The sequence below is a fragment of the Flavobacterium zubiriense genome (genome assembly GCF_041729725.1).
GTDB lineage: Bacteria > Bacteroidota > Bacteroidia > Flavobacteriales > Flavobacteriaceae > Flavobacterium > Flavobacterium zubiriense.
The window spans coordinates 1-115,343 of record NZ_JBCFQL010000006.1 but is presented as its reverse complement, the minus strand read 5'-3'; the positions used below and the strand labels follow the sequence as shown (position 1 = coordinate 115,343).

Genomic DNA, 115,343 nt, shown 5'->3' with positions numbered 1-115,343 from the left:
GAGATTGACAGCAATTTTTAATTTCTGTCCTATTTTCATGTTATCCAGTAAGGTGACATTGCCTTGTGTAAATTGGATATCCAAAATTTGTGCGTGCTGCTCTATTGTTTTTACGTGTACGCTTCTTGATTTGTAATTGTTTGCGCCAGTTTCTTTGGTTTCTAATACTCTTACTACTTCTCCTGTGATTTCCATTTTTATTGATTTAATTGATTATGATTATTTATTTTCTAAAGCCATCCGTAAGCGATAGCTGCTTTTTCTCCGATTGTTCCTAAATCGATATCTTCGGATTCTTCCTCTGAAAGATCATCTCCATTTTCGTCAAAATAGCATCTGGCAATTTTTTCGCCTAAAGCATCCCATTTATCCGCTTTGTTTTTATACTGTTCTGCAAATTCAATTGCTATTTTTTTTAAATCAGCAATTGTGGTTTCTGTGCTTTTTTCTGAAAAGAGTAAAAAACCTATTTGGAAACCTATCTTGTTTTCTAATTCATCTGTTGTCATGACTTTATTTATTTAAGTGATTATTTAATTGATTTTATATAAAATGCTAAAAGTGTTTTATCTCCAAATCTTCTAATGATTCTATTATTATGGGTACATAATTCTCTAGGATTTAAAGAGTAATTATTCAATTCGCAGTAGATTCTCAATTGCTTATTGAATTTTGAAAATGGCCATTTAGTTTGTTTGCTAAATTTTATAAATTCATCATGACCTAATTGCGCAGTGAAGTAATTATTGATATATTTTAGTTCTCCTTCTTTATTTGTAATTTTAAAAAATTGTTCTGCCCACTCATTAAAAACTTCATATATATGTTCATTATCTTGATCTAATTCTTTATCTGAAATGTATAATTCAGCAAGCATTTTATACATTTCGTGTGTTGCTAATACATTTTTCTTTACTTCTCTGTCTAAATCACTAATTGTTTGATCAGCAAGTATTTTTATATTAATTCTAATTCCCATTTCTGCTCTTTCTTTAATTCTTTGTAATCCTATCATGACTTTATTTATTTAAGTGATTATTTATAATTCGATATATTCAATTTCGTTTCCGTTTTTTGCCCATTGACCAACTGATAATGGTTCTAATTTTAATAGGATGAATTCATTAACCGTTACCCAATCTTTTTCAGCATTAAAAGGTGCTTTTTCAGTTATTATTCCCCAAATAGTAAAAAGAGAATCTTTATATGCGTGCTTGATATCACATATCTTTCCTACCCAAAAATCAGATCCAATTAAAAAGAGTAAATCATTGTTTCTTTTATAATGTGGACGGAAACCATTTATATTCTTATTATTTTTTTTAAACCCTAAATCTTCTAATTTTTTCATATTTTACTTTTCAAAAATTTCGTTTTCGTTAGTGTATTCTTTAACATCGCTATCTACTATAACTTCCTGCTGTTCTATGGTTCTAATGAAAATGACTTCCTGTGTTTTTCCTTCTATTTTTTGCAGGATTCTACCTTGCTGGGTGTGTAAATCTTTCGGGTTGAAAATGTACCCGTGCAATTGGCAATAGGCTTTTATGGCTTTTTTGAATTTATTGACTGACCATTTCATTTGCTTGGATGTTTTGATAAAATCATCAAAGGCAAAATCTTTGGAGAAATACTGATCTAAGTATTTAAAATCGCCTTCTTCCAATGTTCCCGGATTCGTTTCTTTATTCGCAAAGAACCCATCAGCCCAACCTTCAAATGCTTCTCCCATTTCGGCACGCAAACTTCTTTTGGTCACATTGTCCATTGGTGGACTAATTTTATTAGGATGTGATAGAAAGAACTGAATACACTGTGCGCAAAAATTATAGTAGTCGTTCCATTCCGCCTCTGTAAAACCTGAAAATAGATTTCGACCTCCAAAATCGCTCGCAATATTCCTGGACTCTTTATACTCATCATTGTTATTTTCATGGTAATAATCAGAGAAGGAACAAAATAGCAATCTACGAGCAGTAGATGGCCCATCATCACGGATGGTGAAATTGGAGGTAATCAGGAATTTTGGGGAATCATTAAAAGGGATTTCATAAGGCTGTCCGTTTTTAGGATTTACTTTTAATGATCCTGTTATCTCAGAATAGAAAAAGGCAAAATCCAAATATTGATTAGCATCATCAATCAAAATAAAATCGGTATCCTCAGTTACTCCATGATAGATAAAGTCGTTTTTAGTCACATTAGCATCACGCCCTTTAATGTAAAATCTTCTTTTAAGGATGTTGTCTAAGCTTCCTAAACCTACTGATTTTCCAGAACCACCATGCGACTCTCCTGTTTCGGATATTTTGTTATCCATAGCAAAAACACACCATGGTTTACTTTCATCCTTAAAGCGATGGAGCAGGTACCCAATGCAGTAGATTTTATTTATTAGGTGTAATTTTTGCTCATAGATTTCATCTTCAGATAAATTAGGTCCTTCGATATCAAAATGATGTTCTTTGAAGTAAGCATCTGCTTCAGCTGCTGGGCGTTTTTCAAAACTTTCCTCCAGTTCTTTTCGCCAATGCACTCTGGAGGCATTGATCATAAAATTGAAGTAGGGATTGTCTTTTTTCAAAACCTCAATATCCAAATTACCTTCTGGGTCTGTACTTATTTTGAATTGCGCTTCTCCTTTTTTGATTGGGAAATCAATGATTTTATCTTCCCAAACATATTTGTCCACTTCGCCCTGTTTATGCTCAGTGATATCAGTAGCAGTGATTTTTAATATTTTTTTTGTAAAAAATAAATATTGCTCTTTTTTGTTTGCATCCGAAAAATCCACGTTAACCATTGGTAATTTCGATAAAGAACGCTCGTTTAACTTTGGTGAATTATAGATATAATCTCTTAAATCAGGGTGCATCTGGCGTTCCTCAAGAAAGGAATGCACATAGTTTTCGATATCATTCGGACTCAGTTTTTTGACAATAGATCCTTCCTTTTTTATGTAAATAAAACCTTCCTTAGTATCTGGAGTCTCATAACGCCCAAACCCCATTAGATTCAAAAACTGATACAAACGTGTGTTAGACATATTGTAAGTAGTCTTTTTAGTGGTTTTGTTCCAGCCTTCCGTCCAGAACTGGAAGGGCAATGAGTTTTGAATTATCTTATCAAAACCACTCGTGAAAGCATTGGCATTATCCGAAAAGTAAAATTTCTCTACATAATCCTTAAAATCCTTGCAAGGATTCCCTCGTTTGTCCTTGAACTGTTTTAATTTTTCAGGCAGAAAAAGCAATTTGATATCAAGAAACTTCAAACCCATAGCAATGGCTTGTTTGATTCCGGTATTGTCTAAATCGGCTACGTAGTAAATATCTTTAGCCATTGACTTTAATTCCTTGTATTCAGACCAATCCAAATGCTCACTTTCAGAGTTGAACCAAATTGGAAACTTATTGAACGACCATAGGTTAATACCATCAGACCCGCCGCTAATAATAAAAACAGCATCCACTTTGGGATCATACTTTCTCTTAGGCGCTGAATCATCGTCGGTTTCATCTTCAATAGAGTAATCTTCCTGCTCATTTTCTTGCTTTTTTTTGTTTTCATTAAATTGTTTTTTTACCAAATCCCATCCGAAAACATGCTTTTTAGGTTTATCTCCTGCATAACGAAAACGGTATTGCTTTTCGAAAGAATTGGGTTGGTAGATTTTTTGCCAATTACCAAAATCAAAAACCAGTATAGGAAAATCCTCGGTAGCGGTAGTAACCACGGTTTCATTCTCTTTACAGTAAGCAAATGATTTGCATGAACGCAATTTGAAATCGTTGCAATGTTGTTCGTTTACACGAGGTCCTAGTAAAGCCAATTCTTTTTCGGAGATGGTTTCGTTATAAACAAAGTGATAGGATTTAGGTGTTTCATCGGCTGCCAAAGGACGTTTTTCAATGATCGGTTTATAGACTTGTAATTCAGCACCTTTTACATTGTAGCGTGCTCCCAAAATTGCACAAGCTTCAGCATAAGAAATGTTTTCTTCTAACATGCATATTTGAATTCCGCTTCTAGGTTTTTGATCGCCACCAAAATCCGTTACTACCCAAACACCGTTTTGCAATTGGTGTAAAGAAGCTGAGGCTGTTTTTTCAGATTCTCTAATTTTAAACTGTCGAGCTGTTTTAGTAATTACTTTTAAAGCATTAGGATAGTAGGCTGTGATTATTTCTAAACCTCCATTGGTCGCATCTAGGATATCGGTGTCTTTTACGTAGCTCATTTGTTAGGCCTCCTGTGTTTTTTGATTGGGAATAATAAATAAAGGTTCAAAACATTGTTTGTGATAAATAGAACCTTCCTCGTATGATTCTGGAGTCATACCGTATTTTACATGAATTGGTTTTTTCTTGTTTTCGGCAGCATCAAAAAACTCCATCATTTTATTAGCAGCTTCATCTGATTCAATTGATAAAACACGTAGTGCTTTTACACTTTTAAGAATTGATAATTTCGCTTTCAAAGGGATAGATTGAGTTTCAATTTCCTTATCTGTGAAATGTCCTGACTGATTCAGATTATCAATTTGCTCCTGGTATAAGTCTATTTTTGATTGTAATTCTTCTAACATATCGCTGAGTTTTAAATTATTTTAAAAAAACCACTCCACTACAGAGTGGTTTTTGTGTGTAAGTGCACACACAGTCTGGGTAAGAACGTAAATCCGGATTATACCCGAATAAGGTTCAGGAAAAAGGAAATCATTGTTCCTTCCTGCTTGGTTTGAATACCAAGTTTATCGTAAACATTTTTTTTGAGTTTATGTAAGGATCCCATTGCCATATCCATATCATGAGCTATGGAGTCATTGGTTTTATTAGTAGCCATCAGCTGTAATAAAATAACTTCCTGCTTTTCTAGGCGCTGTCCATTATATTTTGGCAACTTGCAAAGAATCCCTTCGCTTTTACAGTTGCCATGATTTGGGCATTCCCAATATTCACCATCCTGTAATTGGCCATCTTTGATATCAGCTTCAAAATCTAAACCTCCAAAACGGCACATTGCAAATTGTTCAATGCGTTTCATTTTAGAAGTGGGATGCATGTCTAACAATTCAATCTTAACCCTAGCATCTTGATTGATTGTTTCCTCTAATATTTGCATCGTAGCGGAAGAAATTTCGCAAAAAGGTAAAATTTTTGCATTTTGGATAATTTTTACTTCACCATTAGAAACAAAGAATTCGGTAGCCGAATCTATCATTCCTGGGAAAATACTGTTAGCGTTTGATTGTGTCATGGATTTAGTGATTTTTTAAGCAGTTAACATTTTTAGTTTTTCAAGTTGAGCTTGATTCTCTTTGGCTACTTCGACTAGCGCATTAAGGATATCTAAACGGTTATTCAATTTGGCACGAACATTTCGAATCATACCTTTTGAAACAGTATGATCTTTTGGAAGTTTTTTTAATACTTCATCGACATAAGCAGTCGGTAAAAACTCATCTATAATCTTATGAGCCTTATCGATATGCATTTGCACATCTGTATTATTGTTATTTGTTAGTATATTTGTCATAGGATTAATATTTATACCCCAAAACTAATATAAATCTACTTTAAATAGATATAAAATATAAAATAAATCTATTTAAAATATTAATATATAATGATTCTAAATTATGGATTATCACGAAAAACTCCGTTTGTTCTTAAAATCAAAGAACTTATCACAAAAGGAAATGTCTAGAAGACTGGATGTTAGCCCTACAATGTTAGGGAGGTATTTTATGGGTACCGCTGAGTTTTCATCTGTTTTTGTACATAAACTCATGATGGAATTTCCAGATGTCGACCTACGGTATATTTTTTCGGAGAGTGAAGAAAATCTACTTAAAGTAGAGGAAGCGAAAAGTATTTATTATAAAGAACAAGGAGAAAATATGATTACTCAAATAGATTCAATCCAAAAACAACTAAGCAAACTAAAGAAAGAATTGGCACAATTTTGCCACAACAAATAATTAAAGTCAGTAATAACGTGCCTTAACGAGTGTGGAAGTATTCCTTCTGGGATCACTTTTTTCTTTTGAATACCCTTAAAAACCCCAGTAAACACTGGGGTTTTTGTTTTTATGTTTAAAATCTACCCGACAACACATGTAAATTTTATTCTTTTAAAAAAGAATAGTTTTTAAAACAACTAAAACTAAATCACAACCACATCTAATTTGTTCTTTCTAAACAGTACTACTTTTCTAACGGAAAAATACCATTTGGAAATATAAATTAGTATTATTATCAGTTCGAGCGCAGTCAAGAACCATTATCGCATCTCGACAGCGCTCGATATGACAAAAAAATTGGACTTTTTTTTCATAGCTAATTGGTATAAAAAAGAGCACTGAATATTAAAACCCAATGCTCCTTTGAAAAAAATATGCGGTATGAATTATTTCGAATAAGCCACAGCAACTTGTTTACTTGAACCTAAACCTTCAATTCCTAATTCGATAACATCACCTGCTTTTACATAAACAGGATCTGGTTTAATACCTAAACCTACTCCTGGAGGTGTCCCTGTACTAATAATATCACCAGGAAGAAGAGTCATAAACTGACTTAGATAATGAACTAAAAACGGAATCTTAAATACCAAATTAGAGGTATTGCTATTTTGGAATTTTTTACCATTTACAGTCAACCACATAGATAAATTATTTACATCAGCAATTTCATCCTGAGTAGCTAAAACAGGTCCAAGAGGCGCAAATGTATCACAACCTTTTCCTTTTGCCCATTGACCACCCATTTCGATTTGGAATGCACGCTCACTGTAATCGTTCAACAAAGCATATCCGGCAACATAATCTAAAGCATCCGCTTCTTCCACATAACTTGCCTTTTTTCCAACTACAAAAGCCAATTCCACTTCCCAATCGGTTTTTTCACTTCCTTTAGGAATAATTAAATTGTCATTTGGTCCACACAAAGAAGTAGTCGATTTAAAGAAAATAATAGGCTCTGTTGGAATTGGAGCACCAGTTTCATGACAATGGTCTACATAATTTAAACCAATGCAAATAATTTTTGAAGGACGTGCTACTGGAGAACCCAAACGAATATCACAAGCAACTTCGGGGAAAGAAGTTCCGCTTTCGATAGCCGATTTTAATTTTTCTAAACCATTATTCTCAAAAAAAGATTCGTTGTAATCCGTTACAATTGAAGAAACATCATATCTTTTTTCTCCAACTAGAATTCCTGGTTTTTCGCTGCCTGCTGCTCCAAAACGTATTAATTTCATTTCTTTATATTTTTTTAAAAGTTACTAAGTTACTGAGTTTTTAAGTTTCTAAGTTTTTTTAATCTTATTACTTAATAGCTTAGATTCTTAGCCTTTTCTTAGTTTCAATCTTAGAAACTTAGCAGTTTAGAATCTTAGCAACTCTTTTTTAATTATTTAATTTAATAAAACCTCCATCAATTGGATAATCTGATCCTGTAATAAAACCCGCTTCATCGCTGGCTAAAAACAAAGCAAGAGTAGCAATTTCTTCTGGTTTTCCCATTCTTCCAATAGGCTGCGATTTTGATAATTTATCAAATATTTCAGCTTCATTTCCTGGATAATTTTTCGAAATAAATCCATCTACAAACGGTGTATGTACACGTGCTGGAGAAATCGAATTACAACGAATATTTTCGTTAATGTAATCTTTAGCAACAGATAATGTCATAGACATTACCGCACCTTTGGCAGTAGAATAAGCAAAACGATCTGGGATACCTACCCACGAAGCAATCGAAGCCATATTAACAATCGATCCTCCTCCCGACTTACGGAACTGAGCAATTGAAGCATACAAGCAATTGTAAACTCCCTTTACGTTCACATCCATAATTCGATCAAAATCAGTTTCTGGAGTTGTATCGACCTTGCCTACATGAGCAATTCCAGCGTTATTGACTAACACATGAATATTTCCTATTTTTTCAAATGTGGCAACTACCTCATCATGCTTAGCAACATTACAAGCATGAGCAAAAACTTTTCCACCATTGGCAATGATTTCATCAACAGTAGATTGAGCACTTTCGGCAGTTAATTCAATAATATGAACCTCAGCTCCTTGCTTAGCAAATAAAACCGAAATAGCTCTTCCTATTCCGCTTCCTCCTCCTGTAATAATTGCTTTTTTATCTTTTAATGAAAACATTAATATGTTGTTTTGTTAATTAATATTGATATTTTTTTTATGGTAGCAAATTTATGAAAACGTTTATAATTATCCTTGGTTTTATTTTCAATCTAATTTAATCGTTACAACTTCACTAATTAAATTAAGGCACATCCATTTCTCCAAACTGAATTTTTACTTTTTTATTCGAATAGATTCTAATTTCCCTGATTTATTACACGACAATTTATTTCGAAATTTTTATTTGTTAGCAAAATATAAAATTTAAACAGTTACTTAAATTTTACTACAACAACTATTTTTAATAGTACTAACTTACATAGTTCGTTTTGCTTGAATTTAGCAAACGGATTTTGTCTATACATTTGGCAATATTATGAGCAAGGGCAACAAGGGTAAAATCGATATCTATTTTGGGTAGTTATCTAAAATTAAATCGCTTGAAATGCTTGTTTTGCACTACATTGAAAAAAATGGCTCTGGTTTCACACCTCTTTTAGAGTAGATTTCTAATGCTTAAAAATAGCTAATTATAGAAAAAACTACCCTGGAATTCCTTTTCAGACATCCTCTTTTTTCTAGTTCCTGTTCGTTTTTTATCTTCCCTTTCATGATAATTATCATTTCAAATCATTTCAAATCGATTTATTTTTGATTGCTAAAATTAGACTGTCATGAAAAATTCTTTGATTCAAAAATATAATGTTCCAGGCCCACGATACACTAGTTATCCTACCGTTCCATACTGGAATGAAGCTGATTTTTCATACGAAGATTGGATTTCATCTTTCAAAAAATCATTCATAGAAAGTAATTCATCCGAAGGAATCAGTTTGTATATTCATCTTCCGTTTTGCGAAAGCCTGTGTACTTTTTGCGGTTGTAACAAACGAATCACCAAGAATCATGATGTTGAATCACCTTATATTCAAGCGGTTTTAAAAGAATGGCGTTTGTATAGCCAACTTCTTGACGAAAAACCAATCATTAAAGAAATCCATTTAGGTGGAGGAACACCTACTTTTTTTTCGACAAAAAATTTAGAAAACTTAATTAACGGGATTTTTGCTTATGCAGTTAAAGCTGAAAATTACGAATTTAGTTTTGAAGGACATCCAAACAATACTACTCACGCCCACTTGCAAAAACTTTACGATTTAGGTTTTAGAAGAGTGAGTTTTGGCGTTCAGGATTATTCCGAAAAGGTACAAAAAGCCATTCATCGCGAGCAGGCTTTTCACAATGTTGCTAAAGTAACTTTTTGGGCAAGAGCAATTGGTTATACCTCGATTGGTCACGATATTATTTTTGGATTGCCATTTCAAAAAATTGAAGATGTTGTAGATACTATCGAAAAAACAAAATCATTACAACCCGACCGACTGGCTTTTTACAGCTATGCTCATGTACCGTGGATAAAAGGAAATGGACAACGCGGTTTTAAAGACGAAGACATTCCTAAAGACAATGAAAAGAGAATTCTGTATCAAGTAGGCAAAGAATTATTGCTAAAAAATGGCTACCACGAAATAGGAATGGATCATTTTGCCTTAGAAACCGATAGTTTGTACCAATCTTTTAAAAATGGTCAATTGCATCGTAATTTTATGGGCTACAGTTCTTCTAAAACCAAATTGATGATTGGTTTAGGCGTTTCCTCTATTAGCGACAGCTGGTATAGTTTTGCCCAAAATGAAAAAAGCCTAACTGATTATTACCAACTTTTAGAATGGGATAAATTGCCTGTTTTTAGAGGACATTTGTTAACCGATGAAGATCTTATCATCAGAAAACACATTCTGAATTTAATGTGCCAATTTGAAACCAGTTGGGACAATAGCTCAACTCATTTCAAAGAAATTCCCACAGTTTTAGAACAATTGCGGGAAATGGAAAATGATGGCATCCTGATAATTAAAGAAAACGGAGTTCAAGTAACCGATAAAGGCAAAGCCTACGTTAGAAATATATGTATGGCATTTGATTTACACCTAAAGCGAAAAGCTCCCGAAACAGCTTTGTTTTCAATGACGGTTTAAAATAAAAACAAACCTCGTTTAAGACTATTTAAACGAGGTTTGTTTTTTGATAATGATATAATAGATTTAGCTTAATCTACTTTGAAACCTTGAATATTAACAACATTTAAAGCATTCAAAAATTCCAAAAGATGTTGATTGAATTCGTCGGGTTGTTCTAAATTAGAAACGTGACCTGCATTTTCTATAACTTGTAATGTTGCTCCTTTAATAGATTCCTTCATCGCTTCTGATTGAGCAAGTGGCGTTACCATGTCATCCTTTCCGCAGATAATCAATGTTGGAATATTTATTTTACCCAAAGTAGAACAAGTTTCGGAACGTTCAGCAAGTGCTACTAATCCTTGTTGGATAATATGTTCCGAATTAGAGTACACAACACTACTCAATTTTTCTACCAATTCCTTTTTGTTTGTGAATGAATCTTCATGGAAAACTTTTTTAATAAAGCCTTCATTAAAATTCGCAACACCATTACCCTCTATTTCACTAATGGCCTCATAACGTTTTTCTTTTACTTCAGGAGTATCGGCGATGCATTGAGTATCGGCTAAAATCAATGCTTCAAAGCGATCCGGAAATCGTTCGTGCGCATTTAAAGTTATAAATCCACCCATAGACAAACCACAAACAATGGCTTTTTCAATGTTTAACTGATCCATAAATGCTATTAAATCGTCAGCAAACAAATCAATACTTAGAGGCGATTGCTCATCCATTGACTTACCAAATCCTCTAATGTCGCAAGCAATTACACGATAAGCTGATTTTAAAAAATCCAATTGTCCTTGCCACATCGATTTATCAAAAGGGAAACCGTGTAGAAAGATAACGGGAATATTTCCTTCTCCCAGATCATCATAAGACAAATCAAAGTTATTTACAGGAATTGTTAAATTGAAACCTTTATTTTCTGTTTTCATAATATGTACTTTTAAATATTTATTTTGTAATGGAATGTTTATCCAATTACTATTTCTAACATTTGTAAAGTTACTGTTGAATTATACAGCTGGCTTACATGATTTCCGATGAGAACTATATAATTCACACCCATACAATTACGATTTTTTAGTTTAACTAACAAAAAGTCATTCCTAATTATTGATAAGAAAAAAATTGAATGAAAAATAATAGCTCTAGTTTATGTCTAAAAACAAAAATCTAAAAGAAGAAAATCAGAACTTACAAATGCAATAACGAAAAGAAATATTCTGAATTTTTGAAAAGCTTAACTATTCTAAATCACCCAAGTTACAATTCTCTATTTGGAAAATTAGTAATTTAAGGAACTAAAAGAAATGGTAAAGTAGAAAAATTATACCGTTTAGAAATTATAGCGCTCCTACCTTAATCTTAGGCGATGCCTATAAAAACAATAGGCACGCCTAACTAATAGTATGGCGCGCCTACCTTAATCTTAGGCGATGCGTTTAAAAACAATAGGCACGCCTACCTAATAGTATGACGCACCTATGATGATAGTATCATTAATAGTTATTGTAGAGGGACAAAAGATACTGTTTTGGATAAATCAAATCTCTTTCTCCATCACATAATCTTCCATCAAATAACCGTGTTCCAATTCAATATCAATTTCCTGAATGATTTTGAAACCTAATTTTTGATAGAAAGTCAAAGCCTTATTGAATCGGTTGACATTTAATAAAAGAGAATTTGAGTTATTTTCTTTTGCGAATTGAGCAATACTATCAATCAACAACTTCCCAATTCCTTTCCCTTGAGTTTCTGGAAGAATGTATATTTTATGGATTTTGGTAGTACTTCCATTTTTATAATGATGTTCGAAAGAAGCAAAACCTAAAACAGTATCTCCTTCCTTAGCTAGAATAAACTCCTGTCCATTTTCTATATTCTTTAGCAAGGCTGCATCGGAATAAAAAGCGTTGAGCATATATTTTAATTGTTCTGGTGATAAAATTCCACCATAGGTAATCGGCCAGGTTTTATGGGCTATTTCGGTAATACAATTTAAATCGGCAACGGTAGCTTTAACAATACGTATCATTGGTTATTCGGTAGTAAAAACTCTATTTTCTTGTTCGCTTACACGTATAAAAGTGGTTCTTTTAGTCAATTCTTTTAGTCGGGAAGCGCCCACATAAGTACAGCTGCTACGCAAACCTCCCAAAATATCCAAAACGGTATCTACCACATCACCTTTAAATGGAAGTTTTACTGCTTTTCCTTCACTGGCTCTGTATTCAGCAACACCACCCACGTGTTTGTTCATAGCTGTGGTAGAACTCATGCCGTAAAATTGTTTGTATTTTTTACCATTAATTTCCAATAATTCTCCCCCACTTTCGGTATGTCCAGCGAGCATTCCGCCCAACATGACAAAATCAGAACCCGCACCAAAGGCTTTAGCCACATCGCCCGGAGTGGTACAACCACCATCACTGATAATATGTCCGCCTAATCCATGAGCGGCATCGGCACATTCGATAATTGCCGAAAGTTGCGGATAACCCACACCCGTTTTTATTCGAGTAGTACAAACTGAACCTGGTCCAATACCTACTTTTATAATATCGGCACCAGCTAAAAGTAATTCTTCCACCATTTCGCCAGTAACCACATTACCCGCAATGATTACTTTATCTGGAAATTGTTTTCGGGTTTGTTTTAAGAAGTTCACAAAATGCTCCGAATACCCATTGGCAACATCAATACAAATAAATTTCAATAAGGGATTTGCAGCAACAATTTCGATTACTTTTTTGAAATCATTTTTTCCAGTTCCTGTACTAACTGCTATGTAATCATAAAAATCAGGTGAAACATTTTCAAGAAATGCACTCCATTCTGAAACCGAATAATGCTTATGAATAGCCGTGAACAATTTGTGCTTCGCTAATTCTGCGGCCATTTCAAAAGTTCCTACTGTATCCATATTGGCAGCCATAATAGGGATTCCATTCCATTTAGCAGTACTGTGCAAAAAGGTAAATTCCCTTTCTAAAGAAACCTCAGCCCTACTTTTTAATGTAGAACGTTTGGGTCTAATCATTACATCTTTAAAGCCTAATTTTAGATCGGTTTCTATTCGCATAATTATCACTTTTTAATCCATTATTAGAAAATAACTTTTGTTTTTCTTAAAAGTAATGAATTTTATCCGAGAATTATGCAAAATAAAAAACAGTTTATCAACTAACTATTAACCGTAAAAAATTACGCAAAGATGCACAAAGACATCACAAAGATTCGCTAAGCTTTCTATTTGAAATGCGTTATAACTTCATTCAACTTGACAAATCTGAAAAGACTGAATACTAATCCCGAAGCTTGGGTGAACACTGATTACTAATTACTGATCACTGAAACCTATCCGTGAATGGTTTCATTTTTTCCGTAATTAGAAATAATGGATTCTTCGAATTCCAACCATTCTCTCCAACGTTTTTCTACATCAATTCCTTCGCCATATTTTCGTGCATAGGTAATAAAAGTAGTGTAATGTCCTGCTTCGCTTTCCATCAATTCTCTATAAAAAACAGCCAATTCTTCGTCTTGAATGTTTTCTGAAAGTACTTTGAAACGTTCGCAACTTCTGGCTTCAATCATTGCCGAAAAAAGCAATCTTTCGACTAAACCAGAAACACGGCTTCCATTACCACTTTTTCTCATGTATTGGTACAATTCGTTTACATAATCGTCTTTGCGTTCGCGACCTAACTTTAATCCGCGTTTGATGATGATGTTATGCACTTGTTCGAAATGATCGATTTCTTCTTTGGCTAAAGCCAATAAATCTTTAACCAAATCCTGGTGTTCTGAATTATTGGTAATAATAGTAATCGCGTTTGTAGCCGCTTTTTGCTCGCACCAGGCGTGATCGGTCAGGATTTCTTCTATGTTTTTCTCTACAATATTCACCCATCTTGGGTCGGTTGGTAATTGTAATCGTAATACGCCCATTTCTAAAGTTATGAGTTATAAATTATGAGTTATAAAAGCAAAAATCGAAAGTCAAAAAATTATACTTTCGACTTTCGACTTTAAAAATTTGGTAATTTATTTAATTAGAAAACAAAAATAGCTCTTTCGCTCATCATTTCGTTTACTTCTTCAGCTACTTCTTCGATAATATCTTCGTTAGTATGATTTGTCAATACTTTGTCAATCATAGCAACAATAGTTTCCATATCTTCTTCTAACAAACCACGAGTTGTGATTGCAGCAGTTCCCACACGGATACCAGAAGTAACAAATGGAGATTTGTCATCAAATGGAACCATATTTTTATTTACAGTAATTTCTGCTTTTACTAAGGCATTTTCAGCCTCTTTTCCAGAAATCCCTTTATTTCTTAAATCAATTAACATCATGTGGTTATCCGTACCTCCAGATATAATATCGTATCCTCTTTTTACAAAAGCATCAGCCATTGCATTAGCATTCTTTTGCAATTGACGTGCATAAGTAAAGAACTCATCTTGCAAAGCTTCACCAAAAGCAATTGCTTTAGCAGCAATAATGTGCATTAATGGTCCACCTTGGTTTCCAGGGAAAACAGCTAAATCTAATAAAGAAGACATCATTCTCACTTCTCCTTTTGGAGTAGTTAATCCCCATGGGTTTTCGAAATCTTTCCCCATCAAGATCAAACCACCTCTTGGCCCACGTAATGTTTTGTGAGTTGTAGTAGTTACAATGTGACAGTGAGGAATTGGATCATTCATTAATCCTTTAGCAATTAAACCAGCTGGATGAGAAATATCAGCCATTAAAATTGCACCTACACTATCAGCAATTACTCTAAAACGCTCAAAATCCATATCACGAGAATAAGCCGAAGCTCCAGCGATGATTAATTTTGGCTGCTCTTTAGTTGCAATTTCCTGGATTTTATCATAGTTCAAACGACCTGTTTCTTTTTCAACACCGTAGAAAACCGGGTTGTAAACACGTCCTGAAAAGTTTACTGGAGAACCGTGAGTCAAGTGACCACCGTGAGATAAATCAAAACCTAAAATTTTATCACCAGGCTTCAAACAAGCGTGAAACACTGATGCATTAGCCTGAGAACCAGAGTGTGGCTGAACATTAGCATACGCAGCACCAAACAATTCTTTAGCTCTATCAATTGCAATTTGCTCAATAACATCTACCACTTCACAACCGCCATAGTATCTCTTTCCAGGATACCCTTCAGCATATTTATTTGTCAAAACTGAACCAGCAGCTTCTATTACTTCATCACTTACAAAGTTCTCAGAAGCAATAAGTTCTAAGCCATGTATCTGTCTGTCTTGTTCCTCAAGAATAAGTTCAAAAATTTGTTTGTCGCGTTGCATTTTTTAGATTTTAAATAATTTAGCGCAAAAATACAAAAAAACGTTTGCTAAACAGTTAGATTATGATATATTTGATATATAATTTTCAACAAAAAATTAACAAAATATGCCAATAACAGCTAACGATACTAAAAGAAAATCATGGATTGAAGTCCCTGAAAATAGTGATTTCCCAATCCAGAACATTCCTTTTGGGGTTTTCTTAACCAAAGAAAACGTTGTAACGGTAGGAACTCGCATTGGTGATTCGGCTATTGATTTAGGAGCATTACAGCAATTGGGATACTTTTCGGGTATTGAATTAACGGATGATATGTTCATTCAAGACACTTTGAATGATTTCATTTCTGACGGAAAAAAAACCTGGCGACTAGTTCGCAATCGTATCGCAGATATATTTGACCAAAACAATCCTAAGTTACGTGACAATGCGGGTCATAAAGACATCATTATTTTTAAAATAGATGAAGTAGAAATGCAATTACCTGTATTAATAGGCGATTATACTGATTTTTATTCGAGTAAAATCCACGCTTCTAATGTAGGAAAGATGATTCGCAATGAAGAAAATGCTTTGTTACCTAATTGGCCTCAAATGCCTATTGGTTATCACGGAAGAAGTTCAACAATAATCCCTTCAGGAATACCAGTTCACAGACCTATTGGACAAAGCTTGCCTCCAGAAGGATTAACACCGGTTTTTGGCGCTTCTCGTTTGATCGATTTCGAATTAGAAATGGCCTTCATTACCACTGATGCCAATGTAATGGGAGAAATGATTCCTATTAATGAAGCCGAAGATTATATTTTCGGAATGGTTTTATTAAATGATTGGACGGCTCGCGACATTCAAAAATGGGAATACATGCCTTTAGGTCCTTTTTTATCTAAAAACTTTGCAACTTCAATATCTCCATGGATTGTGACCATGGATGCTTTAGAGCCATTTAGGGTCGCCAGTCCAAAACAAAATCCGAGTCCGCTTCCCTATTTGCAACAAAAAGGAAGACATGCTTTTGATATCAATCTTGAAGTGAGTATACAGCCTGAAAAAAGCGAACCCACTATAGTTTCTAAATCCAATTTCAAACACATGTATTGGACTATGAACCAACAATTAACACACCACACCTCTAATGGTTGTCGAGTAAATTCGGGTGATATGATGGGTTCTGGAGCGATTTCTGGTCCTACTGAAGACAGTTATGGTTCGATGTTAGAATTGACCTGGGGGGGAGAAAAACCACTAAAACTGAATGATGGTAGTGAACGTAAATTTATCAATGACAATGATACAATTACTTTGAAAGGCTTTTGCGAAAACAGCCAAGTTCGTATTGGTTTTGGAGAAGTTTCCAGTAAACTGCTTCCTCCATTTGTTAGAAAATAAAAAAAACAACAACATAAAAAAAGTCCCGTTTGAATTTTTAAACGGGACTTTTTTATTGGGACAAAAGTAAAATATTACTTGTTTCCTTTTTCGAAATCAGCAATAAATTGAGCTAATCCAATATCAGTTAATGGGTGTTTCAACAAACCATAAATTGCAGAAAGTGGTCCTGTCATAACATCTGCACCAATTTTAGCACAGTTTACAATATGCATTGTGTGACGAATAGAAGCTGCAAGAATTTGAGTTTCGTAACCGTAGTTATCATAGATATCTCTAATTTCCTGAATCAAGTTCAATCCATCAGTAGAAACGTCATCTAATCTTCCTAAGAATGGAGAAACATAAGTAGCACCCGCTTTAGCAGCCAATAAAGCCTGACCTGCTGAAAAAACTAAAGTTACGTTAGTTTTGATTCCTTTGTCAGAAAAATATTTAGCAGCCTGAACACCTTCTTTAGTCATAGGCAATTTAACTACGATTTGCTCGTGTAATTCAGCTAATTCTTCACCTTCTCTTACCATTCCTTCAAAGTCCAAAGCATTTACCTCAGCACTTACATCACCATCAACAAGATTACAAATGTCAACATAATGTTTCAAGATGTTATCTTTTCCTGTGATTCCTTCTTTAGCCATTAAAGATGGGTTAGTAGTTACACCATCTAATACACCTAAAGATTGTGCTTCTTTAATTTGAGCTAAATTAGCCGTGTCAATAAAAAATTTCATAATTTATATATTTAATTGTTTTTAGATTATTCTTAAAAAGTGTTTATTCAACACTTAAAATTTATTCAATGCTTGCAAATTTACAATTTATAATGATTCATCAGCATTTTTTCATAAATTTTATCTGGTAATATGCGTTTTAACACAATAGAAAATTTTTGCATAAACGCACCTACCTTGTAATGAATTTTAGGATTCTTGGACTGAATGACATTATAAACTGCTACAGCCATATCATCTGGGTTGCTTCCAGTATCTACATGTTGATCCATCATTTTCAATGTCATTCCGTATGGAGCTTCGTAAGCCGAACCTTTTATCAAAGGGGCATGAAAACGTCCCGAAGCAATATTAGTAGCAAAATCACCCGGTGCGACATTGGTAATATTGATTCCGAAAGATTTTACTTCCATGTTCAAACCTTCAGTAATTAACTCTAAAGCACCTTTCGATGCCGAATAAACGCTTCTATACGGCAACCCCATGTATCCCGCAATGGAAGTAACATTGATAATTAATCCTGATTTTTGTTGGCGCATTTGTGGCAACACCGCTTTCATAACCTCAATAGGTCCGAAAAAGTTAGTCTCGAAATTATTTTTGATTTCTGAAGTTGGAATTTCTTCCAAAGGACCTGTAATCCCCACTCCTGCATTGTTAATCACTACATCAATTCTTCCCGTTGTAGCAATTATTTGAGCAACAGCAGCCTGAATGCTTTCTACATTTCGAACATCTAAAGTCACCAGAGGAAAAACCGAATTCAAAATAGTTTGCGGATTTCTACTGGTTCCATAAACAATAAAACCTTTATGGTGTAAAAATTCTCCAATAGATTTTCCTATTCCCGAAGAACCTCCAGTAATTAATACAACTTTGCTCATTTTTTTAAGTTAAAAGTTATGGGTTATGGGTTATGGGTTATGGGTTATGTGCATACACCTAACTCCTAACTTCCAACTCTTACACATCCCAAAAGGGCAAAAATAAAAAAATCCTCCCGAAGGAAGACTACTTTTGTTTTAATTCTGAAAAAGAATCTGATTCGCCGCGGCGAACAGATTAAAAAAAATGGCAAGCGACCTACATCGCACCGCTCAACCACGTACCCTTGCTATGTTCCCATCCTGGGGGAGTCTGCAGGAGCTGGTCGTGTAGGACTTGCCGGTGCAAATATACAATCTTTTTATATTTTTGCAAGCCCTTTTGTATGCTTAAAATAACATTGTATATTAGAGCTTTTAAAATTTACAACATGAAAAAACATAACTTACTATCTTTCATTTTATTAGCAACACTACTTTCTAATTGTGGAGATACAAAAAATAGAGAAAATACTATATTTAATTTTGATTCTTCTAAAATTTCGGCACTATATCAGCCACAAGAAACGCTTGACTTGACTATTTTAAACCCAAAATCCAAACAAGTTGATAGTATTGTGTACTATGTTAATGATACCAAAGTTAAAACCGTAAAAGGACATGAAAAGCTTTCTTTCGAATTAAAAGGTCAAAAATTAGGCTACCAAAACATCAAGGCTTTAGTTTATTTTGAAGGCGAAAATGCCGAAACCACTACCAGAATTGAAGTTGTTTCTAATGTAACTCCTAAATTGTTAAAATACACTATTGTCAATACTTATCCTCATGATGTAAATGCTTTTACTGAAGGTCTTGAATTTTACAAAGACACTTTATATGAAAGTACAGGCTCTGGAACCTCCAGTTCAGGGGATGTTTATAAATCTTTTTTAAGAAAATACGATTACAAAACAGGAAAAATTTTCAAACAAATTGATTTAGAAAAGGATAAGTATTTTGGTGAAGGAATCACTTTTGTCAACGGAAAAGTTTTTCAATTGACATGGCGAGAAAAAACAGGTTTTATTTATAATGCAGAAACATTAAAACTGGAGAAAACTTTTGCTTACGACAAAGACATTGAAGGCTGGGGAATGACTAATGACGGAAAACACATCTACCAATCGGATGGAACAGAAAAAATCTGGAAAATGAATCCTGAAACCCAACAAATGATTGACTACATTAATGTGTATTCAGGAAATTCTAAAATTAAATCTGTTAACGAATTAGAGTTTGTTGATGGTAAATTCTACGCTAACATTTTTGAAAAAGATGCTATAGCTGTAATCAACTCCACAAACGGTGCTGTAGAAGGAATTATTGATATGTCTGGTTTGAGAAAATTAGTTAAAGTAACCCCACAAGACGTTTTAAATGGAATTGCTTACAATCCAAAAACCAAAACCTTTTTTGTAACTGGAAAAAACTGGGATAAAATGTTTGAAATTAAAATTTCTGAATAACATAGCTTATTAATCATTAAAATTACCGTTATAATCAACTTTATACTTTTGAGTTCAATTGTACTTTGGCTTTGTGCAAAGATTTTTTAAAAGCCATGTTTATTGACTTTAGCCAAAATCAATATCGAATTTAATTTGGTTGCATTACCTATAATTTTGCCAAATGAATAGCAAAAATCCGTTTACCTATTTTTGAACAAAATCAGAGAATTATAAACTACCCCAAAGCCGTTTTAATCATCTTTTCTCGATAAACTAATAAGTACTCGATGTATTTTTGGAAATTTTTTAAAAAAAAGAGGCTGCTTTTTCGGACAGCCTCTTAATAAAAAAACTAAATTCTGCATTCTGGACACCGCCACCTACTCTTCTTCTTTCTGCCCCATCATCATCAGATAGGCTTTCAGGAATTCGTCGATTTCACCGTTCATCACGCCATCTACGTTACTGGTTTCATAACCGGTACGAACATCTTTGACTAATTTATAAGGTTGCATCACGTAATTTCGGATTTGCGAACCCCATTCTATTTTCATTTTTCCGGCTTCGATATCGGCACGTTGTGCTTGTTTCTTTTTCAATTCGATTTCGTACAATTGAGAGCGAAGCATTTGCATGGCACGCTGTCTGTTGTCTTGTTGCGAACGGGTTTCAGAACACTGAATCTGGATCCCTGTTGGTTTATGATACAGCTGCACTTTAGTCTCTACCTTATTTACGTTCTGTCCTCCGGCACCACTAGAGCGTGAGGTGGTAATTTCGATATCGGCAGGATTAATGTCAATTTCGATACTATCATCCACCAATGGATATACGTAAACGGAAGCAAATGAGGTATGACGTTTTGCATTACTGTCAAATGGAGAAATACGCACCAATCGATGCACACCATTCTCCCCTTTAAGATAGCCAAAAGAATAATCGCCTTCAAACTCTAGTGTTACGGTTTTAATTCCCGCAACATCGCCTTCCTGATAGTTGAGCTCTTTGATTTTGAAACCGTATTTTTCGCCCCACATCATGTACATACGCATCAACATCGAAGCCCAATCGCAACTTTCGGTTCCACCTGCACCCGCTGTAATTTGCAAAACAGCACTTAAGGTATCTCCTTCATCCGAAAGCATGTTTTTAAATTCGATGCTTTCAATATGGTTTTCAGTGAGTTGGCGTTGTTCGTCCAATTCTTCTGACGTGAGTTCGCCTTCCTTGTAAAATTCGTAGGCGAGTTGTAATTCGTCTGCTAATTCAATGGCTTTGTTATAGTCTTCAATCCACTTTTTTTTGTTTCGAAGATTCTTTACAATAAGTTCCGCTTCTTTGGCGTTGTTCCAAAAATCTGGAGCAAAGGTTTTTTCTTCTTCGTTAGAAATTTCGATAAGTTTAGCATCGACGTCAAAGATACCTCCTCAACGCACCAAGGCGCTCCACAATACCTTTAATTTGTTCGGTAGTTGTCATAAATTATGTAATTTTGTTGCGCAAAAATAATAAAAAAAATCACGTAGGGGCTACAGTCAATGTATCTCTATAAAAAATATAAAAATGCAAATAAATTTAGTTAGTGATACGGTAACAAAACCGTCCTACGAAATGCTTCAGTATATGTTTAATGCCGAAGTGGGTGATGATGTTTACAAAGAAGATCCAACTGTTACGGAGTTAGAAGAACGAGTGGCGGCTATTTTTGGAATGGAAGCGGGCTTATTTTTTCCTTCGGGGACGATGGCTAATCAAACGGCAATAAAACTACACACCCAACCAGGCGAACAATTAATTGCCGATAAATATTCGCATATTTTTCATTTTGAGGCAGGCGGTGTTTCTTTTAATAGTGGTGTTTCCTGCTGTTTGCTGGAAGGAAACCGCGGCATGATTACAGCCGATCAGGTGGCTGGAGCGATTAACAAACCTGATTTTTACCACAGTCCGTTGACGAGTTTGGTTTGTTTGGAAAATACAACCAATGTTGGAGGCGGTGGTTGTTATGAAATAGAAGAAATAGAAAAAATAAAAGCGGTTTGCGAGGCTAACAATTTGAAATTACACTTAGATGGCGCCAGAATTTGGAATGCTTTGGTTGCCAAAAGGCAAAGTCCTAAAGATTTTGGAAAACTATTTCATACTATTTCAGTTTGTTTTTCAAAAGGATTGGGAGCGCCCGTTGGATCAGTTTTATTGGGCGACAAAAAAACCATTCAGCGTGCTTTGCGAATCAGAAAAGTATTGGGAGGCGCCATGCGACAATCGGGTTATCTGGCGGCAGGAGCGATTTATGCTTTGGAAAACAACATTAAATTATTAACAGAAGACCACCGACGTGCTAAAGAACTAGCCAATGTATTGAAGAAAAAAAGTTGGGTAGCAACAATAGAACCTGTAGAAACCAATATTTTGATTTTTTCGTTAGTTCCAGAATACAAAGACGAAGTTTTGATTGAAAAATTAAAACAAAAAAATATCTCAATTAGTGCCATTGGTAATCGAAAACTACGCATGGTAACGCATTTAGATTATCGAGAAGTAATGCATACTTATGTGATTGAAACTTTAACGAAGTTATGAGTTAAGAGTTATGGGTTAGGGGTTAAGTGTTAAGTGTTATGGAAAAAAGTTATAAGTTAAGAGTTAAGAGAAATCAAGACAATGAAGAACGCACAGCTTTTAACTTATAACTCCTAACACTTAACCCTTAACTTTTTACTTAAAAAGATTGTCCATTCCAGGAATCATGGGCATATCCATTTTAGCAACAGCATCCAGTTCCGCTTCGTTTACCTTAGTTGCTTTTTCGATGGCTTTATTAATTACTAAAATGATGTAATCTTCCAGTTGTTCTTTGTCTTCTAATAATTCATCAGCAATAGTGATGGATTTTATTTTTCTATTGGCAGTAATTGTTACTTTCAATAAACCATCTGTACTTTGTTCGTCAACAAGAACAGTATCCAGACGTTTTTTTGTTTCTTCAATTTTATTTTGGGTTTCTTTTAATTTACCCATCATTCCCATTAAATCCATTTTTACTTTTTTTAATAATTAGTTTACGAAATTACTATTTTTACACTGATAACAATGTTAAAATTCATGAAAAAGGTGCTCGTACTAGAGTTTGTTTCGCTTACTTTTGTGCGGGTTATTAAAAAAAAACAGCCAGAATTACTATAATGATAGAAAAAATACAACCGCCTGTTGCTAAAATTATTCCTACTGAATTAGAAAAGTTTGGAGAGGTACGAATCGATAATTATTTTTGGTTAAATGACCGGGAAAATCCTGAAGTTATTGATTATCTAAACAAGGAAAATGACTATTACCAACAAATGACCGCTCACACGCAGGATTTCCAGGCAGCACTATTTGAGGAAATGAAAGCGAGAATTAAAGAGCAAGACGAGTCGGTTCCGTATTTATACAATGGCTATTATTACATTACCCGATTTGAAACAGCCAAAAATTATCCCATTTATTCCCGAAAAAAAGGAAGTCTTACTGCACCAGAAGAAATTCTTTTTGATTGTAATGTTTTGGCCGAAGGTCAACCGTATTTCAAACTAGGCGGAATGGCTATTAGTCCTGATAATACCTTGGCTGTTTTTAGTACAGACGTTATTGGAAGGCGTATTTATAACATTCAGGTTAAGAATTTAGAAACGGGTGAAGTTCTTGAAGATAAAATTGATAAAGTAACGGGTTCGGCAGTTTGGGCTAACGATAATAAAACGATATTTTATTCGAGTCAGGACGAAGTTACCTTGCGTTCGGATAAGATTTTCAAGCACAAACTAGGCACAAAACAAGAAGATGACGTATTGGTTTATTTTGAAAAAGACGATACTTTTAGTGTTGATATATCCAAATCAAAATCCAGAAAATATTTAACGATAGAATCGGGAAGTACGTTAACTACCGAATATAGAATCTTGAAAGCCGACAATCCTGATGGGAAATTTAAGATTTTCCAAAAAAGAAAAAGAGGTGTAGAATATAGCATTAATCATTACAAAGACAGCTTTTATATTCTAACCAATAAAGATGATGCGGAGAATTTTAAATTGATGAAAACCCATGAAGATACTACTTCGGCAGAAAACTGGGTGGAAATTATTGGACACCGCGAAGATGTTTTATTAGAAGATATTGAAATATTTGCTAATTATTTAGTTCTAGAAGAACGAACAGGCGGTTTGAATAAAATTCGAATCATGTCCTGGGACGGAAGTCAAGAATATTACTTGCCTTTTGGAAGCGAAACCTACACCGCTTACACATCGACAAATGTTGATTTTGAAACCGAGATTTTGCGTTACAGTTACCAGTCGATGGCAACACCATCATCGGTGATTGATTTTAATATGCGTACCAAAGAAAAGGACGTTAAGAAAGAACAAGAGGTTTTAGGAGGAAAATTCGATAAAAATAATTATACCGAAAAAAGAGTTTGGGCTACCGCCAAAGATGGAACTAAAATTCCAATTTCGATGGTGTACCGCAAAGAGTTGAAGAAAGACGGAAAAAATCCGTTATTGCTTTATGCATACGGATCTTACGGACATTCTATGGATGCGCATTTCTCATCAACACGTTTGTCATTATTAGATAGAGGATTTATTTATGCTATTGCACATATTCGCGGAGGAGAAGACTTAGGAAGACAATGGTATGAAGACGGAAAATTGCTTCAAAAGAAAAATACTTTTACTGATTTTATTGATTGTTCTAGATATTTGATTGATCGAAAATACACTTCAGCAGCACATTTATATGCCGAAGGAGGTTCGGCAGGCGGATTGTTGATGGGTGTAATTATAAATGAAGCTCCAGAGTTGTATAACGGAGTTATAGCTCAGGTTCCTTTTGTGGATGTAATAACTACAATGCTAGACGATACCATTCCATTAACAACTGGAGAATATGACGAATGGGGAAATCCAAATGTTAAAAAATATTATCAATACATGCGTTCGTATTCGCCTTATGATAATGTAAAAAAACAACAATACCCTAATATGTATGTTTCTACAGGATTGCATGATTCACAAGTACAGTATTGGGAACCAGCTAAATGGGTTGCTAAGTTAAGAGAATATAAAACAGATGACGCCGTTTTATATTTGGATACAAACATGGATGCAGGTCATGGAGGAGCATCTGGAAGGTTTGAAGCACTAAAAGAATTAGCTAAAGAATTTAGTTTTTTACTAGATTTGGAAAAAATTAAAAAGTAATTAGTTTTTTTTTGTTAAATTTGCTGCGTATCCAGGTTAAATAAAACTTAATCTTGATTAACTATTTTTTTATGAAAGAAGAAATAAATGCTTATAATAATGTTTTAGAACTGATAGGAAACACACCTCTTATCAAGATAAACAAAGTAACCGAACATTTAGAAGGTAATTTCTATGCTAAGGTAGAAGCTTTTAACCCGGGACATTCCTCAAAAGATAGGATCGCTTTATACATTATTGAAGAAGCAGAAAAAAAAGGTATATTATCTCCAGGTGACACCATTATAGAAACTACATCAGGTAATACTGGTTTTAGTTTGGCTATGGTAAGCATCATAAAAGGCTACAGTTGCATACTAGCGGTAAGTTCAAAATCATCCAAAGATAAAATAGACATGCTTCGCAGTTTAGGTGCGAAAGTGTATGTGTGTCCAGCACACGTTTCTGCTGATGATGAGCGTTCTTACTATAGTGTTGCTAAGAGATTGCATGAAGAAACAAAAGGATCCGTTTATATTAATCAATATTTTAACCAATTGAATATTGATGCACATTACAACACCACTGGTCCGGAAATTTGGAAACAAACTAATGGTAAAATTACACATCTTGTTGCCTGTAGTGGAACTGGAGGAACAATCTCAGGAACGGCTAAGTTTTTAAAAGAGCAAAATCCAAATATTAAAGTTCTGGGTGTGGACGCTTTTGGTTCAGTATTGAAAAAATACCACGAAACAAGAGAATTTGATACTGAGGAAATTTATCCATACAGAATTGAAGGTTTAGGTAAAAACTTGATTCCATCGGCTACTGATTTTGATGTGATTGATAAATTCATGAAAGTAACCGACGAGGAAAGTGCACATGCAGCAAGAGAAATAACCCGAAAAGAAGGTTTATTTGTAGGTTACACTTCAGGAGCTGTTTTGCAAGCAATAAGACAATATGCAGAAGAAGGAGAATTTGACGCTAATAGTAATGTAATTGCTATTTTTCCAGATCACGGTTCTCGCTATATGAGCAAAGTTTTCAGCGATGACTGGATGAATGAACAAGGATTCTTTGATAGCATCAATGAAGAAGAAGTACAAAAAATTGAAATGATAAAATAAATTTTCTATAATCGAAAAATAAGGCTGTCCGAAAAGTAATTTTCGGGCAGTTTTTTTTTTTAAAATTACTCCAAATATTTTATATTTCTAAGAAATAGAAATACCGACTGTACAAGCAATTTTTAAATCCCATTCTGTACATTTACAAACACTTTTTTCATTAGATTTAAATGTTTTGATTCCAGAGAATCATTCAGCTTGTCTGATAGATTTTGTAGTTGAAAAATTAGAGATTCCTCATGTGATTTGACCAAAAAAGACGAAGGAACATCTAGTTATCACCCAAAAATATTCATCAAATTACAAATGGTTAGAAAACTGTTTGCTTAATTTTGGAAAAAACATAAAGCTGTAGACCGCCCTAAAGCACTTTTAAATCATCTTCTCGCAATAAACAATATGTACTCGATGTGTTTTGGAAATTTATAAAACTAATTTGTTAGTAGTTTCTATTTTAGTTTTTTAATTACATTTACGCTTGAGAATTTATCCCAAATCTAATTTAGATGAAAAACACTTCACTAATACTCCTCGCATTATTTGTTTCTGCAACAGCATTTGCCCAAAAACCTATTTTTACTGCTGCTAAAATCAAAGCTGCCACAGTTTATTTTAATGCAGCCGAACTTACACAAAGTACATCAATAAATCTTCCTGCTGGATCAAGTGAAATTGTCATCAAAAACATTGCAAATCATTTAAATCAAAATACGATTCAAATTACTGCACCGAGTTCAGTTACTATTTTATCAGTTCAGTTTACTAATAATTACATCTCTGAATTTGAAATAGACAAAAGCAATCCAATAATTAAGAAAGTGACTGACAGCATTAATTTGGTAAAAAAAGAAATCAATAAAATCCGAATTCAAACCCTTGCAAATAGCCAGGCAATTTTATTATTGGATGGTAATCAAAATGTATCGGGAGCTAATACAGGTTTGAATGTTGCCGAGTTAATGAAACTTGTAGATTATTATAAGACCAAAAGAACAGAACTTGATATGACTCTTGCCGAATTAAGAGAAAAAGAAACCATTTGGGATAAAAAACTAACTGCATTAAATAATAAATTAGAGTTCAATACTAAAAATGAAGAAAAATCTTCATCAGGAAAGCTAATCCTGCAAGTAATGAATGATGTAGCAGGAATTGTCCCTTTAGACATAAGCTACATCACTAATTCAGCAACATGGAAACCCTTTTATGACCTGCGTGCCCAAAGTATCAAAAACCCAATTAATATGATGTATAAAGCTCAGGTGTTCCAAAATTCAGGGATGGACTGGAAAAAAGTAAAACTGACTTTATCAAGTGGAAACCCAAATCAAAATAATCAGGCTCCTCAGCTACAACCTTGGTTTTTAAGATATGATGATGACTATATTAAAGTAGCACCCGCTGGTTCAGGTCCAAAAACTGAAATGCTACAGGAAACTGTTGTCACAGCAACTAAAGAGAAAAAAATGGATGCTATATCCAACTCTAGCATTTCAACATACACCGCAATTAATGAAAACCAACTCAATGTTTCTTTTGATATTGACATTCCTTATGACATATTATCCAATTGGAAAGCACATAGTGTAGCATTAAAAGAGATAAAAATTCCAACTACTTACAAGTATTACACAGCACCAAAAGCAGATAAAGACGCCTTTTTATTAGCCGAAATTAATGATTACTCTAAATATAATTTATTACATGGTGAAGCCAATATCATTTTTGAAGGCATGTATGTTGGTAAAACAACTATTAACCCAAACCAAACCGCCGATACACTGAAATTAAGTATGGGACGAGATAAAAAAATAGCTATTACACACGAAAAAATAGCTGATAAATCTGGGACAAAATTCCTGTCTTCCTACAAAGAACAAACTTTTACCTATGAAATAACGGTAAAAAACAATAAAAAAGAAGATATTGAAATAACGCTTCAAGACCAGTATCCATTGAGTACCGACAAAGAAACTATAGTAGAACTTATAGACAGCGGAAAAGCAAAAGTGAATCAAGAAACAGGAATACTTAATTGGAATTTAAAACTCTCATCAAATGAAACCAAAAAAATCAGGATTAGTTATAAAGTTAAATATCCAAAAGATAAAAATATAAGTAATTTATAGGATGTAAGAAGACAGATTTTAGAATACAAAACACCATTTTCTAAAATCTGCCTACATACTTCTAACTTCCAACCTCTAACCTCTAACCTCTAACCTAACAAAATGACCGAGTACTTCTTTGACCAACACTACAACAACATCCGCTATGGTCTGGAAACACTCAACCTCAAAGAATTTGAAAGCTGCACATTTACCAATTGTGATTTTTCGGAATGCAATTTTATAGGCGTCACTTTTATCGATTGCCAATTCAATAATTGTAATTTCAATACTTCCAAAATCAATCATACCGCATTTAGAACCGTATTTTTTAATGAGTGCCAAATCAAAGAGGTCAATTTCTCTATGAGTGACAAACTCATCTTCGAGATTCACTTTAAAAATTGTGCACTGGATTTCTCAAAATTCTATGCCCTAAAAATGAAAGGCACTACTTTTACTAATTCCAGCCTTGTTGCCGTCGATTTTATGGCTACTGATTTAACGGGTGTACAATTCAACAACTGCGATTTGTACCGCTCCGAATTTGAAAAAGCCATCGCTAACAAAGTTGATTTTAGAAGCAGCTACAACTACACCATCGATCCTTCAAAAACTAAACTAAAGAAAGCACAGTTTGCGCTCGAAGGGTTAAAAGGTTTGCTCTATAAGCATAATATTATTGTGGAATAGTTTTTTATTTTACATCTGTATACTATTAATAACCCTGTCAGAGTTTAAAACTCTGACAGGGTTTTATCGTTGAAACATTTATTTTCAAAATAAATTTTGTAAGAATATTTTAATATATTTGAAGAAACAATAATCAGACTATAAAATATGCTAAAAAAAATAGCTTTACTTCTATTTCTTCTATTCTTTCTACAAATAGATGCCCAAATCACTCTAACAAACAACATAGGAACAAATCTTATTAAGACTGATATGTACTCTTGTCTAGAAGATGAAAATTGGGGTAGAGTATTTAAATTATCTGATTTTGGTATAGCTCCAAATGAACAATTCATTATTAAATCTGGACAAATTGGGATTGCAAAATCTGACATTGGTGCAAACTTATATTTTTCGGTATATATATATGATGAAAAATTTCCAGACACGTATAATTCTTATTTTGAAAAGCCATTACTAGGAACTCGGGGAGTCAAATCTACTAAATTCATAGATGGTAATCCAGAAATTATGCAATTGGACTTTGATAGTCCCATCATTGTTCCTGCAGGTGTTGAAAAAATTATAGTATTAGTTGGTAAAGGAATAGACTACACCAATTATACTCAGTCAGCAGTTTTTGTTGCGGGCACACAAGAAGACAGTGGAGATTCTTGGTATGTAGGTTGTAATCCAGACAAACTATTAACTCGAACAACAGATTTAGATATACCCGTACCCAATGCCAATTTTTATATCAATGTTTCTGGGGATGTATCCAATGTAAAAAGTTCTGGATCAATAACCCGTATCTCTCATAACGTATGCGATGATCTAATAAGAACAGATATGTATGCCTGTTATGGAACTACATATTATTGGGCTAGAGATTTTAACTTAAAAGATTTTGGCATATCTCCTAATGAAGAATATGTAGTAACTTCTGGACAGGTTGGGGTTAATAATACAGCATGGGGTGCCACCGTTAGTTTTAATATTTATAAAATTGATAATAACTTCCCAGCTTCTTTTTCGGAAGCAAATTTAATTGGTAGTAGCCAAACCTATGATCTTCCTCCAAGCATAGGTCATGAATCTCAAATAATTCAAATGGATTTTAACACACCAATTATTATACCCGCAGGTGTAGAAAAAATACTAGTTGAAGTTCAAAAAGGTAGTAACCCTGTATTAGGTGGTGGATCAACAGCTGCCTTCATAGCTGGATCAACACAAGACAATGGTATTTCTTGGTTTAAAGGCTGTAGTCGTTCACCTAGTATTGGACATAATGAATATTTCTCTACAGCTGATGCTGGAATACCAAATGCCAATTTTTACGTCAACGTAACCGGAAATGTAAATAATGTTTCTAATCATTTCGAAATGAATTACACTAATAATTGCTCTGATTTTTTGAAAGAATTCAGTATCGATGATGAAACAAAAATTGCATCAGTAGTCTGGGATTTTGGTGATCCCTCTTCAGGAATTGCTAATACTTCTAATGATTTTTCACCATATCATGATTTTTCAAACGATGGCACCTATACTATTACTGCAACTGTTACCGCTAAAGACGGTACCATAGAAAATTTAAGCGAAACAATTGATGTAAAAGAACCTCCAAAAGCATACGGAATCGACAACATATACAGTTGTGAAGATAATTTTAACACAGGTTTTTCAAGCTCTTTTGATACTTCGACGATTACCCAACAAGTTTTAGGTGGACAAATTGACAAAGTGGTTACTTTTATTGATGGGAAAGGGAATAGATACAATTCACTACCAAATCCTTTTACTAACACCATTAAAGATAGAGAAACCATTACAGTTAGAGTATCTCATAAAGATAACTTATGCTGTTATTCTGAAACTACTTTTGATCTAATTGTAAACCCTTTACCGGATGTAACAATGGTTGAAGACTTAAAGGTATGTGCTACCACCAGTAGCGGATATTCAACATTTAATCTTAATCAAGTTAAATTGGATATAGTGGGAACTCAAACCAATTTACAAATTGAAATGTATCATGAAGACGGACAACTAATACCTAATTCCGATTTAGTTTCAGTTACTAATACAATTAAAGATGTAGAAGTTATAACCATTAAAGTAAAAAATCTTGATACAGATTGTTTTACAACAACTACTTTTAAACTAATTGCAAGTACACTACCAATTGTAAATACTTTGAATGATTTAATTGGTTGCGATGACAACAACGATGGAATTTCGGAATATTTTGACACATCCAATATTCAAAATACAGTATTAGGAAATCAAACTGGAATGCTAGTAACTTATTTTGATAGTGACGGCAATCAACTACCAAGTCCATTGCCTAATCCTTATACCAATACTACAGCAAATCTTGAAAAGTTAACCGTTAGAGTAACTAACTCACAAACCAATTGTTATTCCGAAACAACGTTAAATTTAGTAACATCATCTAAACCACAAATTAATCAGCCACAAAATCTATATGCTTGTAATGAAGGAAACGGATTTTCTCATTTTGATACTTCAATAATTGAAAGCCAAATAACTGGCAATCAAACAGGCCTAACAGTATCTTATTCTGATGAAAATGGAAATCAATTACCAAGTCCATTACCAATAAATTATCAAAATGCAGTTGCATGGCTTCAAACTATTAATGTAAAAGTTGAAAACCAATTGAATCCATTATGTTATTCAGAAACCAGTTTTAAATTAATTGTTAATGAGTTGCCACAAATTAATTTAGAAAACAATTATTACTTATGTGATTTAGAACCGTCTTTATCTATTACTACTAATACAAATTTTGATTCTTGGGAGTGGAAGTATGAAGGCAATACTGTAATTTCAAATTCTTTTAACGCAAATCTACTCGAAGCAGGAAAATATACGCTCCGAGTTTCAAAAATAAGTAATGGAATATCTTGCGAAAATTCATTTTCATTTAATTTAATTCGTTCTACTTTACCTCAAATCCAAGAAGTGAAAATTGGAGAATTAGGCAATAATTACATTGAAATAATAGCTTCTGGTAATGGGAATTTTGAATATTCAATAGATGGTACAAACTATAAAGACAGTAATTATTTTTCAAATATCGAAGGCGGTAATTATAGGGTTACTGTTAGAGACAAAGAAGGTTGTGGAGAAGACACTTCAGAAGTTACAATTATAGATTTTCCAAAATTCTTTACTCCAAATGGTGATGGTTTTAATGACTACTGGCAAATAAAGGGAATTAATAAATTTCCAAATTCTAAAATATTCATCTTTGATAGATATGGAAAGTTATTAAAACAGCTAACCGCTAACAGCGGAGGTTGGGACGGTTTATACAATGGAAAAGAAATGCAGACAAGTGATTACTGGTTTAAAATAGATTTTGGAGATGGAAAGTTTTTTTCTGGACATTTCACATTAAAAAGATAAAATGGCATTTTAAAAATGGATATATCGATAGTAAACGAAAATTATTTAACTAACCTAACCAAACCATGAAAAAACTACTTATACCACTACTATTTATCACAATTCCTTGCTTCTCACAAACAAAAACAAGTACTAACGAAGACAAAGGCGTTGGCGATACACGTACCAAGGCAGTCGAATTAATGGATAACAATACCTATTGGCTAACTGAAACAACTGACGACAAAACCTATGGTTACGATCAATTAAACCCAATTAAAGTGGGTGGTGCAAATGATAAAAGCGGACCACTAAACGAAAGACGATTTCTAAACGCACTATTTGGACCGAACAATAAAAAAATGACTTATTTTAGAGCAGGAAGTTGTTGTGCATTTAAAACCCCTAATGGTTTTAATAACATTGGATTACTGGATCGATATCGATTGACCGAAATTGGAAGCAAAGACACATTAGACATTTACATCAATATGTACGACACGGGCGATTTAAAAATTCCAGTAGGTCTTAAAGCAAAAGAAAAAAATTAATGGAAGCACTAGAAAATTATTACCTAAACAAAACCGAACCCAACCAGAGTTGCTTGTTGGCATTGCGAAGTATAATTCTAAATCAGGACAAAGACATCACCGAAACACAAAAATGGGGAATGCCTTGTTTTTGTTACAAGAAAAAAATATTTTGCTATTTATGGATCGATAAAAAAACAAACGAACCTTACATACTTATGGTAGAAGGAAAACTCCTTGACTTTCCCGAGTTAGAAGAAGGAGACCGAAAAAAAATGAAGGTTTTAAGAGTTAATCCAAACCAGGATTTACCCCTAAAAACAATTGAAACCATTTTGCAAAAAGCATTGGAATTATATAAAAACTAATACTGTCTCTACTCCAATTGTTGTGTATAAATTAATGCGCCATTACTTTTGCATCATCACCCGTATTTACAATAGTCGTTTTGATTTTTCGCTTGCCAATTATCAAAATAAAGAGTGCCAATATCGTAGTCGAAGTCATAATAACAACCATTGGAGTAATGGAATCTTTCACAAAAAGACTAACTCCAAAAGAAGCCAAAGCACCAATCCCTAGCTGTGTAGCTCCCATCAATGCCGATGCACTCCCCGTATTTTTAGAAAAAGGAGCAAGAGACAATCCTGCCGTATTGGGATTTGAAATTCCCAAACAAGCTAGAAACAAGAAAAGCATTCCAATAGTTTCATATAATCCTAAAAGATCATTAATAGCCAAAATCAAGAAAACAAAACTAATAATGGATTGGGAAATCAAAGCAGCAAAAATCATTTGTTCACTCGAAAAACGTTTCAATAAAACTGAATTTAATTGGCTGGAACCTATAAAACTCAGCGACATCAATGCGAAAATCCATCCATAAATTTCGGCATCAACATTTAAAATATCCATAAAAAGTATTGGCGATGCAGCCACATAAGTAAACAAACCAGAAAACGCAATAGCTCCCGTAAAAGCATAGGTAGAGAATTGTGGTACTTTTAGAATAGAAATAAAGTTAGTGATAATGGGTTTTGGTTTTAAAGAAATGGATAAATCCGGTTTGTGTGTATTAGGCAAACCCAATTGAGTAGCCAAAAGTACAAAAGCGCCCATAGCAGCCAGAATAAGGAAAACCGTATGCCAGCCAAAATAAGTAGTCACATAACCACCAACTGTAGGCGCTAACATTGGCGAAAGCCCTACTATAAGCATTAATTTAGACAAAACATTAGGCGTTTCTTTAGCCGGAAATAAATCGCGAACCATAGCTAGAGAAGCTACAGCAGCAGCACAACTTCCCACGGCCTGAACAAAACGAAAACCAATAAAAGCATCAATATCATTCACAAAAGCACAAGCTAATGAAGCTAAAATATAAACTAGTAATCCAACAAATAAAGGCTTTTTTCTTCCAAAACGATCCAATAAAGGCCCGTAAAGTAGTTGTCCCGCTGAAATTCCAATAAAATAACTGGATAAACTCATAGAAACCTTGGCTACAGTTGTATTCAAATCAGCTGCAATTCCTGAAAAACCAGGCAAATACATGTCTATAGAAAAGGGACCCAATGCTGTCATTGAACCTAAAATTAAAATGAGTTGGAAATGTTTAGCCTTAGTCATACTTTATAAAAAATCGTGTTGTTTACTTTTTTGCAAAAGTAAGCCATAAAAAGACGATATAAAGAATGAGAATTTTAAATTATGAATATTATTTAAATTTCTGTTTGGAATTTAGAATATAAATAGCAACACTATAACTTTCATAATCCAGTTTTTGATGATCATTTATCGTGTTTTATTTCCGTAAAAAAGACTCCTTTTCTGATCTTAATTTTGGATTTAATTAACAATTGCACGGCTTTGGAACTCAACATTTTTAAGTACTTTTGTGGGACTTTTACAAAACACAATCCCTTAAATAATGGATAAAAAAATATACTCTTTTTTATTTTCTACACGAATAATGGCTTTTCTTTTTTTGTCTTATGCAATAGCAATGGCAGTTGGAACATTTATAGAAAGTAAGTACAATACCGATACTGCCCGAATTTGGATTTATAATGCTTGGTGGTTTGAGGTAATAATGGTGTTTTTTATGATTAATTTCATTGGAAACATCAAACGATACCAATTACTGAAAAAAGAAAAATGGGCTACTTTATTGCTGCATTTGGCTTTTATTTTAATTCTTTTAGGAGCCTTTATCACCCGTTATATTAGTTATGAAGGCGTGATGCCTATTCGCGAAGGCGCTGCCGAAAACCAATTTTATTCTGAAAAAACTTTCCTGTCTGTTTTTGTAGATGGAGAATACAAAGGCGAAATGAAACGCCGCGTTTTTGAAAAACCCTTATTGCTTTCACCTGTAACCAACAATAATTTTTCTGTTTCTGGACAGTTTGCCGATACACCATTTGAAGTAAAATACAAAAACTTCATTATGGGCGCAAAAGAGTATGTAAAACCAGATGCTAACGGAACTTTGTACATGAAATTAGTTGAAGCTGGCGATGGCGGACGTCACGAGCATTTCCTGAAAGAAGGAGAAGTTCAAAACATACACAACGTACTTTTTGCTTTAAACAAACCTACAGATGGTGCTATCAACATTAACTTTGACGGAAAAGAATATACTATACAAACGCCATTTGAAGGTAACTTTATGCGTATGGCTGATAAGTTTCAAGGAGCGGTTACAAAAGACAATGTTCAGCCGTTGATGATGCGTTCGTTATACAGCATTGGTGATATTAGAATTGTTTTTCCAGATCCTGCTGTAAGAGGAACTATTGAATATGAATCCAATAATGACTTTAAAGCAAGAACTCACGAAGACGCTCTAGTTGTAACCGTAAATGCCGAAGGACAAGAGAAAGAAATCACCCTTTTAGGTTCTAAAGGAAAAGTAGGCGAACCTAAAACAGTGAAAATTGGAAACATAGAATATTCTTTATTCTACGGTAGTAAAGCGTATATTTTACCATTTAAAATTCAATTGAACGATTTTATTGCTGAAAAATATCCAGGTACAGAGAAAAGTTATTCTTCTTTTGAAAGTAAGGTAACCGTTCAGGATTCGGCAGAAAAACCATTTGATGCTCGAATTTTCATGAATAATGTTTTAGACCATAAAGGCTATCGTTTTTTCCAATCTTCTTTTGATCCAGACGAAAAAGGAACGGTACTTTCTGTAAACCACGATTTCTGGGGAACAAATATTACTTACGCGGGTTATTTTTTATTATTCTTTTCTATGATGGCTATTATGTTTACCAAGCATTCTCGTTTTGCTGATGTGAAACGAAAACTAGAAGTAGTAAAGAACAAAAAAGAAAAATTAATTACTGTTTTAGTTTTATTCTTAAGTTTTAATGGTTTTGCACAAATGCCAGATCACGACCATGATCATGAAGGACACGACCACAATCAGGAACATACAGAACAGGAACACAATCACGCACATACCGCTGAACCAGCAAAAGCGGGAAAGATGCCTGTAAGAGTGGCTCCAACTGAAAAACAAATAGATTCTTTAATTACAAAATACAAGGTTTCTGAAAAACACGCCGCTCAATTTGGTCGATTGATTATTCAGGATGCAGGCGGAAGAATGAAACCGATTAATACTTTTTCATCAGAATTGTTGCGAAAAGTAAGTCATGCTAACGAATACAAAGGCATGAATTCAGATCAGGTATTTTTATCGATGTCACAATATGCTCAATTTTGGATTGAAGTTCCTTTGATTTACATCAAAAGCGGAAATGACAGCATCCGAAAAATTATTGGTATTGATGCTAAAGCAAAATACGCGCCTTTTATTGCCTTTTTTGATGGACAAGGAAATTACAAATTATCCCCTTATTTAGAAGCGGCTTATCAGGCAGCAAATCCAAATCAGTTTGAGAAAGATTTTGTTGAAACGGACAAGAAGGTTAACTTAATGGAATCAGCATTGAGCGGAACTATTTTGAAGATTTTCCCAATTCCGAATGATGTTAACAACAAATGGATTTCTATTAACGAACTAGCAACAGCGGGCTTAAAAGGGATGGATTCTACGTATGCCAAAAGTGTTTTACCATTGTATTTTGGTTCTTTGACCAATGCGGCTGTTTCTGGAGATTATAAAAATTCGGATGAATTACTAGAAAGTTTACATGGTTTCCAAAAGAAATTTGGAGAAAAAGTATTGCCTTCAGAAGACAAAGTCACTATGGAAATTTTATATAACAAATATGATGTTTTCCAAAAACTACCGTATTGGTATTTATCAGCGGCAATTTTGATGCTTTTATTCACCATCTTAAAAATATTCAAGGAAAGAAAAGCATTAAATTATTTGGTTAACGGCATGCACGTTTTCATTGGATTATTGTTTGCATTACATACCGCAGGATTAATTGCCCGTTGGTACATTTCAGGGCACGCGCCTTGGAGTAATGCTTATGAGTCTATTGTTTATGTTTCCTGGGCAACGATGTTCTTTGGATTGGCTTTCGATATCAAATCAAAATTAACAGTAGCTTCATCTGCCTTTGTAACCGCTATGATTTTAATGGCAGCTTACATGAACTGGATTGACCCGGAAATTGCTAATCTGCAACCGGTGTTGAATTCGTACTGGTTAATGATTCACGTTGCGGTAATTGTAGCGAGTTACGGGCCGTTTGCATTAGGATTTATACTTGGTTTTGTATCGTTGTTGCTAATCTTTTTTACCAACGAAAAGAACAAAACCAAAATGGATTTGAACATTCAGGAAATCACTTATATCAACGAAATGGCATTAACCATCGGCTTAATTATGTTGACTATTGGAAACTTTCTTGGTGGACAATGGGCTAATGAAAGTTGGGGACGCTACTGGGGTTGGGATCCAAAAGAAACCTGGGCATTAATTAGTATTATGGTCTACGCTTTTGTTATTCATGCTCGTTTTGTACCTGCTTTAAGAGGAAAATGGATTTTCAACCTGATGAGTATGTTTGCTTTTATTTCGATTTTGTTTACTTATTATGGAGTAAATTTCCACTTGGTAGGACTGCATTCGTATGCTAGTGGTGAAGCGCATTCATTAGACTGGATTTATTATTCATTAGGAGGAATCGCTTTAATTGGCGCTATTACCTATCCAAAGTATAAAAAATATTACAAGAAATAATAGTAAAATGATTCCAATGGTTTTCAGCTGGATTTGAATCACACTATAATAATACATCATTATACACCGTTACAATTGCCACAGCATACACTGATTTTATAGATTAATTTCTTGACATCATTGTAAACTGTGGCTAATTTTTTTGTTAATTTTACCGCATGATTAAAGTAAGTATTATCGGCTCGGGAAATGTAGCGCAACAGCTGATTACTACATTCCAAAACCTCGAAAAATCGGGAAGCGAAATAGAATTGGTGCAGGTTTTTTCTCGAAAAAAGGAAAGCCTTACTCACCTACTCCATTCGGAACAAATTATCAGCGATTTAGATGATTTACAAGAAGTCGATTTGTATCTCATTGCTATTTCTGATGATGCTATCGAAAGTCTTTCGGGAGAACTTCCGTTTAAAAATCGCCTCGTAGCGCATACTTCCGGAAGTATGCCGCTGACAATTGTGAATGATAATAATCGAAAAGGCGTTTTTTATCCTTTACAAACTTTTACCAAAGGAATTGCTGTCGATTTCAAACAGATTCCCATTTGCTTAGAAGCCGAAAATCCAACCGATTACCAGGTTTTGAATCGGGTGGCTAAAATTATTTCGGATAAAGTGTATGCTATCAATTCAGATCAACGAAAAGCCTTGCACGTGGCAGCCGTTTTTGTGAATAATTTCACCAATCATCTTTTTGCTATTGGAAACGAAATTTGCACCGAAAACCAAATCCCGTTTGAAATTCTAAAACCTTTAATGGAAGAAACTGTTCAAAAAGCACAAACGCTTTCGCCAGAAGAAGCGCAAACTGGGCCAGCAATTCGAAATGACCAAAAAACTATTGCTGCACACGAAGCTTTTTTAACCAATAAAAATCAATTAAAACTATATAAAATTCTAACACAATCGATTCAAGAGAATGGCAAAAAGTTATAAAGAAATAATGAATGAGATCACCACATTTATTTTTGATGTGGATGGCGTACTTACTGATGGTTCCGTATTTGTAAACACCGATGGCGAAATGTTGAGAACCATGAATATCCGTGATGGTTATGCAATGAAAGCGGCGGTAGACAGTGGTTACAATGTATGTATCATTTCGGGCGGAAGCAATGAAGGCGTTCGTGTTCGTTTGCGCAATCTGGGCATTACTGATATCCATTTAGGAACTCCGGACAAAGTGGAAACTTTTGACGAATACATTGATCTTCACCAAATCAAACAGGAACAAGTTTTATATATGGGCGACGATATTCCTGATTACCATGTAATGAAATTAGTAGCATTGCCTACCTGTCCACAAGATGCTTGTCCTGAAATAAAAGGAATTTCTAAATACATTTCGCATAGAAATGGTGGAAAAGGCGCTGTTCGTGATGTAATTGAACAAGTGATGAAAGTGCAGGGAAAATGGATGGAAAGCTTTGATGCAAAATACGACTAGATAACAGTGGTCAGTATTCAGTCGTCAGAAAGCAGTAATCAGTATTCAGATAACAATTAAGATAAAACAAATGAAATTTCAAGATTTACTAGCTTATCAAAAATCATTTGCCTTGGCGATGAAAATTTTTGAAATATCCAAATCATTTCCGAAAGAAGAAATCTATTCTTTGACAGATCAAATTAGACGTTCCAGTAGAAGTGTACCTGCAAACATAGCTGAAGCTTATAGAAAAAGAATATATCCTAGACATTTTCATAGTAAATTAACTGATTCTGATGCAGAAAATTCAGAAACACAAGTTTGGATTGAATTTGCTTATAAATGCAACTACATTTCAAATGAAGCCTATATTATTTTAATTTCTGAAAGTGAAGAAATTGGAAAACTAATTAACTACATGATTTTAAATCCTCAAAAATTTGGGGTAACTGAACACTAATTACTGAATACTGAACACTACCCAATGAACTTCCTAAACCTAATTCGATACAAAAATCTACTGATGCTGGCTTTTATGCAGCTCATTTTTAGATATGGTTTTTTGAAATTACAAAAAATTGATTTGGCACTAGCCGATTGGCAATACGGATTATTAGTTTTAAGTACGGTTTTAATTGCAGCAGCTGGATATGTAATTAACGATATTTTTGATCAGGAAACCGACAAAAACAACAAACCAAATAAAGTAATTGTAGGCAAAAGCATTTCAGAAAACCAAGCCTATAACATTTATGCACTTTTGAATGTTAGTGGCGTAGCCATTGGGTTTTATTTATCCAATGTGATTATGCGACCTAATTTTGCCGCCATCTTTATTTTGATAGCCGCAACCCTATATATTTACGCTAGCAGCTTAAAACAAATAGTGCTAATTGGGAATATTGTAATCGCTTTAATATTAGCTATCAGCGTTATTATTATTGGGGTTTTCGATATTTTTCCCGCTACTGATAGCAGCAATCAGGTAGTAATGGCACGATTATTTTCGATACTTATAGACTACGCTATTTTTGCCTTTATGATTAATTTGCTTCGTGAAATAGTAAAAGATTTAGAAGATTTTAATGGCGACAAACAACAAGAAATGAGAACATTAGCTATTGTTATAGGTATTCAAAAAACAACAAAACTGCTTTTTATTTTAAGTTTTGTTCCCATAATAGCATTACTTTATTACGTTAATAATTATTTGGTTTCGAATAATTTAATTATCGCAACAATTTACAGTTTGTTATTTATTTTAGGACCATTGCTTTATTTTTGCATTAAAATTTGGACAGCAACATCAAAAACCGACTTTACTATTTTAAGTAAAGTCCTAAAATGGATTTTGTTTTTTGGAATTCTATCCATTTTAATTATTACTTTAAACATAAAATACCATGCTTCGAAATAAATTAAAACAATATAAAATCATATTAGCTTCGGGTTCGCCACGAAGACAACAGTTTTTCAAGGATTTGGATTTGGATTTTGAAATTCGATTAAAAGAAATTGAAGAAATTTTTCCAGTCGAATTAAAAAGAGAAGCCATCACTAATTATTTAGCCGAATTGAAAGCTGCTGCTTTTGAAGGCGAATTAAATGAAAACGAAATTCTGGTTACCAGTGACACCATAGTTTGGCACAACGAAAAAGCGGTTGGAAAACCAAAAAACAAACAAGATGCTTTTGATATTTTAAAATCATTATCGAATGCTACTCATGAGGTAATTACTTCGGTTTGTTTTAAAACAAACACAAAAACCGAAGTGATATTCGAAATTACCAAAGTTACTTTTAACGAATTAACGGATGAGGTCATTGAATATTACATTGAAAATTACAAACCTTTTGATAAAGCTGGTGCGTATGGCATTCAAGAATGGATTGGGTTTATTGGCGTAAAAAAAATTGAAGGTTCTTATGCCAATGTAATTGGGTTCCCAGTGGATAAAGTGTATCAATATTTGATTAATTTAACTTAAAACCACAACGGATGACTTTTTTTAAAGATTATGCAAACGAAATAATTATAAGCAGTGTAATAGTTGTAGTAGTGGGTGTCCTACGTCTTATTTCAAATAAGTTAGTACGCCGTTTTGCTAAAACTTCCCACAAAATTGAATATAGAACCAATCTAGTTACTAAATACATCCATATACTGATTAATATTTTAGCCATAATAGCGTTAATTATAATTTGGGGTGTGCAACAAAAAGATATCATCTGGGCCATTTCTTCAATGGCTACGGTGGTAGGTGTGGCTATGTTTGCGCAATGGTCTATTTTAAGTAATATTACCGCTGGAGTAATTTTGTTTTTTTCGTTTCCATTTAAAATTGGAGACAGCATCAAAATACACGATAAAGATTTTCCAATTATTGGCGAAATAGTAGACATTGCAGCATTTCATATTGTATTAAAAACAATTGAAGGAGAAGAAGTCGTTTACCCTAACAACCTCTTGTTTCAAAAAGGAATTTCTATTCTTCCTACTCATCATGAAGAAAAAGAATTTACCGATTAATTTATACAATAGACTTTTGAAATTAAAGTCAACTAAAATTAATTTAACGGTGTGATAAAGAAATTTTTCGTGTAAAATTAGAAAACAATCAAAAGAGTATTCGTTTTAAAACCATTTTCTATGCTATTTAGTTATAAAATAATAGGTTTTCTTGTTTTATTCTTCTGTTATCAACTTTCGTTTTCGCAAAATAAAAACACGTTTAAAGACAGCGTTTCGCTTCCTGGTATTTACAATCCGAGACAAAATAAAACGTCAAAATTTTTCCATCGTTTAATATTCAAACCTACCAAGTCTAAAAGCGTCAAAAAAAAGACGCCTCCATCTACACATCTGGATGTAGAAGGCAAAATCATTAGACGTATCCATATTACAACACTGGATCCTTTTGGCTATTCTGAAATAGACAGCACTCAAGTTCCAGTCCGCTGGACTGAAAAAACGGGAAATTGGGCTCATCTGAAATCTAAAAATATAGCGATAAAAAATGTATTGCTTTTTTCAAAAAATAAAGCTTACAATTTATTCGAAATTAGAGAATCGGAACGTTTGTTGAGAAGCCAAAATTTTATCAACAGAGTGAATATTACTGAAAAATTAGTAGCTCCACAATCAGACTCTGTAGATGTTTATGTTCGTGTTTTAGATTCATGGAGTTCTATTCCTAAATTTTCAGTGTCTGGTTCTAAAACTGGAATTGGACTCAAGGAACGTAATTTTTTTGGAATAGGACACCAACTGGATTATTATTATTCCCATCGAAAAAATGATAGAAAAAACGCCAATAATATAAGTTATTTGGTTCCTAATATCAAAAACTCCTTTGTTAGAACAGAATTGAAATACAATGTTGATTTTGATGGTTATTATTCGAAAGGCATTGCCATAGAACGTCCATTTTATTCTCCATTAGTCAAATGGGCTGGTGGAATAAACATCAATCAATTTTTTTTAAAAGATAGTATTCAAGATGTTACCGGAGGTATTTCTTCTCAAGATTTTAAATTCGACATACAGGATCTATGGTTAGGAAGAGCTTTCCCGATTATCAAATCGGATGCAATTACCCAACGAACAACAAATTTAATTCTATCTACAGGATTTTTAAATAAAAATTACAAAATAGGTCCACTTGCAGCATCAGACCCTATTCGTTTTTATTCATCAGAGAAAATGATTCTAACAGGAGTAGGAATTAATACACGTCAATTTATTGAAGACCGTTATATTTTTAGAAATGGACAAATCGAAGACATTCCCATAGGTAGAATTTATGGAATTACAGGAGGTTATCAATATAAAAACAGTCAATGGCGTTCCTATTTAGGAGCACAAATTTCTTTTGGCAACTACCATAAATGGGGATTTCTAAGTACTGATTTTGAAATAGGTAGTTTTTTTAAACAATCTAAAACTGAACAAAGCACTATTCGTTTTCAAGCCAATTATTTCACCAATCTTTTAGAAATTGGAAAATGGAAAGTCAGACAATTTATTAAACCTCAACTAATTATTGGTATCAACAGACAAAATAGTTTAGCCGATTTAGTGACTATCAATGAAGACTATGGTATCCGAGGATTTAATAGTCCCGTTTATGGAACGCAAAAAATGTTACTTACTTTTCAAACCCAATCCTATGCTCCAAAAGAAATTTGGGGCTTTCGTTTCAATCCGTATTTTAATTATTCCATTGCATTTATTGGTAATAAAAATAATTTGATGCACACTAACACGATCTATTCTAAAATAGGAATTGGTTTACTGATTAGTAATGATTATCTGGTTTTTAGTTCCTTCCAACTTTCACTTTCATATTACCCTAAAATTCCTTTTTCTGGAGATAATATTTTTAAAACCAATGCGTTTGAAACCACTGATTTTGGATTTCAAAATTTTGAATTAGCCAAGCCTAAAATTGTTCCTTTTAAATAAAAAAAGTACTACTTGCTATTTCATAATTAATTAATGAGTACATTTATAAAAAAGAATCACATTTTTAATTTAAACTATTTAAGTATGAAAAAACTAAGCTTTTATTTGATGGTAATGGTACTATCATTGGGTATTCTGCCAAGCACTTACGCAGCAGAAAAAAATACAGTAGAGAATACAAAGGAAATTCCTGCCGAAGTTAAAACAATGCTTAATCGGTTAGATGAAATTAAAAAAATGGATAAGTCAGACTTATCTTCTTCAGAAAAAAAAGAGTTACGAACTGAAGTAAAAACTATTAAAAAGAATTTAAAATCATCAGGACAGGGAGTTTATTTATCTATTGGTGCTATTATCATTATTGTGCTTTTATTGATATTATTGCTTTAAAAATCAAACACATACAACTAAAAACAGCTCTTCTAAAAAAGTAGAGCTGTTTTTTTTTAGCAAAAAATTAAACCGCTATCTTTTTTTTTGGCACAATAATTGGCTTTTGCCTTATAACAATAAAATTTTAATACAACTTTAAAAAAATAAAAACTATGAAAACTTTAAAATTAATAGCAGCAGGAATTATATTACTAGTAACCAGTACAACTACTCAAGCACAAGTTTCGTTAAATGTAAATGTAGGTGCTCCACCAGCTTGGGGGCCTGCGGGATATAGTAATATTGATTATTACTTCATTCCTGATGTTCAAAGTTATTATGACATACGTAATTCGCAATTTATTTATTATGGTAATGGAAAATGGATTCGTTCCAGAAACTTACCACAACAATACCGAGGTTATGATTTATACAATGGTTATAAAGTAGTTCTAAATGATTATCACGGAAGAACGCCTTATGTACATTATAAAAGTCATAAAGCGAAATATTATAAAGGATATAAAGGAAAACCACAAAAATCTATTGGCTATAAAAATAATAACAAAAAAGTTGTTTACAAAAATAATTACAACAGCGGAAACAAACATTCTGGCAACAACAACTCTAAACATGGAAATGAAAAGGGAAACGGTAAAAAACACTAAATTAACCTATTGGGTGTAATACCGTTTTGAAATATAAATTGGTCATATTGTCTGTTCGAGCGCTGTCGTGAATCATTATTGGATCTCGACTGCACTAGAACAGACATTTTTAATAATTCTAACTAACGGAATAATTTATTTTAATCCTTAAATACTACAGAAACGCTAATTGCGTTTCTTTTTTTTTAACTTTTTATAAAGTTAAAAAAAAGTTAACAAAAAATATCATGGCATATTATTTGAAATAATAAATTAATAGAAAACAATTATCTTTTGCACGATTTCAAATTCTAAAATCTGAAAGAATTTTAAATATCTACTTTCTAGTAATTCTTAAGATGGATAGTAATTTTGGGGTTGGTAATACAATTTTAATAGATTTATCAAATAGTAAAATCAGTCCTAATTATTCTATTTTATTTATTACTATTCCAATACAAAAAAAATTATTTCATCCAAATAGCCAGTGAAATAGTAAAAAAGAGATGAAGTTTAAAAAAAAACATCAAGTATTATCCTGAATGAATACCTTATATAATTTTAAATGTAAAATGTAAAAATTAAATAAAAACCATAAATACGCTAATAAAAAAAACAAACTAATTCAAATATTACGAAATTATTTAAACAAATAAAAAAGGAATGTAATAGTATCTGTTTTTATTTTAAAAGTTAAAAGAAAGTTAACAAAATATTTTTGGCACACTAATTGAATTGGATTTATTAAGTTGAAAAAAACATAAAATTTAAAAAATAGAAATCATGAGATCTTTAAAATTAATCGTAACAGGAATTATTTTATTTGCCGCTAGCACTTCGCAAGCACAAGTTTCAGTAAACGTAAACATCGGAAGACCAGTAGTGGTTAGACCAGCATGGGTACCTAGACAACATGTAAACGTAGATTTTTATTATCTACCCGAAATCCAAACTTATTATGACGTAAATAGTTCATTATACGTTTATTTAGATAATGGAAACTGGTGTCGTACACGTTATCTTCCATCTCGATACAGAAGCTACGATTTGAATCGTGCTCATCGTGTTGAATTGAGAGGATACCACGGAAGCCGTCCCTATTCTTACTACAATAATCACAAAGTTAAATACTATAACAATAATAGAGATTCTAACCGAAGATATGTAGAAGACCGTCGATATTCTAAAAACAATCGTTATGCTGACAATTACAGAAAAAACGATCGTCGAGATGATGATAGACGTTATGATCACAGAGATGACCACCGAGGAAATAATAACGGATATAAAAATCGTTAAATATTATTAAATTAACACAGAAGCTGTCCCAATACTATAATTTTGAGACAGCTTTTATATTTTCTACCGTTTTATAATTTTATTTGAAACGGCTTCCAAACAGAAAAAGATTGCAAATTGGTAAAAAACAAGTACATTCTTTGATTTTTTAACTTACAAAATATCAAAATATTTGTTTTATCACTATAGAATCACTTTATTTGAAAAATATATAATTTATCTAAAAGCATGAAATCCTACTCCATTGAAGAAATAAACGAAGTCCTTAAAGGTGTTATTTTAGGCAACACGCTACAAAAAATTACTGCTCCTGAACAACTTGAAGTTGCTTCAGAAACTGAAATTTCTTTTATAGGAAACAAAAAATACGAAAAATTCTGGGCTGGTTCAAAAGCAAGTGTTGCAGTAGTTAACGAAGATATTTCTATTGAACCAGGAGAAAACAGAGCTTTTATAAAAGTAAAAAATGCTGATTTGGCCATGTCCCAAATTTTGGAACTTTTTGCACCACCTCTACCTCTATTTCACGTAGATATTCATCCCACTGCAGTAGTCGATAAAACAGCGACTATTGGAGCTGGAACAAAAATTGGCGCAGGAAGTTACATTGGACCTAAGGTTCAAATAGGAGAAAACACTACAATTTACCCAAACACAACTATCCTGGACGAATGTACTATTGGAAAAAACACGGTAATTTGGTCAGGAACTGTAGTTAGAGAACGTTGTCATATTGGTAATGGATGTATTATTCATCCTAACGCTACTATTGGAGCAGATGGTTTTGGATTCCGTCCTTGTCCTGAAAAAGGATTGGTAAAAATTCCACAAATTGGAAATGTAATCATTGGAAATAATGTCGAAATTGGAGCAAATAGCTGTATTGACAGAGGAAAGTTCAGCTCGACTGTTTTAGGCGATGGTTGTAAGATTGATAATCTGGTTCAAATAGGACACAACAGTAAGCTCGGACAATTTTGTATTATGGCAGGAAACAGTGGTTTAGCAGGTTCTGTCACTTTAGGAAACGGTGTAATCATTGGCGGAAGTGCTTCTATAAAAGATCATACTACTATTGGCGATGGTGCAATAGTTGGTGCAGGATCAGGTGTTACTTGTGATATTCCTGCGGGAAAAACCATGTTAGGCTATCCAGCTGTCGAAGCGCGTGATGCGCTAAAACAATGGGCAATTCTAAAAAGACTCGTTAACGAATCGAAGAAATAATTTTATTTTTTTTTATTTTTTTTTACCGCAGATTAGCAAATTTAAAACTTTGTGAGTCTGCGGTTCTTTTTTTATTTATTTCCAATAACGCAAAGTTTCGCATAGAAACCACTAACAATCGCTAAGTTTTTTTTAAAAATTTTATCCGTGATAATCTGCTAAATCTGTTGTATCAGTGTTCCAATATATACAACTTCTGTATCAATCAGAAAAAATCTTTCTTCATCTTATAAAATGGATTAATGGTTTTGTATTTTAGCCATCAATTTTCTTGCAATTACAAACACTATGGATTTAAACTTCAACAAAAACGAAGACCACAATAGACTTTTACTTTCTGATTTACGACAAAAGTTCGCTAAAATAAAAGTAGGAGGAGGCGAAAAACGCATTCAAAAATTGCACAGCGAAGGCAAAATGACCGCTCGCGAACGCATTGATTATTTATTGGATGCCAAAGCTGAAAGTATTGAAATTGGAGCACTCGTTGGAGAAGGAATGTACAAGGAACACGGCGGATGTCCTTCGGGAGGTGTTGTGGTAAAAATAGGTTATATCAAAGGAAAACAATGTATTGTTGTTGCCAATGATGCCACTGTAAAAGCAGGTGCCTGGTTTCCTATTACCGCTAAGAAAAATCTGCGTGCACAGGAAATTGCAATGGAAAACAAAATTCCTATTATTTATTTAGTTGATAGCGCCGGAGTGTATTTGCCTTTGCAGGACGAAATTTTCCCTGATAAAGAACATTTTGGGCGTATTTTTAGAAATAATGCGATGATGAGCAGCATGGGAATTACCCAAATTTCGGCTATTATGGGAAGCTGTGTTGCAGGTGGTGCCTATTTACCTATTATGAGTGACGAAGCCATTATTGTAGATAAAACAGCGAGCATTTTCCTTGCAGGAAGTTATTTGGTTAAAGCCGCCATTGGCGAAAGTATTGATAACGAAACCTTGGGCGGAGCCACCACACATTGTGAAATTTCAGGTGTGACGGATTATAAAGCTAAAAACGACCAAGACGCCTTAGACAAAATAAAAAATATTGTTGATAAAATTGGGGATTACAACAAAGCGGGATTCAACCGCATTAAAGCTAAAAAACCAACCTTAGACGAAAAAGAAATTTATGGCATTCTGCCAAAAGCCCGAACCGAACAATACGATATGATGGAAATCATTAGTCGAATGGTCGATAATTCGGAATTTGAAGCTTACAAAGACGGCTACGGACAAACTATTATTACGGGATATGCCCGCATTGACGGCTGGGCCGTGGGAATTGTAGCCAACCAACGCAAAGTAATCAAAACCAAAAAAGGCGAAATGCAGTTTGGTGGCGTAATTTACTCCGATAGTGCCGACAAAGCCACTCGTTTTATAGCCAACTGCAACCAGAAAAAAATTCCTTTGGTTTTCCTGCAAGACGTTACTGGATTTATGGTGGGTTCTAAATCGGAACAAGGCGGAATCATCAAAGATGGCGCTAAAATGGTGAATGCGGTAAGCAACTCGGTTGTTCCTAAATTTACCGTGATTGTTGGAAATTCTTATGGTGCTGGAAACTACGCCATGTGTGGAAAAGCTTATGATCCTAGATTAATTGTAGCCTGGCCAAGTGCAGAACTCGCAGTTATGGGCGGTACTCAGGCTGCTAAAGTATTGGCTCAAATAGAAGCTTCTTCGATGAAAGCCAAAGGAGAAATTGTTGATGAAGCCAAAGAAGCCGAATTGTTTGCCAAAATAAAAGCACGTTACGACGAACAAACTTCACCCTATTATGCTGCTTCCCGATTGTGGACAGACGCCATCATTGATCCATTAGACACCCGAAAATGGATTTCTATGGGTATTGAAGCCGCTAACCACGCTCCTATCGAAAAAGCATTTAATCTGGGAGTAATTCAGGTTTAAGGTTTTAGTACATATAATTTATTAGTTCAAGATTATTAAACGGATTCATAGTAAATATTTAAAAACTATGTGTCATAAAATTAGAGCCTGTTTAAAAATTCATCAAAATTAATTTACCCATTCCGTATCCACGGATTTATTTTTGATGAGATTTTTAAGAAATTTTTACTCTATTGAGAATGGGAAAAAAGAAAATTTACCTTATGAAGTTTAGTTTACAAACACCAGCATTCAATAATTAAAAGTTTTAGCTGTATTAAAACCGTTAAAAACATACTAAAATAGCTTTCTGTTTTTCTGTCTTTTTATACGTTCTTACCTTTGCAGACTTGAAAAAATTTTAAATCAGATTATCCTATAATGAAATTCAAAATAGACAAATTCATTCTTTCTATAATTACAGTTGTCCTTACCGCTTATTTTTTTCCTCAATTTGGAGGTAGGTCTAGTCCTCTACCGTTAGAAAAAATGGCAAGTGTTGGTGTTTCTTTAATCTTCTTTTTTTATGGTCTTAAACTAAGTCCTGAAAAAATAAAAACAGGATTAAAAAACTGGAGATTACATCTTTTAGTACAAGCCTGTACTTTCTTAGTTTTCCCAATCATTATTTTATGTTTCTACCCTTTAATCCATTCCGAATATGATAAAAATATTTGGTTAGCTTTTTTGTTTTTAGCAGCTCTTCCTTCCACTGTCTCTTCATCAGTTGTGATGGTTTCTATGGCAAAAGGAAACATTCCCGCAGCGATTTTTAACGCCAGTATTTCGGGCTTGATTGGAATTATTGTTACACCGCTTTGGTTAGGACTTTTTTTAAATAATACTGGCACTAGTTATGATCTGGGCGAAATATACAGTAAACTCATAGTTGAAGTTGTAGTTCCAGTTATTGTGGGTTTACTTTTGCATCGTTATTGGGGGAATTTAGCTCAAAAATACAATAGTTATTTGACCTTGTTTGACAAATCCATTATCCTTTTAATTATCTATAAAAGTTTTGCTAGTTCGTTTGAAGATAATGTTTTTAGCGGAATAGATACTTTCGATTTTACGGTAATTGCAGTTGCAGTTTTCGGATTATTTTATGTGGTTTATTTTCTTAGTGGTTATATTAGCAACCAACTTGGATTTAGTATCGAAGATAAAATTACGGCTCAGTTTTGTGGTACCAAAAAATCATTAGTCCACGGAACCGTTTTTGCTAAAATATTATTCCCAAACCCAAGTACCATGGGGATTATCTTGCTTCCAATTATGCTTTTTCATGCTTTTCAAATTTTCATTATTAGTTTTATTGCTACTAAAGCCAGTAATCGAAAAGAAGAAAATCAAGTGTCTTATGTGGGAGAAAAATAATCGATATTATAAAACTAAAAAATTCGCAAATTACAACATCCATTTGGAAATGTAATTTATTATTTTTTTATTAAACACTCATTTACAAAGAACTACTTCCTAATTTAGATCCACAAAAACTGAAAGTCGTAAAAATTTCATTAAATTTGTGTAGAAATTAATGTCTACAATGAAATATCCGAGGTACGAATATTCCACAGAAGCTGAATTAAACATCTTTGAATTTGAAAGTATTGGTATAAAAGGTAAAATCGTCAAATTAGTCCAATACACCGAAATGAATATTAAAGGCTATTATAATTTAGCTTTTGGAGATTTAGATATTATAACAAGAGAAATAAATGACGGTGTAATAACAAATAATGGGGATGCTACTAAAGTTTTAGCAACAGTTGTTTCTACTGTTTATGCATTTACTGGAAAATACCCAGAAGCTTATATCTTTGCAACTGGAAGTAGCGAAGCCAGAACAAGATTATACAGAATGGGAATTACGAATAATTTAGAAGAATTAAAGAATGACTTTTATGTTTACGGATTAAAAAACGATGAAACTTTTGAGCCATTTATTGTTGGAGAAGATTATTTAGGTTTCTTAATAACACGAAAAAATTAAAACACATGAAAGTGGAAGATTTAAATAAAGCAAAAATACCAGTTGTGAAAATAAATAAAAAACTGGAAGAGTTTAAAGGAAAAATACTATTTCCTGAAAAACTTGAATTGGCTAATAAAATGTTAGATAAAGTAAAGTTGCCAAAAAAATAATTTTTTAAACAAATTAATTCAACCACAAATTCGCAAATTACAACATCCATTTGGAAATGTAATTTGCGAATTTTATTTTTATTCGAAAATGTAAATGATTAAGAAACCGTTTCTTCTTCCTCAACAGCAAATTCCATGTGGTCTTCTGTATCTGCTACAATTTCTGGTTTTGAAGCCTTAAGTGCGTTGAACTTTTCTAATTGCTCTAATTCGTCTTCATCTCCACTGAAATAAGGAAAAACATCTACAATTGGCGATTCGGAAATAGCGGGAATAGTATAGTCGCCCATGGTGCTTTTCATTGTGAAAACAGTGTTATCATAAGCTTCTTTCACATCATTTGCCTGAATTAAAAAATACATATTGGTCTTGCGTTCTTTACCGCTTTCTTCGTCATAAGCCAGTAAAGAAATCTTAGATTTAAACCAACGATCGGCATTTTCAAAAGGATGAATCTCTGCATAATTAGCCACTTTGATATTGGTAATTTTAAATTCTTCACTAATGTAAGCCTTCATTTCTTCGTTTATTCTACTTTCGGCTTCTGTAAAAGAAATGGCATCAATCAAATACGGTTCAGTCGTAATTTTTTGATTTCCTGTTTCGTCTGTTTTTCTATATTTTACTTTGCATTCGTACCAAATTGCGCTCATAATTTCTATTTTTAAGGATGTCAAAGATAGATTTTAGAGCAAAAGAAACCGCAAATTATCAAAATAGATATTCACAATTTTAAATCCAAAAATCTACTGAACTTAACTCCAGATAATTATACTTTTTAATCTAAAATGATTTATTACGCCTTATTAGTAAGGATTCAAAATCCATTTATCTTGTAAAAATCAAATGATTTCCTTTGGATAAATTGGCATCAAATTGATATCCTTCATAATTAAATCCTTTCAAATCATCAATGGTTTCAGCATTAGTATCAATTATATAACGCACCATCATTCCTCTTGCTTTTTTAGCAAAAAAACTAATTATCTTAAGTTTTCCATCTTTATAATCCTTAAAATCCGGTGTGATTACTGGAACTTTTAAGGCTTTGGGATCAATGGCTGAGAAATATTCATTACTGGCTAAATTGATAAACAATTCGTCTTTTTTTAATTCTTTATTCAGCGAATTTGTTAGAGTTGTCTTCCAAAATTCATATAGATTTTTTTTGTCTTCAATAGGCAATTTCGTTCCCATTTCCAGTCGGTACGCTTGCATCAAATCTAACGGATGTAAAATTCCGTACAAACCCGACAGAATTCTTAATTTGTCCTGAAGAACATCTAATTTTTCAACTGGAATGGTATAAGCATCTAAACCCGTATAAACATCGCCATCAAATGTATAAATAGCAGGACGCGCATTTTCAGGCGTAAAAGGTGTTTTCCACTCTTTATTACGTTGCCAGTTTAAATCGGCTAATTTATCTGAAATAGACATTAAATCAGACAAGTTTTTCGGCGATTGCTGTTTCAACACCTTACTAATTTGTCTTGATTCTTTTAAAAATATAGGTTGAGTAAACTGATTTGTAGGCAGTTCTTTCTCGAAATTCAATGATTTTGCAGGTGATATTACTATTTTCATAAAGTACTTTTAGCATTTTTTCTTATCCAATTCAAAAATACTAATTGAGAACAAATTAATCCGATATAAATAAATTCTTTTAACTGAATTCTCTAAAAAAATTATTCCTAAAAAGATAACAAACTAATTTAAAAGTACTTAAAACTAAAATCGTTACTTGTAATGTTCTTTCATTTTAAAACGGCTTTAATAAATTAACAAAAAACGCAAAGTCAATTTCTTGTTTTCCTATTTTAAAGAAGCATAAATAGTCTAATATTATCATTTTAACAACTAGATTTTATGAAGTATTTCGTTATTTTTGCATATCTCTACATTTTTTATAAATATAGAAGCAAAATCATTCATTTCTTTATCTAAATGATAATAACAAACTTAATTCCATGAAAAAAACAATTAAACGCCTTTACAAATCGGACCTTTTTACAGACTTTTTTGAAAATGAAAAATCCAGTGGACTTATTTTAATTGGTTGTACTTTAATATCATTACTACTAGCCAATTCCATATTTTCAACACAATATTTGCATACTTGGCACATGAAAGTAGGAACTGAAAGTCTTGAATATTGGATTAATGATGGTTTGATGACTATTTTCTTTTTGCTAATTGGATTAGAATTGGAACGAGAAATTTATATAGGTGAATTGTCTAAAATCAAAGAAGCTTTGTTGCCTATTTTTGCTGCCTTAGGAGGAATGATTATTCCTGCTGGTATTTATTTGTTTTTTAATTACGGTACAGCTACTCAGTCAGGAGCGGGAATCCCTATGGCTACTGATATTGCTTTTGCATTAGGTGTGCTTTCTTTATTAGGCAACCGAGTGCCATTAGCATTAAAAGTATTTTTAACTGCCTTAGCTGTTATTGACGATTTAGGAGCAATTTTAGTCATTGCCATTTTTTATACTAAAACTATCTTTTGGTCTAATTTAGCGATTGCTTTTGGTATTATGTTGTTTTTATTCATCTTAAATCGAATGAAAGTATACAAACTACTTCCTTACCTTATTGGTGGAGTTATTATGTGGTATTTTATGCTTAATTCAGGTGTTCATGCTACTATTACTGGAGTATTGTTAGCATTTGTAATTCCTTTTGAAGATGGAAGTAAAAGTTCTATTTCTTATAAATTACAACATTTTTTACATAAACCAGTGGCATTTATTATCCTTCCGATATTTGCTTTAGCTAATACTGCAATTGTTTTAGGATCAGATATTGTTGAAACATTGAGTTTGGATTATAGTAAAGGAATTATATTGGGATTGGTACTAGGTAAACCATTAGGTATTGCTTTATTTAGCTTTATGGCAGTTTCAATTGGCTTGTGTAAATTACCAAAAGGTTTGAACTGGAAAAAAGTGATAGGTGTTGGTTTTCTAGGCGGTATTGGTTTTACAATGTCCATTTTTGTTACTTTACTTGCTTTTAACGATCATCATATTATTAATAATGCTAAATTTATCATTTTACTTTCTTCCTTAACTGCTGGTTGTATTGGTTTTATGTTATTAAAACATAACTTAAAGAAAAAATAATGAATTTATTAGTAAACAAAATCATTGCCTACATTAACCTCAACAAAGGCGAAGAAGACAAGGCTAAGGTTTTAGTTAATGTAAAATCGAATATCTCGTTTAGAGGTTCTAATTTATGGATTTTAGCCTGTGCCATTGTAGTAGCGTCCGTGGGTTTGAATGTCAATTCGACGGCTGTAATTATTGGTGCAATGCTTATTTCTCCTTTGATGGGGCCTATTATTGGAGCCGGTTTTGGACTTGGAATATATGATTTTCAATTACTTAAAAGATCATTAAAAAATCTCTTAGTAGCCACCATAGTGGGCTTAGTAGTTTCTACTATTTACTTTTACATCAGTCCTTTTAAAGAAACGCAGCCCGAACTTTTGTCTAGAACATCTCCTAATATTTATGATATCATCATTGCATTTTCTGGAGGTTTAGTTGGAGCTATTGCTATAACTAGAGTTGAAAAAGGAAATCCTATTCCTGGAGTTGCTATTGCAACGGCATTAATGCCTCCGCTCTGTACCGCTGGATATGGAGTAGCTACCGGCAACTTTAGATTCTTTTTTGGAGCTATGTACTTGTACTCCATCAACTGTATTTTTATCTGTATTTCTACTTTTTTTATTGTCAAATTTTTATCCTATCCAATTAAAAAGCAAGTGGATGAGAAAATGCAGAAAAAAGTAAAATATTTCATTAGTACTTTATTAATCATTTTTATAATTCCAAGTATTTATTTTGCCTACCAATTATTTGAAGAAAAAAAATACAAACAACAAATTACTGTTTTTACCGACAGAGAATTTGTAAACAAAGGCATGACCATTGTTTACCAAAAAACGCAATTCAATAAAAACCCGAAAATTTTAGAATTGGGTTTTCTTTCCAAACGTTTTAGTGATGCTGAAATTAAAAAACTAAATAAGAGTCTTAAAGACTATGAATTAGACAATACAAAATTGATTATTAAACAAGACACCACCGATTTAAAAAGTGACATTTTAAATGAAATCAACTTTAATAAATCGGCTTTAAGCCAAAAAGACATCACTATTTTAAGTTTAAAAAAACAAATTAAAGAGAACTATTTTGAAAATTCAGAGTTACTTGCTGAAATGAAAATTTTATTCCCAAACATAGATAACATCTCTATTTCAAATCATGTTTTTAACGAAAACACAGATAGCCTTAAAGTAGTTCCTGTTCTGGTTTATAAAAGCAAAAAAGATATTGAAAAAGCCGAAAAAAGAAAGATGATACTCTGGTTACAACAGCGATTGTCTAAAAAACAAATTGAAGTTTACCGTCAAAATTAAGCCCTTTAATTATTGCTTTATTTAAAAAAAAATGGATTTATTTAGTACGGAATTTGACAAAAACACCAATATTTTACCTAAAGACGGGACAGTGCTGTACTATGGTAAAATCATGGATTATTCTAACGCTGCATTTTATTTTAATCGCTTATTAGAAACCATCGAATGGAAAAATGATGAAGCTATTATTTTTGGGAAACTCATAACAACCAAACGTAAAGTAGCTTGGTATGGCGATACCAATTTTAAATACAGCTATTCTAATATTACTAAAGAAGCACTTCTTTGGACTCCTGAATTAGAAGTATTAAAACGTATAGTAGAGGAAAAAACTGCCGAAACATATAATTCCTGTTTACTAAATTTATATCATGATGGCAATGAAGGCATGACTTGGCACAGTGATGGAGAAAAAGATTTAAAAAAAAATGGAGCCATTGCTTCTGTCAGTTTTGGTGCCGAAAGGAAATTTGCTTTCAAACACAAAACAACCAAAGAAACAGTTTCTTTAATTTTGGAACATGGAAGTGTTTTAGTCATGAAAGACGAAACGCAAACCCATTGGTTACATCGCCTTCCTCCTACTAAAAAAATAAATAAACCCAGAATAAACTTGACTTTCCGAACTATTATTACTCCTTTATTTTAAAAAAAATAAACCCTGTAAATTTTACTTATAGCTTATGAGGTTTAAAAAACAAGTAGAAAAAGCTAGAAATTATAATCATATTTCTTTAGAAAAACATTTTTTTTAACAACCAAAAGTATAAATAAGGGAATTATTTTGATTTTCAATAGACCTTTACTATCTTTCCACATCGATTTAACCAATTAAACAGAACCCTTAAACATTTAAAAAAAATGTTAGAAGAAACGAATGATAACCTGCCGCAAACAAAAAGCGAGACAGATGGAAACTTAACAAATGATGTTCAGGCTAATAATGAAGCATTAGAACATGCTGTTGAAGAAACTGAAATTTCTAAAAATCAACAAGCTTTAAACGAAATTGAAAAATCAAATGCCGAAGAAAATGAAGACGCAACCTTAAAAGAGCGTCATGAAATTCCGATGCTGGATTATGATACTTTGTCCATGGAAGCGCTTGTTGATGAATTGCAAAAACTAGTTTCTAATGAAAAAGTCATGTCGATACGTGACCATGTTGAGGAAATAAAAAAAGCTTTTTTATCTAAATACAATCATTTTATTGAAGAGAAAAAAGAAGAATTCCATGCCGAAAATCCAGAAACTACCGAAGAATTTCAGTATCATTTCCCTTTAAAATCAAAATTTGATCAGCTTTATACTTTATATAAAGACAATAAAAACACCCATTTTAAGAGTTTACAAAACAACTTAAAAACCAATTTAGAAACGCGACTAGCTATAGTTGAAGAACTAAAAGAGCTTATTAATCCGAATAAAAATATCAAGAATACTCTAAACCATTTCAACGAATTAAGAGAGCGTTGGAAAAATGCAGGTGCTATTCCCAAAGACAAATACAACCACGTTTGGAACAACTATCATTTTCATGTAGAGAATTTTTACGATTATTTACACCTTGATAGAGAGGCCAGAGATTTAGACTTTAAACACAATTTAGAGCTAAAACAAAAAATTATTGTACGTGTTGAAGAATTGCTTCAGGAGCAGGATATTACTAAAGCGTTTAGAGAATTACAAGATTTACACCGTATCTGGAAGGAAGACATTGGTCCTGTTTCCAGAGAATTTCGTGATGAAATTTGGAATCAATTTAGTGATCTAACTAAAAAAATGCACGACAAACGCGAAGTTCTTTTCGAAAAAATGAGAGGCACTGAGCAAGAAAACCTTGAAAAAAAGAATGCCATTATTACTCAAATTGAAGAATTAGGCACTATAAAAGTAAATGCACATTCGCAATGGTTGGTTCAAATAGAAAAAGTAGAAGCTCTTAGAGAAGCATTTTTCTCAACTGGAAAAGTTCCTGCTGATGTAAATGAGGCAACTTGGGCAAGCTTTAAAACTGCTGTTAGAAATTTCAATACCTTTAAAAATTCTTTTTACAAAGACATTAAAAAGGAACAAAACGAAAATTTAAACAAGAAAAATGCCTTAGTTGCCAAAGCAAACGAGCTCAAAGACAGCGACGATTTTGCAGCAACTACTGCAATCATGAAACAAATTCAGGAAGAATGGAAAAAAATAGGTCATGTTCCTAGAAAATATTCGGATAAAGTTTGGGCTGAATTTAAAGCCGCTTGCAACCATTATTTTGATCGATTAAAAGACCAAAAAAGCGAACACAACGCCGAAGAAATGGAAGCTTTTGATAAAAAGAAAGCCTACCTTGAATCTATAAAAGAATTTCAGCTAATTGGTGAACACAAAACCGACTTGGATGCTATAAAACAGCATATTGAGAACTGGAAAAACTTAGGAAAAGTTCCTTTTACCAGAAGACACATTGAAGGTAAATTCAACAAAATATTGGATGCTCTTTTTGACAAATTAAGTTTGAGCAAAAAAGATTCGGATATGATGCGTTTTGCCAATAAAATTGAGAATCTTTCCGAAAGTAACGACAGCCGAAAACTTGAAAACGAAAAGATTTTTATCATTCGTAAAATTGAAGAAGTACAAAACGAAATTTTTCAATTAGAAAATAATATTCAGTTTTTTACCAATACCAGAAATGCTAAAAAAGAAAATTCTATTGTTCTAGAAGTGCGTAAAAATATTGCTGTACACAAAGAAAGCCTAGATACCTGGAAAGAAAAACTAAAACAACTTAGAAATCTAAATCAAGAATAAAAAAAAGTTAGGAGCTTGAAGAAATAAATCATAAAGCAGAGTTAAAAAGAGGCTGTCCGAAAGGCAGCCTCTTTTTGTTTTATATAATTGGCTCTTAGTCTTTGTATATTAGGATTGATTTCTATCCTCCACGCTGCTCTTGGAATTAAAAATTGGTGGCATTGTGAGTAGCTCAAATACGTAAAAACACAAAATATGGAACTAATTTAAAAAAAACTGCCCGGAAATTACTTTTCGGACAGCTCTTTTATGACTAAGATAATGAATTGATTAAACGTCTTTTTTTAAAACTACATAGGAATCCTTTAAGTCTTTTTTGACTTTTTTCTAGTATCGTAATTAATAATGATTTAGACCCTATAAGGCATTATGCTATTTTAAACGATAATAAATTATTCATTTTTACTTACGTAAATACATGACTTTTAAAAAGTTTACTCTTTTTTAACTTCACAATTTTAAAATATTTGCAAATGCTAAATCAATTATTTCAAGTTAAAACTTGATTTAGAAACCAATTCTCCTTTATCAAAAATATTGATGGAATAAGTTCCTTTTTCAAAATCTTTACCTGGTAAGTTTTCTAAAACATTCACTGTTTTGTTCTCATACTTCACAGTACTTGTAAAACTATAAGTCAAATTTCTATCCTCAAAACTAATGTTTTTCTTTTCTCCTAAAACATTGTTTTTACTATCAATTACTTGAACATAATAGGTTTTGTCTCCGGATTGTGCAATTTCATTACCTGCTATAGTGAAACTAATTTTAAGCATATTTGTTCTTTTAGCTTTGTCTGTTTCAATTTCTTTTCCAGAACTTCTCACTTTATATGCAGAACTTTGAATGTTTACAACCGTCAATTTTGCCCCTTTTTCAACCACTTTAGCTAACTCATCATTTTGTCCCACTAATGTTTGGTTGTATTTTTTAGACTCATTCAAAACTACTGCTGTACTATCACGTTGTGTTTTTAAAACCGTATTTTGAGTTTTCAACCCTTCGTTTTCAGCCATCATAGCCTTCATTTTGTTTTGTAAAAGATTCATTTTCGTTTTAAAAGACGAAAGATCACCTTTGGATTTTTTTACTTCATCCATCAAACCTACTACCTTATCTCTTTCCAGAATCAATTCGTCTGACATTGAAGTATTCTCGGCAATTGCAGCATCATAAGTTGTTTTTAATTCTTCTAAATTTTTCAACACTGAATCTTTTTCAGACACCTCTTTAGTCAATACTGTTTGTACCTTTTCTGTATCAGAAGATAATTTAAAAATATAAACTAAACTCCCCACTAATAAAACTGCCAATACAGCTATAACTGCTTTTAGACTTGAACTACTTTGCTTGTTTTCCATTTTTTTAACTTTTTTTCAATTTTAATAATACCAAATTTAACAATATAATTTTTAAGATATAACGTAAGTACAGAAATTATATTATTTTTGGGGAAAAAATTTTCTTTTATGGAAAAGTTCATACCGTTTACATTTCATGATTTAGCAAAGGTTACGAACCATAGAAGCGGAGAAATAAAATTTGGAGAAAAAATGCTCACGGTTCCTATTGGAACAAATCCTATTTCGTTTATTAAAAATACAGATGCTAAATATGTCTTATTAGGAATCCCTGAAGACATTGGTATCCGGGCTAATTTTGGAAGACCTGGAGCAGCCTCTGCATGGAATGAAGCCATAAAAAGCATTGCAAACATTCAGCACAATCGTTTTTGCAAAGGAAGCCAAATCGTTGTTCTGGGACAAATTAATGTCTCGGAAGAAATGGAAGAAGTAGAAAATTTAAATTTTCACAACATTGATGATCGTGTAAAACTAAGTCAATTGGTAAAAAAAATTGACAAAGATGTTTCACATATCATTTTTAGCATCGTGAAACTAGGTAAGATTCCCATTATTATTGGTGGTGGACACAACAATGCGTACGGAAATATTAAAGGTACGGCTCTTGCTAAAGGTAAACCCATTAACGCCATTAACTTTGATGCACATTCGGATTTTAGAATTTTAGAAGGACGTCACAGCGGAAATGGTTTTTCTTATGCTTATGAAGAAGGTTTCCTGAAAAAATATTTCGTTTTTGGTTTACACGAAAATTATACTTCTAAAAGTGTCTTAGATATTATCAAAAAGACCGATGATCGTGTTCGTTACAATACCTACGACAGTATCAATATTCGAAAAGAAAAAAACTTTTCTCAAGAAATGATTGATGCTTTAGAATTTATTAAAATGGAGCCTTTTGGAATTGAAATCGATTTGGATGCCATTCCTAATATTGCCAGTAGTGCCATGACTTTAAGCGGTTTTTCAGTTGAAGAATTACGTCAGTTTGTTTCTTACTTTGCCAAAGACAAAAATGCGACTTACATTCATATTTGCGAAGGAGCACCTGATTTAGATATTGATAAAAACAACCATTTAATAGGAAAACTAATTGGCTATCTTGTAACTGATTTTATAAAATCTAAAGCACAATAAATCAAAATAGAATAACTAATCAAGTGTTTATTTAAAACATTTTATTTTTACTTCCAATAAATTATAACCTAAAAATATAAAATAAGGACTACTAGAAGTATGAAAAGAATCAACATAGAAGACCAACTTTCTGAAATTTGTTTAAAATGCGGAATGTGCTGCGATGGAACACTATTCAATAAAGCTTCTATAAAGGATGAAGCAGACAAAAAAATAGCTCAAAATTTAACATTAGAGACTTTTACTGAAGCTGATGGCAAACATTTTTTCAAGCTTGCTTGCCATCACTTCGATCAATGCTGCTCTATTTATGACAAAATTCGGCCTAAGATTTGTGGAATTTATTTTTGTAAACCTCTCAAAGATGTTAAACAAGGAAAATTGCATATAATAAAGGCTCAAGAAATGATTGATAAAGCATTAGAGTACCGATTGGAAGTATTAAAATTAGCTTATCAAATAGATATTTACAAAAAACACAACATTAGACAGCTATCTGATGAAATTTTACCTCATCCCACAGAAGAAATGAAAAAGAATAGAGAGTTATGGCTAAAACTTATTGGTTTTATTGGTGTTTTGAGTAAAATAACCGGTAATCAAAAAATTATAAAATAAAGCCGTAACACAGTATGTAACTGAATTGAAAATAAAAACTATTACTACAGGCACATTATAATTCTCTAATCATCTAAGGAGATATAAAAAGTTTCAATCAATTGATGATTACCTTTAGATTTATCTTCTACCAATGTATCCAGTTCTAATGCAAACTCAAGCATCAAAAATAATAATACTATCTTTGCGCAACTTATCGCTGTAGCTAATACAGGATGATTAATACCAAACTTATGTTATTCGAAGATTTATCATTATCAAAAAGTATTCAAAAAGCCGTATATGAAGAAGGCTATACTAACCCTACTCCCATTCAAGAACAAGCCATTCCATTAATTTTAGCCGGGAATGATGTAATAGGTTGTGCACAAACTGGAACAGGAAAAACAGCTGCTTTTGCTATTCCAATTATCCATCAATTGCATCGAATTGTAGGTTCGTCTAAAAAACCAAAAGTAATCCGTACTTTGGTAGTGACTCCTACAAGAGAATTAGCGGTACAAATAGGTCAAAGTTTTGAAACCTATGCTAAATATACCAATCTGACTCAGTTGACCATTTTTGGTGGTGTTTCTCAAAATCCTCAGGTTGACACACTAAAAAAAGGGATTGATATTTTAATTGCCACTCCCGGAAGATTATTAGATTTACACAAACAAGGATTTATCGATTTAGACCATTTACACAATTTAGTTTTAGACGAAGCCGACCAAATGCTGGATATGGGATTTGTAAACGATGTGAAAAAAATTGTGAAATTGACGCCTAAAAACAGACAAACTTTGTTTTTCTCGGCTACCATGCCCATCGCCATTAGAGAATTAGCCGAAATGTTTTTGACAAATCCAGAAATGGTAACGGTTTCTCCAGTTTCATCAACAGCTGAAAAAGTAGAACAACACGTTTATTTTGTAGAAAAAGGCGAAAAAAGAAACTTACTATATACTTTATTACAAAATGAAAACATGACTGATGTCTTAGTTTTTTCAAGAACAAAACACGGTGCTGATAACGTAGTAAAAGCATTGCACAAAAAAAATATTGCTGCCGAAGCCATTCATGGAGATAAGTCGCAAAATGCTAGACAACGAGTGTTAGATGCATTTAAAAACAAAGAAGTTGGTGTTCTAGTCGCTACTGATATTGCAGCCCGTGGTATTGATATTGACCAATTGCCTTATGTTATCAATTTTGATTTACCTAATATTCCTGAAACCTACGTTCACCGAATAGGTAGAACGGGACGTGCAGGAAATGGTGGAATTGCTATTTCTTTTTGTAGTAAAGACGAACATGGCTACTGGAAAGACATTCAAAAATTAATTAAAGTGGATGTAAAAACCATTTCAGATCACCCATATCCTTGGCACGCAGGAAGCCCTGATAAAAATGAGGAAAAACCTAAAAACTCAAACCGAAGCGGTGGAGCACATAAATCGAGAAAATCTGAAGCTTCTAAACAAAATAAAAAACGCTGGTATTAACAACCCAAGCTTTCAAATTTTATTTCAATCGTAAATGAGTTCGAAAACACTCTTTTACGATTGTTTTTTTTACAGCAAATTCGATCCTTTTACAATTACCTCATTGATTACTTTATGCAATTGTCTCGAATCAAAAGGTTTGCAAATAATATCATTAAAACCTGCCGAAATAGCTTCTTCAGTAATCTCTTCTTTATCAAATGCAGTTAAAGCAATTATAGGTGTTTTTATTTCTCTTTGACGAATTAACTTTGTTGTTTCAAAGCCATTTAATATTGGCATATTAATATCCATTAATATTACGTCAAATATTTCTGAATCTAATAATTCCAATGCTTCTTTACCGGATGAAGCCGCACTGCATTGATAATTAAATTTTTCAATTGTTTTTTGTGTAATTAAAAGATTAATTTTATTATCATCTACGACTAAAATATTGAATTTTTTATTAGAAGATAGGTCTACATTTATATTATTAATGATTGAATTGGTTTTCAGTTTGTCATTTTCAAAAGCAATAGTAAAATTAAAACAAGTTCCTTTTCCTAATTCACTTTTTAAATAAATAGTACTATTAAACAATTCTAAAAGCTGTTTTACAATGGATAAACCGAGTCCTGTACCTTGATAATCAATTTCTTTTCGACTAACTTGAACAAATTTTTCAAATATTTTTCCCTGATCTTCTTTAGCTATTCCCACTCCGTTGTCCTCTATGTTGAATTCGATAAAATACAGTTCTCCTTTTACATCGACTAAGTGAGCAAAAATAGTTACTTCACCGTTATGTGTGAATTTCAAAGCATTACTTACTAAATTGATAATGATTTGAGAAAATCGTAATTTATCTCCAATTAGATATTCTGGAATAGCAGGGTCTAAGATTACCTTAATACTATTGTTGTGTTTTTGAGCCAAATAAGACATCGAATTTTTAATAAAGTCTATTTCATCAGCAATACTAAAGGTCATTTTTTCTAAAACAACTCTGTTTTCTTCTATTTTATTAATTTGTAAAACATCATTGACTAATGACAATAAATATTTTGCCGAAAATTTAAGTGATTTTAAATGTGGACTATCTGAAAGCTCTTTGTGTTCATCTACTAACATATTTGTGATCCCGATAACTCCATACAGTGGCGTACGCAATTCGTGTGTTATAGTAGAAACAAACTGAGATTTCAACCTAGAAGCTACTTCGGCTTTTTCTTTTGCAAGAAATAACTCCTGGTTTTTTTGTATCAATTCTAAATTTTTTACTTTCTTTAAATTATAATTTCGATATAGTGAATAAATAAAAAGCAATAAAGTAATCAAACTGATAATTAACAAAATAGAAATTGTTTTGGTTTTTTCTAAAACCTGTGCCTGAAAATTATTTTTTAATTCAATTTCATCAATTTTTCTTTTGTACTCATCAATTTCTAAATTGGTTCCTGCAATATATGCTCGGTTTAATTTTATTTTACGCTCTATTTCCTCAATAATTTTATGAAACAAAATCATATTCTCATAAGCTTCTTTGTATTTCCCGCTATGAAATAAAAATTTTGTATATTCTTCTAAAGCGTATGAATAATCAGATTTATCTTTCTGTAATTCACCTAAAGAATTTGCTTTTAAAAAATAAAATTCTGCTTTCTTAAAATCCCCCAAATTATTATAATACATACCGTTAAGCATATTTATAATTACCTGATCAGACTCATTATCATATCCCCGATATTTTTTATTAATAAAGTCAAGATAGATTTTCCCTTTTTCGAAATCTTTAGCATTAAAATAAGCCCACGTCAAATTTAATTTAGTCATGTAAATTTGTTTGAAATCGCCCTCTTTTTCGCTATATTTTAGACATTTTTGATAATAAAACAATCCTTTATCAAATTGTTTTTCATCAAAGCAATATACATTTCCTAAATTATTATAAAACCTGTGTTTTATAGAATCATTGCCCGATTTATTGGCATGATCCAATGCTTTGTTATAATAGTATATGGCTCTTTTAAACTCATTGAGTTCTTCATAATTTCCTGCAATAATATTATAATTCTTAGCAACTAAAAGATCATTGTTTACTTTATAAGCCAATTGTAAAGCCACTCGAGCTTTAGCTAAAGACAATTCATATTTATACTCATCCAAATATACTGACGCCTGCTCTGTTAATAGCGCTATCTGTTTTGAAGAAATTGGAGTGTTTTTAATCTTTGTGTGACTAAAAAGTGGTAAAGTGAGTAAGAGAAAAATAATTTTAAAAAAAGACATAGCCATAATAATCTTTTCAAATATAAAACAATCAATCGATTATCAACATGACGTTAAGTTTTATTTAAAAAAAAGGAGTCACATCCTGTTGTTTTTAATCTGATTTTAAAAAAAATTAAATATTTTGATTATTTAATTTCCCTACTGATTTTGCTACAATCGTTGCTACAGTGGCATCACTAGTAATATTTACTACTGTTCTACACATATCCAAAGGTCTATCAATGGCAAAAATTAGTGCTAATCCAGCTTCAGGAATTCCAGCTTGCCCTAAAACAATAACTAACATTACCATTCCCGCACTAGGAACTGCTGCAGAGCCAATAGACGCTAAGGTAGCTGTTATTACAATCATCAATTGCGTAGCAAAATCCAATGGATAAGGAAGCATTGCCTGAGCAATAAATAGGGCTGCAACGGCTTGATACAAACTGGTTCCATCCATATTTACCGTTGCTCCTAAGGGAAGTACAAAACTAGAAACCTCTTCATCAACACCAAGGCGTTCCGTAACACATTCCATAGTAACAGGAAGTGTTGCTGCACTCGAACTGGTTGAAAAAGCCAATAATTGAGCAGGTGCTATAGCTTTTAGAAACTGAATTGGATTTACTTTGGCAAACAACATCAATAATGCAGGATAAAATAAAAAAGTCATTATCAGCAAACCTAACAAAACTGTCAATCCATAAATACCAAGTGCTCCTAACGTGGAAAAACCAGGGATTTCGACCATTAACGCTGCCATTAAGGCGAAAACTCCGTAAGGCGAAAACAACATCATAAGGTCTATAATTTTTAAAATAACATCATTCATTCCTTTAAAAAAAGCGACTACGGGTTTTGCTTTTTCTTCTTCAATTAAAATTAAGCCAATTCCAATAAGAATAACAAAGAAAATTACCTGTAACATACTGGCATTATCACTTAATGCGCTAAAAATATTTTCTGGAACAATGTCAACTAGCGGCTGTAGCGGCCCGCTTTCTTTGGCTTTTTGAGCCATTTCAATCTTTTGTGAAGCATCTCCAGAAAAATTACTCAACAAACTCTCTCTTGCTTCTTGGTTGATGTAACTTCCTGGCTCTATAATATTAGCTAAAAAAAGACCTAGTGAAACTGCAAAAACAGTGGTGAAAAGGTAGAAAACAACTGTTCTTCCTCCCAATCGGGATAATTTTGAAATATCTTTTAAATCAGCTAATCCTACAATTAAGGAAACTACAATCAATGGTACTGCAATCATTTTGAGCATATTGATAAAAATAGTTCCAAATGGTTTAATCCAGTCAATTACAAATTCATTAAGCTGTAAATTTTTAGCCATTAATCCAAAAAGTAACCCAAAAAGGATTCCTATCAAAATTTTCCAATGCAGTGCAAGACTTTTTTTCATATCTGTTTTTTCTTTTTTGATTTATAGGAATAAAAAAAACTCCTCTGAAATTTAGAGGAGTTTTAAATAATTATACGCGTTTTAGTAAAATTCAAAAGAATTATTTAACGTTTTCACCTCTATCGGGTAAAAATAACAAAAAATCGTTATGATTATTTATTAATACGTTTTATTTATCAAATAAAAATCAGCTAGTACAATTGCCGCCATTGCTTCAACAATAGGCACTGCACGAGGCACTACACAAGGATCATGACGCCCTTTGCCTGTCATTTCGGTAATGTTCCCTTTATTATCTAAGGATTCTTGTTTTTGCATAATAGTTGCCACTGGTTTAAAAGCTACTTTGAAATAGATATCCATTCCGTTGCTTATTCCACCTTGGATTCCACCTGAAAGATTGGTTCTTGTGGTACCATCAGCATTGTATAAATCATTATGCTCACTTCCTTTCATCTTAGAACCTTCAAAACCACTACCAAATTCGAAACCTTTTACCGCATTGATTGAAAGCATTGCTTTTCCTAATTCGGCATGTAATTTATCAAAAACAGGTTCTCCAAGTCCCACAGGAACATTTTGAATCACACAAGTAACCACGCCTCCTACTGTATCTCCCTCCTTACGAATTTGTTTAATATAATCTTCCATTGTTGCAGCCATTTCTTGGTCTGGACAACGTACTGGATTGCTTTCAATTTTAGAAAAATCCAATTCTTGATAAGGAGTTTCTATTGAAAGGGGTCCTACCGCAGAAACATAAGCGTGAATCTTAATATCAGACAACATTTGCTTAGCAATTGCTCCAGCCACTACTCTACTTGCTGTTTCACGAGCTGAACTTCTTCCACCACCGCGATAATCTCTAAAACCATATTTTTGATCATACACATAATCGGCATGACTAGGTCGGTAATTATCTTTTATATGCGAATAATCATCTGATTTTTGATTGGTATTTGGAATAATAAAACCTATTGGCGTTCCAGTTGTTTTTCCTTCAAAAATTCCAGATAAAAACTGCACATCATCTGGTTCTTTTCTTTGCGTAACAATAGCTGATTGTCCAGGTTTTCTTCTAGACATTTCTAGTTGAATAGCATCAAAATCTAATGCAATTCCTGATGGACAACCATCAATGATTCCTCCTAAAGCTTCACCATGTGATTCTCCAAAAGTTGTTATTCTAAATAGGGTTCCGTAACTATTTCCTGCCATTACAATTAATTTTGAACAAAAGTACCATTTTAGTTTTAGCTTTAAAAATTAAAGAATTAAAGTTTTACATCTTAACTAAAAATTGCTCTTATTCTTTACCAACCATAATTTATTTATTAACCTTCACTTTAAGATAAATTCACATTTGCAGCGTTAATTTGCAAAACAACAAATTAGAAATCAATTGAAAAAAAGAAAAGTTGAAGTAGTTGTAATCTCTGATGTTCACCTTGGAACTTATGGAAGTCATGCTAAAGAATTATACAACTATCTATCGTCTATTAAGCCTGAAATCTTAGTTTTAAATGGTGATATCATTGATATATGGCAATTTAGAAAATCCTATTTCCCTAAATCTCATTTAAAAGTAATCCAAAAAATAATAAGCTTTGCTTCAAAAGGAACTAAAGTCTATTATATTACTGGAAACCATGACGAAATGCTCCGCAAATTTACCGAGATGAATATGGGTAATTTCATCTTAGCTGATAAAGTGGTTTTAGAAATGGATGATAAGAAAGCCTGGATTTTTCATGGTGATGTTTTTGATGCTTCGGTCAATCATGCTAAATGGATTGCAAAATTAGGCGGTTTAGGTTATGATTATTTAATTCTAATTAACCGTTTCTTTAATTGGTGTCTCAACAAAATGGGCAAAGAGCCTTATTCTTTTTCTAAAAAAATAAAAGCCAGTGTTAAAAAAGCAGTCAAACACATTTCTGATTTTGAAGAAACAGCTACCGAATTAGCAATAGAAAACAAATACGATTATGTATTGTGTGGTCATATTCATGAACCTAAAATTTTAAAAAAATCAAATAATAACGGCTCTACTTTATACCTGAATTCGGGAGATTGGGTAGAAAATCTTACGTCTTTAGAGTATAATAGAAAAAAATGGAAGCTCTATCGATATGAAGAATCAAAATATAACGAAACAAAGAATCTCATCGAAAAAGAAGAACTTACTGGAGAACAATTAATTGCATCAATAATACTCTCTAAATAAATCCTTACAATTAATTCATCACAAAAAAAAGTGGGAATTATATAAAAATATATAATTATATCATAAACTTTGCGTTTGATAATATTTGTAAATTTGCCAGTAATAAAACTTTATTTATGAAAAAAATTATTTTATCTGCTATCATGCTAATGGGATTAGCATTTAGCACACAAGCACAAGAAATTTCTAAAAATGCATTAGGTCTTCGTTTCGGAGGAAGCAATGGATTTGGAACAGAAATCTCGTATCAAAGAGGTTTATCTGACAACAATCGTTTAGAATTAGATTTAGGTTGGAGAAATAGAAGTAACTATAAAGGTTATGACGACGATGCTATTAAATTAACTGCGATATACCAATGGGTATGGAATATTGATGGCGGATTCAACTGGTATGCTGGTATTGGTGGTGGTGTTGGAACTTATGACAGATCTTATTCTGATAATAGAGACTACAACGATGATGGTGTATTTGCATTTGCAGCAGGAAACATCGGTATCGAATACGATTTTGATATTCCTTTGTTAATTTCTTTAGATTTCAGACCTGAAATTGGTGGAAATGGTGGTTATTACAACAATAATTACGGTTCTGATATTGCAGTGTCACTTAGATACCAATTCTAATCACAAGAATTACTATATAAAAAATGCCACTAGAAATAGTGGCATTTTCTATTTTACAATTATTTCTTTTTTCGAATTCACTTTCACTATAGTGTAAGGATAGGTAATACTTTGTAACAAAATAGCGCCAGGCTCAGGTAGCAATTCTTTTACTTTAATTATAATTTCCTTATCAGTTTCTATAACATTCTCAACTGTTATGGCATAGCCGCCTGTAGGTTTTTCGCCCATATTCAAAATTACAAAATTAGATTGCTGAACATCAGTGGCATTTATTTTTCCTTTTAATTTTTCATCATTTAAAAGCATTTTAATTTCATTGGGTTCTGATAGAATTTCATAGAAATTAATATTTCCTCCGCCATCATTTTGCTGTAATAAAACTTCATACAAAGGTTTCTCTGCTGAAACTTTTATTGCTGTTTTACATGAAAACAATACTAAAACCAAAAATAACAAAAGAAAACTTTTTTTCATGTCTTTAGAGATTATTATCAGTAGTAATTTATTCCTTATGAGGTCTACTTGAATGTTTACTTTTTTTAGTGTACTTTCTAATTGCTTTTTCGTAAATATCAATATACAAAGGCAAAATATGTTTGATATCAAACTTTTGAGCTACTAATAAAGCATTATCTTTAAACTGAGCCAAAACAGCATCGTCTTTTAAAATTTTCAAAGCATTATCAGCCATTTCATCAACATTACCTACATTACTCAAATAACCGGAAACACCATCAAAATTCACTTCAGGTAATCCACCTGAATTACTAGAAATAACAGGAACGCCCCAAGCCATAGCTTCCAGAGCGGCTAATCCAAAACTTTCGGTTTCGGAAGGCAATAAAAACAAATCCGAATTGCTTAAAATCTTATCAATTTCGTTACTATTCCCAAAAAAGATTACCTTTTCTACAATACCTAATTCTTGGCACAACAATTCGGCTTTTTCCTTTTCCGGCCCATCACCTACCATCAATAATTTGGCTGGAATTTCTTGTTGGATTTTATAAAATATTCGAACAATATCAGGAATACATTTTACTTTTCTAAAATTAGAAATGTGGGTAATAATTCGTTCTTCTGGTTTTGCAATAAGCGTGCGCTGACAAGGAATATTATAATCTTTGATATTTTTATCCAATTCGATAAAATTAGGAACGACATGAATCTCCCTTTTAATATTGAAAAGTTTATAGGTATCCTCTTTTAAACTTTGAGAAACCGACGTTACCACATCTGATTTGTTGATACTGAAACTCACCGCTGGTTTATAATGCGGATGGTTTCCAACTAACGTAATATCAGTTCCGTGAAGTGTGGTAATCATTGGAATTTCGATTCCTTCATTTTTAAGCATTTGCTTGGCCATATAACCGGCATAAGCATGAGGAATGGCGTAATGTACATGCAGTACATCTATTTTATAGAGTTTAACCATATCGACTAACTTACTCGACAGGGCTAATTCATAAGGTTGGTAATGAAATAAAGGATATTCAGGGACATTTACTTCGTGGTAATGAACATTAGGACTTAATAAAGCCAAACGAACGGGTTGGCTATAGGTAATAAAATGAACTTCATGTCCCAAACGAGCTAATTCTAAACCTAATTCAGTAGCCACAACACCACTTCCTCCAAAGGTTGGATAACAAACTATTGCTATTTTCATGTATAAATTTTAGTACTACGAAAGTACTCAAAAAGCAATAAAAAAGAATTAAATTAACTTAAAACTAACTTATTAATCAGACAATATATAAGCATAAAAAAAGGAGAAAAAATTCTCCTTTTGTCATTTTACTAAAAAAATCTACTATGCCAGCTGTCTATTGCAGGCACTTCCCAGGATTCATTGTATTCTTGTATATTGTTAATCAGGTTATTAAAAACAATAGTGTTTTCGGTAACTGCTTTGTCTTTTACCATTTTTTTGAAATCTATTAATGGTTTGTGAGCAATGTGTTCTCCTAATTTAAAAGTTACATTCATTTTATCCAATAAATCAACTTGGTATTTTTGCTCTAAACTTTGAATAAAAACTACCGAAGCATCAATAGAACAACCTGTAGCTGCCTGAACCTCTTGATTTACTGCAATAATTATAAAACGATTGTATTTTAACTGGTAAGAAGCTTCTAAACTAGTACCGTGTGCAGCCCAACTTTCAAGAAACTGTTGCAAATCTTTTTCGATTTCAGAAAATTCGGCATCCGAAAATTTTCTATTCGATTGATAAATCCAAATTCTGGATTCTTCTGGTAAATTTTCAAATGGTACGTACATTTTGATTTAAGATTTTAAATTGTTGATTTTAGATTTTAGATTTCAGATTTAATTTTGAGTGTTAAACCTTTGTTTACAAATCCTGTGCATTAGCGATTAACTCAGCAATATCCATCACTTTTACTTCGCCTTCTTTTTCTTTATTTTTAATTCCGTCCGTCATCATAGTATTACAAAACGGACATCCTGTTGCAATAATATCTGGAGTTGTTTCAAGAGCATCTTCAGTTCTTTCGATGTTGACTTCTTTATTGCCTTTTTCGGCATCTTTAAACATCTGCGCTCCTCCTGCTCCACAACACAATCCATTAGCTTTTGATCGTTTCATTTCGACCAATTCTACATCTAATTTTTCAATTAAATCGCGAGGTGCTTCATATATTTTATTGGCTCTTCCCAAATAACAAGGATCATGAAAAGTGATTTTCTTTCCTTTAAACTGACCTCCTTCAATAGATAATCTTCCGTCATCCAACAAGGATTTTAAAAATTCGGTATGATGAATCACTTCGTATTTTCCGCCTAATTCAGGATATTCATTCTTTAAAGTATTAAAACAATGCGGACAAGCGGTAACAATCTTTTTAGCTTCATACGCATTAAGCACTTCGATATTCATCATGGCTTGCATTTGAAACAAAAATTCATTTCCTGCTCTTTTGGCCGGATCTCCGGTACAACTTTCTTCGGTACCAAGAACAGCAAATGAAACATTGGCACTATTTAATATTCGTACAAATGCTTTAGTGATTTTTTTGGCTCTATCGTCAAAACTTCCTGCACAACCTACCCAAAACAAAACTTCAGGTTGTTTTCCTTGAGCCAGCATTTCAGCCATTGTAGGTACTATCAAATTTTCTGACATATTGTTTGTATTTATCCCCACACCAGCCCTTTCGCCACTGTGAAGAGGGAGCCGAAATTGGAATGTGTTAATTTATAATTATATTTCAAAAATTTTTTTAAAATCATTTTCAGGTTTAATTTTTAATCTTCTCATATTAAAATAGTGTAAAATAGCCATCGAAAATAGACCTAAATTTGCTATTTTAAATATTTCAAAAGGTGCTGATGATGTATAAAGGGTTAAATTAAATATAGGAATTCCAATTAACAGCATATATTTCATCAAATAGTAACCAAATCCAATTGGTTTAATTTCGTAATTAACCTCAGTTTGAATATTGTTTTTAGATTGAATCTCTCCAGAAATAATATATGGTGTCATTTGAAAAATAAAGTTTTTAGTTAATTCAAATTTATTTTTACCATAAGTTCCAAAGAAAATTTTATTTGATTCTCCAAATATAAAAAAAGCACCAAATGGTGTTCCTTTTATTTTTGGATTACCATATTTTGTGTTTTCAGTTAAACGCTCTCTAAATTCTGCAATATTTATTCTTGAAATCATTTTAATATACTAACCAAAGTCACACTCCTACTTTCCAGATTCAACTCCCTCCCCTTCGGGGAGGGCTGGGGTGGGGATTACTCGTTTTTCCAATTCAATCGGTCTTGTTGATTGTAGGGCCAAGGTGCACCATTATTTTCAACATTAGTCATCATGGCGTTTAAAGTTGTTGGTGCAGCGCTTTGTTCCATTACTAAATAACGTCGCATATCCATAATAATCGATAACGGACTAATACTTACTGGACATTCCTCCACACAAGCGTTACAAGAGGTACAAGCCCAAAGTTCTTCGGGAGTAATGTAATCGTTCAATAATGTTTTATTATCTGCAACAAAAATACCTTTATTGGCATCAATATTCTTACCTACTTCCTCCATTCGATCACGAGTATCCATCATGATTTTTCGAGGAGACAATTTCTTACCTGTTATATTAGCTGGACAAACCGAAGTACATCTTCCACATTCAGTACAAGTGTAAGCATTCAGTAATTGTACCCAATTCAAATCTTGAATATCACTGGCTCCAAATTTAGCTGGAACTTCGCCTTCTGTTGGTGCTGGAGCTGCAAATGGATCTGCATTAGGATCCATCATCATTTTTACTTCTTTAGTAACCGCTTCTAAATTATCAAATTCTCCTAATGGTTTTAGATTAGCATAATAGGTATTTGGGAAAGCTAATAGAATATGAAGATGTTTAGAGAAATACAAATAATTCATGAATATCAAAATTCCTACTATGTGCAACCACCAAAACAATTCAGAGAGCATAGCTACTGAATCGTTATTCATTCCATTAAATAATGGTGCTAAAAACTGACTCACAGGAAAAGAACCTGCTTGAATAAAATGGGAATAACCTCCTGAAACGTATTGTAAATGAAAATCAGTAGCGTTCATGAATAAAAACAAGAACATCAATACTAATTCAAAATATAAGATGTAATTGGCATCACTTTTAGGAAAACCTTTTAAATCAGGATTTACAAAACGTTTTAATTTGATTGTATTTCTTCTAATCCAAAAAACAATTACGGCAACAATAACTAATAAGGCTAAAATTTCAAAAGAAGCAATAAGTACATCATAAAAAGAACCTAGAAAAGCAAAAATTCGGTGTGTACCAAATAATCCATCGATAATGATTTCTATTAATTCGATATTGATGATAACAAAACCAACATAGACGATGATATGCAAAATTCCTGCAATAGGTCTTTTTACCATTTTTGATTGCCCTAAAGCAATCATGACCATATTTTTCCATCTTTCTTTTGAATTATCTTTTCGATTGATATCAATTCCTAAATTGATATTTCTGTAGATTTTTTTGATATTCGAAATGAAATATCCAATACCAATAATTAAGATGATGGCAAATAATATATTGTCTAAATAACTCATATTATGCTGTTTTTTTACTTCGAAATGGTATCATTCGCTTCTGGTCCAGTGTATGGTTTATTTTTCTTTCCAAAAACAGAAACATTAATATACCTTGTAGGATATAAACGGACATCTTGAAGTAATAATTCTAATTCTCTAGAGGTTTTAGATAAATTATTATACAATGCGTCGTCTTTTAATAATTTCCCCATAGTACCATTACCTGCTTCTAAATCAGCCATAACACCATTAACTTTTGCTAAAGTAGCATTAAGATTTTTAACTGTTTTTCCTAAATCGGCTTTATTTAATGAATCGGAAATTTTAGCAAAATTACTAGCCGTTCTATTAAAATTTGTAACCGCTCCGTTAATTTGTGTCTTGTTTTGGGCTAATAACGAGTTTACACCAGCAGAAGCTTGATGGAATTGCTCCATTGTTTTACTCAATTCGGCTATACTTCTTTTTAAATCTTCCTGTGTTTTTTTGTCAAGAACATTATTAATTCCAGAAATTAGATTGTCAGCATTAATTAATACTTTTTCAATTTTATCTTGAAGTGGAACTAATTTTTTACTTAACGATTCGGTCATTCCTAATCGCATATTTCCGTTTAATCTATCTCCATTTTCTACAACGGTTTTATCCGAAAAATTAGGTTCGATAGCAATTTGTTTTCCTCCTATAAATCCTGGCTCATAGATTATAGCAAGACTCGATTTAGAGATTGGAAATTCGGTTTTTATTTGCAATTCGACTAATAACTTACCATCTGTGGGATTGATAGTAATTTGTTCTATTTTACCAATTACTAACCCATTTAAAGTTACTGGTGCAGATGTTGCTAAGCCTTCTACGCTGTCGTATTCTACAAATAATGTAGTGTAACTATTAAAAAGATCCTTTCCTTTTAAAAAACTATAACCCCAAATAAATAATAATAATGATGCAATTACTAAAATTGCAGTCTTAATTTCTCTTGTTAGTTTCAAAATATAAGTGTTTAGTGCAAATTTAATATAAATATTAGAACTTGTCGTTATTTAATTGCGTCTTGAATATTGATTTTAATACCATCCTTGTAGGCGACTAAAAATGCAGAGCTATATCCTTTTGCCTTCGCTTCCTCTAGAAGATTTCTTGAAGCCTCATAATCAGTGGTTTCCCCGTAATAATACTTATAATCCCCACCTATTCGCTCCATCGAAATATTGCTTAACCCCTTAAAATTTTTAGGAGCTAACGCTAATTTTTTACTTGAAACAGCTAATTGTACTTTAAAAACAACACCGTCTTTGGTCTGAACTGGAACTTCTTTTTTAGGAACTACTGGATCTTGTACTGGTGTTTCGACTATTCTTTCAGAGGGTTTCACTGCTACTTCCGATGCTTCACCTCCAAAATATTCATTTTTATAGCTAATAATTGCATTAGCGATAGCTCTGGCTATATCATTTTGACCTTCTTCAGAATCTAAAATATTTCCCTCAACATAATTAGATATGAATCCAGTTTCAACTAAAACTCTCGGCATGTAAGCCTTATGCAGCACCATAAATGGGGCTTGTTTTACTCCGCCTGCTCTAATTTTTTTTCCTAAAGCTGCAAAACCATTTTGTATTTTACTAGCTAAAGAAATACTATTGTCCAAATATTCTTCTTGCATCAACGTAAAACCAATCATGGTTTCTGGAGAATTTGGATCAAAACCTTCGTATTTTTCTTTATAATCCTTCTCTAAAGTAATTACCGAGTTCTCCTTTTTAGCCGCTTCTAAGTTAGAAGCAATTTTGCTCATCCCCATTACATAGGTTTCTGTTCCATCGGCTGCTGTATTTCTATTGGCATTGCAGTGAATAGAAACAAAAATATTCGAATTAGCTCTGTTGGCAATATTGGCTCTTTCGACTAAATCTATGAAAACATCTGTTTTTCGAGTATAAATAACAGCAATTTTAGGATGATGCTCTAGCAACTTTCCTACTTTAAGTACAATGGCTAAGTTTATGTTTTTTTCGACGTGACCATTATAAGCAGCACCAAAATCATGTGCGCCATGCCCAGCATCTAGTGTGACTTTAAAAACATCCGATTGACCAAAAGCAGAATTACACATTAAGATTATTAATAATGATAATGTTGTGGTAGTTTTTCTAATTGTAACTGATAATTTCAAAATATTTTTGTTTTGACTCATTAAACTTATTTTCAATTCAATAAATGGAACTATTCTTTCGTTTTAATAATAAATGCTGTTAAATATCCTGCATTCTTAGCTTCTAACTGCATTTTTTTGGCCTCCTGAAAATTTGAAGTTGCGCCATACATATACTTGTAGAGGTTATTTAAAAATTCATACGATATGTTTTTTAAACCTTTAAAATTACTTGGCTCTAATTTTATTTTTTTGGGGCTTGCCAAAACTTGAACTTTATAAATTAAATCTGATGATTCTCCTTTTTTTGAAACTTTTTCATTACTATTTTTTTTATTCGAATCATTATGATAAGAATCATTATCTGATTCTGATGTTCCATAATATTTGCGTTTGTAATCTATAATCGCATCGGCAATTTGTTTTGCCATTTTAGTTTGTCCTTCATTAGAATTCAAAAATTTACCTTCTACTTTATTAGACAAAAACCCCAATTCAATTAAAACACTAGGCATATAAGCTGCGTCTAAAACCCATAATGGCTGTTGTTTTACTCCTCTTGAACTTCTGTTTAATTTTTTTGTAAAATTATTTTGAATTCCAGAGGCTAAACTTATGCTACTATTTAGATTTTCTTCCTGAATCATTGTCAATCCGATCAATGTTTCTGGCTTTTTTGGATCAAATCCTTGGTATTTTCTCTTATAATCTTTTTCCAGTAAAATAACCGAGTTCTCGTTTTTAGCTACTTCTAAGTTCATATCGTGCCTGGACAATCCCATAACAAACGTTTCTGTTCCATGCGGTCCTTCGTTTTTAACGGAATTACAATGTATGGACACAAACAAATTAGCCTTAGCATTATTGGCAACTTTAGGTCTATTAGCTAATTCAACAAATACATCCGAAGTTCGAGTGTATATAATTTCAATATTACGTTCTTTTTTTAGAAAATCTCCAACCTTTAAAACTGTTTTAAGTGCGATTTCTTTTTCTACAAAACCATGATAAGAATTACCGGGATCTTTTCCTCCATGACCCGCATCAAGGATTACTGTAAAAACCTTTGTATTCTGAGAGAAAACGGAACTAAATCCAAACAACATTAGAATTGTTATTAAAAAAAAGTTCTTATAAATGAATTTCATTTTTAAAAGTTAATTTAATTAAAAGCAGTATGCTTAATTTTTTTATTTGACTATTTTTGCCGAAAATAATCTGTAAGTTTGACACTTCAAAAAACAAGCCATAATTTTACAAAAATAGCATTTATACCTTTGCGGACAAACTTATTTCATATCGTTTTATTATCATTCCTCCTTATGTTTGGAGCAACAAACATATATTCGCAAGATATAGTAAAAAAAACGAAACCTATTGCTACACCGCAACAAAAAATAGCTATTGAAGCTAATAAAAACTCTATAATCACTGATACTGACACTCTTAAAACTGAAAAAGACAGTATTAAAACAGACAGTATAAAACCTAAAAAAGCATTTCTTGACGGAAAAGTAAAATACAAAGCAGATCAATATGCTAAAATTGATCAAAAAAGCAAATTAATCACCTTATACGATAATGCCGAACTTTATTACCAAGATATAGAGTTAAAATCGGGAAAAATAATCATGGATTATCAAAAAAATGAGGTTTATGCTGGTAGAATTAAAGATTCCACCGGTAAATACACACAATATCCTAACTTCAAACAAGGCGAAAATGTTATAGAACCCGATTCGATTCGTTTTAATTTCAAGACTAAAAAAGCATTGATTTGGAATTCGAGGACAGATCAAGGTGAATTTAATGTAAAAGCAGCTATTACCAAAAAAGAAAACGATTCAGTTTACTTTTTAAAGGGAGCTCGTTTTACAACATCTACCAATAAAGAAAATCCAGAATATTATTTCCAAACGAGTAAGGTAAAATTTATTCCTGGCAAAAAAGTAATTACTGGTTTAACTCATCTCGTTATTGCCAATGTCCCTACTCCAATTGCCTTGCCTTTTGCTTTTTTTCCAATGAACAAAGAAACAAGTGTTTCTGGATTAATCTTACCCAGTTATAATGACTCCAATAATAGAGGATTCTCTTTGCAAAACGGAGGATATTATTTTGCCCTGAGCGATCACTATGACTTAACGGTATTAGCAGATTATTACACCAATGGAAGTTACGGTATGCGATTTGAATCTTCTTATGCCACCCGATATAAATTTAGAGGAAACGTAAACGTTCGTTTTGAAAACCTTATTAATAGTGAAAGAGGTTATCCAGATTATTCTAAACAAAATATTTACAACATCCAGTGGTCTCATTCTAGAGATACTAAAGCCAATCCTAATTCCAGCTTTTCAGCATCAGTCAATTTAGGAAGTAGTAAATATTTCCAACAATCGATTAACCAGTCGAATATTGGATCTTCATTAAACAACACTTTAAGTTCATCGATTTCTTATTCTAAAACATTCAATATTATACCTCAGGCTCGATTATCTTTATCAGCAACCCATTCTCAAAATACCCAAACGGAGTCAATCAACATGACACTACCTACTTTGCAATTTAGTTTGGACAGGATGTATCCTTTTGTTGGAAAAGACGGCGTAAAGAAAGGTTTCTTTAAAAACATCAACCTGCAATATAATTTAAACGGGCGCAATTACATTACCACTACCGATTCTTTGTTTTTCAAACCCGAAATGTTTAAAGATGCTCAAATTGGTTTCCAACATAGCATTCCTTTAAGCACAAACTTTAAATTATTCAAATATTTTAGTGCTTCTACATCGGTAAATTACGAAGAAATTTGGTACGCAAAAACCATCCGAAAAGAATATAATACTGAACAAAGTGCTGTGATTGACAAAACTGTAAATGGATTTGATGCTTTTAGAACGTACAACTTTTCAAGCAGTATAGGAACCACTATTTATGGAACATTCAATTTTGGTGAGAATAAAAAGATACAAGCCATTAGACACGTCATGCGACCGTCAGTATCTTATGGTTACACTCCCAGCTTTGAGAAATATTATGATACTTACGCCTCTGATGCCAGTGGCACTATGAACAGACAATACACACGTTTTGAAGGCGGTATTTATGGAGTTCCTGGATTGAGTAATTCCAATACAATGGGAATTAGTATTAGCAATACTTTTGAAGCAAAAGTAACTGACAAAGATTCTACTAAAACAGAACCCAAGAAAGTAATGTTGTTAAACAATTTAAACCTTTCTACCAGTTATAATTTAGATGCCGATGGAGTTGTTGCACTAGCTTGGTCACCAGTTAGGGTAAGTACTGGCGCACAATTTTTTCAAAATAAATTAAACGCTAACTTTGCCGCGACTTTAGACCCTTACGCTATTGATAATTCAGGACGAAGAATTAACAAATACAATATTGACAACGAAGGAAGTTTGTTTAGAATGACCAGTGCTAATATAACTTTAAACTATTCTTTATCTAGCAAAGACAAGGACGATAAGAAGGATAAAAAAACGGATCAGACTACTCGAAATGGGGGGCGTGAAGATGATCTTTTTGGTGAGGCTATAGAACTTAATGACAATAGAAAAAGTCTATTTGATGGCAGCGAAGAAGAAGGAGAAGATGTTATTTCAGAATTTTTTAATGCCGAATTGCCTTGGGACATGACATTTGCTTACGCCTTAACTTATAGTAATAACAATCGAGAAAACAGAATTACGGGGAATTCCATAATGATCTCTGCTAATACGGATCTTACTCCTAAATGGAAAGTAGGCGTTTCTACAGGATACGATTTTGTTCAAAAAGGGGTAACCTATACCCAAATGCGTTTTGAACGTGATTTATCTAGTTGGAGAATGTCTTTAAACTGGATGCCTTTTGGCCCTAATGCCAACTGGAATTTCTTCATCGGAATTAAATCAGGTATCTTAAGTGATATTAAATGGGAAAAACGGAATTTCAATAATCGTTAATTCTTTTACTCAACAACTCGTTTCATATAAAATGTTACTATCATGAAAAAAATAATCTTTACCGAAAAAGCACCAGCTCCAATTGGACCATACAATCAAGCGATACTTTCAGGAAATACGCTTTATACCTCAGGACAAATTGCTATCAATCCTGTTGATGGAACTTTAGTAACTGCTACTATTGAAGCCGAAACAACTCAGGTTATGGAAAACCTAAAAGCAGTTTTAGAAGCTGCAGGAATGAGTTTTGAAAATGTGGTAAAATCAACTATTTTCATTATGAACATGAATGATTTTGGAACAATCAACACGATTTACGGATCTTATTTTAACGAAAAAACCGCTCCAGCTCGTGAAACGGTTCAAGTGGCATGTTTGCCAAAAAACGTAAATATTGAAATCTCTATGGTAGCAGTGTTATAGCACTCAATAACAATTGTGCCGAGGCTTCGTTAGTGGCTATGGGCACATTGTGTACATCACATACACGAAGCAACATATTAATATCCACTTCATGAGCATGACTGGCCAATGGATCTTTGAAGAATAAAACCATTTTAGTTTTACCTTCTGCTACACGGGCTGCAATTTGCGCATCGCCTCCCATAGGACCAGAAAGCATTTTTTTTACTTTAAAACCGGCTTTCTCCGCCTTCCCTCCAGTTGTTCCTGTAGCAATAAGTTTAATTTTTTCTTGTCGCAATAAATCAATGTTCTTATTCAAGAACTGAACCATATCTACTTTTTTTCCGTCATGAGCAATTATAGCTATTTCCATAATTATTATTTATTTGCAACATGATACGAGATCAAACCATCAATAGGTCTTCTCAATACGTTTCCTAATTGTAAATTGTATTTATCAAAAGTGTGTTGCAATTCATCTTTCAAATAATAGGCAATTGAACCTACAAAATGCACAGGTACCTCTTTACAATTATCATATTGTTGCACATAGTTTTTCACAAAAGACTTCATGCCTTTGCGAATAATTTTTTGACAAAATTCAGTGTCCTTATGCTGAATTAAAAATTTAGCAAAAGTGGCTAAATATGCATTTGGATTTGATTCTTTGTATAATTTATTTTTTATAAAATCAGGATCTACATCAAAATCTTTTTCAAATTCTAGAGCTAATTCTTTTGGCATTTTATTGAAATAGTATTTTCTAATCAACTCTTTACCAAAAACATTTCCACTAGAATCATCCATAACGATATACCCTAATGATTGTACTTTTTGATGCAGTTGTGTTCCATCAAAATAACTACAGTTGGAACCCGTCCCTAAAATACATACAATAGCTTTTTCATCTTTTGGAGTAGTTGCATAAACTGCAGCATAAGTATCTTCTTCTACTACAATTTTTGCACTTGGAAAATAAGTTTGAAAAACATCTGCAAGAGCAAATTTCATTCTATCCGTTCCACAACCTGCACCGTAGAAAAACAAGTGAGTAACTATTTTTTTACTTTGTTGAATATCAAATCGATCATCAATTCTAGCAATTATTTCATCGCCTTCAAGTATTTCAGGATTCAATCCTAAAGTTTGAGTAGTAAACAATATTTTTCCATGATCGTCTATCGCAATCCAATCGGCTTTGGTAGAACCACTATCAACTATTAATTTCATTTTATTTCAGTTTTTGGATTAGTTTTCCTTTAATAAAATGTAGTTTTTACATTAATTAAAGAGGTAATAAAATAAGAAAATCCCGTTACTTTGAAATAACGGGATTCTCTAAAATTATAAAATATTATTTTAAACCTGCAATATGTACAGATAAATCAATTAATTTACTAGAGTATCCATACTCATTATCGTACCAAGATACTATTTTGAAGAAAGTTGAATTCAAACCAATTCCTGCAGTAGCATCAATGATTGAAGTTCTTTTGTCAGAGATAAAATCTTGAGATACAACGGCATCTTCAGTATACCCCATAATTCCTTTCATAGTAGTTTCAGAAGCGTTTTTCAACACAGCCATAATTTCCTCGTAAGTAGTTTCTTTTGCCACTTTTACGGTTAAATCTACTGCAGAAACGTCAACAGTAGGAACACGGAAAGCCATACCTGTTAATTTTCCATTCAAATCAGGAATAACTTTTCCAACTGCTTTTGCAGCACCTGTAGAAGATGGGATGATATTTACACTTGCAGCACGTCCACCTCTCCAGTCTTTTCTAGAAGGACCATCAGCAGTCATTTGAGTTGAAGTTGTAGCGTGAACAGTTGTCATTAAAGCTTCAACAATTCCAAAATTATCGTGAATCACTTTAGCCAATGGAGCTAAACAGTTTGTAGTACAAGAAGCATTAGAAACAACTAAATCAGAAGCTTTTGCAGTTTCGTGGTTTACACCCATTACAAACATTGGAGCATCAGCAGAAGGTGCAGAAATAATTACTTTTTTAGCACCACCTTTGATGTGTTCATTAGCAGTTTCGATAGTTGTAAAAATACCTGTACATTCAGCAACTACATCAACATCAACTTCATTCCATTTCAAATCAGCTGGGTTTCTTTCAGCAGTAATACGAATGTTTCTTCCGTTAACGTATAATTTTCCTTCTTTTACTTCAACATCTCCATCAAAACGACCGTGAACTGAATCATATTTTAATAAGTAAGCTAAGTGATCTACATCTAATAAGTCATTGATTGCAACAACTTCTACATTGTCTCTATTAAAAGACTCTCTAAAAACAATTCTTCCAATTCTTCCGAAACCGTTTATTCCTAATTTTACTTTTGACATTTCTTTATTTATTTATTATTTGTTATTCAAGTGAAAAAATTTTGGCAAATTTAATAATTAATTCTGCTACAATTTTTATTAAGTTGTAATAATATCAGAAACTCTCAATAAATCTCTATCGATTTCTGATTTTCCTTTTATTGCTTGTTCTAATGGAGTAAGATTTACTTTATCATTTTTTAAACCTACCATAAAATTAGAAACTCCATCTAATAATGATTCAACTGCTTTAACACCCAAACGGCTGGCAAGTACTCTATCAAAACAAGAAGGTGAACCTCCGCGTTGCATGTGGCCTAATACAGATACTCTAACATCATATTCAGGTAAATTAGCTTCAACATAATCTTTTAGTTCGAATACATTTTTACCAATTCTATCTCCTTCGGCAATAACTACTATACTAGATGATTTTCCAGAAGCCTTACTTTTTTGAAGTGATTCTAACAAGCGATCCAATCCTAAATCTTCTTCAGGAATCAAGATTTCTTCGGCTCCTGCTCCAATTCCGGCATTCAAAGCGATATGCCCAGCATCTCTACCCATTACCTCAACAAAGAATAAACGGTTATGAGAACTGGCTGTATCTCTAATTTTATCGATACAATCTACAACCGTATTTAAAGCGGTATCGTATCCTAGAGTATGACTCGTTCCAAAAATATCATTATCAATAGTTCCTGGGATTCCCATTACTGGAAAACCATATTCAGCGTTAAAAATCAAAGCTCCTGTAAAGCTTCCATCTCCACCAATAACAACAAAAGCATCGATTCCTTCTTTTACTAAGTTATCATAAGCTTTTTTTCTTCCTTCAGGGGTTCTAAATTCAGCTGAACGTGCCGATTTTAAAATTGTTCCTCCTTTATTAATGATGTTATTTACACTTCGAGGTCCCATTTCTTCGAAGTCACCTTCAATCATTCCTTGGTATCCTCTATAAATCCCAACACATTCTATATTATGATAAGCACAAGTTCGAACAACTGATCGTATTGCGGCATTCATTCCTGGTGAATCTCCACCAGAGGTAAGAACCCCAATTTTTTTTATTGTTTTCTGCATTATTTAAAGTATTAAAGTGTAAATTTAAGAAACATAAATTACTTAAACCGCTTCTATTTTGATATTTTAACTAATCCCTTTAAATTCAAACGTTTTCGTTAATAAGTTTTAAAAAAAACAAAAAAAGCTTGTTTTTTTTTAACAGAAATCTATTTTTTGAGATTTAAATTAAGAATAACTTATTAATGATATTTATTTAACTTTTTTTTGCAAAAAATTATTTTCTAAAATACTCCAGACATTACATACCTTAAAACATCACTCTTCATCTGTCTTTACTGCCTCAGAATTATTCTTTGAATCCTTTTTTTTAGGGGTTTTTTCATTATTGAAATTAATATATTCAGGCGTTACGTTAGAGTCATCAAAATACTCATTGGTATTGCTGGTTTTTCGAATATTATACTTTTTAAAAATTTTATTAACCAATTCACTAAAAGTATCAAAATCAACTTCATAGGTCAAACCCAATCCTTGTGTGTAACCAATTCCTTGCCCAATGTAATTAATATCGTTTTCTCTATTAAACAACCTTAAATTCATTGTTCCGTCCTGATTTACTCGGTATTGTACCTCTAAATCTCCCACAACTGCCGACTCATTAATTCCTCCAAAAGGGACTCCTACTTTTCCATTAATAGAAATTCGTTCATTTATTTTAGAAGAAATTGTGGCCACTACTCTACCATCTGTCTCCCTACCAATTCTTCTATCAGGTGAAACATAATTAAGTCCTACCTTAATTTTATCGCTATCAGTTTTTAATATATCACCTAATAAACTAGAAGCTGTTTCAAATAAACTTCCTGAAAAATCAGATTGATTTACTCCTTCTGGACTTAAAAAACCTCCAGATGAAAGGAGATACAAAGCTTGAGTTTGTCTAACATCCTTATCGTATAATTTATACTGAATCTCAGATTTTAAAACATTACTTACTGTTGGGAACTCTATATTAAAATTAGGTTCTGGACTTGCTAAATCTCCTTGAATACCAATGATTACATCAACAGGCACTTTTCTATTAAACGATGAATTATCTAATAAAACCGCAGGATTAGCAATAGTTTTATAGACCGCTTGCAAATTCAGCTGAGCACGCATAGGATTTCCTTCCCAAGTAATCGACCCCCCTTTTTTAACATCAAACTTTTTATCTATCAACCCACCATATTTAAAATTATAAGTTCCTTCATAAGCCTGAAAATCACCCCACATATTAAATCTTCCTAAAGTATTAATTTTAAACAAAAGTGATCCATATCCTTTTCCTTTCATTCCATGACCTGAATTACGATCTAAAATCACTTCAACTTCTGCTTCAGGTGTAATATCCAAATCAAATTCTAATTCAAGTCCGTTGTATTTCCGGTTATTCTCTACAATCCCCATTTGTTTATTGAACTTTTCTTTGGGAGTTAAAAAATGAATAAATGAATTTTCACCTACGCTTTCGGCATAATTAATTGGGATTTTAACATCTGTTCCTTCTTCTGATTTTGCCACTATTTTAATAAACAAACCACTTACAGGACCTTTTATAGAAGCATTTCCATTAATAAATGCCGTTCCATAATAAGCTGCATCCTCTGCATCCTTAGTATCTAAGACGACAAGTCTTTTGGAATTTATATTAAAATCTAATTTCCAATCCGTAAAATTATTATGTTCTACACTTCCGCTTAATACGCCTTTAGTATTGAATTTTGAATCAGTAATAGTATTATTTCGAAACAAAAACGTCTCATCAACTAAATCCACTATTGAACGATCGCTTAATTGATAATCAACATTCAAATAGGGAACAGTTATTCCTGCTTTATCAACAAACAAGCGTCCACTTATTTTGGGTTTATTAACATCTCCTGTTACTATAGAATTTCCTGTAACTTGACCTCTAATATTAGACAAAACATTCCCTCCTAATGGACTCAAAATACCAAGATTAAATCGATCTAATTTTACTTTTAAATCTAAAATCGTTTTCTTGTTTACAATTTCAAAACTTCCATTAGCGCTCAACGATTGGTTACCCTGTTCGCTAGCGCTGGATTCTATGCTTTCATTTTCTAAATACGAATTAATAGTGAATTTTTCCAGGTTTTCATCTCCTTCAATATTGAATTTCAATATACCTAAATCAGTGTTATTAATATTCAATTTATCGACAACTAAAGAAGCTATAGGTTTAAACATTTGATTGTTTTGTTTAAAATGAACAGAACCATTTAAATTCCCGTTAAAAACAAACTTATTATTTGAAGGTGTAATTTTATATAAATCGACATTGTTGAAACTGAGTTCTAAATCTTTTTTAGAGTTTTCATTTATGGTACCTCGAAGTGAAACTGACTGCTCTTTATGAGACAAAATAATATCATCAAAATTGAAATTTTTGAGCGATTTATCAAAAACTATTTTATTATCTGGAGTATCTTTTGCATTCAAGTACCAAAAATTTTCTTTGAATTTCATCTCCGATTTACTAATACCCAACACGTTATTATTATCCTCATCAATGGTATGATATAAGTTCAAAGTAAAAAAATCTTCTCCTTTTTCGCCTCCTTTAAACTCTGAACGAAACAGCAAAGTGTCCTTAGTTGTAATATTAATCAAACTAAAATCGCGCACTTTATAATAAGGTGTTTTAATACTATCTAATTCGACATAAGCATTATACAATGGATTTTTATTATCAATCGCTACTCTAATATTATCAAAGCTATTTTTAGCATATTTTATATTAGGCGAATTAAAATTCATCTTAAATTCCTGATTATCCGATTTGATGTTGCCTCTCAAAACTGTATTAGTAGCTAATTCAATTTCAGGATATAAAATTTCAACAATCTTACTGTAGATAGTAAAATTGAATTGTAAAAACTGCCCTTTATTAACTTTTTCCGGCTTAAAATTAGTGTACAAACTTCCCATAGAGTTTCTTGCCAATTTACCCAGCTGACTAAACTGAAAACGCCCTACTACTTTTCCATCAACAATATCAGGAGAGTTAATAGTTATGGTTCGAATTCCATTGGCATCAAAAGTAGAATTGACATTGAAGTCGTCAAAAATATAAGTGTCTTTTACATTTTGATAGGATGTTTCTTTGATGTAAACATTTCCCTGTAAATTTTCAATGGTATTTCCAGTAAGTTGTACCACAACATCTCCTTTAAAATTAGAGACAGTATCTTTTACAATTTTTAATTTGGTTAAATTAGCATGATCTACATTCACGTGAAAATCATACTTATTTTCCTTAGCACTTAAATCTAACAAACCATCAAATTCCATTGCTAAATTAGGATCAGCTACTGAAATTTGTCCTTTGTAATACGGCAACTTAAAATTACCATTAACCGTTATATTATTGTAAGTATAGGTATTGTAATCTATTTTACTAACTATACCTTTTAATTCTGTATTCAAAAACTTCTCTGTAAATCCTTTACCATCTACATCAATATCCATAGTTACTTTTCCTAAATCTTTACGATTTAAAAAAGTACCCACATCAAAATTTTCAAAAACAACATTTCCAGTATAAGCGGCTTTGTCAATAAAATCAATATTAGTCATCGAAACAACTGCCTGAACTCTACCTATTTCTGAGTTCATATTCAAAACCGCATCCAGAGCAGTTGGACTAAGTTGAGCCGTTCCTTCCATAAAAACATTACCTAAGGTTTTTAATTCAATAGGTAATTTTTTGCCCAGAACATTTGGAAGTAGCATTACTAAATTATCATAACTCGTATTGATTCTAGTAAAATCGCCATCCATGTAAAAGTGTTGATCTTTTTTTCCAAAAATATTTTTAAAATTAATAGCACCATCAATACGTGATTTTCTAGAATCTACAAGACCTAAATTGTAGATGTATAAATCATTTAAAGTTCCTTTAATATCGGCTTTATTGATATAAAAAAACTGATTGATACCTAATTCTTTATAAAAATACCGAATATCATTTGTTGCTATCGAAGCCGAATTAATCTTGACATCAAACTTAACTTTGTCATTAAAATGGACAAAATCTTCTATCTGATAAGTTAGCTTTACCTCTGCTTTTATTTTAGATTCGGGAGTTTCTATTTCTAGATCTTCCATTTGTATTTTTTTCTTGGAATAACTAAAAACAGTACTTAATTTTTCTACAAATAAACCTCTGTGATCTAAAAAAGATAATTTATTAATTATGGTATTAACATCAGGCCCGTAGAGTTTGAAATCAGTCAATTCGGTATTAATATTTTTAAAATCAACATCTTTTGGATTAGGTTTGTTTTCGTCAAACAATCTAAAACGTCCATTGTTAATAAACGCCTTATCTGATTTTAAAAGAAAATGTTTCGCTGAAGGTGGCTTTCCTGAATCAAACGCAGCAATAAAAACGTCCATGTTGGTTTTCTTCTCATTTTTGTAGGTTTTCATATCAAAAACAACACCATCTAAACTAATTTTTTTAAACAACAAATTACCTCCTTCGAGTAAAGAATTGACATCAAAAATACTTGTATTTACTATTTTCGAATAAATCAAAGTATCCTTGTGGTGATCTAGAATTAATACATTTTGAATTTTAACCCCACCAAAAATCGAAAGCTTAACTTTATCAATAGCAATATGAGTATTAAAATCACTATTAATACGATTCATTAAATACTTAGCCACTTTAGTTTGAACTGTTGGTAGTGTTAAAGCGATACCAAGCATCAACAACAAGATGATGAGCCCAAGAATTATACTCGAAGTTATTTTAATCGCTTTTTTGATATACTTTATTATTTATTTATGAAATATTATTTTGCCCAAGGAAAGAGCGAATCCTTTAATAAAAATTCTTTAATTTTGGCTGCGCCGTAAAATTAAAAAAAATTAAATCGGTTTCTATAAATAATTCAAAATTTGTGCCTATTTATGCTAAATCCCGAGGTTTTTATTCTTGCTATCGAAAGTTCCTGTGACGACACTGCAGCTGCAGTTTTATGTAACGACAAAGTACTGTCAAATGTTGTAGCAAATCAACTAATTCATACTCAATATGGAGGAGTAGTTCCAGAATTAGCTTCTAGAGCACATCAGCAAAATATTGTGCCCGTAATTGATGCTGCTTTAAAAAAAGCAAATATCAAAAAAGAACAACTTTCAGCCATTGCTTTTACGCAAGGTCCAGGATTAATGGGTTCCTTGCTGGTGGGAAGTTCTTTTGCAAAATCGATGGCTTTGGCTTTAGGAATTCCGCTTATCGCTGTCAACCACATGCACGCCCACATTTTAGCACATTTTATTGACGAAGAAGGTTTTGAAAAACCCGAATTTCCATTTTTAGCCTTAACCATTAGCGGCGGACACACACAAATAGTAAAAGTCAACGACTTTTTTGATATGACTATCATAGGAGAAACTACCGATGATGCTGTGGGTGAAGCTTTTGATAAAAGTGCTAAAATTCTAGGTCTTCCTTATCCTGGTGGTCCTTTAGTTGACAAATATGCCCAATTAGGGAATCCAAAAGCTTTTCCATTTACCAAACCAAAAGTGCCTGGATTGGATTTTAGTTTTTCGGGATTAAAAACTGCTATTTTGTATTTTATCCAAAAGAAAAAAATAGAAAACCCAGATTTTATCGATAAGAATATCAACGATATTTGTGCTTCGATACAATATACCATCATTCAAATTTTAATGGATAAATTAAAATTAGCCGTTCAGGAAACTGGAATTAAACAAATAGCCATTGGCGGAGGTGTTTCGGCAAACTCAGGCATTAGGCAAACTCTAAAAGATGCCGAACAAAAATACGGTTGGAAAACCTTTGTTCCAAAATTTGAATACACAACCGATAATGCTGCAATGATTGGAATTGTAGGTTATCAAAAATTCTTATCTCAACATTTCGAAAACGCTTCAGTAGTTTCTAAAGCGCGAATTCAATTCTAAACTATGCAATTATTTTACAATCCAAATATTGACGAACAAACTGAAAACTTTTTCTTTGACAAAGAAGAAAGCAAACACATTATCAAAGTTTTACGAAAAAGAGACGGCGATATTTTATTTGTAACCAATGGATTGGGTTTTTTATTCGAATGCGAAATCACCTTAGCATCTGACAACAAATGCACGGTAAAAATCAATTCATTCGAAAAGAAAGCAGCATCAAAATTTCATTTGCATCTGGCTGTTGCTCCAACAAAGATGAACGACCGCTACGAATGGTTTTTAGAAAAAGCTACTGAAATTGGTATTCAAGAAATCACACCCATCATTTGTGATCGTTCTGAAAGAAAGGTAATCAACAAAGAACGTTTTGACAAAATTATCTTATCGGCATTAAAGCAATCCAATGAAGTGTATCTTCCTAAACTGAACGAAGCGGTTACTTTTAAAGAATTTGTGAACCAAAAAAATAACGGTACTTTATTAATTGCCCATTGTGAAGAAACCGATAAAAAAACATTAAAATCAGTTTTAAAAACTAACGAAGACATTACGTTCCTTATCGGTCCTGAAGGTGATTTTTCGGTTAAAGAAATCGAATTGGCTTTAGAAAATAATTTCATCCCAGTTTCTTTAGGTAACACCAGATTAAGAACCGAAACAGCTGCTATTGTTGCCTGTCATAGTGTGGTGTTTTTTAATGAATAAGTCATTGCGAGCGATAGCGTGGCAATCACACTAACACAAGTAAATTACTGATTATAAAATTGATATAAAATGAACTGAATCAAAAAATGTAGTAAGATTGCTTCGTTCCTCGCAATGACTAACAACTAGGTACTAAGGACTAACCACTAAGGACTAAAAAATGAAAAGAATATATTTTATTTTACTATTAATCTCTTTCACTGCTTTTTCCCAGGAAATTGCGGTGGTAAAATACAGCGGTGGTGGCGATTGGTATGCTAATCCTACTGCTCTACCTAATTTGATTCGTTTTTGCAACAGCAATATCAATACCACAATTAATCCAAAACCAGCAACGGTAGAACTGAATAACCCTGATTTATTTTCTTACCCTTTTATTCACATGACGGGACACGGAAATGTAGTTTTTAGTGAATCGGAAGTGGTTAATCTTCAAAAATATTTAAAAGCCGGTGGTTTTTTACATATTGATGATAATTACGGAATGGATGAATACATTAGAAAAGAAATAAAAAAAATATTTCCAAATAAGGAATTGGTCGAAATTCCTGCTACTCACGCTATTTTTCAAAAACCGTATCTTTTTGCTAATGGATTGCCTAAAATTCATGAACATGAAGGCAAACGCCCACAAGCTTTAGGCATTTTTATTGACAATAGATTAGTGCTCTTTTATACTTTTGAATCTGATTTAGGTGATGGCTGGGAAGATGCCGAAGTACATAATGATCCTATTGTTGTACGTGAAAAAGCATTGAAAATGGGTGCCAATATTATTAATTACATCTTTAAAAACTAAATTCAAGTGCAATTAAAACACGAAGAAAATCAGTTTGAACCAACTACTTTTCCTATTACTTTAGTTTGCGATCATATTTATTTTCAGCAAAATATTGGTTCCTTATTTCGAATTGGAGAAGCCTTTGGAATTGAAAAAATTATTTTTACAGGAAAGGATATTCCGCTAAATCCTAGAAAAATAAACAAAACGTCCAGAAGCACTCATTTGCACGTTGCACATTCAGTAATTGAAGAAAACAACGACTTAATTGCTTATTTACAACAGCATAATTACGAAATAATTGCATTAGAAATTGCCTCAACCAGCAAGCCATTAAAAGAAGTCGAATTGCCTTCTGATAAAAAAATAGCGCTTGTTATTGGTAACGAAATCAACGGAATAAGCGATGAACTTTTGACTATTTCAAATCAAATGGTACACATTAATATGTTTGGAAAAAACAGCAGCATGAATGTGGTACAGGCTGCAAGTATTGCTTTATATGAATTTACCTCAAAATTGATATGATATTTTTTTATCTTTATAAACTAAAACACAATTATGATAACATCTAAAACCATTGGTAACGGAATTCTACGTGCTTTGATAATAACAGCGGGAGCAGCACTGCTACTTTACATTTTATATCTGATTCAGCCTGTTATTTATTTTCTTTTTATCGCATTAATTGTAACTATGATTGGAAATCCAATTGTCCGCTTTTTAGAAACAAAATTGAAATTCAACCACATTGCAGCTGTTTTAGTGACTATGGTATTCTTCATTTTATTATTAGCCGGTTTCATAATGATGTTTGTACCTCTAATTATTTCTCAGAGTGAAAATTTGTCACTGTTAGACACCGAAAAACTGCAAAAAGACCTGACGCTACTTGCTGAGCAATTAAACAATTACCTTTCAGAACGTAATATAGATACTAGAAACTTACTAAAAGAATCTAATATTGCTTCAAAAGTCAATTTGAATTTCATCCCTAATTTCCTCAACTCCTTTTTAGGAACCCTTGGAAACATAGGAATGGCAATTGGTTCTATCATTTTCATCTCTTTCTTTTTCTTAAAAGACAAAAAACTTTTTACCATAAATGCTAAAAAAATATTACCTGCTGAACACGAAGACAAAATCCTAAATTCTTTTAGAAAAATCAATCACTTGTTGAGCCGATATTTTATTGGTTTGATTGGACAAATAACCATTTTGTTTGTTTTATATTTAATTGTACTGCTTATTTTTGGAGTTCAAAACGCACTTATTATTGCTTTTATAACTGCATTACTGAACATCATACCTTACATCGGTCCACTAATTGCGACTGTATTAGTGGCTGTTTTAACCCTACTAGGTCATTTGGATCCGCAATCTCAGGGCGATATGTTATCCACAACTTTATATGTGTTGATTGGATATTCTGTTGCGCAAATAATTGATAACAATATTACCACACCGTTGATTTTTTCTAACAGTGTAAATTCTCATCCATTGGAGATATTCATCATAATTTTGGCGAGTGGTTTCCTTTTTGGTGTACTAGGAATGATCGTAGCAGTGCCTCTTTACACCATTATTAAAGTGGTTGCAAAAGAATTTTTTCCAGAAAATCCCGTAGTAAAAGTATTAACAAGAGGAATTTAAGTTGACTTCAGCAATTTTAAAAACAGAAACACAACAATTTATAAACGCCAATCTCAACACTGATGTTGCAAAATTAGCGTTTCAAAAAAATCCTTTTCCAGACATTGATTTTGCTGTTATTTTAAATCAAATTACAGCAAAATCAAAAGCTGAAAACAAACTACCTACTTGGTTTAACACTAAAAATATCATTTATCCGAGTAAGATTTCAGTTGAACAAACTTCTTCTGAAAAAACAGCTCTTTACAAATCCAGCATTATTTCAGGTGAATCGTTAATTGATCTTACAGGTGGTTTTGGCGTAGACGATTATTTTTTTGCAACCAAAATCAAATCGGTAGCACACTGTGAAATCAATCCTGAACTTTCGGCTATTGTCAAGCACAATTTCGAACAACTCAATGTTAAAAACATCGAATGCTATGCAGGTGATAGTTTTGAAACTTTAAAAACTCTGAATCGAAAATGGGATTGGATTTACATTGATCCTTCGAGACGAAATGACGCCAAAGGCAAAGTTTTTATGCTGAAGGACTGTTTACCAAATGTTCCCGAAAATCTAGATTTTTATTTTGAAAACACCAATGCTATCTTAATTAAAACCGCACCATTATTAGATCTTTCAGCTGGATTATCCGAATTAAAAAACGTAAAAGCCATTCATATTGTAGCTTTAGAAAATGAAGTAAAAGAACTTTTATGGGAATTACACAAAGACTATTCGGGCGAAATCACTTTAAAAACAGTAAATATCAACAAAGGAACTATTGATGTTTTTGAGTTTTTAATGAACCAGGAATCCGTAGTTCCGAATTATAGTTTACCAAAAAAATATTTGTACGAACCCAACAGCGCCGTGATGAAATCAGGCGGTTTTGATGAAGTATCCGTCAATTACAACATTAGTAAATTACACAAGCATTCGCATTTGTACACCGCTGATGAAATCATCGCTTTTCCAGGGCGAATTTTCGAAATTACAGCTTATTTTCCATACCATAAAACGGAAATGAAGAACCAAATGAGCGGTAAACAATTCAATATCACTACTCGTAATTTTCCTGAAACAGTAGAAAACATTCGGAAAAAATGGAAAATTAAAGACGGTGGAAATTTATATTCTTTTTTTTCAACAGATGAAAACAATAACAAAATTGTATTAATTTGCGCCAAAATAAAATAATAATGAAACAACTATTACTTACTGCCTTTTTCTTCCTGTCTTTAAATTCATTTGCACAAACACCTTGCGAATATGCTACTAACATAACAGACTCCATAGGAACATACAAACTAACAAATGAATACCTTATTTCAGAGAAAAATTTTGCAGGAACTTCAAGTTATATTTTCTACACCTTATCTTTAACTGATGGAACGCCTACTCTAAATGTACAGCTTATTCAAAAAAGTAAAGGTTTTATTAAAGCCAAATGTTTTGACAAAAACTCTAGACTTTATTTGCAATTGAATAACGGAAAAGTAATTACGCTGGTTCATACTAACATGGAATATTGTGGCAGTATGATTAGGGACGAAAATGGTTTTGATAACCGCATAATCGTTGGGAATTTCATGTTCATGAAAGGTACAATGGAAGACTTGAAAAACTCTCCACTTTCTTTAATGAGAATAAAATATTTAACTGATATTGAAGATTATGTCATCAAAAAAGAATTGGTTTCGGAATTAAACGGAAAAACCTATCAGCCCGAAACTTTCTTCATCAACAATCTAAAATGTGTTGAAAATTAAAGTTCTAAAAAACACTAAACATGAACTTGAAGCCATTTCTTATTCTGATTTTATTGTTATCTGTATCGATACATGCTCAAAATGCGGATGATAAAGAATTTGAAATTCTCAATAAATCCAAGCAATGGCAATTACAATTTCAGGATAGCGGCACAAAAAATTGGCAAACCAAATGGTTTCTGGACGGACTTCAAGCCAATATTAAAAATACCAAAGCAGGAATGCTCTTTCATGCTGGAGCAAAAGCAGGAACGGATACAGACCATGCTGTATTATGGACAAAAAAATCATTTAAAGGAAATCTAAAAATAGAATACAACTTTACCCGAAAAGATTCCGCTACTAAATGGGCAATTATTTTATACCTTCAGGCAACAGGTATAGGCGTTGCGCCTTATGTTGAGGATATTTCGAAGTGGAATCCTTTAAGAGAAATTCCAGCAATGAAAACCTATTTTTCGAATATGAAAGCCTTGCATATTAGTTATGCTTCCTTCGAAAACGACAATAACGACAGCAAAAAAGATTACATCAGAGTACGTCAATATCCTGTAATTTCAGGACAAAATTTTAATACTACAACTGAAATTCCGAATCCTTTTTTTGAAACAGGACTTTTTAAAACGGAAGAAAACTATACAATTACAGTGATCAAAACCAGTGAAAAACTCTATTTTAAAGTAATTGGAAAAAACACCTCAAAACTTTTCTGTTGGAGTCTTAAAAATCAGCCTTCACTACTGGAAGGTCGAATTGGTTTAAGACAAATGGCTAGCCGATCAGCACTTTATAAAGATTTTTCTGTTTACACCATGAAGCACGACATTCACTTTTAAAATTTTTAGCCACGACCCGAGCGAAAGCGAATAGGCGAAGCAATTACACAAAAAAACACAAATTATTACTTGTTTATTATTTACACGAATCATTAAAATTGATAGAATTAGTGAAATTCGATTTAAATTCTGGTAAAAATTAGTGACAATTGGTGCAATTCGTGGCTAAAAATTTTAAATGTGAGTACCCTGACAATTAAGTGAGTAAATCACACTTTATAACTAAAAAAACTTAGATTTGTAATTACTATTTACCAACCATTTTATTATGAACCTAAAAACTACTCAATGCTTTCTGGCATTGTTACTCTTATTTAGCACAGCAACTTTTGCTCAAAAAATAGAGCGATTTTTTCCATCTAAAGACTTAACCACTGTTGGAGTTTATTATTATCCCGAACATTGGGATCCTGCACAATGGGAGCGCGATTTTCAAAATATGGAAAAAATGGGATTTGAATTTACTCATTTTGGCGAATTTGCTTGGGCACAACTCGAACCTGAAGAAGGCAAATACGATTTTAAATGGCTCGACAAATCCTTAGAACTGGCTAAAAAATACAATCTCAAAGTAATTCTTTGTACTTCTACTGCTACGCCTCCAGTTTGGTTGGTTCGCAAGCATCCTGAAGTTTTAGCCACTATGGAAGATGGTTCTAAAATGGATCATGGAACACGTCAACACGCTACTTTTTCTAGTAATTACTACCGAACGTATTCGATGAAAATGATTGCTGAATTAGCTAAAAGATATGGTAATGATAAAAATGTAATGGGTTGGCAAATAGACAATGAACCGCGTCGATTCTTAGATTATGGAAAAGATGCCCCACAACGATTCCGTGATTGGTTAAAAGAAAAATACAAAACTATCGAAACACTTAACGAAGCTTGGGGAAACAGTTTCTGGAGTGGTACATACAGTAATTTTGACGAAATTAATATTCCGTTGCATTCGCTTTGGGGAATGAATTTGCATGCTCAATTGGATCATTATCGTTTTGCTGATAATGAAACTGCCACTTTCTTAGACGAACAAACTAAAGAAATTCGTAAATATTCAAACCCAAATCAATGGGTGACTTCTAATTACATTCCAATGTACGATGTGGGTTATGTAGGAGCAAGTAAAGAATTAGACTTTGTTTCTTACACTCGCTATATGGTTTATGGTAGCGATTTAGGCATTGGACCAAAAGGCTACCGCGTAGGTGAATATTCCAGAATTGCTATGGCAAATGACTTTTTCCGTCCAATGAAAGAAGCTTATGGTGTTATGGAACTACAACCTGGACAAGTAAACTGGGGAAGTATTAATCCGCAACCTTTACCGGGAGCCATGAGACTTTGGTTGTGGCATGTTTTTGCAGGTGGAAGTAAATTTACCTGTACGTATCGCTACCGTGCGCCATTGTACGGTTACGAACAATTTCACTACGGAATTGTAGGTCCTGATGGAGTTACTCCTACAACTGGCGGACTTGAATTCAGTCAATTTATCAAAGACGTCAATACGTTGCGAAAAAAACAAAATTCCAAAGCCCAATTACCTAAGGAATATTTGCAACGCAAAACGGGAATTCTGTTCAATACCGATAATGTAATGGGAATTGAACTGAACAAACAAACGAACCAATGGAATACTGAAAACCATTTTTTAAAATATTACAAAGCAACGAAATCCTTTGGTGCACCAGTGGATTTTGTTCGTGATTCGACTGATTTTAATCAATATCCCGTACTAATTGTCCCTGCTTACCAAATGATCGATCAACAAATGATTGACAAATTGACTGGCTATGCTCAAAATGGAGGAAACTTAGTATTGAGCTGCCGTTCAGGAATTCAAAATCGCAAAGGGCATCTTTGGGAAACTAAATTCTATGAACCGATTTGGAAATTAATTGGTTCCGAAATTGAATCCTATGATTTATTGATGCCACAATCACCAGACAAAATTAAATTCAACAATCAGGATTTTGAATGGACATCTTGGGGTGATTTATTAAAACCAAACAAAGGAACCGAAATCTGGGGAACCTATCAAGGCGATTTCTATGCTGGAACTGCGGCTGTAACTTCGCGTAAATTAGGTAAAGGAACTGTAACTTATATTGGTGTAGATTCTAAAAAAGGGGATTTAGAAAAACAAGTTTTAACTAAATTGTACCAACAACAAAATATCCCTATTGAAAATTATCCAGAAGGAATACTAGTAGAATACCGTGATGGTTTTGGGATTGCAGTCAACTATTCGGATAAAATATATGAAATGAAACTTCCTGCGAACGCTGAAATTATCATTGGAACAAAATCCATGAAAACTGCCGATGTTTTGGTGTGGAAACAGTAAAAGAGATAGGACACATCTTTACAATCAACCCTGTTAGAGTTTTAAACTTTGTAAGGGTTAAATTAGTAATCAATCTTAAAAGTATCAATTGGAACGGGCTTTAGCCCGTTTACAAATTAAAGCTTCCAAAAGGCTTTAGCCAAAATCTAAATCAAGATTAAGCTAAAGCTTTTTTTACAATCAACCCATTTACAATCAACCCTGTTAGAGTTTTAAGCTCTAATAGGGTTCTAAGACAGCAACCAACACTGAGTTGAATGTAAAAACCAGTCCGAAACATACAGCAATGTAATGGAAGCTTGTAATAAGGACACGGAAGACCGTATCAGGCTGTCCGAAGTATATAAATGGCTATCCGAAGCTTGCGGGAGGGAGTCCGAAGACCGCGGGAGGGCATCTTTTTTACTTCGGACGCCTTATTTTATTGGACTTAGCGTAAAAACAGCATAAATAAGCACAAAAATTAAAACTCCACTTTGTAAGTATTATTTTCTATATTTGAAAAAAGAATAAGCGCTGGGCTTTTATCAGATAAAATCACCCAATTTAATGGTGCTAGGACTGATTTTGTTAGACCTATAAATGAGTTATAGCCAATCGTAAGAAGACCAAACTGCAAAACAAAAAACTAAAAAACAATGACATTAAAAGAAGCCGTATTAAAAAGTTTAGAAGATATTAACGACATCACCAATTATTTAGTGGTTCTCAATCATATCGTTGATAAAAACTATTATGACTTTGGTGTCGCAAAAACACCAGGTTCGACAATTTCAGCAGTTCTTGGCGGCTTCATTCGTAATGGCGACACTAGAGTAAAACGAATTAAACAAGACGGCGGAACATATTCCTACTACTTGACAAAAAACGAACAAAATATCGGTATCGAAATTTTGAGTGGAGACATCGAAATTGAAATATTAAAACCTACCAAAATAAATAAGTCAAAGACTTATGACGAAAGAGATTTACATAAACTTTTAAGCAGTTACTTAAAGAATACAGATACTTACTCAAAGACTATTTTTCACGAACAATCAAACGGAAAAGATAGTAACCAAATTTGGACACATCCTGATATGGTAGGAATTAAGCTCTTGAATTTGCAGACAAAAGTCAGTCAAAATTTTTTAAAATCTATAAATCGTGTTGACACTTTTAAGTTAAGCTCTTACGAGTTAAAAAGAGAAATAAACAGCGACAGCGAACTTAAAAAAGCATTTTTTCAAGCAGTTTCAAATTCAAGTTGGGCGAATTATGGTTATTTAGTAGCATTTGAATTTAGCGACAGTTTAAACGAAGAAATGGCTAGACTAAGTCAATCATTTGGAATTGGAATCATTGAGCTTAATGCAAATCCATATCAAAGTAAAGTTCTTTATCCATCAGTATTTCGTGATTTAGACTTTAAAACTATTGACAAACTTTGCAAAATGAATAAAGAGTTTGAAAAGTTCATTGAACAGACAGAAAAATTAATGACAGCAAGCGAAAAATATATTTCAGGTGCAGAAAAAGAACTTAATGAGTTTTGCGATAGTTACTTTGCTAACGACACGGAAGTAGAAACTTATTGTAAAGAAAAACACATACCGACAAACGAGGAGTAACAAGAACCAGATTCTCGGATATACGCAAACGTTAGCGCAGAATTGCATTCTGTGCCCACAACGATGAGCAAATAATCAATAAAAAACACTCTACAAAATAACACATGCTTTGTCGAATTACTGGCGTAGATGCTTCCTTCGTCAGCATGACAAGTTTGCGATAAAAGCTCCCGAGAACAAAGTCTCCTAAATTCGAACAACAAAATTTGGGTTAAAATTTTTTACTCATTGACTATTTTATGCCAAACTCAAAAAAGCTGTTTCACAATATGCAAAACAGCTTTTTCTACTACTTAAAACTAAAATTACCTAATGACAATTAGGATTTTCCTGAACAAATAAACTCATCGTAGTGGGAGAAACATAAGGAATTCCGAGTCCTAATCCTCTCAGGATAAACAACACTCCTATTAAAACCACTACATAAGGAATTGTTTTTTGTATTTTGTTACGCATGGAAAGCGTTAACATCGAATTGATATACACCACACTACTCATTAATGGAATAGTTCCTAATCCAAATAAAACCATATACAAAACACCTAAACTCGTACTTTGCATTGCAATGGCTCCAAATAAGGCAACATACACCATTCCGCAGGGTAAAAAACCATTCAACAATCCAATTGTAAAAAGCGATTGATAGGACTTCTTTTTGAATTGACTTCCTAAAACTTGTTTCATTCTTGAAATCAATCTAAAAATAGGCTTTGAAAAATTATATTGAGCAAATACTTTCTCTGGAATTACAATCGCAACAATCATCAATATTCCAATAATAATGGATAACTTTTGCTGTATTCCAGCCATAAAAAATCCTTTGCCCAGCAAACCAAAAATAAAACCAATTGTAGCATAGGCTGTTATTCGTCCTAAATGATAGGTAATAATTTGCGTTACTTTTTTGGTAGGATTGCTTCTATCTACTGGCAACATCATAGCAATAGCACCGCACATTCCGATGCAGTGAAAGCTACTTATGAATCCGAATAGTAAAGCGGTGTAGAGCATTATTTGAAGTTAGAAGTTAGAGGTTAGAGGTTAGAGGTGGGAAGTTAGGAGTTAGGAGTTAGGAATTAGAGATTATAATACAGAAAATTAGAAGGCAGAAAAACATACCACAACACCTAACCCTTTACTCACAACCCTTAACACATAACCTTTAACACATAACCCTTAACTTTTACCGAATATAAATAGATTCTTTAGTCAAATACTTTTTCCCATTGTATTGCCATTCCATATTAATGTCCCATTGACCGCCTACCAATTTTGATTTAGGTATGAGCAAAGTTGGATTAGACAACGAAATCGGAGTATCGAAATCTAATTTTTTGTTAGACGGTCGGTAAAGAGACACCTTTCCTATAATTTGGTTTGGAACAAATGGTTCTGGAAAAACGATTGTAATTCCTTGGTTTGTTAAAGTTATGACTGGTTTTTGTTTTAAATCCTGAGCGTTTTGAACGCGTTCCATTTCTTCCTGAAAACGAGCATCATGCTTGTAATATTCTTCTACTACCAACTCATTGTCATACTTAGCATTAGATTGTACTTTAATTACAAAATACAATATAAAACTAATAAACAATGCAATGGCAATTACTAATCCAGTTCCCCAATTGATCTTCATAATGTTACTTTTTTTATTAATCAAAAGTTCTCGGGCTTAAGAAACTCGTAGTCGTGGTCTCTATTTTTTTATCGCCGTTGTAAACTTCTATTTTTAATTTGGTTTTGTCATTTTCTAACAAATACTTATTGATTTCAATAAACATAGTTCCGCTGGTCATTTCTTGTTTGGGTACTTTTAGCGTTTGATTTCCTACTACGTTTAAATTACCTTTTATGCTAATTAACTTAAAATGAATCGCATTTAAATCATCATTGGTTTTATTGATAATTTTATACGTAAACACATTGCTGATATTTTCGCCTTTATGTTGATACAACTGACCTGGTAATCGTAAAATAAGGGCTTCCACATCGGTGCGTAAAAACAATAAACCAATCAAAATTCCAATCAAAATGATTAAAACGGCAGTGTAACCTTTCATTCTGACAGTAAATTTAAAAGGAGCCTTTTTCTCAATTTCATCTTCAGATGCGTATCGAATCAAGCCTTTGGGATAGCCAACACTTTCCATTATAGCATCACATTCATCAATACAAGCGGTACAATTGACACATTCTAGCTGAGTTCCATTGCGAATATCAATTCCAGTAGGACATACATTGACACATTGCTTGCAATCAATACAATCGCCTTTTCCGCTTAGTGCTCTATCTTCTTTTTTATTAAATTTAGCGCGTCCTTCTTCTTTTTCACCACGAACAAAATCATAGGCTACATTAATCGATTTATTATCTAAAAGTACGCCTTGCAACCTTCCGTACGGACAAGCAATAATACAAACCTGCTCCCGAAACCAAACAAAAATAAAATAGAAGATTCCTGTAAAAATGAATAAGGAAATTAAGGTTTTCAGATGGTTTACTGGGCCATCCTCAATCATTTCAAACAAAGCATCACTTCCTATCAAATAAGCTAGAAATACATTGGCTATGCCAAAAGAAATCAACAAGAACACCGTCCATTTCAAGGCTTTTTTTCTAATTTTTTCGGAATTCCATTCTTGTTTTGCCAAACGGATTTGAGCTCCCCTATCGCCTTCTATCCAATATTCAATTCTTCGAAAAACCATTTCCAAGAATATCGTTTGTGGACAAATCCACCCACAAAAAATACGTCCAAAAATTACCGTAAACAAAATCACAAACACTATTCCAATGATCATAAAAAGCACAAAAAGATAAAAATCCTGAGGCCAAAATGGAAAACCAAAAATATTAAAGCGACGTTCTATGATATTAAACATCATGAACTGATTTCCATTTACTTTTAAAAACGGATTGGCTATTAAAATCAATAATAGAAAATAACTAATCCATTTTCTATACTTATAAAACTTGCCCGAAGGTTTTTTTGGGTAAATAAATTTCCTTTTTCCTTCATTGTCAATCGTTCCAATGGTATCTCTAAAAGCTTCGTCGGCTAACTTTGACATTTTGTTTGGTGTTTATTTGTAAAACATTAGATTTTCACCATTAAGAAATTTAGTTTTATTAAGAGCCTGTTTAAATTTATTTTTTTTAATAAATTTTCTTTTTCCCCGTCCCTAAAGGGTGGAAAATTTCTTGAAAATTCATCAAAATTACATCCGCGGCGGCGGAATGGGAAAATTAATTTTGATGAATTTTAAACAGGCTAATATTTTAAAAACTTAATTGTTCTTAACTTCTTAAAGGTTTAAGAAAAATAATGTTTAATTCATTCTAGAACTTATTTCACTTCGACAACGGATGGAGTTTCTTCCTCCCAAATTTCACCTTCTGAAGCTTTGGCATCTTTAGGATTGCTTCCTCTTAAAGACATAATATAACTCGATACTTTTTGAATTTCTTTCGGTTTTAATGTTCCTTTCCATGAGATCATCCCTTTTCCATCTCGACCACCATTAGAAATGGTATGAAATATATTTTTGATTCCACCACCCAAAATCCAATTGTCATCAGTTAAGTTAGGACCAATTTGCCCTCCTCCATCGGCTCTATGACAAGCTGCACAATTATTTTCAAAAAGTGTTTTCCCAATCGCTAAATCGGGGGCATCCGTCAATTGAGTAACCGTTTTTTCATCCATCAAATCGGGAGCGTTTTTCATGTATTCGGCTACTTCAATTTTGGCTTGAGCCAATTCTTTTTTCAGTTCCATTTCCTGATTATCTGCTCCAAGTACCTCAAATCGAACTAGATATACAGCCGCAAAAACAATACAGGCATAGAAAGAATAGACCCACCAAGGCGGCAAATTATTGTCTAATTCTTTGATACCGTCATAATCATGATTCAATAACAAACTAGCCTCATTTTCAATAGGAACTGTTCGGGTTAACTTGCTCATTAGGTTTTTAAACCAAACTTTATCTTTTAATTTTAAATTTTCCTGAGCAGCTAATTTTGCTTTTTCTTCTTCCGGTAAAATTTGGTACACAATTGCATCAGCGGCACTGATGACGATTTCTATTGCAATTAACAACACTAAAACTACCAATAGAATGACATTAACCATTGGGAATTTTATAAATGCAGGTCGGTCACCAGAATCGATAAAATATTCTATCATTCCGAAAATGATAAAGAAAAGTACGGGTACTCTAAGATATGCTGGGATTAATTTTTTCATCTTCTATGGTTTTACTATTCTACTTTTATGGTATCATTCAACGGAATTTCGCTCAACTCCTTAATTTTCTCTTTCTTATAAAAGAAAACCCAAAATCCTAATCCCACAAAGAAGAAAAAGAAAATCAATAACGATAGTATTGGATATATCGCTACTCCCGCGATAGTTTCCATATTGTGTTTTATTTGTTCAAACATTTTTTTTCTTTTTAAGTTTCTAAGATTCTGAGAAATTTAGGCTCTAAGTTTTTTGTAATACCAAATCTTAGTAACTTAGAACCTTAGCCTCTCAGCACCTCAAATAATAAACTATTTTTTCACTTTAATATCAGTTCCTAATCTTTGGATATAAGCAATTAAGGCTACAATTTCTCTGTCCTGCATTGGAACAAATACTTCACCTCTGGCTGCTGCTTTCTTTTTACTTTCTTCGTAACTTTTTACAAAATCAGGATCTGAATGCAAATTGTTTTCAATTTCTTGAGACTGTTTTTTTATTGCTTTTTGAGCATTAGCAATCTCGGCTTCGGTATAAGGAACCCCTAAGGTTCTCATGACTTTCATTTTTTCTTCGATGTCTGAAATATCCAAAGCTTTGTTGTCAAACAACCATTTGTACCCTGGCATAATGGATCCGGCAGAAGTACTTTGTGGCGACCACATGTGGTTAAAATGCCAATTATCATTGAACTTCCCACCCACTCTTAACAAATCAGGACCTGTACGTTTTGATCCCCAAAGAAAAGGGTGATCGTAAACAAATTCTCCTGCTTTAGATTGTGGCCCATAACGTTCCACCTCACTTCTAAACGGACGAACCATTTGAGAGTGACAACCCACACAACCTTCACGAATGTATAAATCCCGTCCTTCGAGTTCTAATGGCGTATAGGGTTTTACACTTGAAATCGTTGGAATATTTGATTTCACCATAATGGTAGGCACAATTTGGATTATTCCTCCAATCAAAATAGCTACGGTAGCCAGAATGGTCAATTGAATTGGTTTTCTTTCTAACCAAGGGTGGAATTTCTCTCCTTTAATTCTTCCGCTGCTTATTTTTTGTAATTCAGGAGCTTCGGCCAATTCGTCTTCAACAGCATCGTTTAATCGAACTGTTTTATATATATTATAGACTAAGATGAACATTCCAATAATATATAAGGTCCCTCCTGCCGCTCGCATCCAATACATAGGCATAATTTGAGTTACCGTTTCCAAGAAGTTTCCATAAGTCAACGTTCCATCAGGATTGAATTGTTTCCACATAGACGCTTGCAGGAAACCAGCAACGTACAAGGGTAACGTATAAAGAATGATTCCTAAAGTACCTAACCAGAAGTGAACATTTGCTAATCTAAGAGAATACAATGGTCCTTTTGTCATTCGGGGCATCAACCAATAAATCACACCAAAAGCCATAAATCCGTTCCAGGCCAAAGCTCCTACGTGAACGTGAGCAATAATCCAATCCGTAAAATGTGCTATAGCATTTACATTCTTTAAAGACAACATTGGGCCTTCAAAAGTGGCCATCCCGTAACCGGTAATTGCCACTACAAAGAATTTCAAAACTGGTTCAGTACGTACTTTATCCCAAGCACCACGCAACGTCAACAATCCGTTTATCATTCCTCCCCAAGACGGAGCAATCAACATGATGGAGAAAACCACTCCTAAATTCTGTGCCCAGTTTGGCAAAGCAGAATACAATAAATGGTGAGGTCCTGCCCAGATGTATAAGAATATTAAAGACCAAAAGTGAACAATAGACAAGCGATAAGAATACACCGGACGATTAGCAGCCTTTGGAATAAAATAATACATCATTCCTAAAAAGGGTGTAGTCAGGAAAAAAGCAACCGCATTATGTCCATACCACCATTGTACCAAAGCATCCTGAACTCCTGCATAAACAGAGTAACTTTTCATGGCAGAAACAGGCAAAGCCAAACTATTAAAAATATGCAATACCGCTACGGTAACAAAAGTGGCGAGGTAAAACCAAATGGCAACATACAGATGGCGTTCTCTTCTTTTGATAATTGTTCCAATCATATTGATTCCAAAAACAACCCAAATCAAAGCAATTGCAATATCTATAGGCCATTCTAATTCGGCGTATTCTTTAGAGGTGCTGTAGCCCAATGGTAATGAAATTGCTGCAGCCACAATAATTAATTGCCAACCCCAAAAATTAAGATTACTCAAAAAATCACTAAACATTCTTGCTTTTAACAATCGTTGCAAAGAATAATAAATCCCCGCAAACATGGCATTACCCACAAAGGCAAAAATAACAGCATTTGTATGCAAAGGTCTTAATCGACCAAAACTCAACCAGGAAACTCCATCAGTCAGGTTAGGGAATAAAAATAAGAAGGCTAATAAAAGTCCGACCGCCATGCCGACTACCCCAAAAACAATGGTAGCATAAATAAACTTCTTAACAATTTTGTTGTCGTAATAAAACTGCTGCATTTCCATATATTAAAATTAAAAGATTATAAGTTATACGTAAAGTGTTAAGAATTAAGAGTCAGAAGTTTGCTTATAGTCGCTTAACTTTTTCAACTCCTCACTCTTAACTTTTTTGAGCTCATCGTCAAAAAGCATTCTGACCGAGGGTGTATAATCGTCGTCATACTGGCCACTTTTTACCGCAATAACAAAAGCGATAAAAAAGCCAACTGCAACGAATATGCTAATGGTGATTAATAAATAAATGACACTCATACCTTAAATTTGTGTTAACAAAATTACTCTAGACCTTCTTTATTAAATATGATATTTATCATGCTTTGGACTTAAATTTCTTTTTCTTCCCCCCTCCCTAAAGGGTGGAAAATAAATTTTACTCACTTCCATCTTCCATCTCCCAGCTTCTAACTCCCTGCTCCCAACTTCTTCGCATAATAATTACTCATTACCGTGACAAAACTCACAATGGTTATGGTACTCAAAGGCATTATGATTGCTGCAACCAGAGGCTCTAAATTGCCTGTTATAGCAAAAGATAATCCTACTACATTATAAAGTAAAGACAGGACAAAACTCATTTTTATCACTAACATCGCTTTCTTTGACAGTTTTAAAAAATAGTTTAGTTTTTGAAATTGACTGGCTTCTAAAATGGCATCGCAGGCAGGTGAAAAAACATTCACATTTTCAGAAATAGAAATTCCTATATTACTCTGTGCCAAAGCTCCAGCATCATTCAAACCATCGCCTACCATCATCACATTTTTTCCTGAATCCTGTAATTGCTTGATAAATTCCAGTTTTTGTTCTGGTTTTTGATTAAAAACAAGCTCTGTTCCGTTGGGTAAAAGTTGTTCTAAAGCCGCTCTTTCGCCCGCATTATCGCCTGACAATACTTTGATTTGGTAATTGTTTTTCAAGTTTTTAAAAAGTTGCTCTAAGCCTTCACGATATTGATTTTTAAAAACATATTTTCCGTAATATTCGCCGTCAATTTGGATGTGAACCGAAGTTTGTAATACCGAATTCTCTTCCGAATTTCCAGCAAAACTCGCCGAACCTATTTTGATAAAATCACCTTCTACTTTTGCCTGAATTCCTTTGCCGGTAAATTCTTCAAAATGGTCAATTTTCAACTTTTCCATATCTGGTAAAAAGTCATATAACATTCTGCTTAAAGGATGATTAGATGCTCGAAGTACTGATTTTATTCGAATCAAATTGCCTTCAGAAAGAGGTTTTCCCTCATAGGAAATATTCGATTTTTTATTGGTTGTAATCGTTCCTGTTTTATCAAAAACTATCGTATCTACTTTTGCCAATTGTTCGATTACCAAAGCATTTTTGAGATAAAACTTTTGCTTGCCTACTATTCGCAATACATTTCCTAAAGTAAAAGGCGCCGTCAAAGCCAAAGCACAGGGACAGGCCACGATTAATACAGCCGTAAAAACATTAAAAGCCGTATTGGCATCTTTAAAAATCCAATAACCAAATCCCACAAAAGCAATCAATAACAATATGGGAGTGAAATAACGAGAAATACTGTCGGTGATGCTTTTGTGTTTTTGCTCCACATTTTTCTGAAACACATCATTGCTCCACAATTGCGTCAAATAACTTTGAGAAACCGAAAACAGTACTTCCATTTCGATTACTTTCCCTATTTGTTTTCCTCCTGCAAATAGTTTATCACCTGAATTCTTGTTTATCGGAATGGCTTCTCCAGTAACGAAACTGTAATCAATGGCGGCTTTTTCGCTTATTAAAATCCCGTCAACGGGAATTAATTCCTGGTTTCTAATGAGTAATCGATCGCCTTTTTGAATATCGTAAACGGCAACACTTTCTTCAGAAGCATCCGTATTTATTCGGGTAACAGCAACGGGGAAATAGGATTTAAAGTCTCTTTCGAAACTTAAAAAACTATAGGTTTTGATTTGGAACATTTTGCCCAAAAGCATAAAGAAAATCAAGCCTGTCAAACTATCAAAAAAACCAGGTCCGTAATCCAATACAATATCAAAAAGGCTTCGAATAAACATGACGATAATTCCCAGAGCAATGGGAATATCGATATTGAGCATTCGAGATTTGATACTCTTGTAAGCCGAAACATAATATCCGCTGGCAGAATATAAAAAAGACGGCAATGCCAATGCAAAAATCAACCACCTAAAAAACGGTTTGTAGTTGTCCAGCCAAAATTCTTTTACCTCAAAATATTCAGGAAACGAAAGTAGCATGATGTTTCCAAAACAAAAGAAAGCAACACCCAGTTTGTAAGTCAAACTCCTGTCGATATTTTGTTTTGTAGTTTCGTAATTTTCTAAACTAATATACGGTTCGTAGCCTATAGAACTCAACAAATACACAATTTCACTCAGCGAAACTTGCTCTGAATTGTATGTAATACGGACTTTTTTCTCTGGAAAATTAACCTGAGAAGTGTTTATTCCTTTTTGAAGGCGTTGTAAATTTTCCAAAATCCAAATACATGAGCTACAATGTATGTGAGGAATGCTAAGTGAAACAATAGCAGTTGTAGCCTCTTGAAATTCCAATAATTTTGAAACGATACTTTCATTATCTAAAAAATCATATTTACCCTTAATGTCCTGTGGAGTTGCTCCAGGTGATTTTTCAAAATCATAATAGCAGGTCAAATCATTGAGACTAAAAATTTCGTAAACCGTTTTACAACCGTTACAACAAAATGTTTTTTCGTCAAAAATAATTTCCTCTTTTATTACAATATCTAAACCACAATGGAAACAGTTTTGTGTGTCCATAACTTTGCTCATTTTACCTACTGCAAAGCTCTTGAATGAATCTTAGGCAGAATATGATATATGTCATATAAATGAGTAATTTTACCAAACAATTAAACCTTTTTCTAAAATGAGTAAATGCGAACAATGTATTGTTAGAGAATTCAGCTCTTTGAAAGCACTAAACAAAGACGAATTAATAAAACTTGCCGAGTGCAAGACGTCTCGTTTAGTAAAAAAAGGCGAAATTATTTTTGAAGAAGGCGAAAATGTAAATGGGATTTTTTGTGTAAAAGATGGCGTTTGTAAACTGACTAAATTAAGTCCTAATGGTAAAGATCATATAGTAAAATTGGTGACCAAAGGAGAACTTTTGGGACAACGCTCGATGATAAGTGATGAACCTGTAAATTTAACCGCTGTTGCTCTTGAAGACATGCAAGTATGTTTTGTTCCTAAAAGCGAAATCATGGGATTCTTTGATAAAAACAATCAGTTTTCTATGAATGTCATGAAAAATATTTGTGGTGATCTCAAAGAATCCGACAAGCAAATGGTTAATATGGCTCAAAAAACGGTTAAAGAACGTCTAGCTGAAACCTTGCTATATCTTCAGGATACTTTTGGTAAAAACGAAGATGACACACTAAAAATCCAACTCACCCGCGACGAACTCGCCAGCATGATTGGTACCGCTACCGAAAGCTGTATTCGTTTATTATCTGATTTTAATAAATCAGGACTCATTGAAATTAAAGGAAAAAAAATCATCCTTAAAGATATTCCTAAACTCAAAAAGATGGTTTGACATCTTTTTCTGCTCAATATTTACGGTTATAAATAGTGATAACTATGTGATGTTGTATTTTGAAATAATATACTATTGTTTAAAACATTAACTAGTAGTTGTTTGAGCCAATAAAGCCTCTTTTGCCTTTAGAACTTTAAAACTTTCAACTTACTTATGTGGTAGTTTTATATTATTTTGAAGCAAAAAAGCTACATATAGATTTATCTAGAAAAAAGGCTTATCTATAACATAATCAGATCGTGTTTTATAAACTTTAAAGTTTCTTTTCATTGTTGTCCGATAAAAAAGAAGCCAAATTAATGGCTTCTTAAAAAACATCGCAATTTAGAGTTGCAAAATTCAAATAACGATGGGTAAAAATAAGTATTTTTCGACTAAATCTGTTTTCGGACAGTTGATTTCTTTACTAGATGATTCTATGATTTCAACAGCGGTTAAGAAACATAATTCGGACCGTTATGTAAAATATTTCAAGAGTCAAGATCATTTATTTAGTATGATTTTTTGTTGTTTGGAAAAGTGCAATTCTTTGCGTGAAGTTTCTTCTGGAATGCTAGGATTATCAGGAAAAGAAGAGACTGTGAGGATAAATCATCTTCCCAAAAAAAGTACTTTATCCGATGCAAACAAGATTAGGAAAGTGGAGTTTTTCGAAGAAATCTACAACAAGCTATTGGAGAAATATAGCTTTGTTTTATCGGACAGTCGAGTTGAAATAGCATTAGAAAAGAAAGTTAAAATTGTTGACAGTACCACTATCAGCTTGTTTAAAGACATCTTAAAATGCGTTGGAAGGAAGCCAAGTAATGGAAAAAGTAAGGGTGGAATTAAATCACACAGTGTGATAAATGCAGATGAAAAAGTTCCTAATTTAGTATGGTTTACAGCTGCTACAACTCACGACCATCAGTTTTTAGAAAAACTAAAATGTGATGAAGATACCGTCTATATTTTTGACAAAGGATATAATGATTATAAGGCTTTTGAGCATTTTACCCAGCAAAAAACAGGCTTTGTAACCCGAATAAAAGAGAATGCAAAATATGAAGTAACTCAAAAACACACTATTCTAGAAAAGATTCATAGTGGTGTATTGTCGGACGAAATTATAGAAGTTGAAATTGATAAAGAAAGTACCAAAGGCAAATTGAAATTAAGAAAAATAAAATATTATGACAGGGAACACAAAAGAACTTTCGAGTTTATTAGCAATTTATTTGAATTTAGAGCAGACACAATAGCTGGGCTTTATAAAATCCGATGGCAGATAGAATTGTTGTTTAAACAGATTAAACAAAATTTTCCACTAAAATATTTTTTAGGAGACAACGAGAACGCTATCAAAATACAAATTTATTGTGTCTTGATAGTAAACCTTCTGATGGGAGTGATAAAGAAAAGTTTGAAAAGACAATGGTCTTTCTCTAATTTAGTCAGTTTTTGTAGAATTCATTTATTCAACTATATTCATCTAACTAAATTTTTAGAAAGTCCAGAAAAAGATTGGGAATTAGATCCAAAAATCAATGGGCAATTAGGACTATTCGATGACTATTTAGCCACAGGATGAAAATTTGATAAATTAAATTGAAAATTATATTTTTTCATTTATTGAATTCTAATGACAATACTAAAAAACAAGCTAAAGCAAGATAGAATCTCGTTAAGCACCTAAAAATATACAAAATCTAACAGTCTGAAATTATTTATCGGACAACAATGGTTTCTTTTAAACATCAAACCAAGTATATTTACATAAATTAAGAAAATACAAGTAACTGTTTAATTTTTTAGATAATAGAATTTTAAGAAGATTATTTTTCGATAGGAAAGGTAAATTTTAAAAGAATAATCAACTTGTTTTTAAATAAATTTAACGAAGGATAGCAAAAAATAATTAGATAAAACTTAAACAGATACTAAAATCAGGAAAGGTCACATTTATGACTTGCATCCGTCATACTAAACTGGTTTTATCTTTAAAATAGATTTTAATGAACATTAAAACATTAATACTAATTATAATTAATAGTCTAATTGCATTGGTAATTGCTTTGTTGTCTTTTTCTTCCTATATGCAGTTTTCAAACGTTTTAAACGACCGTATTTTACTTCAATTAAATTCTATTAAAACACTTAAGCAAAACCAGATTGAGCATTTGTTAAAATCAGAATGGGAACGATTTGAGGCTTCCGAATTGTACAGCCAAAACATTGATACTACGGTATTAAAGCTTCCAGAAAGTATTAAGAACAGTAATGGAATTCACGACTTTACAGGCTATCATATTGATAAAAAAACAACAATAGGTTTTGTATTCAACTCGAAAAGAGGTAGAATGGTTAAAATTTTAGATTACAACAAAATAAAAAACATACTCCTTGAACGTACAGGAATGGGAGACAGTGGCGAATCCTATCTTGTGGGTAACGATTTCCGAATGCGTTCTCAATCTCGTTTTTATCCAAATAAAATTCCTTACACCCTATTGGTAAAAACAAAAGGGGTGACCAATGCTTTTAAGGGAATAAATGGCAGAGGTGTTTTTAAAGATTATAGGGGTATTGATGTATATAGTGTTTACAGTTTGATAGAAGTGGGGAATTTAAAAATGGTTATTCTTTCTGAAATAGATGTTGATGAGGTTACACTTCCATTAAAAGAGTTGAAAGAAAGACTAATAGGTTTAACGCTCGGTATTTTTTTACTGGCTGTTATGCTTTCTCTTTTTCTGATAAAAATTATTACCAATCCAATTAAGAATATGCAAAAAAGCCTCCGGATTATGGCGGAAGGAGACTATAACCAAACCAATGAATTTATAAAAAATTCTGAGGAAATAAAGGAAATGTTTGATGCTCTGGCGAATTTGAAAGCTTCTTTGCAAGGTGCCGTAAAATTTTCCGATGATATTGGAAAAATGAATTTAAATACCAATTTTAAGCCTAAAAGTTCTAATGATCTGCTGGGAAAAAGCCTTTTAGCGATGAGAGATAAGCTTATAGAGTTTAGAAATAACGAAGAAAATACCAGAATACAATCAAAACGGATGTTGGTAAACGGTATGGAAAATGAAAGGCGTCGACTTTCGCGCGAGCTCCATGATGGTGTAGGTCCTTATTTAACCTCTTTGAAGCACTATATTGAAAACAGAGTGGAAAATGAAGTAAAGAAAACAGAAATGAAAAAAATAGTTGATGATACTATTTCTGAAATCAGATTGATGTCAAATGCCTTAATGCCTGCTTCAATAGATGATTTTGGAATTGGAGATACGTTAACCAACTTTATTGAAAGTCTGAAAAAATCGACAACTATAACTATTGAATATGAAGATTTAACCCAACAGGAAAGTTCTAATATAACAAACCATCAAGCTATTAATCTTTTTAGAATAAGCCAAGAGCTAATTAATAATTCATTAAAACATTCGAATGCAAAAAATATCCGAATAACCCTTTCAGAATTTGATGAATTTGTTTCTCTTTTTTATTTTGATGATGGTATTGGGTTTGATATCAACACTGTTAAATTAGGTTTAGGAATTATTAACATCAAAGAACGTGTAGAAATTTGCAACGGTACCATTACAATCAATGCAAATCCCGGAAATACAACCTTTGAAATTGAATTACCCATAGAATTATGAATGAAATCAAATTAATAATAGCTGATGATCATGAGCTTTTTAGAAAAGGACTTGCTGAGCTACTAAGAAAGCATGATGATATAAAAATAGTTAAGAGTGTTGCTGATGGTTTTGAGTTCATGGAGCTTATCAATAGCCAATTTGAGGCTGATATTGTATTGCTGGATATTACTATGCCCAATATGGATGGTTTTCAGGTTTTAAAAGAATTGAAAACCTTAACTTCTAATATAAAACCTATTGTAATTTCTATGCACAATGATGGTAATTACATTGCAAAATGCGCTAAAATGGGTGCTCACGGATACCTATTAAAAAATACAGATGAAGCTGAATTAATCCTTGCAATACGAAGCGTTAATAAAGGGAAAAAATATTTTAGTGCTGAAATTTCTGAAAAAATGATCAACTTTATGTCCACACACAGCATCAGTGAAAATATTTTGTCCAATAAGGAAACCGAAGTTTTGGGATTAATTTCTAAAGGGTTAACAACTAAAGAAATTGCTACTAAATTATTTGTGAGTTCACGCACAATAGAAACCCATCGCGCCAATATTTTAAAAAAGTTAGAAGTAAAAAATACCGCCGAACTCATTAAAAAAGCAACAAAAATGAATTTAATATAATACCCAAAAACA

The 115,343-nt window shown here is 32.7% G+C and carries 101 protein-coding genes, 1 other RNA gene and 1 pseudogene (1 of these 103 running past the window's edge); 54 read left to right on the top strand and 49 right to left on the bottom strand.

All coding sequences use genetic code 11. The features are described 5' to 3' along the window. The 8 genes from AAGV28_RS06960 to AAGV28_RS06925 form a co-directional block, all read right to left on the bottom strand. A protein-coding gene (locus AAGV28_RS06960; RefSeq protein ID WP_373406099.1) for a DUF3127 domain-containing protein crosses the window boundary here: on the bottom strand, positions 1 to 195 show its 5' portion. Its footprint begins 84 nt before the window's first position; 195 of the gene's 279 nt are visible here — the first part of the coding sequence; the start codon lies at positions 193 to 195; its stop codon lies beyond the left edge, outside the window. Between the two features lie 35 nt (positions 196 to 230). After that, positions 231 to 509: a hypothetical protein gene (locus AAGV28_RS06955; protein ID WP_373406098.1), complete on the bottom strand. Its 279-nt coding sequence runs from the start codon at positions 507 to 509 to the stop codon at positions 231 to 233. 20 nt (positions 510 to 529) lie between these two features. After that, the gene (locus AAGV28_RS06950; RefSeq protein WP_373406097.1) at positions 530 to 1,015 is read right to left on the bottom strand and encodes a hypothetical protein; all 486 of its coding nucleotides are present in this window, start codon (positions 1,013 to 1,015) and stop codon (positions 530 to 532) included. Between the two features lie 24 nt (positions 1,016 to 1,039). Further along, positions 1,040 to 1,351 carry a hypothetical protein gene (locus AAGV28_RS06945; protein ID WP_373406096.1) on the bottom strand — a complete coding sequence of 104 codons (312 nt, stop codon included), beginning with the start codon at positions 1,349 to 1,351 and terminating at the stop codon, positions 1,040 to 1,042. Positions 1,352 to 1,354: 3 nt separating this feature from the next. After that, the gene (locus AAGV28_RS06940) at positions 1,355 to 4,240 is read right to left on the bottom strand and encodes a primase-helicase family protein (protein WP_373406095.1); all 2,886 of its coding nucleotides are present in this window, start codon (positions 4,238 to 4,240) and stop codon (positions 1,355 to 1,357) included. A gap of 3 nt (positions 4,241 to 4,243) precedes the next feature. Next, on the bottom strand, positions 4,244 to 4,588 hold the full coding sequence (locus tag AAGV28_RS06935; RefSeq protein ID WP_373406094.1) for a hypothetical protein: 345 nt from the start codon (positions 4,586 to 4,588) through the stop codon (positions 4,244 to 4,246). A gap of 98 nt (positions 4,589 to 4,686) precedes the next feature. Beyond that, a complete protein-coding gene (locus AAGV28_RS06930; protein ID WP_373406093.1) occupies positions 4,687 to 5,259 on the bottom strand; it encodes a helix-turn-helix transcriptional regulator in 573 nt (190 codons plus the stop codon). A 15-nt stretch (positions 5,260 to 5,274) separates the two neighbouring features. Beyond that, on the bottom strand, positions 5,275 to 5,538 hold the full coding sequence (locus AAGV28_RS06925) for a hypothetical protein (protein WP_373406092.1): 264 nt from the start codon (positions 5,536 to 5,538) through the stop codon (positions 5,275 to 5,277). Between the two features lie 103 nt (positions 5,539 to 5,641). Between AAGV28_RS06925 and AAGV28_RS06920 the strand changes: the two genes are divergently transcribed. Next, the gene (locus AAGV28_RS06920) at positions 5,642 to 5,983 is read left to right on the top strand and encodes a helix-turn-helix domain-containing protein (RefSeq protein WP_373406091.1); all 342 of its coding nucleotides are present in this window, start codon (positions 5,642 to 5,644) and stop codon (positions 5,981 to 5,983) included. Between the two features lie 428 nt (positions 5,984 to 6,411). Here the strand turns inward: AAGV28_RS06920 and AAGV28_RS06915 are convergent, their stop codons facing one another. After that, positions 6,412 to 7,266, bottom strand: a complete 855-nt coding sequence (locus tag AAGV28_RS06915; RefSeq protein ID WP_373406090.1) for a fumarylacetoacetate hydrolase family protein — start codon at positions 7,264 to 7,266, stop codon at positions 6,412 to 6,414. Between the two features lie 148 nt (positions 7,267 to 7,414). Beyond that, the gene (locus AAGV28_RS06910) at positions 7,415 to 8,179 is read right to left on the bottom strand and encodes an SDR family NAD(P)-dependent oxidoreductase (protein WP_373406089.1); all 765 of its coding nucleotides are present in this window, start codon (positions 8,177 to 8,179) and stop codon (positions 7,415 to 7,417) included. A gap of 656 nt (positions 8,180 to 8,835) precedes the next feature. Here AAGV28_RS06910 and hemN point away from each other — a divergent pair. Further along, positions 8,836 to 10,200 (top strand): oxygen-independent coproporphyrinogen III oxidase, encoded by a 1,365-nt coding sequence (gene hemN / locus AAGV28_RS06905; protein WP_373406088.1) that lies wholly within the window; start codon positions 8,836 to 8,838, stop codon positions 10,198 to 10,200. A 71-nt stretch (positions 10,201 to 10,271) separates the two neighbouring features. Here hemN and AAGV28_RS06900 read toward each other — a convergent pair whose 3' ends face one another. The 5 genes from AAGV28_RS06900 to glyA form a co-directional block, all read right to left on the bottom strand. Further along, a complete protein-coding gene (locus AAGV28_RS06900) occupies positions 10,272 to 11,123 on the bottom strand; it encodes an alpha/beta fold hydrolase (RefSeq protein ID WP_373406087.1) in 852 nt (283 codons plus the stop codon). Between the two features lie 611 nt (positions 11,124 to 11,734). Next, positions 11,735 to 12,229 (bottom strand): GNAT family N-acetyltransferase, encoded by a 495-nt coding sequence (locus tag AAGV28_RS06895; RefSeq protein WP_373406086.1) that lies wholly within the window; start codon positions 12,227 to 12,229, stop codon positions 11,735 to 11,737. 3 nt (positions 12,230 to 12,232) lie between these two features. Then, positions 12,233 to 13,276, bottom strand: coding sequence for a GMP reductase (gene guaC / locus AAGV28_RS06890; protein ID WP_373406085.1), 1,044 nt, complete (start codon positions 13,274 to 13,276; stop codon positions 12,233 to 12,235). 275 nt (positions 13,277 to 13,551) lie between these two features. Continuing rightward, positions 13,552 to 14,145: a MiaE family protein gene (locus AAGV28_RS06885; RefSeq protein WP_373406084.1), complete on the bottom strand. Its 594-nt coding sequence runs from the start codon at positions 14,143 to 14,145 to the stop codon at positions 13,552 to 13,554. A 104-nt stretch (positions 14,146 to 14,249) separates the two neighbouring features. After that, positions 14,250 to 15,524 carry a serine hydroxymethyltransferase gene (gene glyA / locus AAGV28_RS06880; protein ID WP_373406083.1) on the bottom strand — a complete coding sequence of 425 codons (1,275 nt, stop codon included), beginning with the start codon at positions 15,522 to 15,524 and terminating at the stop codon, positions 14,250 to 14,252. 106 nt (positions 15,525 to 15,630) lie between these two features. Here glyA and fahA point away from each other — a divergent pair, with 106 nt between their 5' ends. Further along, a complete protein-coding gene (fahA, locus tag AAGV28_RS06875; RefSeq protein WP_373406082.1) occupies positions 15,631 to 16,914 on the top strand; it encodes a fumarylacetoacetase in 1,284 nt (427 codons plus the stop codon). Positions 16,915 to 16,988: 74 nt separating this feature from the next. On the opposite strand, the gene fsa is transcribed toward fahA, so the two are convergent. The 3 genes from fsa to ffs all read right to left on the bottom strand — a co-directional run bounded on the left by fsa (position 16,989) and on the right by ffs (position 18,812). Further along, positions 16,989 to 17,645, bottom strand: a complete 657-nt coding sequence (gene fsa, locus AAGV28_RS06870) for a fructose-6-phosphate aldolase (protein WP_373391935.1) — start codon at positions 17,643 to 17,645, stop codon at positions 16,989 to 16,991. A gap of 80 nt (positions 17,646 to 17,725) precedes the next feature. Beyond that, the gene (locus tag AAGV28_RS06865) at positions 17,726 to 18,529 is read right to left on the bottom strand and encodes an SDR family oxidoreductase (protein WP_373406081.1); all 804 of its coding nucleotides are present in this window, start codon (positions 18,527 to 18,529) and stop codon (positions 17,726 to 17,728) included. Positions 18,530 to 18,714: 185 nt separating this feature from the next. After that, positions 18,715 to 18,812, bottom strand: an RNA gene (ffs, locus tag AAGV28_RS06860) — signal recognition particle sRNA small type. Between the two features lie 88 nt (positions 18,813 to 18,900). Between ffs and AAGV28_RS06855 the strand changes: the two genes are divergently transcribed. Beyond that, positions 18,901 to 19,974 (top strand): glutaminyl-peptide cyclotransferase, encoded by a 1,074-nt coding sequence (locus AAGV28_RS06855; protein ID WP_373406080.1) that lies wholly within the window; start codon positions 18,901 to 18,903, stop codon positions 19,972 to 19,974. Between the two features lie 362 nt (positions 19,975 to 20,336). On the opposite strand, the gene prfB is transcribed toward AAGV28_RS06855, so the two are convergent. Further along, positions 20,337 to 21,435 (bottom strand): peptide chain release factor 2 gene (prfB, locus tag AAGV28_RS06850; protein ID WP_373406079.1). Its coding sequence is split into 2 segments (ribosomal slippage): positions 20,337 to 21,371 and positions 21,373 to 21,435, totalling 1,098 coding nucleotides; the frame shifts between segments, so codons are not numbered across the junction. Positions 21,436 to 21,519: 84 nt separating this feature from the next. Here prfB and AAGV28_RS06845 point away from each other — a divergent pair. After that, positions 21,520 to 22,539 (top strand): threonine aldolase family protein, encoded by a 1,020-nt coding sequence (locus AAGV28_RS06845; RefSeq protein WP_373406078.1) that lies wholly within the window; start codon positions 21,520 to 21,522, stop codon positions 22,537 to 22,539. A gap of 135 nt (positions 22,540 to 22,674) precedes the next feature. On the opposite strand, the gene AAGV28_RS06840 is transcribed toward AAGV28_RS06845, so the two are convergent. Continuing rightward, complete coding sequence (locus AAGV28_RS06840; RefSeq protein ID WP_373391698.1) at positions 22,675 to 22,995, bottom strand: YbaB/EbfC family nucleoid-associated protein; 321 nt, start codon at positions 22,993 to 22,995, stop codon at positions 22,675 to 22,677. A 146-nt stretch (positions 22,996 to 23,141) separates the two neighbouring features. Between AAGV28_RS06840 and AAGV28_RS06835 the strand changes: the two genes are divergently transcribed. From AAGV28_RS06835 to AAGV28_RS06800, 8 genes and pseudogenes are all read left to right on the top strand, one after another. After that, entirely contained in the window at positions 23,142 to 25,202 is a 2,061-nt protein-coding gene (locus AAGV28_RS06835; protein WP_373406077.1) for a S9 family peptidase, read from the top strand. A 71-nt stretch (positions 25,203 to 25,273) separates the two neighbouring features. Then, positions 25,274 to 26,314 (top strand): PLP-dependent cysteine synthase family protein, encoded by a 1,041-nt coding sequence (locus AAGV28_RS06830; RefSeq protein ID WP_373406076.1) that lies wholly within the window; start codon positions 25,274 to 25,276, stop codon positions 26,312 to 26,314. A 506-nt stretch (positions 26,315 to 26,820) separates the two neighbouring features. Beyond that, positions 26,821 to 28,443, top strand: a complete 1,623-nt coding sequence (locus AAGV28_RS06825; protein ID WP_373406075.1) for a DUF4139 domain-containing protein — start codon at positions 26,821 to 26,823, stop codon at positions 28,441 to 28,443. A 102-nt stretch (positions 28,444 to 28,545) separates the two neighbouring features. Beyond that, positions 28,546 to 28,668, top strand: a pseudogene (locus AAGV28_RS06820) (pentapeptide repeat-containing protein); the annotation flags it as partial. A 195-nt stretch (positions 28,669 to 28,863) separates the two neighbouring features. Then, complete coding sequence (locus tag AAGV28_RS06815) at positions 28,864 to 29,115, top strand: pentapeptide repeat-containing protein (protein ID WP_373406210.1); 252 nt, start codon at positions 28,864 to 28,866, stop codon at positions 29,113 to 29,115. Between the two features lie 147 nt (positions 29,116 to 29,262). Beyond that, positions 29,263 to 32,532, top strand: coding sequence for a T9SS type B sorting domain-containing protein (locus tag AAGV28_RS06810; RefSeq protein WP_373406074.1), 3,270 nt, complete (start codon positions 29,263 to 29,265; stop codon positions 32,530 to 32,532). A gap of 65 nt (positions 32,533 to 32,597) precedes the next feature. Beyond that, positions 32,598 to 33,062, top strand: coding sequence for a 2-dehydro-3-deoxyphosphooctonate aldolase (locus AAGV28_RS06805; RefSeq protein ID WP_373406073.1), 465 nt, complete (start codon positions 32,598 to 32,600; stop codon positions 33,060 to 33,062). Next, the gene (locus AAGV28_RS06800) at positions 33,062 to 33,409 is read left to right on the top strand and encodes a DUF1801 domain-containing protein (protein WP_373406072.1); all 348 of its coding nucleotides are present in this window, start codon (positions 33,062 to 33,064) and stop codon (positions 33,407 to 33,409) included. The genes AAGV28_RS06805 and AAGV28_RS06800 overlap by 1 nt, the downstream gene beginning before the upstream one ends. Positions 33,410 to 33,440: 31 nt before the next feature. On the opposite strand, the gene AAGV28_RS06795 is transcribed toward AAGV28_RS06800, so the two are convergent. Further along, the gene (locus AAGV28_RS06795; protein WP_373406071.1) at positions 33,441 to 34,670 is read right to left on the bottom strand and encodes a multidrug effflux MFS transporter; all 1,230 of its coding nucleotides are present in this window, start codon (positions 34,668 to 34,670) and stop codon (positions 33,441 to 33,443) included. Positions 34,671 to 34,971: 301 nt separating this feature from the next. On the opposite strand from AAGV28_RS06795, the gene AAGV28_RS06790 reads away from it, so the two are divergent. From AAGV28_RS06790 to AAGV28_RS06715, 16 genes are all read left to right on the top strand, one after another. Then, positions 34,972 to 38,214, top strand: coding sequence for a cytochrome c biogenesis protein CcsA (locus AAGV28_RS06790; RefSeq protein ID WP_373406070.1), 3,243 nt, complete (start codon positions 34,972 to 34,974; stop codon positions 38,212 to 38,214). 158 nt (positions 38,215 to 38,372) lie between these two features. Continuing rightward, on the top strand, positions 38,373 to 39,146 hold the full coding sequence (locus AAGV28_RS06785; RefSeq protein ID WP_373406069.1) for a Rossmann-like and DUF2520 domain-containing protein: 774 nt from the start codon (positions 38,373 to 38,375) through the stop codon (positions 39,144 to 39,146). Next, the gene (locus AAGV28_RS06780; RefSeq protein WP_373406068.1) at positions 39,130 to 39,657 is read left to right on the top strand and encodes a KdsC family phosphatase; all 528 of its coding nucleotides are present in this window, start codon (positions 39,130 to 39,132) and stop codon (positions 39,655 to 39,657) included. The genes AAGV28_RS06785 and AAGV28_RS06780 overlap by 17 nt, the downstream gene beginning before the upstream one ends. A gap of 70 nt (positions 39,658 to 39,727) precedes the next feature. Then, entirely contained in the window at positions 39,728 to 40,099 is a 372-nt protein-coding gene (locus AAGV28_RS06775) for a four helix bundle protein (RefSeq protein WP_373406067.1), read from the top strand. 24 nt (positions 40,100 to 40,123) lie between these two features. Continuing rightward, positions 40,124 to 41,056, top strand: a complete 933-nt coding sequence (locus AAGV28_RS06770; protein ID WP_373406066.1) for a geranylgeranylglycerol-phosphate geranylgeranyltransferase — start codon at positions 40,124 to 40,126, stop codon at positions 41,054 to 41,056. After that, the gene (locus tag AAGV28_RS06765; protein ID WP_373406065.1) at positions 41,043 to 41,627 is read left to right on the top strand and encodes a Maf-like protein; all 585 of its coding nucleotides are present in this window, start codon (positions 41,043 to 41,045) and stop codon (positions 41,625 to 41,627) included. Before AAGV28_RS06770 ends, AAGV28_RS06765 begins: the two co-directional genes overlap by 14 nt. An 11-nt stretch (positions 41,628 to 41,638) precedes the next feature. Continuing rightward, a complete protein-coding gene (locus AAGV28_RS06760) occupies positions 41,639 to 42,169 on the top strand; it encodes a mechanosensitive ion channel domain-containing protein (RefSeq protein ID WP_373406064.1) in 531 nt (176 codons plus the stop codon). 120 nt (positions 42,170 to 42,289) lie between these two features. Beyond that, on the top strand, positions 42,290 to 44,104 hold the full coding sequence (locus AAGV28_RS06755) for a hypothetical protein (RefSeq protein WP_373406063.1): 1,815 nt from the start codon (positions 42,290 to 42,292) through the stop codon (positions 44,102 to 44,104). Between the two features lie 84 nt (positions 44,105 to 44,188). Further along, a complete protein-coding gene (locus tag AAGV28_RS06750) occupies positions 44,189 to 44,494 on the top strand; it encodes a hypothetical protein (RefSeq protein WP_373406062.1) in 306 nt (101 codons plus the stop codon). 155 nt (positions 44,495 to 44,649) lie between these two features. Further along, entirely contained in the window at positions 44,650 to 45,144 is a 495-nt protein-coding gene (locus AAGV28_RS06745) for a hypothetical protein (RefSeq protein ID WP_373406061.1), read from the top strand. A 762-nt stretch (positions 45,145 to 45,906) separates the two neighbouring features. Further along, entirely contained in the window at positions 45,907 to 46,422 is a 516-nt protein-coding gene (locus AAGV28_RS06740; RefSeq protein WP_373406060.1) for a hypothetical protein, read from the top strand. Positions 46,423 to 46,650: 228 nt separating this feature from the next. After that, positions 46,651 to 47,649, top strand: a complete 999-nt coding sequence (lpxD, locus tag AAGV28_RS06735) for a UDP-3-O-(3-hydroxymyristoyl)glucosamine N-acyltransferase (RefSeq protein ID WP_373406059.1) — start codon at positions 46,651 to 46,653, stop codon at positions 47,647 to 47,649. A 288-nt stretch (positions 47,650 to 47,937) separates the two neighbouring features. Next, positions 47,938 to 49,566 (top strand): acyl-CoA carboxylase subunit beta, encoded by a 1,629-nt coding sequence (locus AAGV28_RS06730; protein ID WP_373406058.1) that lies wholly within the window; start codon positions 47,938 to 47,940, stop codon positions 49,564 to 49,566. Positions 49,567 to 49,926: 360 nt separating this feature from the next. Next, positions 49,927 to 50,922, top strand: a complete 996-nt coding sequence (locus AAGV28_RS06725; RefSeq protein WP_373406057.1) for a bile acid:sodium symporter family protein — start codon at positions 49,927 to 49,929, stop codon at positions 50,920 to 50,922. A gap of 160 nt (positions 50,923 to 51,082) precedes the next feature. Further along, complete coding sequence (locus tag AAGV28_RS06720) at positions 51,083 to 51,538, top strand: DUF6934 family protein (RefSeq protein WP_373406056.1); 456 nt, start codon at positions 51,083 to 51,085, stop codon at positions 51,536 to 51,538. Between the two features lie 5 nt (positions 51,539 to 51,543). Further along, positions 51,544 to 51,690 (top strand): hypothetical protein, encoded by a 147-nt coding sequence (locus AAGV28_RS06715; RefSeq protein WP_373395513.1) that lies wholly within the window; start codon positions 51,544 to 51,546, stop codon positions 51,688 to 51,690. A gap of 98 nt (positions 51,691 to 51,788) precedes the next feature. On the opposite strand, the gene AAGV28_RS06710 is transcribed toward AAGV28_RS06715, so the two are convergent. Both AAGV28_RS06710 and yaaA read right to left on the bottom strand, forming a co-directional pair. Next, the gene (locus AAGV28_RS06710; RefSeq protein ID WP_373406055.1) at positions 51,789 to 52,343 is read right to left on the bottom strand and encodes a DUF4494 domain-containing protein; all 555 of its coding nucleotides are present in this window, start codon (positions 52,341 to 52,343) and stop codon (positions 51,789 to 51,791) included. A 175-nt stretch (positions 52,344 to 52,518) separates the two neighbouring features. Further along, positions 52,519 to 53,277: a peroxide stress protein YaaA gene (gene yaaA / locus AAGV28_RS06705; protein WP_373406054.1), complete on the bottom strand. Its 759-nt coding sequence runs from the start codon at positions 53,275 to 53,277 to the stop codon at positions 52,519 to 52,521. 383 nt (positions 53,278 to 53,660) lie between these two features. On the opposite strand from yaaA, the gene nhaA reads away from it, so the two are divergent. From nhaA to AAGV28_RS06685, 4 genes are all read left to right on the top strand, one after another. Further along, positions 53,661 to 54,818 (top strand): Na+/H+ antiporter NhaA, encoded by a 1,158-nt coding sequence (gene nhaA / locus AAGV28_RS06700; RefSeq protein ID WP_373406053.1) that lies wholly within the window; start codon positions 53,661 to 53,663, stop codon positions 54,816 to 54,818. Further along, positions 54,818 to 56,125 (top strand): TIGR00341 family protein, encoded by a 1,308-nt coding sequence (locus AAGV28_RS06695; RefSeq protein ID WP_373406052.1) that lies wholly within the window; start codon positions 54,818 to 54,820, stop codon positions 56,123 to 56,125. Before nhaA ends, AAGV28_RS06695 begins: the two co-directional genes overlap by 1 nt. A 31-nt stretch (positions 56,126 to 56,156) precedes the next feature. Further along, entirely contained in the window at positions 56,157 to 56,774 is a 618-nt protein-coding gene (locus AAGV28_RS06690; RefSeq protein ID WP_373406051.1) for an alpha-ketoglutarate-dependent dioxygenase AlkB family protein, read from the top strand. A 212-nt stretch (positions 56,775 to 56,986) separates the two neighbouring features. Further along, positions 56,987 to 58,927 carry a DUF349 domain-containing protein gene (locus tag AAGV28_RS06685; protein ID WP_373406050.1) on the top strand — a complete coding sequence of 647 codons (1,941 nt, stop codon included), beginning with the start codon at positions 56,987 to 56,989 and terminating at the stop codon, positions 58,925 to 58,927. Between the two features lie 485 nt (positions 58,928 to 59,412). Here AAGV28_RS06685 and AAGV28_RS06680 read toward each other — a convergent pair whose 3' ends face one another. Then, the gene (locus AAGV28_RS06680; protein ID WP_373406049.1) at positions 59,413 to 60,288 is read right to left on the bottom strand and encodes a hypothetical protein; all 876 of its coding nucleotides are present in this window, start codon (positions 60,286 to 60,288) and stop codon (positions 59,413 to 59,415) included. 108 nt (positions 60,289 to 60,396) lie between these two features. Between AAGV28_RS06680 and AAGV28_RS06675 the strand changes: the two genes are divergently transcribed. The 3 genes from AAGV28_RS06675 (at position 60,397) to AAGV28_RS06665 (ending at position 63,530) form a co-directional block, all read left to right on the top strand. Then, the gene (locus tag AAGV28_RS06675) at positions 60,397 to 61,428 is read left to right on the top strand and encodes a formimidoylglutamase (RefSeq protein ID WP_373406048.1); all 1,032 of its coding nucleotides are present in this window, start codon (positions 60,397 to 60,399) and stop codon (positions 61,426 to 61,428) included. Between the two features lie 99 nt (positions 61,429 to 61,527). Continuing rightward, positions 61,528 to 62,046 (top strand): YkgJ family cysteine cluster protein, encoded by a 519-nt coding sequence (locus AAGV28_RS06670; RefSeq protein WP_373406047.1) that lies wholly within the window; start codon positions 61,528 to 61,530, stop codon positions 62,044 to 62,046. A 233-nt stretch (positions 62,047 to 62,279) separates the two neighbouring features. Next, the gene (locus AAGV28_RS06665) at positions 62,280 to 63,530 is read left to right on the top strand and encodes a DEAD/DEAH box helicase (protein WP_373406046.1); all 1,251 of its coding nucleotides are present in this window, start codon (positions 62,280 to 62,282) and stop codon (positions 63,528 to 63,530) included. A 69-nt stretch (positions 63,531 to 63,599) separates the two neighbouring features. On the opposite strand, the gene AAGV28_RS06660 is transcribed toward AAGV28_RS06665, so the two are convergent. The 3 genes from AAGV28_RS06660 to aroC form a co-directional block, all read right to left on the bottom strand. Then, complete coding sequence (locus tag AAGV28_RS06660; RefSeq protein WP_373406045.1) at positions 63,600 to 65,801, bottom strand: response regulator; 2,202 nt, start codon at positions 65,799 to 65,801, stop codon at positions 63,600 to 63,602. A gap of 115 nt (positions 65,802 to 65,916) precedes the next feature. Then, positions 65,917 to 67,197, bottom strand: coding sequence for a dicarboxylate/amino acid:cation symporter (locus AAGV28_RS06655; protein WP_373406044.1), 1,281 nt, complete (start codon positions 67,195 to 67,197; stop codon positions 65,917 to 65,919). Positions 67,198 to 67,356: 159 nt separating this feature from the next. Further along, entirely contained in the window at positions 67,357 to 68,415 is a 1,059-nt protein-coding gene (aroC, locus tag AAGV28_RS06650) for a chorismate synthase (RefSeq protein ID WP_373406043.1), read from the bottom strand. Positions 68,416 to 68,599: 184 nt separating this feature from the next. On the opposite strand from aroC, the gene AAGV28_RS06645 reads away from it, so the two are divergent. Then, positions 68,600 to 69,424, top strand: a complete 825-nt coding sequence (locus tag AAGV28_RS06645) for a UDP-2,3-diacylglucosamine diphosphatase (RefSeq protein WP_373406042.1) — start codon at positions 68,600 to 68,602, stop codon at positions 69,422 to 69,424. Positions 69,425 to 69,540: 116 nt separating this feature from the next. Beyond that, a complete protein-coding gene (locus AAGV28_RS06640) occupies positions 69,541 to 70,050 on the top strand; it encodes a hypothetical protein (protein WP_373406041.1) in 510 nt (169 codons plus the stop codon). Positions 70,051 to 70,098: 48 nt separating this feature from the next. Here the strand turns inward: AAGV28_RS06640 and AAGV28_RS06635 are convergent, their stop codons facing one another. From AAGV28_RS06635 to AAGV28_RS06595, 9 genes are all read right to left on the bottom strand, one after another. Beyond that, a complete protein-coding gene (locus AAGV28_RS06635) occupies positions 70,099 to 70,527 on the bottom strand; it encodes a protease complex subunit PrcB family protein (RefSeq protein ID WP_373406040.1) in 429 nt (142 codons plus the stop codon). A 28-nt stretch (positions 70,528 to 70,555) separates the two neighbouring features. Next, the gene (bshA, locus tag AAGV28_RS06630) at positions 70,556 to 71,725 is read right to left on the bottom strand and encodes an N-acetyl-alpha-D-glucosaminyl L-malate synthase BshA (RefSeq protein ID WP_373406039.1); all 1,170 of its coding nucleotides are present in this window, start codon (positions 71,723 to 71,725) and stop codon (positions 70,556 to 70,558) included. A gap of 131 nt (positions 71,726 to 71,856) precedes the next feature. Further along, a complete protein-coding gene (locus tag AAGV28_RS06625; RefSeq protein WP_373406038.1) occupies positions 71,857 to 72,339 on the bottom strand; it encodes an ABC transporter ATPase in 483 nt (160 codons plus the stop codon). Between the two features lie 73 nt (positions 72,340 to 72,412). After that, positions 72,413 to 73,204 (bottom strand): (Fe-S)-binding protein, encoded by a 792-nt coding sequence (locus AAGV28_RS06620; protein ID WP_373406037.1) that lies wholly within the window; start codon positions 73,202 to 73,204, stop codon positions 72,413 to 72,415. A gap of 78 nt (positions 73,205 to 73,282) precedes the next feature. Then, positions 73,283 to 73,750 carry a hypothetical protein gene (locus AAGV28_RS06615; RefSeq protein WP_373406036.1) on the bottom strand — a complete coding sequence of 156 codons (468 nt, stop codon included), beginning with the start codon at positions 73,748 to 73,750 and terminating at the stop codon, positions 73,283 to 73,285. Positions 73,751 to 73,827: 77 nt separating this feature from the next. Further along, on the bottom strand, positions 73,828 to 75,159 hold the full coding sequence (locus tag AAGV28_RS06610) for a 4Fe-4S dicluster domain-containing protein (protein WP_373406035.1): 1,332 nt from the start codon (positions 75,157 to 75,159) through the stop codon (positions 73,828 to 73,830). A gap of 14 nt (positions 75,160 to 75,173) precedes the next feature. After that, positions 75,174 to 76,133, bottom strand: coding sequence for an MlaD family protein (locus AAGV28_RS06605; RefSeq protein WP_373406034.1), 960 nt, complete (start codon positions 76,131 to 76,133; stop codon positions 75,174 to 75,176). A gap of 47 nt (positions 76,134 to 76,180) precedes the next feature. Beyond that, on the bottom strand, positions 76,181 to 77,257 hold the full coding sequence (locus AAGV28_RS06600; protein WP_373406209.1) for an N-acetylmuramoyl-L-alanine amidase family protein: 1,077 nt from the start codon (positions 77,255 to 77,257) through the stop codon (positions 76,181 to 76,183). A 110-nt stretch (positions 77,258 to 77,367) separates the two neighbouring features. Next, positions 77,368 to 78,444, bottom strand: a complete 1,077-nt coding sequence (locus AAGV28_RS06595; protein ID WP_373406033.1) for an N-acetylmuramoyl-L-alanine amidase family protein — start codon at positions 78,442 to 78,444, stop codon at positions 77,368 to 77,370. A gap of 78 nt (positions 78,445 to 78,522) precedes the next feature. On the opposite strand from AAGV28_RS06595, the gene AAGV28_RS06590 reads away from it, so the two are divergent. Continuing rightward, complete coding sequence (locus tag AAGV28_RS06590) at positions 78,523 to 81,270, top strand: putative LPS assembly protein LptD (protein ID WP_373406032.1); 2,748 nt, start codon at positions 78,523 to 78,525, stop codon at positions 81,268 to 81,270. A gap of 42 nt (positions 81,271 to 81,312) precedes the next feature. Further along, positions 81,313 to 81,693, top strand: coding sequence for a RidA family protein (locus AAGV28_RS06585; RefSeq protein ID WP_373406031.1), 381 nt, complete (start codon positions 81,313 to 81,315; stop codon positions 81,691 to 81,693). Here AAGV28_RS06585 and AAGV28_RS06580 read toward each other — a convergent pair. From AAGV28_RS06580 to AAGV28_RS06560, 5 genes are all read right to left on the bottom strand, one after another. Beyond that, entirely contained in the window at positions 81,674 to 82,048 is a 375-nt protein-coding gene (locus AAGV28_RS06580; protein WP_373406030.1) for a methylglyoxal synthase, read from the bottom strand. The genes AAGV28_RS06585 and AAGV28_RS06580 overlap by 20 nt on opposite strands. A gap of 5 nt (positions 82,049 to 82,053) precedes the next feature. After that, on the bottom strand, positions 82,054 to 82,905 hold the full coding sequence (locus AAGV28_RS06575) for an N-acetylglucosamine kinase (RefSeq protein WP_373406029.1): 852 nt from the start codon (positions 82,903 to 82,905) through the stop codon (positions 82,054 to 82,056). A 124-nt stretch (positions 82,906 to 83,029) separates the two neighbouring features. Then, entirely contained in the window at positions 83,030 to 84,034 is a 1,005-nt protein-coding gene (gap, locus tag AAGV28_RS06570) for a type I glyceraldehyde-3-phosphate dehydrogenase (protein WP_373406028.1), read from the bottom strand. Between the two features lie 78 nt (positions 84,035 to 84,112). Then, positions 84,113 to 85,099: a 6-phosphofructokinase gene (gene pfkA, locus AAGV28_RS06565; protein ID WP_373406027.1), complete on the bottom strand. Its 987-nt coding sequence runs from the start codon at positions 85,097 to 85,099 to the stop codon at positions 84,113 to 84,115. Positions 85,100 to 85,357: 258 nt separating this feature from the next. After that, complete coding sequence (locus AAGV28_RS06560; protein WP_373406026.1) at positions 85,358 to 89,821, bottom strand: translocation/assembly module TamB domain-containing protein; 4,464 nt, start codon at positions 89,819 to 89,821, stop codon at positions 85,358 to 85,360. Between the two features lie 204 nt (positions 89,822 to 90,025). Between AAGV28_RS06560 and tsaD the strand changes: the two genes are divergently transcribed. The 10 genes from tsaD (at position 90,026) to AAGV28_RS06510 (ending at position 100,744) form a co-directional block, all read left to right on the top strand. Next, positions 90,026 to 91,048 carry a tRNA (adenosine(37)-N6)-threonylcarbamoyltransferase complex transferase subunit TsaD gene (gene tsaD / locus AAGV28_RS06555; RefSeq protein ID WP_373406025.1) on the top strand — a complete coding sequence of 341 codons (1,023 nt, stop codon included), beginning with the start codon at positions 90,026 to 90,028 and terminating at the stop codon, positions 91,046 to 91,048. A gap of 3 nt (positions 91,049 to 91,051) precedes the next feature. Then, a complete protein-coding gene (locus AAGV28_RS06550; RefSeq protein ID WP_373406024.1) occupies positions 91,052 to 91,756 on the top strand; it encodes a 16S rRNA (uracil(1498)-N(3))-methyltransferase in 705 nt (234 codons plus the stop codon). Between the two features lie 160 nt (positions 91,757 to 91,916). Next, entirely contained in the window at positions 91,917 to 92,555 is a 639-nt protein-coding gene (locus AAGV28_RS06545; RefSeq protein ID WP_373406023.1) for a DUF4159 domain-containing protein, read from the top strand. A 6-nt stretch (positions 92,556 to 92,561) separates the two neighbouring features. Further along, the gene (locus AAGV28_RS06540) at positions 92,562 to 93,065 is read left to right on the top strand and encodes a TrmH family RNA methyltransferase (protein WP_373406022.1); all 504 of its coding nucleotides are present in this window, start codon (positions 92,562 to 92,564) and stop codon (positions 93,063 to 93,065) included. Positions 93,066 to 93,098: 33 nt separating this feature from the next. Further along, a complete protein-coding gene (locus AAGV28_RS06535) occupies positions 93,099 to 94,190 on the top strand; it encodes an AI-2E family transporter (RefSeq protein WP_373406021.1) in 1,092 nt (363 codons plus the stop codon). A 1-nt stretch (position 94,191) separates the two neighbouring features. Then, the gene (locus AAGV28_RS06530) at positions 94,192 to 95,373 is read left to right on the top strand and encodes a class I SAM-dependent methyltransferase (RefSeq protein WP_373406020.1); all 1,182 of its coding nucleotides are present in this window, start codon (positions 94,192 to 94,194) and stop codon (positions 95,371 to 95,373) included. A 2-nt stretch (positions 95,374 to 95,375) separates the two neighbouring features. Continuing rightward, positions 95,376 to 95,945 carry a hypothetical protein gene (locus AAGV28_RS06525; RefSeq protein WP_373406019.1) on the top strand — a complete coding sequence of 190 codons (570 nt, stop codon included), beginning with the start codon at positions 95,376 to 95,378 and terminating at the stop codon, positions 95,943 to 95,945. 20 nt (positions 95,946 to 95,965) lie between these two features. Then, complete coding sequence (locus AAGV28_RS06520) at positions 95,966 to 96,781, top strand: DUF1961 family protein (protein WP_373406018.1); 816 nt, start codon at positions 95,966 to 95,968, stop codon at positions 96,779 to 96,781. Between the two features lie 268 nt (positions 96,782 to 97,049). Continuing rightward, positions 97,050 to 99,134: a beta-galactosidase gene (locus tag AAGV28_RS06515; RefSeq protein WP_373406017.1), complete on the top strand. Its 2,085-nt coding sequence runs from the start codon at positions 97,050 to 97,052 to the stop codon at positions 99,132 to 99,134. 638 nt (positions 99,135 to 99,772) lie between these two features. Then, entirely contained in the window at positions 99,773 to 100,744 is a 972-nt protein-coding gene (locus AAGV28_RS06510; RefSeq protein ID WP_373406016.1) for a hypothetical protein, read from the top strand. Positions 100,745 to 101,053: 309 nt separating this feature from the next. Here the strand turns inward: AAGV28_RS06510 and AAGV28_RS06505 are convergent, their stop codons facing one another. The 8 genes from AAGV28_RS06505 to AAGV28_RS06470 form a co-directional block, all read right to left on the bottom strand. Further along, positions 101,054 to 101,755, bottom strand: a complete 702-nt coding sequence (locus tag AAGV28_RS06505) for a sulfite exporter TauE/SafE family protein (RefSeq protein ID WP_373406015.1) — start codon at positions 101,753 to 101,755, stop codon at positions 101,054 to 101,056. 172 nt (positions 101,756 to 101,927) lie between these two features. Continuing rightward, the gene (locus AAGV28_RS06500) at positions 101,928 to 102,377 is read right to left on the bottom strand and encodes a FixH family protein (protein ID WP_373406014.1); all 450 of its coding nucleotides are present in this window, start codon (positions 102,375 to 102,377) and stop codon (positions 101,928 to 101,930) included. Between the two features lie 16 nt (positions 102,378 to 102,393). Further along, positions 102,394 to 103,812: a cytochrome c oxidase accessory protein CcoG gene (ccoG, locus tag AAGV28_RS06495; protein WP_373406013.1), complete on the bottom strand. Its 1,419-nt coding sequence runs from the start codon at positions 103,810 to 103,812 to the stop codon at positions 102,394 to 102,396. Between the two features lie 275 nt (positions 103,813 to 104,087). Beyond that, positions 104,088 to 104,990 carry a cbb3-type cytochrome c oxidase N-terminal domain-containing protein gene (locus tag AAGV28_RS06490; RefSeq protein WP_373406012.1) on the bottom strand — a complete coding sequence of 301 codons (903 nt, stop codon included), beginning with the start codon at positions 104,988 to 104,990 and terminating at the stop codon, positions 104,088 to 104,090. Positions 104,991 to 105,004: 14 nt separating this feature from the next. After that, on the bottom strand, positions 105,005 to 105,187 hold the full coding sequence (locus AAGV28_RS06485; protein ID WP_373406011.1) for a CcoQ/FixQ family Cbb3-type cytochrome c oxidase assembly chaperone: 183 nt from the start codon (positions 105,185 to 105,187) through the stop codon (positions 105,005 to 105,007). 111 nt (positions 105,188 to 105,298) lie between these two features. Then, positions 105,299 to 107,476 (bottom strand): cytochrome-c oxidase, cbb3-type subunit I, encoded by a 2,178-nt coding sequence (gene ccoN / locus AAGV28_RS06480; RefSeq protein WP_373406010.1) that lies wholly within the window; start codon positions 107,474 to 107,476, stop codon positions 105,299 to 105,301. A gap of 45 nt (positions 107,477 to 107,521) precedes the next feature. Beyond that, positions 107,522 to 107,725: a cbb3-type cytochrome oxidase assembly protein CcoS gene (ccoS, locus tag AAGV28_RS06475; RefSeq protein ID WP_373406009.1), complete on the bottom strand. Its 204-nt coding sequence runs from the start codon at positions 107,723 to 107,725 to the stop codon at positions 107,522 to 107,524. Positions 107,726 to 107,874: 149 nt separating this feature from the next. Beyond that, positions 107,875 to 110,262: a heavy metal translocating P-type ATPase gene (locus tag AAGV28_RS06470; RefSeq protein ID WP_373406008.1), complete on the bottom strand. Its 2,388-nt coding sequence runs from the start codon at positions 110,260 to 110,262 to the stop codon at positions 107,875 to 107,877. A gap of 109 nt (positions 110,263 to 110,371) precedes the next feature. On the opposite strand from AAGV28_RS06470, the gene AAGV28_RS06465 reads away from it, so the two are divergent. The 4 genes from AAGV28_RS06465 to AAGV28_RS06450 all read left to right on the top strand — a co-directional run bounded on the left by AAGV28_RS06465 (position 110,372) and on the right by AAGV28_RS06450 (position 115,331). Then, entirely contained in the window at positions 110,372 to 111,049 is a 678-nt protein-coding gene (locus AAGV28_RS06465) for a Crp/Fnr family transcriptional regulator (protein WP_373406007.1), read from the top strand. 352 nt (positions 111,050 to 111,401) lie between these two features. After that, entirely contained in the window at positions 111,402 to 112,622 is a 1,221-nt protein-coding gene (locus AAGV28_RS06460; RefSeq protein WP_373406006.1) for an IS4 family transposase, read from the top strand. Between the two features lie 424 nt (positions 112,623 to 113,046). Next, positions 113,047 to 114,702, top strand: coding sequence for a sensor histidine kinase (locus AAGV28_RS06455; RefSeq protein WP_373406005.1), 1,656 nt, complete (start codon positions 113,047 to 113,049; stop codon positions 114,700 to 114,702). Then, on the top strand, positions 114,699 to 115,331 hold the full coding sequence (locus AAGV28_RS06450; RefSeq protein WP_373391643.1) for a response regulator: 633 nt from the start codon (positions 114,699 to 114,701) through the stop codon (positions 115,329 to 115,331). Before AAGV28_RS06455 ends, AAGV28_RS06450 begins: the two co-directional genes overlap by 4 nt. Positions 115,332 to 115,343 lie beyond the last annotated feature (12 nt).

Coding starts and splice junctions, on each gene's coding strand:
- AAGV28_RS06955 (WP_373406098.1), bottom strand. CDS start 509: ATGACAACAGATGAATTAGAAAACAAGATAGGTTTCCAAATAGGTTTT.
- AAGV28_RS06950 (WP_373406097.1), bottom strand. CDS start 1,015: ATGATAGGATTACAAAGAATTAAAGAAAGAGCAGAAATGGGAATTAGA.
- AAGV28_RS06945 (WP_373406096.1), bottom strand. CDS start 1,351: ATGAAAAAATTAGAAGATTTAGGGTTTAAAAAAAATAATAAGAATATA.
- AAGV28_RS06940 (WP_373406095.1), bottom strand. CDS start 4,240: ATGAGCTACGTAAAAGACACCGATATCCTAGATGCGACCAATGGAGGT.
- AAGV28_RS06935 (WP_373406094.1), bottom strand. CDS start 4,588: ATGTTAGAAGAATTACAATCAAAAATAGACTTATACCAGGAGCAAATT.
- AAGV28_RS06930 (WP_373406093.1), bottom strand. CDS start 5,259: ATGACACAATCAAACGCTAACAGTATTTTCCCAGGAATGATAGATTCG.
- AAGV28_RS06925 (WP_373406092.1), bottom strand. CDS start 5,538: ATGACAAATATACTAACAAATAACAATAATACAGATGTGCAAATGCAT.
- AAGV28_RS06920 (WP_373406091.1), top strand. CDS start 5,642: ATGGATTATCACGAAAAACTCCGTTTGTTCTTAAAATCAAAGAACTTA.
- AAGV28_RS06915 (WP_373406090.1), bottom strand. CDS start 7,266: ATGAAATTAATACGTTTTGGAGCAGCAGGCAGCGAAAAACCAGGAATT.
- AAGV28_RS06910 (WP_373406089.1), bottom strand. CDS start 8,179: ATGTTTTCATTAAAAGATAAAAAAGCAATTATTACAGGAGGAGGAAGC.
- hemN (WP_373406088.1), top strand. CDS start 8,836: ATGAAAAATTCTTTGATTCAAAAATATAATGTTCCAGGCCCACGATAC.
- AAGV28_RS06900 (WP_373406087.1), bottom strand. CDS start 11,123: ATGAAAACAGAAAATAAAGGTTTCAATTTAACAATTCCTGTAAATAAC.
- AAGV28_RS06895 (WP_373406086.1), bottom strand. CDS start 12,229: ATGATACGTATTGTTAAAGCTACCGTTGCCGATTTAAATTGTATTACC.
- guaC (WP_373406085.1), bottom strand. CDS start 13,276: ATGCGAATAGAAACCGATCTAAAATTAGGCTTTAAAGATGTAATGATT.
- AAGV28_RS06885 (WP_373406084.1), bottom strand. CDS start 14,145: ATGGGCGTATTACGATTACAATTACCAACCGACCCAAGATGGGTGAAT.
- glyA (WP_373406083.1), bottom strand. CDS start 15,524: ATGCAACGCGACAAACAAATTTTTGAACTTATTCTTGAGGAACAAGAC.
- fahA (WP_373406082.1), top strand. CDS start 15,631: ATGCCAATAACAGCTAACGATACTAAAAGAAAATCATGGATTGAAGTC.
- fsa (WP_373391935.1), bottom strand. CDS start 17,645: ATGAAATTTTTTATTGACACGGCTAATTTAGCTCAAATTAAAGAAGCA.
- AAGV28_RS06865 (WP_373406081.1), bottom strand. CDS start 18,529: ATGAGCAAAGTTGTATTAATTACTGGAGGTTCTTCGGGAATAGGAAAA.
- AAGV28_RS06855 (WP_373406080.1), top strand. CDS start 18,901: ATGAAAAAACATAACTTACTATCTTTCATTTTATTAGCAACACTACTT.
- AAGV28_RS06845 (WP_373406078.1), top strand. CDS start 21,520: ATGCAAATAAATTTAGTTAGTGATACGGTAACAAAACCGTCCTACGAA.
- AAGV28_RS06840 (WP_373391698.1), bottom strand. CDS start 22,995: ATGGATTTAATGGGAATGATGGGTAAATTAAAAGAAACCCAAAATAAA.
- AAGV28_RS06835 (WP_373406077.1), top strand. CDS start 23,142: ATGATAGAAAAAATACAACCGCCTGTTGCTAAAATTATTCCTACTGAA.
- AAGV28_RS06830 (WP_373406076.1), top strand. CDS start 25,274: ATGAAAGAAGAAATAAATGCTTATAATAATGTTTTAGAACTGATAGGA.
- AAGV28_RS06825 (WP_373406075.1), top strand. CDS start 26,821: ATGAAAAACACTTCACTAATACTCCTCGCATTATTTGTTTCTGCAACA.
- AAGV28_RS06815 (WP_373406210.1), top strand. CDS start 28,864: ATGAAAGGCACTACTTTTACTAATTCCAGCCTTGTTGCCGTCGATTTT.
- AAGV28_RS06810 (WP_373406074.1), top strand. CDS start 29,263: ATGCTAAAAAAAATAGCTTTACTTCTATTTCTTCTATTCTTTCTACAA.
- AAGV28_RS06805 (WP_373406073.1), top strand. CDS start 32,598: ATGAAAAAACTACTTATACCACTACTATTTATCACAATTCCTTGCTTC.
- AAGV28_RS06800 (WP_373406072.1), top strand. CDS start 33,062: ATGGAAGCACTAGAAAATTATTACCTAAACAAAACCGAACCCAACCAG.
- AAGV28_RS06795 (WP_373406071.1), bottom strand. CDS start 34,670: ATGACTAAGGCTAAACATTTCCAACTCATTTTAATTTTAGGTTCAATG.
- AAGV28_RS06790 (WP_373406070.1), top strand. CDS start 34,972: ATGGATAAAAAAATATACTCTTTTTTATTTTCTACACGAATAATGGCT.
- AAGV28_RS06785 (WP_373406069.1), top strand. CDS start 38,373: ATGATTAAAGTAAGTATTATCGGCTCGGGAAATGTAGCGCAACAGCTG.
- AAGV28_RS06780 (WP_373406068.1), top strand. CDS start 39,130: ATGGCAAAAAGTTATAAAGAAATAATGAATGAGATCACCACATTTATT.
- AAGV28_RS06775 (WP_373406067.1), top strand. CDS start 39,728: ATGAAATTTCAAGATTTACTAGCTTATCAAAAATCATTTGCCTTGGCG.
- AAGV28_RS06770 (WP_373406066.1), top strand. CDS start 40,124: ATGAACTTCCTAAACCTAATTCGATACAAAAATCTACTGATGCTGGCT.
- AAGV28_RS06765 (WP_373406065.1), top strand. CDS start 41,043: ATGCTTCGAAATAAATTAAAACAATATAAAATCATATTAGCTTCGGGT.
- AAGV28_RS06760 (WP_373406064.1), top strand. CDS start 41,639: ATGACTTTTTTTAAAGATTATGCAAACGAAATAATTATAAGCAGTGTA.
- AAGV28_RS06755 (WP_373406063.1), top strand. CDS start 42,290: ATGCTATTTAGTTATAAAATAATAGGTTTTCTTGTTTTATTCTTCTGT.
- AAGV28_RS06750 (WP_373406062.1), top strand. CDS start 44,189: ATGAAAAAACTAAGCTTTTATTTGATGGTAATGGTACTATCATTGGGT.
- AAGV28_RS06745 (WP_373406061.1), top strand. CDS start 44,650: ATGAAAACTTTAAAATTAATAGCAGCAGGAATTATATTACTAGTAACC.
- AAGV28_RS06740 (WP_373406060.1), top strand. CDS start 45,907: ATGAGATCTTTAAAATTAATCGTAACAGGAATTATTTTATTTGCCGCT.
- lpxD (WP_373406059.1), top strand. CDS start 46,651: ATGAAATCCTACTCCATTGAAGAAATAAACGAAGTCCTTAAAGGTGTT.
- AAGV28_RS06730 (WP_373406058.1), top strand. CDS start 47,938: ATGGATTTAAACTTCAACAAAAACGAAGACCACAATAGACTTTTACTT.
- AAGV28_RS06725 (WP_373406057.1), top strand. CDS start 49,927: ATGAAATTCAAAATAGACAAATTCATTCTTTCTATAATTACAGTTGTC.
- AAGV28_RS06720 (WP_373406056.1), top strand. CDS start 51,083: ATGTCTACAATGAAATATCCGAGGTACGAATATTCCACAGAAGCTGAA.
- AAGV28_RS06715 (WP_373395513.1), top strand. CDS start 51,544: ATGAAAGTGGAAGATTTAAATAAAGCAAAAATACCAGTTGTGAAAATA.
- AAGV28_RS06710 (WP_373406055.1), bottom strand. CDS start 52,343: ATGAGCGCAATTTGGTACGAATGCAAAGTAAAATATAGAAAAACAGAC.
- yaaA (WP_373406054.1), bottom strand. CDS start 53,277: ATGAAAATAGTAATATCACCTGCAAAATCATTGAATTTCGAGAAAGAA.
- nhaA (WP_373406053.1), top strand. CDS start 53,661: ATGAAAAAAACAATTAAACGCCTTTACAAATCGGACCTTTTTACAGAC.
- AAGV28_RS06695 (WP_373406052.1), top strand. CDS start 54,818: ATGAATTTATTAGTAAACAAAATCATTGCCTACATTAACCTCAACAAA.
- AAGV28_RS06690 (WP_373406051.1), top strand. CDS start 56,157: ATGGATTTATTTAGTACGGAATTTGACAAAAACACCAATATTTTACCT.
- AAGV28_RS06685 (WP_373406050.1), top strand. CDS start 56,987: ATGTTAGAAGAAACGAATGATAACCTGCCGCAAACAAAAAGCGAGACA.
- AAGV28_RS06680 (WP_373406049.1), bottom strand. CDS start 60,288: ATGGAAAACAAGCAAAGTAGTTCAAGTCTAAAAGCAGTTATAGCTGTA.
- AAGV28_RS06675 (WP_373406048.1), top strand. CDS start 60,397: ATGGAAAAGTTCATACCGTTTACATTTCATGATTTAGCAAAGGTTACG.
- AAGV28_RS06670 (WP_373406047.1), top strand. CDS start 61,528: ATGAAAAGAATCAACATAGAAGACCAACTTTCTGAAATTTGTTTAAAA.
- AAGV28_RS06665 (WP_373406046.1), top strand. CDS start 62,280: ATGTTATTCGAAGATTTATCATTATCAAAAAGTATTCAAAAAGCCGTA.
- AAGV28_RS06660 (WP_373406045.1), bottom strand. CDS start 65,801: ATGTCTTTTTTTAAAATTATTTTTCTCTTACTCACTTTACCACTTTTT.
- AAGV28_RS06655 (WP_373406044.1), bottom strand. CDS start 67,197: ATGAAAAAAAGTCTTGCACTGCATTGGAAAATTTTGATAGGAATCCTT.
- aroC (WP_373406043.1), bottom strand. CDS start 68,415: ATGGCAGGAAATAGTTACGGAACCCTATTTAGAATAACAACTTTTGGA.
- AAGV28_RS06640 (WP_373406041.1), top strand. CDS start 69,541: ATGAAAAAAATTATTTTATCTGCTATCATGCTAATGGGATTAGCATTT.
- AAGV28_RS06635 (WP_373406040.1), bottom strand. CDS start 70,527: ATGAAAAAAAGTTTTCTTTTGTTATTTTTGGTTTTAGTATTGTTTTCA.
- bshA (WP_373406039.1), bottom strand. CDS start 71,725: ATGAAAATAGCAATAGTTTGTTATCCAACCTTTGGAGGAAGTGGTGTT.
- AAGV28_RS06625 (WP_373406038.1), bottom strand. CDS start 72,339: ATGTACGTACCATTTGAAAATTTACCAGAAGAATCCAGAATTTGGATT.
- AAGV28_RS06620 (WP_373406037.1), bottom strand. CDS start 73,204: ATGTCAGAAAATTTGATAGTACCTACAATGGCTGAAATGCTGGCTCAA.
- AAGV28_RS06615 (WP_373406036.1), bottom strand. CDS start 73,750: ATGATTTCAAGAATAAATATTGCAGAATTTAGAGAGCGTTTAACTGAA.
- AAGV28_RS06610 (WP_373406035.1), bottom strand. CDS start 75,159: ATGAGTTATTTAGACAATATATTATTTGCCATCATCTTAATTATTGGT.
- AAGV28_RS06600 (WP_373406209.1), bottom strand. CDS start 77,257: ATGTGTAATTCTGCTTTTGGTCAATCGGATGTTTTTAAAGTCACACTA.
- AAGV28_RS06595 (WP_373406033.1), bottom strand. CDS start 78,444: ATGAAATTCATTTATAAGAACTTTTTTTTAATAACAATTCTAATGTTG.
- AAGV28_RS06585 (WP_373406031.1), top strand. CDS start 81,313: ATGAAAAAAATAATCTTTACCGAAAAAGCACCAGCTCCAATTGGACCA.
- AAGV28_RS06580 (WP_373406030.1), bottom strand. CDS start 82,048: ATGGAAATAGCTATAATTGCTCATGACGGAAAAAAAGTAGATATGGTT.
- AAGV28_RS06575 (WP_373406029.1), bottom strand. CDS start 82,905: ATGAAATTAATAGTTGATAGTGGTTCTACCAAAGCCGATTGGATTGCG.
- gap (WP_373406028.1), bottom strand. CDS start 84,034: ATGTCAAAAGTAAAATTAGGAATAAACGGTTTCGGAAGAATTGGAAGA.
- pfkA (WP_373406027.1), bottom strand. CDS start 85,099: ATGCAGAAAACAATAAAAAAAATTGGGGTTCTTACCTCTGGTGGAGAT.
- AAGV28_RS06560 (WP_373406026.1), bottom strand. CDS start 89,821: ATGCTTGGTATCGCTTTAACACTACCAACAGTTCAAACTAAAGTGGCT.
- tsaD (WP_373406025.1), top strand. CDS start 90,026: ATGCTAAATCCCGAGGTTTTTATTCTTGCTATCGAAAGTTCCTGTGAC.
- AAGV28_RS06550 (WP_373406024.1), top strand. CDS start 91,052: ATGCAATTATTTTACAATCCAAATATTGACGAACAAACTGAAAACTTT.
- AAGV28_RS06545 (WP_373406023.1), top strand. CDS start 91,917: ATGAAAAGAATATATTTTATTTTACTATTAATCTCTTTCACTGCTTTT.
- AAGV28_RS06535 (WP_373406021.1), top strand. CDS start 93,099: ATGATAACATCTAAAACCATTGGTAACGGAATTCTACGTGCTTTGATA.
- AAGV28_RS06525 (WP_373406019.1), top strand. CDS start 95,376: ATGAAACAACTATTACTTACTGCCTTTTTCTTCCTGTCTTTAAATTCA.
- AAGV28_RS06520 (WP_373406018.1), top strand. CDS start 95,966: ATGAACTTGAAGCCATTTCTTATTCTGATTTTATTGTTATCTGTATCG.
- AAGV28_RS06515 (WP_373406017.1), top strand. CDS start 97,050: ATGAACCTAAAAACTACTCAATGCTTTCTGGCATTGTTACTCTTATTT.
- AAGV28_RS06510 (WP_373406016.1), top strand. CDS start 99,773: ATGACATTAAAAGAAGCCGTATTAAAAAGTTTAGAAGATATTAACGAC.
- AAGV28_RS06505 (WP_373406015.1), bottom strand. CDS start 101,755: ATGCTCTACACCGCTTTACTATTCGGATTCATAAGTAGCTTTCACTGC.
- AAGV28_RS06500 (WP_373406014.1), bottom strand. CDS start 102,377: ATGAAGATCAATTGGGGAACTGGATTAGTAATTGCCATTGCATTGTTT.
- ccoG (WP_373406013.1), bottom strand. CDS start 103,812: ATGTCAAAGTTAGCCGACGAAGCTTTTAGAGATACCATTGGAACGATT.
- AAGV28_RS06490 (WP_373406012.1), bottom strand. CDS start 104,990: ATGAAAAAATTAATCCCAGCATATCTTAGAGTACCCGTACTTTTCTTT.
- AAGV28_RS06485 (WP_373406011.1), bottom strand. CDS start 105,187: ATGTTTGAACAAATAAAACACAATATGGAAACTATCGCGGGAGTAGCG.
- ccoN (WP_373406010.1), bottom strand. CDS start 107,476: ATGGAAATGCAGCAGTTTTATTACGACAACAAAATTGTTAAGAAGTTT.
- ccoS (WP_373406009.1), bottom strand. CDS start 107,725: ATGAGTGTCATTTATTTATTAATCACCATTAGCATATTCGTTGCAGTT.
- AAGV28_RS06470 (WP_373406008.1), bottom strand. CDS start 110,262: ATGGACACACAAAACTGTTTCCATTGTGGTTTAGATATTGTAATAAAA.
- AAGV28_RS06465 (WP_373406007.1), top strand. CDS start 110,372: ATGAGTAAATGCGAACAATGTATTGTTAGAGAATTCAGCTCTTTGAAA.
- AAGV28_RS06460 (WP_373406006.1), top strand. CDS start 111,402: ATGGGTAAAAATAAGTATTTTTCGACTAAATCTGTTTTCGGACAGTTG.
- AAGV28_RS06455 (WP_373406005.1), top strand. CDS start 113,047: ATGAACATTAAAACATTAATACTAATTATAATTAATAGTCTAATTGCA.
- AAGV28_RS06450 (WP_373391643.1), top strand. CDS start 114,699: ATGAATGAAATCAAATTAATAATAGCTGATGATCATGAGCTTTTTAGA.